General features: G+C 67.9%; 116 protein-coding genes and 1 tRNA gene (2 of these 117 running past the window's edge). 57 read left to right on the top strand and 60 right to left on the bottom strand.

Annotation, left to right across the window (positions count from 1 at the left end):
* The 4 genes from lepB to pyrE form a co-directional block, all read right to left on the bottom strand.
* On the bottom strand, window positions 1–743 hold the 5' portion of the coding sequence (lepB, locus tag BM009_RS13525; protein WP_093296968.1) for a signal peptidase I. Its footprint begins 148 nt before the window's first position; the window shows 743 of its 891 coding nt (coding positions 1–743); it begins with the start codon at window positions 741–743; the stop codon falls past the left edge of the window.
* Complete coding sequence (gene acpS / locus BM009_RS13520) at window positions 743–1,156, bottom strand: holo-ACP synthase (RefSeq protein ID WP_093296966.1); 414 nt, start codon at window positions 1,154–1,156, stop codon at window positions 743–745. The genes lepB and acpS overlap by 1 nt, the downstream gene beginning before the upstream one ends.
* A gap of 157 nt (window positions 1,157–1,313) precedes the next feature.
* A complete protein-coding gene (locus tag BM009_RS13515) occupies window positions 1,314–2,042 on the bottom strand; it encodes a pyridoxine 5'-phosphate synthase (RefSeq protein ID WP_093296964.1) in 729 nt (242 codons plus the stop codon).
* A complete protein-coding gene (gene pyrE / locus BM009_RS13510; protein WP_093296963.1) occupies window positions 2,039–2,623 on the bottom strand; it encodes an orotate phosphoribosyltransferase in 585 nt (194 codons plus the stop codon). Before pyrE ends, BM009_RS13515 begins: the two co-directional genes overlap by 4 nt.
* 170 nt (window positions 2,624–2,793) lie before the next feature.
* On the opposite strand from pyrE, the gene coxB reads away from it, so the two are divergent.
* The 10 genes from coxB to BM009_RS13465 all read left to right on the top strand — a co-directional run bounded on the left by coxB (window position 2,794) and on the right by BM009_RS13465 (window position 10,365).
* Window positions 2,794–3,906 carry a cytochrome c oxidase subunit II gene (gene coxB / locus BM009_RS13505; RefSeq protein ID WP_093296961.1) on the top strand — a complete coding sequence of 371 codons (1,113 nt, stop codon included), beginning with the start codon at window positions 2,794–2,796 and terminating at the stop codon, window positions 3,904–3,906.
* A 3-nt stretch (window positions 3,907–3,909) separates the two neighbouring features.
* Complete coding sequence (gene ctaD / locus BM009_RS13500; RefSeq protein ID WP_093296960.1) at window positions 3,910–5,568, top strand: cytochrome c oxidase subunit I; 1,659 nt, start codon at window positions 3,910–3,912, stop codon at window positions 5,566–5,568.
* Window positions 5,569–5,728: 160 nt separating this feature from the next.
* On the top strand, window positions 5,729–6,013 hold the full coding sequence (locus BM009_RS13495; RefSeq protein ID WP_093296958.1) for a hypothetical protein: 285 nt from the start codon (window positions 5,729–5,731) through the stop codon (window positions 6,011–6,013).
* A 40-nt stretch (window positions 6,014–6,053) separates the two neighbouring features.
* The gene (locus tag BM009_RS13490) at window positions 6,054–6,959 is read left to right on the top strand and encodes a heme o synthase (RefSeq protein WP_093296957.1); all 906 of its coding nucleotides are present in this window, start codon (window positions 6,054–6,056) and stop codon (window positions 6,957–6,959) included.
* A gap of 29 nt (window positions 6,960–6,988) precedes the next feature.
* Window positions 6,989–7,126 (top strand): hypothetical protein, encoded by a 138-nt coding sequence (locus BM009_RS22635; protein WP_175488000.1) that lies wholly within the window; start codon window positions 6,989–6,991, stop codon window positions 7,124–7,126.
* Window positions 7,123–7,662, top strand: coding sequence for a cytochrome c oxidase assembly protein (locus tag BM009_RS13485; RefSeq protein ID WP_093296955.1), 540 nt, complete (start codon window positions 7,123–7,125; stop codon window positions 7,660–7,662). The genes BM009_RS22635 and BM009_RS13485 overlap by 4 nt, the downstream gene beginning before the upstream one ends.
* Before the next feature lie 36 nt (window positions 7,663–7,698).
* Complete coding sequence (locus BM009_RS13480; protein WP_093296953.1) at window positions 7,699–8,583, top strand: cytochrome c oxidase subunit 3; 885 nt, start codon at window positions 7,699–7,701, stop codon at window positions 8,581–8,583.
* Between the two features lies 1 nt (window position 8,584).
* Window positions 8,585–8,986 carry a DUF983 domain-containing protein gene (locus tag BM009_RS13475; protein WP_254772283.1) on the top strand — a complete coding sequence of 134 codons (402 nt, stop codon included), beginning with the start codon at window positions 8,585–8,587 and terminating at the stop codon, window positions 8,984–8,986.
* Between the two features lies 1 nt (window position 8,987).
* Window positions 8,988–9,620, top strand: coding sequence for an SURF1 family protein (locus tag BM009_RS13470; protein ID WP_093296950.1), 633 nt, complete (start codon window positions 8,988–8,990; stop codon window positions 9,618–9,620).
* Window positions 9,621–9,726: 106 nt separating this feature from the next.
* On the top strand, window positions 9,727–10,365 hold the full coding sequence (locus BM009_RS13465; protein WP_093296948.1) for a hypothetical protein: 639 nt from the start codon (window positions 9,727–9,729) through the stop codon (window positions 10,363–10,365).
* Window positions 10,366–10,525: 160 nt separating this feature from the next.
* Here BM009_RS13465 and BM009_RS13460 read toward each other — a convergent pair whose 3' ends face one another.
* From BM009_RS13460 to BM009_RS13445, 4 genes are all read right to left on the bottom strand, one after another.
* Window positions 10,526–11,812: an amidohydrolase gene (locus BM009_RS13460; protein ID WP_254772299.1), complete on the bottom strand. Its 1,287-nt coding sequence runs from the start codon at window positions 11,810–11,812 to the stop codon at window positions 10,526–10,528.
* 82 nt (window positions 11,813–11,894) lie between these two features.
* A complete protein-coding gene (locus BM009_RS13455) occupies window positions 11,895–12,521 on the bottom strand; it encodes a DUF4893 domain-containing protein (protein WP_093296945.1) in 627 nt (208 codons plus the stop codon).
* Window positions 12,518–13,303, bottom strand: coding sequence for a 3-hydroxybutyrate dehydrogenase (locus tag BM009_RS13450; RefSeq protein ID WP_093297342.1), 786 nt, complete (start codon window positions 13,301–13,303; stop codon window positions 12,518–12,520). Before BM009_RS13450 ends, BM009_RS13455 begins: the two co-directional genes overlap by 4 nt.
* A 21-nt stretch (window positions 13,304–13,324) precedes the next feature.
* Window positions 13,325–14,476, bottom strand: coding sequence for a patatin-like phospholipase family protein (locus BM009_RS13445; protein ID WP_093296943.1), 1,152 nt, complete (start codon window positions 14,474–14,476; stop codon window positions 13,325–13,327).
* Window positions 14,477–14,611: 135 nt separating this feature from the next.
* On the opposite strand from BM009_RS13445, the gene BM009_RS13440 reads away from it, so the two are divergent.
* From BM009_RS13440 to BM009_RS13430, 3 genes are read left to right on the top strand one after another with little or no spacing between them, the layout of a single operon-like run.
* Complete coding sequence (locus BM009_RS13440) at window positions 14,612–15,508, top strand: KPN_02809 family neutral zinc metallopeptidase (RefSeq protein ID WP_093296941.1); 897 nt, start codon at window positions 14,612–14,614, stop codon at window positions 15,506–15,508.
* 56 nt (window positions 15,509–15,564) lie between these two features.
* Window positions 15,565–16,665 carry a YjgN family protein gene (locus BM009_RS13435; RefSeq protein WP_093296940.1) on the top strand — a complete coding sequence of 367 codons (1,101 nt, stop codon included), beginning with the start codon at window positions 15,565–15,567 and terminating at the stop codon, window positions 16,663–16,665.
* 13 nt (window positions 16,666–16,678) lie between these two features.
* Entirely contained in the window at window positions 16,679–17,734 is a 1,056-nt protein-coding gene (locus tag BM009_RS13430; RefSeq protein ID WP_093296938.1) for a M48 family metallopeptidase, read from the top strand.
* Window positions 17,735–17,744: 10 nt separating this feature from the next.
* On the opposite strand, the gene BM009_RS23155 is transcribed toward BM009_RS13430, so the two are convergent.
* Window positions 17,745–17,879 carry a hypothetical protein gene (locus BM009_RS23155; protein ID WP_294253107.1) on the bottom strand — a complete coding sequence of 45 codons (135 nt, stop codon included), beginning with the start codon at window positions 17,877–17,879 and terminating at the stop codon, window positions 17,745–17,747.
* Between the two features lie 107 nt (window positions 17,880–17,986).
* Here BM009_RS23155 and BM009_RS13425 point away from each other — a divergent pair, with 107 nt between their 5' ends.
* The 5 genes from BM009_RS13425 (at window position 17,987) to BM009_RS13405 (ending at window position 21,191) form a co-directional block, all read left to right on the top strand.
* Window positions 17,987–18,712 (top strand): alpha/beta hydrolase, encoded by a 726-nt coding sequence (locus tag BM009_RS13425; protein ID WP_093296936.1) that lies wholly within the window; start codon window positions 17,987–17,989, stop codon window positions 18,710–18,712.
* Complete coding sequence (locus BM009_RS13420; RefSeq protein WP_093296935.1) at window positions 18,688–19,521, top strand: tetratricopeptide repeat protein; 834 nt, start codon at window positions 18,688–18,690, stop codon at window positions 19,519–19,521. The genes BM009_RS13425 and BM009_RS13420 overlap by 25 nt, the downstream gene beginning before the upstream one ends.
* Before the next feature lie 61 nt (window positions 19,522–19,582).
* Entirely contained in the window at window positions 19,583–20,017 is a 435-nt protein-coding gene (locus tag BM009_RS13415; RefSeq protein ID WP_093296933.1) for a VOC family protein, read from the top strand.
* A 4-nt stretch (window positions 20,018–20,021) separates the two neighbouring features.
* A complete protein-coding gene (gene gloB / locus BM009_RS13410; RefSeq protein ID WP_093296932.1) occupies window positions 20,022–20,756 on the top strand; it encodes a hydroxyacylglutathione hydrolase in 735 nt (244 codons plus the stop codon).
* 27 nt (window positions 20,757–20,783) lie between these two features.
* Window positions 20,784–21,191 (top strand): hypothetical protein, encoded by a 408-nt coding sequence (locus BM009_RS13405; RefSeq protein WP_093296930.1) that lies wholly within the window; start codon window positions 20,784–20,786, stop codon window positions 21,189–21,191.
* Between the two features lie 121 nt (window positions 21,192–21,312).
* Here BM009_RS13405 and hslU read toward each other — a convergent pair whose 3' ends face one another.
* The 4 genes from hslU to BM009_RS13385 all read right to left on the bottom strand — a co-directional run bounded on the left by hslU (window position 21,313) and on the right by BM009_RS13385 (window position 24,431).
* On the bottom strand, window positions 21,313–22,605 hold the full coding sequence (gene hslU, locus BM009_RS13400) for an ATP-dependent protease ATPase subunit HslU (RefSeq protein ID WP_093296929.1): 1,293 nt from the start codon (window positions 22,603–22,605) through the stop codon (window positions 21,313–21,315).
* A 128-nt stretch (window positions 22,606–22,733) separates the two neighbouring features.
* Window positions 22,734–23,300, bottom strand: a complete 567-nt coding sequence (gene hslV / locus BM009_RS13395; protein WP_093296927.1) for an ATP-dependent protease subunit HslV — start codon at window positions 23,298–23,300, stop codon at window positions 22,734–22,736.
* Between the two features lie 103 nt (window positions 23,301–23,403).
* Window positions 23,404–23,480, bottom strand: a tRNA-Pro gene (locus tag BM009_RS13390).
* 60 nt (window positions 23,481–23,540) lie between these two features.
* A complete protein-coding gene (locus BM009_RS13385; RefSeq protein ID WP_093296926.1) occupies window positions 23,541–24,431 on the bottom strand; it encodes an ROK family protein in 891 nt (296 codons plus the stop codon).
* Between the two features lie 297 nt (window positions 24,432–24,728).
* On the opposite strand from BM009_RS13385, the gene BM009_RS13380 reads away from it, so the two are divergent.
* From BM009_RS13380 to BM009_RS13360, 5 genes are all read left to right on the top strand, one after another.
* Window positions 24,729–26,243, top strand: coding sequence for a PAS domain-containing sensor histidine kinase (locus BM009_RS13380; RefSeq protein WP_175488013.1), 1,515 nt, complete (start codon window positions 24,729–24,731; stop codon window positions 26,241–26,243).
* A complete protein-coding gene (locus BM009_RS13375) occupies window positions 26,240–26,854 on the top strand; it encodes a response regulator transcription factor (protein WP_093296922.1) in 615 nt (204 codons plus the stop codon). The genes BM009_RS13380 and BM009_RS13375 overlap by 4 nt, the downstream gene beginning before the upstream one ends.
* Window positions 26,855–26,938: 84 nt before the next feature.
* Entirely contained in the window at window positions 26,939–27,517 is a 579-nt protein-coding gene (locus BM009_RS13370) for a hypothetical protein (RefSeq protein WP_139216616.1), read from the top strand.
* A 36-nt stretch (window positions 27,518–27,553) separates the two neighbouring features.
* Window positions 27,554–28,063 (top strand): hypothetical protein, encoded by a 510-nt coding sequence (locus BM009_RS13365; RefSeq protein ID WP_093296919.1) that lies wholly within the window; start codon window positions 27,554–27,556, stop codon window positions 28,061–28,063.
* Between the two features lie 117 nt (window positions 28,064–28,180).
* Window positions 28,181–29,434 carry a NupC/NupG family nucleoside CNT transporter gene (locus tag BM009_RS13360; RefSeq protein WP_093297340.1) on the top strand — a complete coding sequence of 418 codons (1,254 nt, stop codon included), beginning with the start codon at window positions 28,181–28,183 and terminating at the stop codon, window positions 29,432–29,434.
* A 117-nt stretch (window positions 29,435–29,551) separates the two neighbouring features.
* Here the strand turns inward: BM009_RS13360 and BM009_RS22630 are convergent, their stop codons facing one another.
* Together BM009_RS22630 and BM009_RS13355 are read right to left on the bottom strand one after the other, a co-directional pair.
* On the bottom strand, window positions 29,552–29,713 hold the full coding sequence (locus BM009_RS22630; RefSeq protein WP_175488012.1) for a hypothetical protein: 162 nt from the start codon (window positions 29,711–29,713) through the stop codon (window positions 29,552–29,554).
* 11 nt (window positions 29,714–29,724) lie between these two features.
* The gene (locus BM009_RS13355; RefSeq protein WP_254772282.1) at window positions 29,725–30,360 is read right to left on the bottom strand and encodes a cupin domain-containing protein; all 636 of its coding nucleotides are present in this window, start codon (window positions 30,358–30,360) and stop codon (window positions 29,725–29,727) included.
* 46 nt (window positions 30,361–30,406) lie between these two features.
* Between BM009_RS13355 and tgt the strand changes: the two genes are divergently transcribed.
* Both tgt and BM009_RS13345 read left to right on the top strand, forming a co-directional pair.
* A complete protein-coding gene (tgt, locus tag BM009_RS13350) occupies window positions 30,407–31,537 on the top strand; it encodes a tRNA guanosine(34) transglycosylase Tgt (protein ID WP_093296918.1) in 1,131 nt (376 codons plus the stop codon).
* 74 nt (window positions 31,538–31,611) lie between these two features.
* Complete coding sequence (locus BM009_RS13345; protein ID WP_093296916.1) at window positions 31,612–33,072, top strand: DUF1593 domain-containing protein; 1,461 nt, start codon at window positions 31,612–31,614, stop codon at window positions 33,070–33,072.
* A 44-nt stretch (window positions 33,073–33,116) separates the two neighbouring features.
* Here the strand turns inward: BM009_RS13345 and BM009_RS13340 are convergent, their stop codons facing one another.
* Complete coding sequence (locus BM009_RS13340; protein WP_217644201.1) at window positions 33,117–33,491, bottom strand: DUF7674 family protein; 375 nt, start codon at window positions 33,489–33,491, stop codon at window positions 33,117–33,119.
* Between the two features lie 222 nt (window positions 33,492–33,713).
* Between BM009_RS13340 and BM009_RS13335 the strand changes: the two genes are divergently transcribed.
* The gene (locus BM009_RS13335) at window positions 33,714–34,127 is read left to right on the top strand and encodes a hypothetical protein (protein ID WP_093296913.1); all 414 of its coding nucleotides are present in this window, start codon (window positions 33,714–33,716) and stop codon (window positions 34,125–34,127) included.
* A 102-nt stretch (window positions 34,128–34,229) separates the two neighbouring features.
* The gene (locus tag BM009_RS13330) at window positions 34,230–35,444 is read left to right on the top strand and encodes a hypothetical protein (RefSeq protein ID WP_093296912.1); all 1,215 of its coding nucleotides are present in this window, start codon (window positions 34,230–34,232) and stop codon (window positions 35,442–35,444) included.
* Here the strand turns inward: BM009_RS13330 and BM009_RS13325 are convergent.
* From BM009_RS13325 to BM009_RS13290, 8 genes are all read right to left on the bottom strand, one after another.
* Entirely contained in the window at window positions 35,429–35,800 is a 372-nt protein-coding gene (locus BM009_RS13325; RefSeq protein WP_093297336.1) for an Mth938-like domain-containing protein, read from the bottom strand. The genes BM009_RS13330 and BM009_RS13325 overlap by 16 nt on opposite strands.
* Window position 35,801: 1 nt before the next feature.
* Window positions 35,802–36,773, bottom strand: coding sequence for a protein translocase subunit SecF (secF, locus tag BM009_RS13320; RefSeq protein WP_093296910.1), 972 nt, complete (start codon window positions 36,771–36,773; stop codon window positions 35,802–35,804).
* Window positions 36,774–36,785: 12 nt separating this feature from the next.
* On the bottom strand, window positions 36,786–38,372 hold the full coding sequence (secD, locus tag BM009_RS13315; protein ID WP_093296909.1) for a protein translocase subunit SecD: 1,587 nt from the start codon (window positions 38,370–38,372) through the stop codon (window positions 36,786–36,788).
* Window positions 38,372–38,710 carry a preprotein translocase subunit YajC gene (gene yajC, locus BM009_RS13310; RefSeq protein WP_093296907.1) on the bottom strand — a complete coding sequence of 113 codons (339 nt, stop codon included), beginning with the start codon at window positions 38,708–38,710 and terminating at the stop codon, window positions 38,372–38,374. Before yajC ends, secD begins: the two co-directional genes overlap by 1 nt.
* A 287-nt stretch (window positions 38,711–38,997) precedes the next feature.
* Window positions 38,998–40,296 carry a hemolysin family protein gene (locus BM009_RS13305; protein WP_093296906.1) on the bottom strand — a complete coding sequence of 433 codons (1,299 nt, stop codon included), beginning with the start codon at window positions 40,294–40,296 and terminating at the stop codon, window positions 38,998–39,000.
* A 69-nt stretch (window positions 40,297–40,365) separates the two neighbouring features.
* Window positions 40,366–40,794, bottom strand: a complete 429-nt coding sequence (locus BM009_RS13300) for a nucleoside deaminase (protein ID WP_093296904.1) — start codon at window positions 40,792–40,794, stop codon at window positions 40,366–40,368.
* Window positions 40,795–40,858: 64 nt separating this feature from the next.
* Window positions 40,859–41,005, bottom strand: coding sequence for a YqaE/Pmp3 family membrane protein (locus BM009_RS13295; RefSeq protein ID WP_254772281.1), 147 nt, complete (start codon window positions 41,003–41,005; stop codon window positions 40,859–40,861).
* Between the two features lie 32 nt (window positions 41,006–41,037).
* Window positions 41,038–41,289 (bottom strand): hypothetical protein, encoded by a 252-nt coding sequence (locus BM009_RS13290; protein WP_093296901.1) that lies wholly within the window; start codon window positions 41,287–41,289, stop codon window positions 41,038–41,040.
* 147 nt (window positions 41,290–41,436) lie between these two features.
* Here BM009_RS13290 and rpmB point away from each other — a divergent pair, with 147 nt between their 5' ends.
* Window positions 41,437–41,736, top strand: a complete 300-nt coding sequence (gene rpmB / locus BM009_RS13285) for a 50S ribosomal protein L28 (RefSeq protein ID WP_093296900.1) — start codon at window positions 41,437–41,439, stop codon at window positions 41,734–41,736.
* An 82-nt stretch (window positions 41,737–41,818) separates the two neighbouring features.
* Here the strand turns inward: rpmB and BM009_RS13280 are convergent, their stop codons facing one another.
* From BM009_RS13280 to BM009_RS13265, 4 genes are all read right to left on the bottom strand, one after another.
* Window positions 41,819–42,814, bottom strand: coding sequence for an esterase-like activity of phytase family protein (locus BM009_RS13280; protein ID WP_093296898.1), 996 nt, complete (start codon window positions 42,812–42,814; stop codon window positions 41,819–41,821).
* 196 nt (window positions 42,815–43,010) lie between these two features.
* The gene (gene phbB, locus BM009_RS13275) at window positions 43,011–43,733 is read right to left on the bottom strand and encodes an acetoacetyl-CoA reductase (protein ID WP_093296897.1); all 723 of its coding nucleotides are present in this window, start codon (window positions 43,731–43,733) and stop codon (window positions 43,011–43,013) included.
* 33 nt (window positions 43,734–43,766) lie between these two features.
* On the bottom strand, window positions 43,767–44,774 hold the full coding sequence (hemH, locus tag BM009_RS13270) for a ferrochelatase (protein ID WP_093296895.1): 1,008 nt from the start codon (window positions 44,772–44,774) through the stop codon (window positions 43,767–43,769).
* Window positions 44,771–47,014: a xanthine dehydrogenase family protein molybdopterin-binding subunit gene (locus BM009_RS13265; RefSeq protein WP_093296894.1), complete on the bottom strand. Its 2,244-nt coding sequence runs from the start codon at window positions 47,012–47,014 to the stop codon at window positions 44,771–44,773. Before BM009_RS13265 ends, hemH begins: the two co-directional genes overlap by 4 nt.
* A 130-nt stretch (window positions 47,015–47,144) precedes the next feature.
* On the opposite strand from BM009_RS13265, the gene lgt reads away from it, so the two are divergent.
* Genes lgt through pgeF form a run of 4 tightly spaced genes read left to right on the top strand, consistent with a single transcriptional unit; the run spans window position 47,145 to window position 50,392 of the window.
* Window positions 47,145–48,023, top strand: coding sequence for a prolipoprotein diacylglyceryl transferase (lgt, locus tag BM009_RS13260; RefSeq protein WP_093296892.1), 879 nt, complete (start codon window positions 47,145–47,147; stop codon window positions 48,021–48,023).
* Window positions 48,024–48,033: 10 nt separating this feature from the next.
* Window positions 48,034–49,128, top strand: a complete 1,095-nt coding sequence (locus BM009_RS13255; RefSeq protein ID WP_175488010.1) for a class I SAM-dependent methyltransferase — start codon at window positions 48,034–48,036, stop codon at window positions 49,126–49,128.
* Complete coding sequence (locus tag BM009_RS13250; RefSeq protein ID WP_093296891.1) at window positions 49,125–49,628, top strand: GNAT family N-acetyltransferase; 504 nt, start codon at window positions 49,125–49,127, stop codon at window positions 49,626–49,628. The genes BM009_RS13255 and BM009_RS13250 overlap by 4 nt, the downstream gene beginning before the upstream one ends.
* Complete coding sequence (gene pgeF / locus BM009_RS13245) at window positions 49,625–50,392, top strand: peptidoglycan editing factor PgeF (RefSeq protein ID WP_093296889.1); 768 nt, start codon at window positions 49,625–49,627, stop codon at window positions 50,390–50,392. Before BM009_RS13250 ends, pgeF begins: the two co-directional genes overlap by 4 nt.
* A gap of 132 nt (window positions 50,393–50,524) precedes the next feature.
* Here pgeF and BM009_RS13240 read toward each other — a convergent pair whose 3' ends face one another.
* The 24 genes from BM009_RS13240 to BM009_RS13125 form a co-directional block, all read right to left on the bottom strand.
* On the bottom strand, window positions 50,525–51,436 hold the full coding sequence (locus tag BM009_RS13240; RefSeq protein ID WP_093296888.1) for a hemolysin family protein: 912 nt from the start codon (window positions 51,434–51,436) through the stop codon (window positions 50,525–50,527).
* An 8-nt stretch (window positions 51,437–51,444) separates the two neighbouring features.
* Entirely contained in the window at window positions 51,445–51,954 is a 510-nt protein-coding gene (gene ybeY, locus BM009_RS13235) for an rRNA maturation RNase YbeY (RefSeq protein WP_093296886.1), read from the bottom strand.
* Entirely contained in the window at window positions 51,954–52,349 is a 396-nt protein-coding gene (locus BM009_RS13230) for a type II toxin-antitoxin system VapC family toxin (RefSeq protein WP_093296885.1), read from the bottom strand. The genes ybeY and BM009_RS13230 overlap by 1 nt, the downstream gene beginning before the upstream one ends.
* On the bottom strand, window positions 52,346–52,597 hold the full coding sequence (locus BM009_RS13225; protein ID WP_093296883.1) for a type II toxin-antitoxin system VapB family antitoxin: 252 nt from the start codon (window positions 52,595–52,597) through the stop codon (window positions 52,346–52,348). The genes BM009_RS13230 and BM009_RS13225 overlap by 4 nt, the downstream gene beginning before the upstream one ends.
* 52 nt (window positions 52,598–52,649) lie before the next feature.
* Window positions 52,650–53,654 carry a PhoH family protein gene (locus BM009_RS13220; protein WP_093296881.1) on the bottom strand — a complete coding sequence of 335 codons (1,005 nt, stop codon included), beginning with the start codon at window positions 53,652–53,654 and terminating at the stop codon, window positions 52,650–52,652.
* Between the two features lie 702 nt (window positions 53,655–54,356).
* Complete coding sequence (locus BM009_RS13215) at window positions 54,357–55,709, bottom strand: alginate export family protein (protein ID WP_093296880.1); 1,353 nt, start codon at window positions 55,707–55,709, stop codon at window positions 54,357–54,359.
* Window positions 55,710–55,761: 52 nt separating this feature from the next.
* Window positions 55,762–57,072 (bottom strand): tRNA (N6-isopentenyl adenosine(37)-C2)-methylthiotransferase MiaB, encoded by a 1,311-nt coding sequence (gene miaB, locus BM009_RS13210; protein ID WP_093296878.1) that lies wholly within the window; start codon window positions 57,070–57,072, stop codon window positions 55,762–55,764.
* Between the two features lie 172 nt (window positions 57,073–57,244).
* A complete protein-coding gene (locus BM009_RS13205; RefSeq protein ID WP_093297332.1) occupies window positions 57,245–58,066 on the bottom strand; it encodes a lysophospholipid acyltransferase family protein in 822 nt (273 codons plus the stop codon).
* Between the two features lie 49 nt (window positions 58,067–58,115).
* On the bottom strand, window positions 58,116–58,538 hold the full coding sequence (locus BM009_RS13200; protein WP_066724328.1) for a Fur family transcriptional regulator: 423 nt from the start codon (window positions 58,536–58,538) through the stop codon (window positions 58,116–58,118).
* Window positions 58,539–58,674: 136 nt separating this feature from the next.
* The gene (locus BM009_RS13195) at window positions 58,675–59,091 is read right to left on the bottom strand and encodes a Ros/MucR family transcriptional regulator (protein WP_064310290.1); all 417 of its coding nucleotides are present in this window, start codon (window positions 59,089–59,091) and stop codon (window positions 58,675–58,677) included.
* A 110-nt stretch (window positions 59,092–59,201) separates the two neighbouring features.
* Window positions 59,202–59,678 (bottom strand): ribosomal protein S18-alanine N-acetyltransferase, encoded by a 477-nt coding sequence (rimI, locus tag BM009_RS13190; RefSeq protein WP_093296877.1) that lies wholly within the window; start codon window positions 59,676–59,678, stop codon window positions 59,202–59,204.
* Window positions 59,675–60,316, bottom strand: a complete 642-nt coding sequence (tsaB, locus tag BM009_RS13185; protein ID WP_093296875.1) for a tRNA (adenosine(37)-N6)-threonylcarbamoyltransferase complex dimerization subunit type 1 TsaB — start codon at window positions 60,314–60,316, stop codon at window positions 59,675–59,677. Before tsaB ends, rimI begins: the two co-directional genes overlap by 4 nt.
* A 32-nt stretch (window positions 60,317–60,348) precedes the next feature.
* On the bottom strand, window positions 60,349–60,942 hold the full coding sequence (locus BM009_RS13180; protein ID WP_093296874.1) for a malonic semialdehyde reductase: 594 nt from the start codon (window positions 60,940–60,942) through the stop codon (window positions 60,349–60,351).
* 50 nt (window positions 60,943–60,992) lie between these two features.
* Window positions 60,993–61,568: a NifU family protein gene (locus BM009_RS13175; RefSeq protein ID WP_093296872.1), complete on the bottom strand. Its 576-nt coding sequence runs from the start codon at window positions 61,566–61,568 to the stop codon at window positions 60,993–60,995.
* Window positions 61,569–61,646: 78 nt separating this feature from the next.
* On the bottom strand, window positions 61,647–62,618 hold the full coding sequence (locus BM009_RS13170) for an oxygen-dependent tRNA uridine(34) hydroxylase TrhO (RefSeq protein WP_093296870.1): 972 nt from the start codon (window positions 62,616–62,618) through the stop codon (window positions 61,647–61,649).
* A 28-nt stretch (window positions 62,619–62,646) separates the two neighbouring features.
* A complete protein-coding gene (locus BM009_RS13165) occupies window positions 62,647–63,006 on the bottom strand; it encodes a HesB/IscA family protein (RefSeq protein ID WP_093296868.1) in 360 nt (119 codons plus the stop codon).
* Window positions 63,007–63,143: 137 nt separating this feature from the next.
* Window positions 63,144–63,611 carry an SUF system Fe-S cluster assembly protein gene (locus BM009_RS13160; RefSeq protein ID WP_093296866.1) on the bottom strand — a complete coding sequence of 156 codons (468 nt, stop codon included), beginning with the start codon at window positions 63,609–63,611 and terminating at the stop codon, window positions 63,144–63,146.
* Window positions 63,608–64,822: a cysteine desulfurase gene (locus tag BM009_RS13155; protein WP_093296864.1), complete on the bottom strand. Its 1,215-nt coding sequence runs from the start codon at window positions 64,820–64,822 to the stop codon at window positions 63,608–63,610. Before BM009_RS13155 ends, BM009_RS13160 begins: the two co-directional genes overlap by 4 nt.
* Window positions 64,823–64,955: 133 nt before the next feature.
* Complete coding sequence (locus BM009_RS13150) at window positions 64,956–66,038, bottom strand: SufD family Fe-S cluster assembly protein (RefSeq protein WP_175488009.1); 1,083 nt, start codon at window positions 66,036–66,038, stop codon at window positions 64,956–64,958.
* Complete coding sequence (sufC, locus tag BM009_RS13145; protein ID WP_093296862.1) at window positions 66,035–66,778, bottom strand: Fe-S cluster assembly ATPase SufC; 744 nt, start codon at window positions 66,776–66,778, stop codon at window positions 66,035–66,037. Before sufC ends, BM009_RS13150 begins: the two co-directional genes overlap by 4 nt.
* Before the next feature lie 5 nt (window positions 66,779–66,783).
* The gene (locus tag BM009_RS13140; protein ID WP_093296860.1) at window positions 66,784–67,203 is read right to left on the bottom strand and encodes a hypothetical protein; all 420 of its coding nucleotides are present in this window, start codon (window positions 67,201–67,203) and stop codon (window positions 66,784–66,786) included.
* Between the two features lie 208 nt (window positions 67,204–67,411).
* Window positions 67,412–68,875 (bottom strand): Fe-S cluster assembly protein SufB, encoded by a 1,464-nt coding sequence (gene sufB / locus BM009_RS13135; protein WP_093296858.1) that lies wholly within the window; start codon window positions 68,873–68,875, stop codon window positions 67,412–67,414.
* Window positions 68,875–69,387, bottom strand: a complete 513-nt coding sequence (locus BM009_RS13130) for an SUF system Fe-S cluster assembly regulator (protein ID WP_093296857.1) — start codon at window positions 69,385–69,387, stop codon at window positions 68,875–68,877. The genes sufB and BM009_RS13130 overlap by 1 nt, the downstream gene beginning before the upstream one ends.
* Before the next feature lie 42 nt (window positions 69,388–69,429).
* The gene (locus BM009_RS13125) at window positions 69,430–70,359 is read right to left on the bottom strand and encodes an AraC family transcriptional regulator (protein WP_093296855.1); all 930 of its coding nucleotides are present in this window, start codon (window positions 70,357–70,359) and stop codon (window positions 69,430–69,432) included.
* 238 nt (window positions 70,360–70,597) lie between these two features.
* Here BM009_RS13125 and BM009_RS13120 point away from each other — a divergent pair, with 238 nt between their 5' ends.
* From BM009_RS13120 to BM009_RS13100, 5 genes are all read left to right on the top strand, one after another.
* A complete protein-coding gene (locus BM009_RS13120; protein ID WP_254772280.1) occupies window positions 70,598–71,575 on the top strand; it encodes a quinone-dependent dihydroorotate dehydrogenase in 978 nt (325 codons plus the stop codon).
* A gap of 39 nt (window positions 71,576–71,614) precedes the next feature.
* A complete protein-coding gene (ggt, locus tag BM009_RS13115; protein WP_175488008.1) occupies window positions 71,615–73,333 on the top strand; it encodes a gamma-glutamyltransferase in 1,719 nt (572 codons plus the stop codon).
* Between the two features lie 47 nt (window positions 73,334–73,380).
* Entirely contained in the window at window positions 73,381–75,165 is a 1,785-nt protein-coding gene (locus tag BM009_RS13110; RefSeq protein ID WP_093296851.1) for an AMP-dependent synthetase/ligase, read from the top strand.
* A gap of 137 nt (window positions 75,166–75,302) precedes the next feature.
* A complete protein-coding gene (locus BM009_RS13105) occupies window positions 75,303–77,672 on the top strand; it encodes a TonB-dependent receptor plug domain-containing protein (protein WP_093296849.1) in 2,370 nt (789 codons plus the stop codon).
* Window positions 77,673–77,680: 8 nt separating this feature from the next.
* Window positions 77,681–78,931, top strand: coding sequence for an aminotransferase class V-fold PLP-dependent enzyme (locus tag BM009_RS13100; RefSeq protein WP_368085927.1), 1,251 nt, complete (start codon window positions 77,681–77,683; stop codon window positions 78,929–78,931).
* Between the two features lie 56 nt (window positions 78,932–78,987).
* On the opposite strand, the gene BM009_RS13095 is transcribed toward BM009_RS13100, so the two are convergent.
* The gene (locus tag BM009_RS13095) at window positions 78,988–81,855 is read right to left on the bottom strand and encodes a M16 family metallopeptidase (RefSeq protein ID WP_093296847.1); all 2,868 of its coding nucleotides are present in this window, start codon (window positions 81,853–81,855) and stop codon (window positions 78,988–78,990) included.
* Window positions 81,856–82,039: 184 nt separating this feature from the next.
* On the opposite strand from BM009_RS13095, the gene BM009_RS13090 reads away from it, so the two are divergent.
* From BM009_RS13090 to BM009_RS13080, 3 genes are all read left to right on the top strand, one after another.
* On the top strand, window positions 82,040–82,837 hold the full coding sequence (locus BM009_RS13090; protein ID WP_217644200.1) for an aspartyl/asparaginyl beta-hydroxylase domain-containing protein: 798 nt from the start codon (window positions 82,040–82,042) through the stop codon (window positions 82,835–82,837).
* A 273-nt stretch (window positions 82,838–83,110) separates the two neighbouring features.
* The gene (locus tag BM009_RS13085) at window positions 83,111–83,527 is read left to right on the top strand and encodes a VOC family protein (RefSeq protein ID WP_093296845.1); all 417 of its coding nucleotides are present in this window, start codon (window positions 83,111–83,113) and stop codon (window positions 83,525–83,527) included.
* A complete protein-coding gene (locus tag BM009_RS13080) occupies window positions 83,524–83,829 on the top strand; it encodes a polyhydroxyalkanoic acid system family protein (protein WP_093296843.1) in 306 nt (101 codons plus the stop codon). Before BM009_RS13085 ends, BM009_RS13080 begins: the two co-directional genes overlap by 4 nt.
* A 14-nt stretch (window positions 83,830–83,843) precedes the next feature.
* On the opposite strand, the gene BM009_RS13075 is transcribed toward BM009_RS13080, so the two are convergent.
* On the bottom strand, window positions 83,844–85,229 hold the full coding sequence (locus BM009_RS13075) for a PQQ-dependent sugar dehydrogenase (RefSeq protein ID WP_093297322.1): 1,386 nt from the start codon (window positions 85,227–85,229) through the stop codon (window positions 83,844–83,846).
* A gap of 118 nt (window positions 85,230–85,347) precedes the next feature.
* Between BM009_RS13075 and BM009_RS13070 the strand changes: the two genes are divergently transcribed.
* The 5 genes from BM009_RS13070 to BM009_RS13050 all read left to right on the top strand — a co-directional run bounded on the left by BM009_RS13070 (window position 85,348) and on the right by BM009_RS13050 (window position 91,104).
* Complete coding sequence (locus BM009_RS13070; protein ID WP_093296841.1) at window positions 85,348–86,322, top strand: C13 family peptidase; 975 nt, start codon at window positions 85,348–85,350, stop codon at window positions 86,320–86,322.
* A 185-nt stretch (window positions 86,323–86,507) separates the two neighbouring features.
* The gene (locus BM009_RS13065) at window positions 86,508–87,083 is read left to right on the top strand and encodes an ATP-dependent Clp protease proteolytic subunit (protein ID WP_093296839.1); all 576 of its coding nucleotides are present in this window, start codon (window positions 86,508–86,510) and stop codon (window positions 87,081–87,083) included.
* A gap of 100 nt (window positions 87,084–87,183) precedes the next feature.
* Window positions 87,184–87,966 carry a succinate dehydrogenase iron-sulfur subunit gene (locus BM009_RS13060; RefSeq protein ID WP_093296837.1) on the top strand — a complete coding sequence of 261 codons (783 nt, stop codon included), beginning with the start codon at window positions 87,184–87,186 and terminating at the stop codon, window positions 87,964–87,966.
* An 84-nt stretch (window positions 87,967–88,050) separates the two neighbouring features.
* Entirely contained in the window at window positions 88,051–89,163 is a 1,113-nt protein-coding gene (gene zapE, locus BM009_RS13055) for a cell division protein ZapE (RefSeq protein WP_093296835.1), read from the top strand.
* A gap of 81 nt (window positions 89,164–89,244) precedes the next feature.
* Window positions 89,245–91,104, top strand: coding sequence for a glycoside hydrolase family 2 protein (locus tag BM009_RS13050; protein WP_254772279.1), 1,860 nt, complete (start codon window positions 89,245–89,247; stop codon window positions 91,102–91,104).
* A gap of 58 nt (window positions 91,105–91,162) precedes the next feature.
* On the opposite strand, the gene BM009_RS13045 is transcribed toward BM009_RS13050, so the two are convergent.
* The 4 genes from BM009_RS13045 to BM009_RS13030 all read right to left on the bottom strand — a co-directional run bounded on the left by BM009_RS13045 (window position 91,163) and on the right by BM009_RS13030 (window position 93,951).
* On the bottom strand, window positions 91,163–92,056 hold the full coding sequence (locus BM009_RS13045) for a tyrosine recombinase XerC (RefSeq protein WP_093296833.1): 894 nt from the start codon (window positions 92,054–92,056) through the stop codon (window positions 91,163–91,165).
* A 275-nt stretch (window positions 92,057–92,331) separates the two neighbouring features.
* Complete coding sequence (gene fsa / locus BM009_RS13040; RefSeq protein WP_093296831.1) at window positions 92,332–92,985, bottom strand: fructose-6-phosphate aldolase; 654 nt, start codon at window positions 92,983–92,985, stop codon at window positions 92,332–92,334.
* Between the two features lie 33 nt (window positions 92,986–93,018).
* A complete protein-coding gene (locus BM009_RS13035) occupies window positions 93,019–93,435 on the bottom strand; it encodes a hypothetical protein (RefSeq protein WP_093296829.1) in 417 nt (138 codons plus the stop codon).
* 63 nt (window positions 93,436–93,498) lie between these two features.
* Complete coding sequence (locus BM009_RS13030) at window positions 93,499–93,951, bottom strand: hypothetical protein (protein ID WP_093297318.1); 453 nt, start codon at window positions 93,949–93,951, stop codon at window positions 93,499–93,501.
* A gap of 77 nt (window positions 93,952–94,028) precedes the next feature.
* On the opposite strand from BM009_RS13030, the gene BM009_RS13025 reads away from it, so the two are divergent.
* From BM009_RS13025 to BM009_RS13015, 3 genes are all read left to right on the top strand, one after another.
* Complete coding sequence (locus BM009_RS13025; protein ID WP_093296827.1) at window positions 94,029–96,194, top strand: primosomal protein N'; 2,166 nt, start codon at window positions 94,029–94,031, stop codon at window positions 96,192–96,194.
* 72 nt (window positions 96,195–96,266) lie between these two features.
* The gene (locus BM009_RS13020; RefSeq protein ID WP_093296825.1) at window positions 96,267–97,787 is read left to right on the top strand and encodes a hypothetical protein; all 1,521 of its coding nucleotides are present in this window, start codon (window positions 96,267–96,269) and stop codon (window positions 97,785–97,787) included.
* A 55-nt stretch (window positions 97,788–97,842) separates the two neighbouring features.
* Window positions 97,843–99,393 carry a S1C family serine protease gene (locus BM009_RS13015; protein ID WP_254772278.1) on the top strand — a complete coding sequence of 517 codons (1,551 nt, stop codon included), beginning with the start codon at window positions 97,843–97,845 and terminating at the stop codon, window positions 99,391–99,393.
* A 188-nt stretch (window positions 99,394–99,581) separates the two neighbouring features.
* Here BM009_RS13015 and ada read toward each other — a convergent pair whose 3' ends face one another.
* On the bottom strand, window positions 99,582–100,625 hold the full coding sequence (ada, locus tag BM009_RS13010; RefSeq protein WP_093296821.1) for a bifunctional DNA-binding transcriptional regulator/O6-methylguanine-DNA methyltransferase Ada: 1,044 nt from the start codon (window positions 100,623–100,625) through the stop codon (window positions 99,582–99,584).
* 138 nt (window positions 100,626–100,763) lie between these two features.
* Here ada and BM009_RS13005 point away from each other — a divergent pair, with 138 nt between their 5' ends.
* The 3 genes from BM009_RS13005 to BM009_RS12995 are packed head-to-tail and all read left to right on the top strand — an operon-like array spanning window position 100,764 to window position 103,966.
* On the top strand, window positions 100,764–102,014 hold the full coding sequence (locus BM009_RS13005; RefSeq protein ID WP_093296819.1) for an MFS transporter: 1,251 nt from the start codon (window positions 100,764–100,766) through the stop codon (window positions 102,012–102,014).
* Complete coding sequence (locus BM009_RS13000) at window positions 102,011–103,645, top strand: glycoside hydrolase family 43 protein (protein WP_093296817.1); 1,635 nt, start codon at window positions 102,011–102,013, stop codon at window positions 103,643–103,645. The genes BM009_RS13005 and BM009_RS13000 overlap by 4 nt, the downstream gene beginning before the upstream one ends.
* A gap of 3 nt (window positions 103,646–103,648) precedes the next feature.
* Window positions 103,649–103,966, top strand: a complete 318-nt coding sequence (locus tag BM009_RS12995) for a hypothetical protein (protein ID WP_093296815.1) — start codon at window positions 103,649–103,651, stop codon at window positions 103,964–103,966.
* Window positions 103,967–104,793: 827 nt separating this feature from the next.
* On the opposite strand, the gene BM009_RS12980 is transcribed toward BM009_RS12995, so the two are convergent.
* Window positions 104,794–105,171 carry a PilZ domain-containing protein gene (locus BM009_RS12980; protein ID WP_139216615.1) on the bottom strand — a complete coding sequence of 126 codons (378 nt, stop codon included), beginning with the start codon at window positions 105,169–105,171 and terminating at the stop codon, window positions 104,794–104,796.
* A gap of 294 nt (window positions 105,172–105,465) precedes the next feature.
* On the opposite strand from BM009_RS12980, the gene BM009_RS12975 reads away from it, so the two are divergent.
* The 6 genes from BM009_RS12975 to atpD form a co-directional block, all read left to right on the top strand.
* A complete protein-coding gene (locus BM009_RS12975) occupies window positions 105,466–106,971 on the top strand; it encodes a DEAD/DEAH box helicase (protein ID WP_093296807.1) in 1,506 nt (501 codons plus the stop codon).
* Between the two features lie 298 nt (window positions 106,972–107,269).
* Window positions 107,270–107,980 (top strand): PEPxxWA-CTERM sorting domain-containing protein, encoded by a 711-nt coding sequence (locus BM009_RS22995; RefSeq protein WP_093296805.1) that lies wholly within the window; start codon window positions 107,270–107,272, stop codon window positions 107,978–107,980.
* Window positions 107,981–108,215: 235 nt separating this feature from the next.
* The gene (locus BM009_RS12965) at window positions 108,216–108,770 is read left to right on the top strand and encodes a F0F1 ATP synthase subunit delta (protein ID WP_093296803.1); all 555 of its coding nucleotides are present in this window, start codon (window positions 108,216–108,218) and stop codon (window positions 108,768–108,770) included.
* Window positions 108,771–108,781: 11 nt separating this feature from the next.
* Window positions 108,782–110,311 (top strand): F0F1 ATP synthase subunit alpha, encoded by a 1,530-nt coding sequence (gene atpA / locus BM009_RS12960; protein ID WP_093296801.1) that lies wholly within the window; start codon window positions 108,782–108,784, stop codon window positions 110,309–110,311.
* Window positions 110,312–110,325: 14 nt separating this feature from the next.
* Entirely contained in the window at window positions 110,326–111,201 is an 876-nt protein-coding gene (locus BM009_RS12955) for a F0F1 ATP synthase subunit gamma (RefSeq protein ID WP_093296799.1), read from the top strand.
* Between the two features lie 27 nt (window positions 111,202–111,228).
* Window positions 111,229–111,307, top strand: the 5' portion of a protein-coding gene (gene atpD, locus BM009_RS12950; RefSeq protein ID WP_093296797.1) for a F0F1 ATP synthase subunit beta. 1,394 nt of this gene lie beyond the right edge of the window; only the first 79 of its 1,473 coding nucleotides appear in the window; it begins with the start codon at window positions 111,229–111,231; its stop codon lies beyond the right edge, outside the window.

The raw sequence follows: 111,307 nt of genomic DNA, 5'->3' as shown, positions 1-111,307 counted from the left end.
GGACCGCCCAGCCCGCCCTGTTCGAGGCTGAACCGGCTGTCGGCGCTGTTGTCGCGATTGTCGCCCATCAGGAACACATGGTCCTTGGGCACGACGGTCGGCGGGAAATTGTCCCCGGCGGAATCGCCCAGGTCGGCGATGTCGTAGCTGGCGCCGTTCGGCAGTGTCTCGCGGAACAGCGTGAGGCTGCAATAGGCCTTGCCCTGGTGGACGACGCGGCGGCCCTCGTAGAAGATCGATCCGCCGCGCTCGGGGTCGGGATCGCAGCGGGTGTTACCGTCGATCGGCACCAGCCGCTCGCCCAGCGGCTCGCGCGCTACCTGCTTGCCGTTCAGCCAGACGATACCATCACGGACCGCAATGGTGTCGCCCGGCAAGCCGATCACCCGCTTGATATAGTCGGTGCTGTGCTGCGGCGGCGTGACGATGACGATGTCACCGCGCGCGGGCAGCCGGCCGAGGATGCGGCCGGGGATCGGCGGCAGCAAATGGAAGGTCGGGGTGACGAAGGAATAGCCATAGGGATATTTGCTGACGATCAGCTGGTCGCCCACCCGCAGCGTGGGCAGCATCGACTCCGAGGGAATGTAGAAGGGCTTGGCGATCAGGCTGTGGAAGGCCAGTACGCCCAGCACCAGCCAGACGAGGCCGCGCAGTTCGGCCCACCAATCGGTACCTTGGCGTGTGGCGCTCTGGCGTCGCTCGCTCCGCTTGCTGCTCAACGCCAGTTCGTCCGCCCCCATTACATGTCCTTTTCCGCCGGCACGGCTTCGATCATCACCATCGCGAACGCCCAGGGCATGTCGTCCGTGAGCGTCAGGTGCACCTTGGCCACGTGTCCCGGTGGCGTCATGGCGTCAAGTCTCGCCTTGGCCCCGCCGGTCAGCGCGAGCGTGGGTGCGCCAGACGGTGCATTAACCACGCCGATATCCTTCATGAACACGCCCCGGCTGAACCCGGTTCCGACTGCCTTGGAAAATGCTTCCTTGGCCGCAAAGCGCTTGGCGAGCGTCGGCGCATAATTGTGCGGGCGCTTGGCCGCCTTGGCGAGCTCAACCTCGGTGAACACCCGCTGCTCGAACCGCGCGCCGTAGCGATCGAGCGAATTGCGGATCCGCTCGATATTGCAGAGATCCGACCCCAGCCCGAGGATCATGCGTCCCTCTCCCGCCTGCGGGAGAGGGAGGGAGCCGCCACAGGCGGCGGAAGGGTGAGGGTGTGTGGTGTAAGCGAGCAGGCCGGCCGATGTGAACCCGACTCACCCTCACCCCGGCCGTCTCCCGCAAGCGGGAGAGGGAGAAGGGGGGCGAGCCTCACCGGGCGGAATCCATCAGCGTGCGCATCCTCTGGACCACTGGACCGAGCCCGTCGAAGATCGCCTCGCCGATCAGGAAATGGCCGATGTTGAGCTCCATCACCTGCGGGATCGCGGCGATCGGCACGACATTGTCGAAGGTGAGGCCATGACCCGCATGCGGCTCGATGCCGTTGCGCGCCGCCAGCGCCGCCGCGTCGGACAGGCGCTTCAGCTCCACCGCGAGTTCCTCGCCGTCCAGCTCGGCATAGCGGCCGGTGTGCAGCTCGACGACGGGCGCGCCGAGCCGGATCGCCGCGTCGATCTGCCGCGCCTCGGGTTCGATGAACAGCGATACGCGGCTGCCATTGTCGCGCAGCTTGGCGACCATCGGCGCGAGCAAGTCGAACATGCCGGCGGCGTCCAGCCCGCCCTCGGTGGTGCGCTCCTCGCGCTTCTCCGGCACGATGCACACGGCGTGCGGGCGATGCTTCAGCGCGATCGCCAGCATCTCCTCGGTCGCCGCCATCTCAAGGTTCAGCGGCACGGTGAGTTCGGTGGCCAGCCGGGCGATGTCGCCATCGGTGATGTGCCGGCGATCCTCGCGCAGATGCGCAGTGATGCCGTCCGCGCCCGCCTCGGCCGCGAGCAGCGCCGCGCGCACGGGATCGGGATAGCCGCTGCCGCGCGCGTTCCGCACGGTGGCGACATGGTCGATATTGACCCCGAGGCGCAGCTTGCCGGTCATGCGGTGATCGCCCGGCTCCCCGGCTTGATCGCCGGGATCGCCGCCAGCTCGGGCGGCAGCTGGTCGGCCGGATAGGCGGGCACGTCCAGCTTGGTGAGCGAAATCAGCGGAACGCCCACGTCCGCCTTGCCGTTCGAGCGATCGACGATGCAGGCCGCGCCCACCAGCGTGCCGGGATGCTTCCGGATTGCCGCGATGCATTCGCGCGAGGAGAGCCCGGTGGTGACGATGTCCTCCACCATCACGACACGTGCGCCTTCGGGAATCTCGAAGCTGCGGCGCAGCTGGAACTCGCCGTCCTCGCGCTCGACGAACACCGCCTTGCAGCCGAGCGCGCGCGCCGTCTCATAGCCGGGGATGATCCCGCCGATCGCGGGCGAGACGACGATGTCGACCTCGCCGAAGGTCTCGCGAATCAACTTCCCCAGCGCGCCGCACACCCGCTCGGTGCGGACCGGGTCCTCGAAGATCCGCATCTTCTGGAGAAATACGGGAGAGCGCAAACCCGAAGACAGGATAAAATGCCCCTCAAGCAACGCGCCTGCGTCGCGAAATTCGTCGAGGATGGCGTCTCCGGTCAATGTCTGGGCTCCTGAAGTCAACGGTGGAACGATCCTTTAAGTGGCGAGGCCTGCTACCGCAACCGCACGCGAAAAAGGTTGAGCATGGCCTTTTCCCAGCTATACCTTTGGTTCAAAGGGCCGCTAGGATGCCCCGGTTGTGCGTTCCTGGAGAGGGGTGACAACACCTTATGCGCAGTTTCTTGGTACCGACGATCCTGCTGGCCGCTGGTCTGGCCTTCGCTTCCCCCGGAGTGGCACAACCCGCCGCCCCGGCTGCACCTGCCGCTACCGCGGCGCAACCCGCCCCTGCGGCACCCGCCGCCAAGGTTGCCGACCCGACGCTTGATGCCGCCGGCAAGCCGCTGCACACGGCCGTGCCCGGCACCGGCGAACCGGTCGACAAGGCCTTCTACCTGCAGCAGCAGGTGACCCCCACCGGCCAGGAAGCGCACTGGTTCCACAACACGATTCTGCTGCCGCTGATCACGATCATCTCGATCTTCGTGCTGCTGCTGCTGGTGTGGGTGATCATCCGCTATCGCCGCGCCGCCAACCCGACGCCGTCGCGCACCAGCCACAACACCGCGATCGAGATCGTGTGGACACTCGCGCCGGTGCTGATCCTGGTCGCGATCGCGATCCCGTCGATCAAGCTGCTCGCGGCGCAGTTCAAGCCCGCCCCCAAGGGCGCGGTGACGCTGAAGGCGATCGGCAACCAGTGGTTCTGGTCGTACGAATATCCGGACAACGGCAACATCCAGCTGACCGCCAACATGCTCAAGGAAGAGGGCCAGGTCGGCAAGGGCCAGCGCTATCGCACCGATGCCGATGGTCCTCGCCTGCTTGCGACCGACCAGCGCGTGGTGTTGCCGGTCGGCGTGCCGATCCGCCTGGTGACGACCGCGACCGACGTGATCCACAGCTGGGCGATGCCCGCCTTCTGGATCAAGCTCGACGCGATCCCCGGCCGCCTGAACGAGACGAGCTTCATCATCCAGAAGGAAGGCGTCTATTTCGGCCAGTGCTCCGAACTGTGCGGCGCGCGCCACGCCTATATGCCGATCGCCGTCGAGGCGGTGAGCCCGGCCAAGTTCGCGCAGTGGGTCGCCTCCAAGGGCGGCACCATGCCGGGCGCCAAGGCGGAACCGGCGAGCACCACCGCCATCGGCAACGACGCGACCGACGCCGCCGCCAACGGCTCGACGGACGCCGAACCCACCGTCAATGCCACCGCCACGCCGGCACCGTCCAACCAGCCTGCGACCGCGAATCCCGCCGGCGCCGGCAACACGGGCAACTGAGCCATGACCGATACCGCGCTCCCCTACACCGCCGCGCACGACCATGCGCATGGCGAGCATGACGCCGATCACAAGCCGAGCTTCTTCGCGCGGTGGTTCATGTCGACCAACCACAAGGACATCGGCACGCTCTACCTGATCTTCGCGATCTTCGCGGGGATCATCGGCGGCGCGATCTCGGGCATCATGCGCGCCGAACTGATGGAACCGGGCATCCAGTACCTGCCCTGGTGGGTCGCCAAGCTGCACGGCGAAGGCACGTTCGACGAGGCAATGCACTTCTGGAACGTGCTGATCACCGCGCACGGCCTGATCATGGTGTTCTTCATGGTGATGCCGGCGATGATCGGCGGCTTCGGCAACTGGTTCGTGCCGATCATGATCGGCGCGCCCGACATGGCCTTCCCGCGGATGAATAACATCTCGTTCTGGCTGACCGTGGCAGGCTTCATCCTGCTGATGCTCTCGCCCTTCGTGGGCGTCGGCGCGGGCACGGGCTGGACGGTCTACGCGCCGCTTTCCACCTATGGCGAGCCTGGGCCCTCGGTCGACTTCGCGATCTTCTCGCTCCACCTGGCGGGCGCCGCGTCGATCCTCGGCGCGATCAACTTCATCACCACGATCTTCAACATGCGCGCGCCGGGCATGACGCTGCACAAGATGCCGCTGTTCGCCTGGTCGGTGCTGGTCACCGCCTTCCTGCTGCTGCTCGCGCTGCCGGTGCTGGCCGCGGCGATCACCATGCTGATCACCGATCGCAACTTCGGCACCGCCTTCTACGATCCGCAGTATGGCGGCGATCCGGTGCTCTACCAGCATCTGTTCTGGTTCTTCGGCCACCCCGAAGTGTACATCATGATCCTACCGGGCTTCGGCATCGTCAGCCACATCATCGCGACGTTCAGCCGCAAGCCGGTGTTCGGCTATCTCGGCATGGCCTATGCGATGGTGGCGATCGGCCTGGTCGGCTTCGTCGTCTGGGCGCACCACATGTTCACCACCGGCCTGCCGGTGCAGGTGAAGATGTACTTCACCGCCGCCACCATGGTGATCGCGGTGCCGACCGGCGTGAAGATCTTCTCCTGGATCGCGACGATGTGGGGCGGCTCGATCAGCTTCAAGACCCCGATGGTCTGGGCGATCGGCTTCATCTTCATGTTCACCGTCGGCGGCGTGACCGGCGTCGTCCTCGCCAATGGCGGCGTCGACGACTATATGCAGGATACCTATTACGTCGTCGCCCACTTCCACTATGTGCTGTCGCTGGGCGCCGTGTTCAGCCTGTTCGCGGGCTTCTACTATTGGTTCCCGAAGATGACGGGCAAGATGTACAGCGAGCTGCTCGGCCAGATCCACTTCTGGGTGTTCTTCGTCGGCGTGAACCTGCTGTTCTTCCCGATGCACTTCCTGGGCCTGCAGGGCATGCCGCGCCGCATCCCCGACTATACGGACCAATATGCCTACTGGAACCACACCGCGACCGTGGGCTACATGATCATGGCGGCGGGCATGGCGGTGTTCTTCGTCAACGTCATCTACTCGCTGCTCGCGGGCAAGAAGGCGGAGGCCAATCCCTGGGGCGAAGGCGCGACCACGCTCGAATGGACGCTGTCGAGCCCGCCGCCCTTCCACCAGTTCGAGACGCTGCCCAAGATCGACTGATCCGGCTCCGGCCGGACGACAAAAGCCCCGGGGGCTCCTCCGGGGCTTTTTCGTTTTCGCCGACCTTTGGATAAAGTCGGTAACCGAACCATGATATACGCTTGGCCCCGCAGGTCCTGCACATGCGTTCAGACGGCAACGTCACCCTTGGAGACTCCCCATGCGCACGCCCTATGCCGACTGGATGAAGATCGGCCTCGACAGCTGGATGCTGGGTATCGAGGCTTCGACCGTGATCGGAATGCGACTGACCAAGCTCGCCGCCGGCGGCCCTGGCGCCACCGCAGAGGCGCAGCGCATGGTCGCGGAGAAGATGCAGGCCGCCTGGGAGCTTCAGGTTGCTGCAGCCACGGGCCGGCTGGGCAGCACGCCCGAGGCGCAGGCGAGCAAGACGCTGCGGCATTATCGCCGCAAGGTGCGGGCTAACGCCAAGCGACTCGGCTGACCTCTTTCGCCCGCCGGGCGCGCGCCGTATATCGGGAACGATGATGTCCGTGACCAACGCCAATCCCGCACTGCCCGCCGATTGGCGTGATTTCCTTGCCCTCACCAAGCCCCGGGTGATGACGCTGGTCGTCTTCACCGGGCTGTGCGGCATGCTGGCTGCCCCAGTGCCGATCCACCCGGTGCTCGGCTTCACCGCGATCCTGTGCATCGCGCTGGGGGCGGGCGCGGCGGGCGCGCTCAACCAATGGTATGAGGCAGACCTCGACGCCAAGATGAAGCGGACGCAAGGCCGCCCGCTGCCTGCCGGCCGGATGGACCGGCAATCGGCGCTGCATTTCGGCGTGGGCCTCGCGGTCTTCAGCCTGGTGCTGATGTATGTCGCGATCAACCTCGTCGCGACGCTGATCCTCGCCGTCTCGATCCTGTTCTACGTGTTCGTCTACACGATCTGGCTCAAGCGCCGGACGCCGCAGAACATCGTCATCGGCGGCGCGGCCGGCGCCTTCCCGCCGCTGATCGGCTGGGCGGCGGCGACCGGCAATGTCGCAACGCTGCCGCTGCTCCTGTTCGCGCTGATCTTCCTGTGGACCCCGCCGCATTTCTGGGCGCTCGCGCTGTTCGTGAAGACCGATTACGCCAATGCCGGCGTACCGATGCTGCCGGTCGTCGCGGGCGAGCGCACGACGCGCATCCAGATCGGCCTCTACACGCTGCCGATGATCGCCGCCGCCGCCGCGCCCTGGCCGCTGGGGCTTGCCGGCATGATCTACGGCCTCACCGCCGCGGTGATGTCGGGCATCTTCCTCGCCATGGCGATCCAGGTCGCGACCCGCCGCACCGAGCCGGAAGACCGTATGATCCCGGAAAAGCGGCTGTTCAAATTCTCGATATTGTATCTGTTCGTGCTATTCGGTGCGCTCGTGATCGACGGGTGGATCGGATGAACGATTCCCGCGGAGAGGATGTGATTCGAATGCCCACATCGGAACTGGAGCTGATCCGCGCGCGCCAGCGATCGCGCGCCCGGGTGATGGCGCTGCTGCTCGGCGGGTTCGTCGTGCTGGTGTTCGCGATCTCGATCGTGAAGATGAAGATCGGTCACGGCGGGTGAGGATCAGCCGCAACCTGCGGGTCGGCCTGTTGGGTGCCGTGCTGGTGTGCGGCATGACCGGGCTCGGCTTCGCGGCGGTGCCGCTCTACCGCATCTTCTGCGAGGCGACCGGCCTCAACGGCACGACCCAGCGCGGGCTGCGCGCGCCGGGCGCGACCGGCCAGAAGATCACCATCGCGTTCGACAGCAATGTCAGCCCCAAGCTGCCCTGGAAGTTCGCGCCCGAGCGCCGTGCCGACACCATCGACATCGGCGGCCGCGACATGGCGTTCTTCACGGCGACCAACACGTCCAATCACCCGATCACCGGCACCGCGACGTTCAACGTCACGCCCGCGCAGGTCGGCAAATATTTCACCAAGATCCAGTGCTTCTGCTTCACCCAGCAGACGCTGCAGCCGGGCCAGACCGTCCGCATGCCGGTGATCTTCTTCGTCGACCCGAAAATCCTGAAGGATCCCGACGCGCGCGATGTCCAGGAGATCACGCTCTCCTATACATTTTATCCAGTGGATTCGCCGAAGACACCAAGCTAGCATCGCGCCAAATAGAGAGAGGATTGGGATACGCCCATGGCTGGAGCAAAGAACCACCAGTATCATATCCTGCCGCCGAGCATCTGGCCGCTGCTGGGCTCGCTCGGCGCCGTGATCCTCGCCTCCGGCGGCGTGATGTGGATGCACAAATATCCCAACGGCACGCTGGTGCTCACCACCGGCTTCCTGCTGGTGCTGCTCACCATGTTCGGTTGGTGGGGCAAGGTGATCCAGGAGGCGCATGCCGGCGATCACACGCCGATCGTCCAGCTCCATCTGCGCTACGGCATGATCCTGTTCATCGCTTCCGAAGTGATGTTCTTCGTCGGCTGGTTCTGGGCCTGGTTCGATTTCTCGCTCTTCCCCTCCACCGTCGAGGCGGTCGGCGGCACCTGGCCGCCCAAGGGCATGGAAGTGCTCGACGCCTGGCAGTTCCCGCTGCTCAACACACTGATCCTGCTCTGCTCGGGCTGTACCGTCACCTGGGCGCACCACGGGCTGATCCACAATGAGCGCGGCGGCGAACTGCGCGGAATCTGGGGCCTGATCGGCGTCGGCGAGAACGATACGGTGAAGAAGGGCCTTTGGCTCACCGTGATCCTCGGCTTCACCTTCAGCTGCTTCCAGGCCTATGAGTATATGGAGGCCCCCTTCCCCTTCAAGGCGGCAAGCGAGCATGGCTCCAGCTATGGCGGCGCCTTCTTCATGGCGACGGGCTTCCACGGCTTCCACGTGATCGTCGGCACGATCTTCCTGATCGTGAACCTGGTGCGCGCCTATCGCGGCGACTTCACCCCCCGCCAACATTTCGGCTTCGAGGCGGCGGCCTGGTACTGGCACTTCGTCGACGTCGTCTGGCTGTTCCTGTTCGCGTCGATCTATGTCTGGGGCGGTTGGGGCGCGCCGGTCCACGCCGGCTGACGTGACCGAGACCACACCCGATCCCGAAGGGGGCGGCAGCGCTGCGTTGCCGCCCCCGATCGCATCCGGCCTCCAGGGCTGCTGTCCGCGCTGCGGTGCCAGGACGCTGTTCCGCAGCTTCACCGCCTTTGCCGAACGCTGCTCGGCCTGCGGGCTCGACTTCACCAGGTTCAACGTCGGCGACGGGCCGGTGGTATTCCTCACCCTCGGCATCGGCGCGCTGGTGACGGTGCTGGCGCTGTGGCTCGAGTTCAGCCTGTCCCCGCCCTTCTGGGTGCATCTGCTGGTCTGGCCACCGGTCACGCTGGCGATGGTAGTGGGGTCGCTGCGGGTGGCGAAGGGGCTGCTGCTCGCGCTCGAATATCGCAACCGGGCCCATGAGGGCCGGATCGCCGGGGACTGAGATGCGCCGCGTGCCGCCGATCCCCACCCTGCTCGTCGGCCTTGCGGTAGCCGCGATGATCGCGCTCGGTTTCTGGCAGCTCGACCGAAAGACGCAGAAAGAGAGCGCGCTGGCGATGTTCGCCGCCAACACGCTGCAACCGACGATCACGATCGAGAGCGGCGCGGCCGACGCCTCGCTGCTGTTCCGCCACGCCCGCTCGGCCTGTCAGGCGGTGACCGGCTGGGTGCGCCAGGGCGGCCGCGGGGTGCAGGGCCTGCAGGGCTGGCGGCAGATCGCCACCTGCCGCACCCATGCCGACGCGACGCTGCTGGTCGACATGGGGGTGACCCGCGACCCGATGTTCCGCCCGCGCTGGCCCGGCGGGATCGTCAGCGGCACCCTCACGCGCGCGCCGGATCATCGTCCGCTGATCGCGAGCGTGTTCGATTCCGCGCCGCAGCCGCTGATGCTGGTGTCGGATCAGGGCGCGCCGGGGCTCCAGCCCAGCGCCCCGCCCGACATCGCCAGCGTGCCCAACAACCATCTCGCCTATGCGGTGCAGTGGTTCCTGTTCGCCGGCGTCGCGATCATCATCTATGTCCTAGCCTTGCGGCTGCGCGCGCGCGGGGCGCCCGAGCCGCGAATCCGCTAGTCCCCGACTGTCCGTTGCAGGCTACGCACCGCCACGGAGACGGGTGGACGCGGCCGCACCGCGCGCTAAGGGTGGGGCAAGGCAAGCGAACCTTGGAGCGGCATGCATGAACGATCAGGTTTCCCAGGGCTATGGCGCAGTCGCCGCGACTGCCGAGACCGGCTGGCTGACTACCTCCTTCATTCTCATCGCGCTGGGTGCGGCGCTGGCGGTGTTCATCCTGATCTGGGGTGCCCGGCTGGCGATCCGCCGACGCAAGGCGCGCGAGGAGCTGGACCAGCGCGGCGAACTCGAAGTCGTCGATCCGGCCAAGCCGATCGAACCGGTGTCGGAAATCCCCGAGGCTCCCCAAGCGCCGGCCCCCACGCCCGAGCCCGGCCCGCTCGCCGACGAGCCGATCGCGGCCGCGGCGCCGGTCGCCGCCCCGTCGGCCGCGCTCGCCGCGGACACCAATGCCGAGCCGGCGCCCGCTGAACCGGCGCCTGTCGAACCCACGCCCGCTGCGGGCGGCGACGATCTCACCCGGCTGAAGGGCATCGGCCCCAAGCTGGCGGCCCGTCTCAACGAACTCGGCATCACCCGCTTCGCGCAGCTCGCCGCGCTCGATGAGGCCAGCGCGCGGGCGCTCGACGCCCAGCTCGGCAGCTTCCAGGGCCGCATGACCCGCGATCGCTGGACCGAGCAGGCCCGCTTCCTCGCCGCGGGCGATACTGCTGGCTATGAAGCGGTGTTCGGCAAGCTTTGAGCACGGATTGATCCTCCCCCGCCAGGGGGAGGTGGGCCGCGCAGCGGCTCGGAGGGGGAGGTTGCCAGAACCTCGCGAGCGGCAGGAATCCTCCCCCTCCGTCGCCTTCGGCGCCACCTCCCCCTAGCGGGGGAGGATTGGATTCACCGCCCGATGGCCCTTATCGCTTCAGAATATCCAGCGCCGCGGCGGTCAGCGCCTCGGTGGCGGTGCTGACCACCGCCTCGGCATCGGGCGCCCATTCGGCGCTGTGGAGCGAGGGCAGCATCGCCTTGCCGCCCTGCGCCGCATCCCATTTGGCCTGGGGCACGCCGCCCACCCAGAAGATCGTGCTCTGGATGCTCTTGTCGGCGAGCCAGTAGCGGCTGAAATCCTCGCCGCCCATCACCGCCTTGGTCTCCACCACCCGGTCCTTGCCGAAGCGTGCGGTGAACAGCCCCTGCAGCCGCCCGGCGAGCGGCTGTGTGTTGAACGTCGCGGGGGTAAATTCGTCCTTTACCGACACCACCGGCATCCGGTCCTCGGGCACGCCCGCTGCGATCGCCTCGCCCTTGGCGATACGGGCGATGCCGTCGAGCAGCTGCTGGCGCGATTCGGGGGTGAAGCTGCGCACGGTGAGCAGCATCGTCACGTCGTTGCCGATGATGTTGTGCTTCGATCCGCCATGGATCGCACCAACGGTGACCACCGCCGGCTGCTGCGGATCCATCTCGCGGCTGACCAGCGTCTGCAGCGTGGTGACGATCCGCGCGGCCAGCACGATCGGGTCGCGGGTGGTGTGCGGATAGGCGCCGTGGCCGCCCACCCCCTTCACCACGATATCGACCGAATCGACATTGGCCAGCGCATAGCCCGGCGTCACGCCGATCTGCCCGGCGGGCAGGCTGGCGCTGTCGTGGAAAGCGATCGCATAGGCGGGCTTGGGGAAGCGGGTGAACAGCCCGTCGTCGAGCATCGCCTTGGCGCCGCGCCCGCGCTCCTCGGCCGGCTGGGCGATCATCACGACGGTGCCGTGCCAGCGATCCTTCATCGCGGCGAGGTTGCGCAGCGTGCCGACCCAGCTCGCCATGTGCGTGTCGTGGCCGCAGGCGTGCATCACGCCACTCTCGATCCCTTCGTCGGTCGTGGCGCGGACCTTGGAGGCGAAGGGCAGTCCGGTATTCTCGACCACCGGCAGCCCGTCCATGTCGGCGCGGATCAGCACCACCGGGCCCGCACCGTTGCGCAGCACCGCGACCACGCCGGTGCCCCCCACCTTCTCGGTCACGTCATAGCCCGCCTCGCGCGCGGCGGCGGCAAGCTTGGCGGCGGTCTGCACCTCGTGCAGGCTGAGTTCGGGATGGGCGTGGAGGTCCCGGTAGAGCGCCATCAGCTGCGGCATCGCCTTGGCCGTGGCATCGCGCACCGGATCGGCGGTGGCCGCGGCGGAAGGCGCGCCGAGGCTCATCGCCCCGGCCAACAGGAAAGACGTGAACATCGGGCCCCCTTTTCGATCATGGGCCCGAGTGTCACGCCTGCCCGCCCGCCTGTCAAACCGCAGGCACGATCTCGATCACGTCGACCTTCGATTCGAACGCCGGATAGGGCAGCACCAGCCGCCAGCGCTGGTCGCCGATCCGCTCGCCATAGCCGATCAGGTCGCGCTTGTTGTCGAGCCCGTAGCGGAGCGGCGCGCTGTCATCCCCCACCTCCAGCGTGCCGAGGAAGGTCACGCGGGCGGTCACGTCGGGGAAGAAATTGCCGTCGGGCCGCTGGACGCCGCCTTCGATGCGGAAGTGGCGCAGGTCGCCGTCCGCGGTGATCGGGCAGGGCCGCCAGTCATAGGTGACGATCGCGGTCACCGCCGTGCCGCCGCCGCCGAGCTTGAAGGTGCGGCAGCGATAGGCGCCGGCCGGCGGCATCGCGGTGTCCAGCGCCCGATCGGGATCGAACAGCGCGGGATCGCCCTCGATCAGCTTCACATCGGCGGCGCGGGCGAGCGGCAGCGCCTCGCTCCACGCCTTGCGCCAGTTGCGCAGCTTGGTGCGATCGACGTCGGTCGCGATCCGGCGCCAGGGGAGACGCGTGTCCATCCCCGGCGAGGTCGCCTCATGATAGGCGTTGCAACCGGCCAGCGCCGCGCCCAGGCCCAAGGCAACCAGAGTGCGCAGCATCATTCGGCGGTCCACCCGCCGTCGATCGAATAGTTCGAGCCGGTGATCTGCGCCGCTTCGTCGCGGCACAGGAACAGGACCAGCGCCGCCACCTGCTCGGGCTGGACGAACTGCTTGGTCGGCTGGGCATCGAGCAACACGTCGTTGATCACCTGGTCGCGCGTCATGTTCCGCGTCTTCATCGTGTCGGGGATCTGGTTCTCGACCAGCGGGGTCCAGACATAGCCCGGCGAGATGCAGTTCACCGTGATGCCGTGCGTCGCCACTTCCAGCGCCGCCGTCTTGGTGAGGCCGGCCAGCCCGTGCTTGGCGGTGACATAGGCCGACTTGTTGGGGCTGGCGACCAGGCTGTGCGCGCTGGCGGTGGAGATGATCCGGCCCCATTTCCGCTGCTTCATGCCCGGGATCGCCGCGCGCATCAGGTGGAAGGTGGAGCTGAGGTTGATCGCGAGGATCGCATCCCATTTGTCGATCGGGAATTCGTCGATTGGCGCGACATGCTGGATGCCGGCATTGGCAATCGCGATGTCGACCGCGCCGAATTCGGCCTCGGCGCGCGCCACCATCGCCGCGATCTGGTCGGGCTTGGTCATGTCGGCGGCGTCGTACAGCGCCTTGCCGCCGCTGGTCTCGGCCAGCGCGGCGCGTTCCTTCTCGATGGCGGCGGCGTCGCCGAAGCCGTTGATCAGCACATTGGCACCCTCGGCGGCGAGCGCCTTGGCATAGGCCAGGCCGATGCCCGAGGTGGAACCGGTGATGATCGCGGACTTGCCCTTGAGGAACATCGGCATACTCCTTTGAGTCTTTTAGCGGGGGGTGAGGTCGAACGCGGCGGTGTCGCCGTCAAGGATGTTCTGTGCGATGAGGCGGGAATTCGCCATCGTGTTGGCCACTGCGATCCGCCCTGCCTCCCAATGCTCGCGCATCGTGCGGGTGGAGAATTCGTAATCGCGCGAATCGCCTTCCCACAACTTGGCGCGGTAGATCAGCTGGACGATGTTGACCGGATATTCGGTCACCAGCTCGCGCACCGCCTTCACCTCGGGTTCGTCGGCGATATGGTCCGGCAGCTTTTCGAGCAGCCGCCGCACCGTCTCGCGCGCGTTGCGCAGCCGCAGCCGCTCGTCGGAGATCGCGCGGGTGCGGCTGGAATAGCGGATTTCCTTCTCGCGGCCGAGCACGTCGGTCATCGTTCGCGGCAGCTCGTTGGCGGCGGGGAAGAGATCGACCTGGAAGACGAGCATCTCGGCCTCCTGCCGATCGAGGACATGGGTGAGCGGGGTGTTGGAGACGAGGCCCCCGTCCCAATACCAGCAGCCGTCGATCTCGACCGGCGGCAGCCCCGGCGGCAACGCACCAGAGGCCATGATGTGCCGCGCGTCGATGCGTTCGTCGCGCGTATCGAAATAGCGGAAATTGCCGCTCTGGATGTTGACCGCCCCCACCGACAGGCGGACCGGCCCGTTGTTGAGCAGATCCCAGTCGACCAGCCGGTCCAGCGTCTCGCGTAGCGGCGTGGTGTCGTAATAGCTCAGCGCGCCGGGTGTACCGGGCGCGGCGAAGATCGGCGGGATCGGGCGCGGGCGGAAAAAGCCCGGCACACCGCCCAGCATCACCGCGCCGGCCGACCAGGCATGGGCGATCTCGCGCGCCTGATCGTTGAGTGAGGGCAGGAATTCGGGCAGCGCCGAGGTTACCTGGTCCCAGAAGGCGTGGATCGCCTCCAGTCGCCGCTGGGGCGGGTTGCCGGCGAACAAGGCGGCGTTGACCGCGCCGATCGAGATGCCCGCCACCCAATCGATCTCGATCTCGGCCGCGGCGAGCTCCTCGATCACGCCTGCCTGGAAGCTGCCGAGCGCGCCGCCTCCCTGCAGCACGAGGGCGACGGTGTCGGGCAGCGGCATCCCGGGTGCGGCATGGCGGCGACGGCGGGGCGGGCGGGACTCAGCATCAGCCATGCACCGGGTCTGACCCAAAGCATGCTGCGGAGCAATACGAGTGCCGTTAGTGGCGCGGCTAACCGCGTGAGAAGCACGTGCAACGCACACGCGACTGAAGCATTGTGACGGCAATCGAACAAAAGGGGAGGCCCGATGCGGCTCGACGATCTGGATCCGACCGACAACGCGCAGGACCTCGGCTCCGGCGGCGGTGGCGGCGGTGGCTTTCCGCTGCTGGGGCTGCTGCCGATGTTCCTCAGCCGCGGCATGGGCTGCGGCGGCATCGTGCTGGTGGGCATCATCGCGTTGGTGATGTTCGGCCTCGGCGGCGGCGGCGGCATGCTGGGCCAGAGCGGTGGCGGCAGCGCCGGGCGCTCGCCCACCGCAGGCCAGTCCGGCCAGCAGGTGTGCCGGGTGAACGAGCGTCGGCTGGAAGCCTGCCGGGTAATGCGCAGCACCGACGACACCTGGGGCAAGATCTTCCAGGAGATGGGCCGCAACGACTATCGCCCCGCGACGATCAAGTTCTTCCAGGGCGGCGCGAACACCGGCTGCGGCGCGGCGACCTCGGCGGTGGGCCCCTTCTATTGCCCGAGCGACAAGGGCGTGTATATCGACACGAGCTTCTTCGACGAGCTGCAGAACCGCTTCGGCGCCAAGGGGGACTTCGCCCGCGACTATGTGATCGCGCACGAGATGGGCCACCACATCCAGGACCTGCTCGGCACCTCGACCGAAGTCTCGCAGGCGCAGGCGCGCGGCTCCAAAACCGAGGGCAACCGCCTTTCGGTCAAGCTGGAGCTGCAGGCGGACTGCTTTGCCGGTGTCTGGGCCGCGCGCAACCGCGACCGGCTGGAGCCGGGCGATATCGAGGAAGGCATGACCGCGGCCAACGCGATCGGCGACGACACGCTGCAGAAGGAGGCACAGGGCAGCGTGGTGCCGGACAGCTTCACCCACGGCACCTCGGCGCAGCGCATGGCGTGGCTCAAGCGCGGCATGGAGACCGGCGACCCGCGCCAGTGCGACACCTTCAACACCGCGCTCTGATCGTTACTTGACGTCAACCCTTGGCCGCTATTGGATGGCGGCCAAGGGGGACCATCATGCAGGAACAGGGCGAGCGCGGCGCGTTCGAATTTTACGGCTCGTGGCGCGAATACGCCCCGATCGCCTTCACCAATCTGCTGCTGACCATCGTAACGCTCGGCGTCTACAACTTCTGGGGTCGCGCGCGGACCCGGCGCTATCTGTGGAGCCAGACGCGCTTTATCGACGATCGGCTCGAATGGACCGGGACCGGGCGCGAATTGATGCTCGGCTATGTCGTGGTGATGGCGCTGGTGTTTGCGCCAGTCGCGGGTCTCAACCTGCTGATCGGTGCGCTGGCGATGCGGGGAACGTCTTCGGGTGCCGCTGCTGCCGGCCTCCTCTTCCTCCTGCTCTACCTGTTCCTGTTCATGCTGGGCGGCGTCGCGATCTTCCGCGCGCTGCGCTACCGGCTCAGCCGCACCTTTTGGCACGGCATCCGCGGCGGCAGCGACGACCAGGGATTTCGCTACGGCCTGTCCTATATGTGGCGGACGATGCTCGGCAGCTTCGCCTTCGGCCTGCTGGTGCCCTGGGCGCTGGTGTCGCTGTGGAACAAGCGCTGGAACGCGATGAGCTTCGGCCCCTATCCGTTTCGTGCCGGTGCCAACACCGACGGGCTGATGGGGCGCTATCTGCTATTCTACCTTGTCCCGATCGTGCTGCTGATCGCGGCCATCGCCTTCGCGGTCGTCGCGACGCTGGGTGCGCACCGCCAGCCGGGCGAAGCGGCGATCGGGATGCCGACGAGTTTTGGCTTCCTCCTCGCCTTTGCCGCCTTCTACCTGGTGTTCTTCGTGGTGATGGGCCTGATCGCCCTCTATTTCTATTCCGCCTATTTCCGGCAGGTGATCGCCGGGCTGACGCTCGGGAATCTGGAGTTCGGGTTCACCGCACGCACCCGCGACTGGCTGACCTTCATGCTCGGCAACATCGCCTTGGTGGTGTGCACGCTGGGCATCGGCTCGATCTTCCTGAGCTATCGCAGCTGGGCGTTCTTCGTCCGCCACATCGAAGCCTATGGCTCGCTCGATCTCGATCAGTTCACGCAGTCGACCACGCGCGCGCCCGGCCAGGGCGAGGGACTGTTCGACAGCCTCGACATGGGCGCGTTCTGAGGGAGAACCGACGGTGGAAACCCGGGTCTGGCATTATGATGGCCGCAGCGGCGAACGGCGCATGCCCGCGCTCGTCCCGAGCGCCGACGAGCGGCGGTTCACCCTGCAGGGCGACGGCGCCGATCCGGGCCCCTATGCCTTCGCCGATCTGGAGCCGCACGGCACTTCGCACCACGAGCGCGCCTTCGGGCTGAAGGGCCGGCCGGGCTGGCGGATCACCTTCCTCGAATTTCCACCCTCCGAAATCGCGGTGCAGTTGCCCAAGCCGGCGCGCTACGGCGCCTGGATCGATCGCTTCGGGCTGTGGCGCTCCGCTGGCGTGCTCGCCATCCTTGCGGTGCTGGTCGTCGCCTTCACGCTCAAGCTGCCGCCGCTGCTCGCGCGGCTGGTCCCGCAATCGGTCGAGCAGCGCATGGGGCGGCTGATCGTCGGCAATCTCGGCACCTATGCCTGCTCGAGCCCGCAGGGCGACGCGGCGCTGAAGGCGCTCGGCGCGCGGCTGCGCCAGGACGGCGACGTGACGATCCGCGTCGTTCACGCGCCGATGATCAACGCCGTCGCCTTTCCAGGCGGGCAGGTGGTGCTGTTCGACGGGCTGATCCAGAATGCCAGGTCGCCGGACGAGGTGGCGGGGGTGCTGGCGCACGAGCTCGGCCACGTCGCCCACCGCGACGGGATGGAGGCGCTGATCCGCCAATATGGCCTGCGGCTGCTGCTCGGCGGGTTCGACGGCAATATCAGTGGTTATGGCAACGCCCTGCTCAATGCCCGCTATTCGCGCAAGGCCGAGGCGGGGGCGGACGGCTATGCGATCGGGCGGCTGCAGGCCGCCAACATCTCGCCGCTGCCCACCGCCGGATTGTTCGCGCGGCTGGCGAGGCAGGACGGGGAGCCTGGCAATGCCGCGGTGCTGATGACCTATCTTTCCTCGCACCCGCTATCCAGGTCGCGCGAGCAGGCGTTCCAGGCGAGTGCGAAGCCAGGTGCCGCCTATGCGCCCGCGCTCAGCCCCGGCCAGTGGCAGGCGCTGCGGGCGATGTGCGGCGACCGCCCGGCAAACGCGTTTTAGGCGCCCAGTCTCAGGCGAGCGCGCCGATCAGCTTGCCGGCAAGGACCGACAGGCCCGACACGGCGATCGCCGCGCCGAAGACGAGCTGGCTGCTGGGAACGAACCGGCGGACCGGGAGGGCGATGGCTTTCTCGACTTTGCTCATGACGCCTATGTGCTCCTTGCCTGGGCCGATGTCCTACGATCAATCCCGATGGGAGTAATCGGTTCCGTCGCTGGCGGCGAAAGACGGGAGGCGCTACACCGCCTGCCATGACCCTGCTCGCCCATCACCACACGCCCGGCGCCTCCCCCACCATCATCTTCCTGCCCGGCTATCGCTCCGACATGCAGGGATCGAAGGTACTCGCGATGGAGGCCTGGGCCCGCGACCGCGGCCAGGCGTTCCTGCGCTTCGACTATGCCGGCTGCGGCGAAAGCCCGGGCGATTTCGAGGACCAGACGCTGGCGAGCTGGCGCGACGACGCGTTGGGCATGATCCACACCGTGGTGGAAGGTCCGGTGGTGCTGGTCGGCTCGTCGATGGGCGGCTGGCTGATGCTGCTGGTGGCCAGGGCCCGGCCCGAGCGCGTGGTCGGCATGGTCGGCATCGCCGCCGCGCCCGATTTCACTCGCTGGGGCTTTACCGATGCCGAGAAGGCGACCCTCGTCAAGGAGGGCCGGCTCGAACAGCCGAGCGACTATGGGCCCGAGCCGATGGTGACCACCCTGAACTTCTGGACCTCGGGCGAGGCGAACCTGGTACTGGAGGCGCCGATCGGCTTTGACGGCCCGGTGCGCCTGCTCCAGGGCCAGCGCGACGCCGAGGTGCCGTGGGAACTGGCGCTGCGGCTCGCCGACACGCTTCGTTCAGACGATGTGCAGGTAACGCTGGTCAAGGGCGGTGACCACCGCCTGTCGCGCGACGCCGACATCCGCCTGCTGCTCCGCGCTACCGAGGACGTATTGATCGCATGCTCTTCCCCCTCCTCCTGCTGATCGCCCAGCAGCAGCCCCCCGCCGCCATTGCGCCCAAGTCCGGTCCGGTGCTGCGCGACGCCGAGCGCGCCCGCGCCGCCGCCGCCAAGGCCGCCGCGCCGGTGCCCGCGGGCGAGCCGCCGCGCTTCACCAAGTGCATGGACCTCGCCACGGGCGATCCCGGCGCGGCGATCGACGAGGCGGTGAAATGGGGCACCGACAAGGGCGGCATGTTCGCCCGCCAGTGCCTCGCCGTCGCCTATACCAACCAGGGCCGCTGGGACTCGGCCGCAGCCGCCTTCGAGGAAGCCGCGGGCGAGGCAGAAACGGCGAAGGACGGTCCCCGCGCCGCAGTCTACTGGACCCAGGCGGGCAATGCCTGGCTCGCCGCCAAGAAGCCGCCCAAGGCACGCGCCGCGATCAATGCCGCGCTTGCCAGCGGCCAGCTGAAGGGGCTGGCGCTGGGCGAGGCCTATCTCGACCGCGCCCGCGCCGCCGTCGCCTCGGGGGAAAATGACGGCGCCCGCGCCGATATCGACGTGGCCATCGCAAAAGCCGGCGACGATCCGCTCGCCTGGCTGCTCTCGGCGACGCTCGCCCGGCGGATGAACGACCTGCCGCGCGCGCAGAAGGACATTGCCGAAGCGGTGCAGCGCGCCGGCGACGACGCTGCGGTCCAGCTCGAGGCCGGCAACATCGCCGCCGCGAGCGGGGACGAGGCGGGTGCCAAGGCCGCCTGGAACAAGGTGGTCGCCGCCGCACCGAGCAGCCCGCAGGCGACCGCCGCCCGCGCCGCGCTTGCCCAGTTCGACGCGGCGCCGGCCAAGTAGCGGTGGAACCCGGCGCGGGGCGCCCCTATCTGGCAGGCAGAGACAAGCCAGGGAGTGCCCCGTGAAGTTCCTCCACACCATGATCCGCGTCACCGACCCGGACGCGACGATGAAATTCTTCGAGCTGCTGGGCCTCAAGGAAACCCATCGCATCACCAGCGAGAAGGGCCGCTTCACGCTAATCTACCTCGCCAGCGATGCCGATATCGATCCGGAAACCGGCCGCGGCCGCGCCGAGGTGGAACTGACCCACAACTGGGATCCGGAGGAATATTCGGGCGGTCGCAACTTCGGCCACCTCGCCTTCCAGGTCGACGATATCTACGAGACCTGCCAGCGGCTGCAGGATGCCGGGGTGACGATCAACCGCCCGCCGCGCGACGGCCACATGGCGTTCGTCCGCACGCCCGACAAGATCTCGATCGAGCTGCTCCAGAACGGCAGCCTGCCCCCGCAGGAGCCCTGGGCGTCGATGCCGAACACCGGCGAGTGGTGAGGCCATGACCGCGCTCCGGATCGTTCGCGTCCCCGCCTTTACCGACAATTACATCTGGCTCGTCCACGATCCCGCGTCGGCCGAGACGATCGTGGTCGATCCGGGCGACGCCGCGCCGGTGCTGGCGGCGCTGACCGAACAGGGCTGGCAGCTCTCGGCGATCTGGAACACCCATTGGCACCCGGATCACACCGGCGGCAACGCCGCGCTCAAGGCGGCGACCGGCTGCACCGTGATCGCACCGGCGGCCGAAGCGGCGAAGATCCCCACCGCCGACCGGCTGGTCGGCGAGGGCGACACGGTGGCGATCGGCGGCCATCTCGCGACGGTGCTGGAAGTCCCGGCCCATACCGCCGGGCACATCGCCTATCATTTTGCCGAGGACGCGCTGGCCTTTGTTGGCGACACGCTGTTCGCGATGGGCTGCGGGCGACTGTTCGAGGGTACCGCCGAGCAGATGTTCGCCGCGATGCAGCGTTTCGCGGCGATGCCGGACGACACCATCGTCTATTGCGCGCACGAATACACGCTTTCGAACGCCCGCTATGCGCTGGTGGCGGAGCCGGACAATGCCGCGATCGGCGATCGCTTGGGCGAAATCGAGCGGCTGCGCGCCGCGGGCGAGGCGACCGTGCCGACCACGATCGCCGCCGAACGCGCGACCAACCCCTTTCTCCGCGCCACCGATGCGCGCATGCTCGCCGAACGCCGCGCCGCGAAGGATAGTTTTGCCGGTTGAGTCGTAGGTACGGCGAGGAGAGAGACGATGCGCTTCGCCATCATCACCATCGGCGCGGCTGTGCTCGCCGGTTGCACCCAGAATGCCGACTATCAGGCCCAGCGCGATGCCCAGGCGCGTCGGGAACTCGCCAGCGCGCTCGGCGACCGGGTGCCCGGCAAGCCGCAGGACTGCATCGACCCCGGCTTCACCGACGGACCGCAGATCATCGATACGCGGACGCTGGTCTACCGTCAGGGCGCGCGGCTCTACCGCAACGATCTCGTCTCCGAATGCCCCTCGCTGGCGCCGCTGAGCACGGTGATCGTCGAGATCCGCGGCAGCCAGCTCTGCCGCAACGACCAGTTCCGCGTGGTGACGCCGGGGATGAGCATCCCGGGTGCCTATTGCCGGCTGGGGAAGTTCACGCCGTACACGCGAGCGAAGGGCGGGTAAGCCCCTCCCCTTTAGGGGAGGGGTTTGGGGTGGGGCAGTGTCTCACCGAGACCAACCTGCGTTCTGGAATCCCTCCACCCCCAACCCCTCCTCCAAGGAGGAGGGGCTTAGTATTGATGCCTCACAGCACGTACCGGCTCAGATCCGTATTCCGCGCCACGCTGGCCAGCTGCTGGTCGACATAGGCCGCATCGATCACCACGGCGCTGCCGCTGCGGTCCTCGGCCTCGAAGCTGACTTCCTCGAGCAGCTTCTCCATCACCGTCTGCAGGCGGCGGGCGCCGATATTCTCGACCTCGGCATTCACCTCGGCGGCGATCTTGGCCACCGCGCGGATGCCGTCCTCGGTGAAGTCGATCGACACGCCTTCGGTGCCGAGCAATGCAGCGTACTGCCGCACCAGGCTCGCCTTGGTGTCGGAGAGGATCGCGACGAAATCCTCCTCGGTCAGCGCCTTGAGCTCGACGCGGATCGGCAGGCGGCCCTGCAGCTCGGGCAGCAGGTCGCTCGGCTTGGCGACATGGAAGGCGCCGCTCGCGATGAATAGGATATGGTCCGTCTTCATCGGCCCGTATTTGGTCGCGACCGTGGTGCCTTCGATCAGCGGCAGCAGGTCGCGCTGCACGCCCTCGCGGCTCACCGAACCGCCGCGCACGTCGGACACGGCGATCTTGTCGATCTCGTCGAGGAAGACGATCCCGTTGGCCTCCGCATCGGCCAGCGCCACCCGGCTCACCTCGTCCTGGTCGAGCCGCTTGTCGGCCTCTTCCTCGACGAGCTTTTCCCAGGCGGAGCGGACGTTGAGCTTGCGCCGCTTGAGCGGGGCGCCGGTCAGGCCCTTCATCATTTCCGACAGGTTGATCATCTGCGGCGCACCGCCGGGAATGTCGAACGGCATCTGCGGCGCCTGCTCCACCTCGATCTCGACTTCGGTATTGTCGAGCAGGCCTTCGTTGAAGCGCTGCTTGAACGCCTCGCGGGTCGCGGTGCTCGAATCCTTGCCGGTCAGCGCGTCGAGCAGCCGGCCCATCGCCGCTTCCTCGGCTTTGTCCTTCACCGCGGAGCGGCGGCGCTCCTTCTCGAGCCGGATCGCTTCCTCGACCAGATCGCGGGCGATCTGCTCGACGTCGCGGCCGACATAGCCGACCTCGGTGAACTTGGTCGCTTCCACCTTCACGAAGGGCGCATCGGCCAGCTTGGCGAGGCGGCGGCTGATCTCGGTCTTGCCGCAGCCGGTGGGCCCGATCATCAGGATGTTCTTCGGCGTTACCTCGTCGCGGAGGTCGGCCGAGAGCTGCTGCCGGCGCCAGCGGTTGCGCAGCGCCACGGCGACGGCCTTCTTGGCGTCCTTCTGGCCGATGATGTGCGCGTCGAGCGCGGCGACGATCGTCTTGGGGGTGAGATTCTGGTTCATTTGCTACTCATTCCCCTCCCGCTTGCGGGAGGGGCTAGGGGTGGGCGCCCGCCATCCGCGAGCGGTGTCTTTGGAGGAGAGCGAGCGCCCACCCCCGGCCCCTCCCGCACGCGGGAGGGGAGAAAATGTCAGGCGGCGCTTTCCAGCGTCTCCACGGTCAGCCGGTCGTTGGTGTAGACGCACAGCTCGCCGGCGATCGCCATCGCCTTGCGGGCGACCACTTCGGCATCGGGTTCGTACTCGATCAGCGCGCGCGCCGCGGACAGCGCGAAATTGCCGCCCGAGCCGATCGACGCGACGATGCCATGCTCGTGCGCCTCGGGCTCGAGCACGTCGCCATTGCCGGTGATCACCAGCGTCACGTCCTTGTCGGCGACGAGCAGCATGGCTTCCAGGTTGCGGAGATATTTGTCGGTCCGCCAGTCCTTGGCGAGTTCCACCGCCGCGCGCAGCAACTGGCCGTGGTGGCGCTCAAGCTTGGCCTCGAGCCGCTCGAACAGGGTGAAGGCATCGGCGGTGGCGCCGGCAAAGCCCGCGATCACCTTGCCGTCGCCCAAGGGGCGCACCTTGCGGGCGTTGGGCTTCATCACGGTGTTGCCGGCCGAAACCTGGCCGTCGCCCGCGATCACCACTTTTCCGGATTTGCGCACGGAGAGGATCGTCGTGCCGTGCCACGCGGTGTTCTTGTCGTTCATGGACGCGCATATGGGTGGCGGGTGCGGGCGTGCAAAGGGGGCGTTCCCCTAAGGCCGCGTCGCCGCAACGATCCAGCGATTTCAGGATTTCTTGGGTGTGGCTTGGTCGGGGCGACAGGATTCGAACCTGCGACCCCCACACCCCCAGTGTGATGCGCTACCAGGCTGCGCTACGCCCCGACCGAGGGTGCGCCCTGTATGCCGCTTGTGGGCAGGACGCAACCCCCAAAGCGCGGAAGCTCACCGATCCAGCGCTTCGAGGCCCATCGCGATCGCACCGAGCGGGCCCGCCATGTCGCCCAGCCCCGGCGGGCCGACGCGCGTGTCAAGCTCGGCGCAATAGCCCGCCAGCGCGCCATAGCCGTTGATGCTCGCCGCCACCTTCGCCCGCACCGCGCCGAACAGCTGCGGCCGCCGGGTCATGACGCCCCCGCCGATGGCGATCCGCTCGGGCGCCAGGCTGACGATCAGGTTGTGCAGCAGCGCGGCGAGGTCGTGGGCGAAATAGTCCCATTCGGGCGCGTCATCCGCCACGTCCTGCCCCGGCCGGCCGAATCGCGCCGCCAGCGCCGGGCCGGAGAGCAGCCCCTCGGCGCAGTCGCCATGATAGGGGCACCAGCCCGCGAAGCCGTCGCCGGGCGCACGGGCGGAGCGCATGTGCCCCGCCTCGCCATGCGCATAGCCCATGATGGGCCGGCCGTTAGCGACCAGCCCCACGCCCACGCCGGTGCCGATGGTGATATAGGCATGCGTCGACAGCCCCGCCGAAGCACCCCAGCGCGCCTCGGCCAGCGCCGCGCCGTTGACGTCGGTCTGGATCGCCAGCGGCTTGCCGTAGCGCGCGGAGAGGCGACGAGTGAGATCGGTGTCGTTCCAGCCCGGCTTGGTCGTCGCGATGATCGAGCCGAAATTGGGCCGCGCCGGGTTGAGCTCGATCGGGCCGAAGCTGGCGATGCCGATCGCATCGCAAGACCAGCCGTCGAGCACAGCCTCGATCGCGGCGAGTGTGGTCGCCGGATCGGTGGTCGGCACGACATGCTGTTCGCGCACGTCACCGGGGCCGCTGCCCAGGGTCGCGACGCATTTGGTGCCGCCCAGTTCGAGGCCGGCGATCGACAGGTTCGCAGTCATGCAACCGCGCTAGCGCCCCGCGCCGCGCGGGGGAAGCCCGTGCGGCTCACTGATCGCGCGGATGCATGTACTCGCTGAGGCTGACGAACGCGAGCGCCAGGGTGAAGATGCCCATCGATCCCAGGACCACATACAGGTAATTGCTGCCGATGACGTCGAGCATTTCCGCCTCCATCAAAGAAGTGCAGAGATATCCCGTAGTTACCCGCCCTTTACTTTGACGATGATCAAATCCTAGCGTGCGTGCGGGAGGCGGCGTACAGAGATGCGAACGACTGCGCACAAGCATCGGAGTTTATGACCGATAGACCCGCCCATGACCCCGCGGCGATGGCGCTGCTGTTCGAGGCGGCGAGCGATCGCGGCGTGCTCCTGCTCGATGCGGGCGGCCGGATCGCCAGTTGGAGTCGCGGCGTCGAGCTGCTCGATGGCTGGACCCCGGCGGATCTGACCGGCGCCGAACTCGCGCTCCATTATCCTCCCGCCGAAGCCAGAGCCGCCAAGCCCGCGCACGACTTGGCGCGGGCCCGCGCCGCCGGCCGGCTGATCGAAGAAGGCTGGCGCGTCCGCCGCGACGGCAGCGAATATCTGGCGGAAGTACAGCTCTCCGCGCTGGTCGATGCGGGCGGGATCTTGCGCGGCTATGCCGAGGTGTTCCGCGACATCACCGATCACAAGGCCTCGCAGACCGCCCTCGCCGGCAGCGCGCTGCACCTGCGCTCGATCCTCGCCACGGTGCCCTCGGCGATGGTGGTGATCGACGACCAGGGCATCATCCTCTCGTTCAGCGCCGCCGCCGAGCGGTTGTTCGGCTGGACCGAGGCCGAGGTGATCGGCCGCAACGTCAGCATGCTGATGCCCGCGCCCGACGCGCAGCTGCACGACAGCTACCTCTCCCGCTACCTGACCACCGGCGAGCGCCGGGTAATCGGCATTGGCCGCATCGTCGTCGGCCAGCGCCGCGACGGCACCGATTTCCCGATGGAGCTGCAGGTCGGCGAGGCGAGCAGCGAGGGGCAGCGGATCTTCACCGGCTTCATCCGCGACCTGACCGACGAGCAGCGCTCGCAGCTGCGCCTAAAGGAGCTGCAGTCGGAGCTGATCCACGTCTCGCGGCTCTCGGCGATGGGCACCATGGCCTCGACGCTCGCGCACGAGCTCAACCAGCCGCTCACCGCGATCGCCAATTATCTCGAGGCCGGGCGCAACCTGATGGCGCGCGACAGCGACGATCCCGAGGATCAGGCGATGATCCGCGAGGCGATGGCGGAATCGGTCAAGGAAGCGCTGCGGGCGGGCAACATCGTGCGGCGGCTGCGCGAGTTCGTCGCGCGCGGCGAGGCGGACATGGGGCTGGTCGACCTGCCCCGGCTGATCGACGAAGCCAGCCGGCTCGCGCTCACCGGATCGCGCGAGCTGGGGGTGCGCGCCTTCTACGCGCTCGATCCGCACGCCACCGCGGTGCTGTGCGACCGGGTGCAGATCCAACAGGTGCTGGTCAATCTGATCCGCAACGCCATCGAGGCGATGGCGGAGAGCCCGGTGCGCGAGATCACGATCGGCTCCGAAGTCGCGCCGCGCAATCTGGTGCGCGTCTGGGTAGCGGATACCGGCCCCGGCATCGCCGCCGAGCAGGCGCCGCGGCTGTTCCAGGCCTTCGCCACCACCAAGGAACGCGGCATGGGCCTCGGTCTGTCGATCTGCCGCACCATCGTCGAGGCGCATGGCGGCCGCATCTGGGCCGAGCCCCGCGCCGAGGGCGGCACCATCTTCAATTTCACCCTGATGTCCGCACACGAGGAACCCGCATGAGCGAGCGCAAGCGCATTCACCTGGTCGACGACGAGGAATCGGTCCGCCGTTCGACGAGCTTCATGCTGCGCACCTCGGGCTATGACGTCGACACCTATGGCTCGGGCGTGGATTTCCTGGGCAAGGTCGCCGACGCCAAGCCCGGCTGCATCCTGCTCGACGTGCGCATGCCCGAGATGGACGGGATCGAGGTTCAAGCCGAGCTGGCCAAGCGTGGCGTCAAGCTGCCGGTGATCGTGCTCACCGGCCACGGCGATGTCGGCACCGCGGTGGCGGCGATGAAGGGCGGCGCGATCGACTTCCTCGAAAAGCCGTTCGAGAAGGACGCGCTGGTCGAGGCGCTCGAACGCGGCTTCGAGCGTCTGGAGGAAGGCGATGCCGCGCTGGCCAGCCGCGCGGAGGCGGAACGGCGCATCGCCCTGCTCTCCCCGCGCGAGCAGGACGTGCTGCGCGGGCTCGCGCGCGGCTATCCGAACAAGACCATCGCCTATGATCTCGGCATCTCGCCGCGCACGGTGGAGGTCCACCGCGCCAACGCCATGGCCAAGCTGGAGGCGCGCAGCCTGTCCGAAGCGCTGCGGCTCGCCTTTGCCGTGGGGCTGGACGACTAGGGTCCGGTCCACGGCACCATCATCCTGTCACGATTGCGCCCGATAGCACGGCGCTTGGGTGGGGAGAGGTGCAAGATGCGCGGCGTGGCGGTCCTTGGCGCGATTCTCGGCCTGGCACTCTCCGGGGGTGCCCGCGCACAGACCACACCGCCACAAGACAGCGCCCCGATCGTCGTCACCGCCCCCGCCGAGCCTGCACCAGGCGAGAAGCCGAGCGTCTGGAAGCGCGCCGAGGCGGACGATGTCGTCGTCTATTCCGACGGCGATGCCGCGCAGCTGCTCCGCGTCACCCGCAATCTCGAACGGCTGCACGCGCTGCTCGAGCGGCTGTACCGCACCCGCACCCGCGCCGCCGAGCCTGCGCGGGTGGAGATCGTGCTGGTTAACACCGCCAAAGACCTGCGCGCACTGGGCCTGCGCGACATCGGCGCGGATGAGGGCCCCTTCGCCAAGCCGTTCGCCGGCCAGCGTTATTATGATCCCCGCCCGGGCGGCGCGGTGATCGCCCTCCCCCGCGTCGACCAGGTGATCGACACCGATACGAGCAAGGCGCGCAATGCCGATTGCGAGGATACGGCGAGCACAAGCGGCGACGGCGAATCCGATGCGCCGTCCGATTGCATCGGCAAGGTCAGCTTCCATCCGCCGGTCACGCGCAGCTGAGAATCGATCCTCTACGGCGCCTATGCCCAGCATCTGGTGATCCACTATGCCGCCGTCGCCTATCCGCGCTGGTATTTCGACGGGATCGGCGCGATCTTCTCCACCGTGGTGTTCAAGCATGACGGCTCGGTCGAATATGGCCAGCAGCCGATCGGCCTCGCCGCGGTGCTGCGCGCCTATGGCCGGCTCGACACCGCCGCGGTGATGACCGGCAGCTATCTCCACACGCCGTCGAAGCGTATGGACTGGACGCCCTACCACGCCTGGCTGCTCACCCATTTCTTCGTGATGTCGCGGCTGAACGCAGCCGACCAGAAGCAGTTCGGCCAGTATATGGCGGCGGTGGGCCGCGGCGAGACGATGGCGCAGGCGGCGCAGGCGTTCGGCACCCTGGTGCAGCTGCGGCGCGAGGTACGGGCCTATGCCGGGCTGCCGCACGAATATGCCAAGACGGTGAAGTCGACCACCGACTATGCGCCGACGGTCACGCCGCTCACCCAGCCCGCTGCCGAGGCGATGCTCAAGCGTGTCGCCGGGCGCGGCTAGCCTCCGCCTGTCCCAGCCCCGGCCAACGCAAGCGGCTGGCAAGATGCGCCGCCGCGTGTATGGTCGATGGGTTTGCTGGCCGCGATTCCGCCGGCGATGGGGACCTACGACTTCAGAATGACTCATTTCCCGATCGGCATTTTCGGGGTGCTGGCGATTTTGGCGATCGCCTTCCTGCTTTCCAGCAATCGCCGGGCAATCCGCCTGCGCGTCGTCGTCCCTGCCTTCCTGCTCCAGGCCGGCATGGCGATCATCGTCCTGCGCACCGGCTGGGGCCAAGTGGCGCTGCACGGCATGGCGAACGGCGTCGCGGCACTGCTCGGCTATGCCAGCGCGGGCACCCAGCTGCTGTTCGGCAATCTCGCCAAGCCCGAACTGGGCGGGCAGAGCCTCGCGATCGCGGCGCTGCCGGTGATCATCTTCTTCGCGGCGCTCGTCTCGATTCTCTACCATGTCGGCATCATGCAGCTGGTCGTCCGCTGGATCGGCGGCGCGATCGAGAAGGTGACCGGGGTGAGCAAGGTCGAATCGCTCTGCGCGGCGGCGAACATCTTCGTCGGCCAGAGCGAGGCGCCGCTGGTGATCCGCCCCTATCTCGCCCGCCTAACCCCCTCGCAGGTGTTCGCGGTGATGAGCGTCGGCATGTCGGGCGTCGCGGGCACGATCCTCGCCGCTTATGCCAGCCTGCTCGGGCCGGCCTCGCTCCCCTATCTGCTCGCCGCGTCGTTCATGGCGGCGCCGGGCGGGCTGATGATGGCCAAGATCATCATGCCGGACGAGCCCGCGGTCGTCGACGCGCCGATGTCGGGCGAGGACGAGGTGATCCGCGTCGCCGAGGAGGATTTCCAGGAAGAGCGCGCCGCCAACATCATCATGGCGGCGGCCAATGGCGCGTCGACCGGCGTGCGGATCGCGGTGGCGGTGGGCGCGATGGTGCTCGCCTTCGTCGCGCTGGTGGCGCTGGCGAACGGGCTGCTCGGCATGGTCGGCGGCTGGTTCGGCCATCCCGGCCTCAGCTTCCAGGCGATCATCGGGGCGATCTTCGCGCCGGTGATGTACCTGCTGGGCATCTCCTGGCACGAGTCGCTCACGGCTGGCGGGCTGTTCGGCACCAAGGTGGTGCTGAACGAGTTCGTCGGCTTCATCGAGCTCGGCAAGGCGACCGACCTCGCGCCGCGCTCCAAGGCGATCATCACCTTTGCGCTGTGCGGCTTCGCCAATTTCAGCTCGATCGCGATCCAGATGGCGACGACGGGCAGCCTCGCGCCCAACCAGCGCCCGGTAATCGCGCGGCTAGGGATCAAGGCGCTGATCGCCGGCAGCCTTGCGAACCTGATGTCGGCGGCGCTGGCGGGGCTGTTGCTGCCGTAATCCCTAGTGCTCCTGCGAAAGCAGGAGCCCAGGGTAGGAAAGGGAATCGCCCGCGACCCTGGGCCCCTGCTTTCGCAGGGGCACGGGACGCGAGAGGCGCTGTCTCCCTTCCGGCGTTTAGCCCCCGCCGATCCCCTCCACCACCTTGCCCGTCCCGCCGCAGTTCGGGCATTCTCCGCCATCGATCCGGCCAGAGCCGCCGCAGCGGCGGCAGACGTCTTCGCCGGTGCCGGGCGTGCCGGGCGCTGCGTCGTCGCCGGGGTTGAGGGGTTCAGCCATGGGTCCTGCTCCTATCCGTCCAGATGTACGGCCAGCCAAACGCTCGGCCGGTCGCGCGCGGTCCATGTCACCCAATGTTTCTGCCCCGCCGCGATCACCAGATGGTCGCCCGGCCCCAGCCGCACCTCGGCCGAATCCTCGATCCGAACCCCCGCCGCACCTTCGAGCAGGATCACCCATTCGTCCCAGCCCTGCACCATCGGCGCATCCTCGGGCGTCGCCTGCCCGCGCGAGACGATCCGCTCGATCCGCACCCCCGGGCGCTTGAGCAGATCGTCGAACGCCTCGTCCTCCTTCGCCTCGGGCAGGTCGCGCAGCAGATTGGCGACCTCGGGCTTGAAGCGCGGCTTGGGCGGCGGCGCGGGCTTCGGCTTGGGGGCGGGCTTGGGTTTGGGCGCGCGCTTCGGCCCCGGCGTGGTCTCGACAGACGTGCTCCAGTCGCTCCGCATCCCGCCGCGCAGGTAATCTCGGATCGCGTCCGCATCCGCCGTCAGCCCGTCCGCCCCGAAGCCGAACACCTCCGCCCCGCCCGCGTCCTTAAGCCCGTACAGCCCGAAATCCCCGCCCGCTTTGCGCCGCCGCGACTTCACCAGCTTCAGCCCACGATGCGTCGCCATTGCCCGCAGCTCGTCGTCCTGTTCCGCCACACGGCCCTCCCTTGGATTCCGGGCCCAAACGCGCCAATAGCCACGCATGCCCCGTTTCCAGTTCACCATCCACGCCACCGACGGCAAGGCGCGTCGCGGCACCATCGCCATGCAGCGCGGCGAGATCCGCACCCCCGCCTTCATGCCGGTCGGCACCGCCGCCACCGTCAAGGCCGTGAAGCCGCAGGACGTGCGCGCAAGCGGCGCCGACATCCTGCTCGGCAACACCTATCACCTGATGCTGCGTCCCACCGCCGAGCGCGTCCACAAACTGGGCGGGCTGCACAAGTTCATGGGCTGGGACCGCCCGATCCTCACCGATTCGGGCGGCTATCAGGTGATGAGCCTGTCCGAGCTGACCAAGCGCAGCGAGGAAGGTGTCGCCTTCGCCTCGCATCTCGACGGCTCGCGCCACATGATGAGCCCCGAGCGCTCGATGGAAATCCAGCGGCTGCTCGGCTCCGACATCGTCATGGCGTTCGACGAGTTGGTGCCGACCACCTCCACCCGCGAGGTGCAGGCCAAGGCGATGGAGCGCTCAATGCGCTGGGCGAAGCGCAGCCGCGCCGGCTTCGATTCGGGCGAGGAGCATGCCGCCCGCGCCGCCTTGTTCGGCATCCAGCAGGGCGCGCTCGACGAAGGGCTGCGCAAGGCCAGCGCCGATGCGCTGAAGGACATCGGCTTCGACGGCTATGCGGTCGGCGGGCTTGCGGTCGGCGAGGGCCAGGAGGCGATGTTCGGCGTGCTCGACTATGCCCCCGGCCAGCTCGACGAGACCAAGCCGCGCTACCTGATGGGCGTCGGCAAGCCCGACGACATCGTCGGCGCGGTCGAGCGCGGCATCGATATGTTCGATTGCGTGCTGCCCACCCGCTCGGGCCGCACCGGCCAGGCGTTCACAAGGCATGGGCCGATCAACATCCGCAACGCCAGGTTCGCCGAGGACCAGGGCCCGCTCGACCCCGCCTGCGCCTGCCCGGTCTGCGGCACCTGGAGCCGCGCCTATATCCACCACCTGGTCCGCGCCGGCGAGATCCTGGGCGCGATGCTGATGACCGAGCATAATCTGTGGTTCTACCAGGCCCTGATGGCCGACCTGCGCGCGGCAATCGAGGAGCAGCGGCTCACCGCCTTCGCCAATGATTTCCGCGCGAAGTACCAGGCGACAAAGGGCTGAAGTTCGCAGCTTTTCCGTGACAGGCGCCGCCCCGCCCCTCTAGGCTCCCACCAAACGCGAGGGGGGGGTGGCGCATGCGAGGGTTCGGCATCGGTTTGGCGGCGGTGCTCGCCGTAGCGGCACCGGCGCAGGCGGCAAGCGATCCGGTGGTCGAGAAGCAGCGGCTGATCGTCCTCTCGGACATCGAGGCGGAGGCGGACGACAGCCAGTCGCTGATCCGCCTGCTGCTCTACGCAAACGAGATCGATATCGAGGGGCTGATCGCCACCACCTCGATCTGGCTCAAGACCGATCCGCAGCCGGAGACGATGCGGCGGATCGTCGCGGGCTATGGCAAGGTTCAGCTCAACCTGCTGCGCAACGCCCCCGGCTATCCGTCGCCCGCGCAACTGCTGGCGCTGATCCAGCGCGGCCAGCCCGGCTATGGCATGGCCAGCGTCGGCACGGGCAAGGACAGCGCCGGGTCCGCGCTGCTCCTCCGCGCGCTGGAGCGCCCCGATCCGCGGCCGCTCTGGGTGGCGGTGTGGGGCGGCGCGAACACGCTGGCGCAGGCGCTGTACACCCTCCGCGCCACCCGCAGCCCGGCCGAGGCGGCGCGGCTGATCGCCAAGCTGCGCGTCTACACCATCTCCGACCAGGACGATTCGGGCGCCTGGCTCCGCCGCGAATTCCCGAACCTATTCTACATCGTCAGCACCGGGCCCTACAGCAACGGCAGCTGGACCGGCATGAGCACGCCGATCGAGGGGATCGACAACGGCACGGTCTCCAACGACTGGATCGCCCGCAACATCCAGCAGGGGCATGGGGCCTTGGGCGCGCTCTATCCCGACGTCGCCTGGACGATGGAGGGCGACACGCCGTCGTTCCTCAACCTGATCCCGACCGGCCTCAGCGACCCCGAGCATCCCGAATGGGGCGGCTGGGGCGGTCGCTACGAGCGCTATGTCCCCCGCCCCTTCGCCGCCGGGGAGACGGTGACCGGCGGCATCCCGCTCGCGCCCGAGACGCGGCCGATCTGGACCAACGCCGACGACGCCTACACGCCGATGGTGCCGACGCCCTATTCGCGGCCGGTCGCCTCGGAAAAGACCTTTCGCGGGCCAATGGTGACGGTGTGGCGCTGGCGCGACGCCTATCAGAACGACATGGCCGCGCGCATCGCCTGGACCACGCGGGCCTATGCCGAGGCCAACCACCCGCCCGTCCCGCGCCTCGCCCATGCCGACCGGCTGACCGTCCATTCGGGCGAGAAAATCGTGCTGGATGCCTCGCCGAGCACCGATCCGGACGGCGACAGCCTCTCCTTCGCCTGGTTTCCCTATCCGGAGGCGAGCAGCTGGAAGCAGCCGGTGCCGATCAACCGCCCCGAAAACATCTACCGCGCCAACGCGACGGCGCCGGTCGTGGAGAAGCCGGAGACGGTGCATTTCGTCGTCGCGGTGACGGACAAGGGCACGCCAGCGCTGACGCGGTACCGGCGGGTCATCGTGACGATCCTGCCCTCAGCCGACGGGGGCCGCCGCGGAAGCTAGCGTGCGGCTGGGCGAATTGATGAGAAGCGGAATTAGCAGTCGAATCAGGGAGCCGATGCATTCCCTTCCCAAAACCGGTCCAGCATTCGCCAGCTGCGCTCGCTTTCGCGGCCGAGCCACGGCTCGACAGTCGTTGGGCGGATGCCGCTTCCGCCCGACTTGTCCTGCAAGGCCTCAAGAAGGCCTATGCTCGCCGCTTCTCTGACGTAGGCGTCACCTTCCGTATGCCAGCGTTCAACAACATTGAAGATGCGGCCAAAACCTTCTGTGTCCTTGTCTCCCAAGCGCTTCAGCAGGTGCTCGGCGAGGGAGCTAAGGGCCAGATAAAAGGGGAGCTCAGGTTCATCACCCCAGTCGGCCAGAAACGCATTCCAGCGGGGTTGGAAAGAAGGGTCCGCAGCCAACAGCGGTTCAAACATGACGTGTCTTTGAATCATGAGAGCATGTTTCTCTGATCAAATTAACATCCGTACCCGGGGCGTAACCAGTCGCCCAGCTACGGCCCGCCAGACCGAAGCGAAGGAGCGTATCTTCACAACCCCTTCGGAACGATACGGAATTGAGGACTGCCCCGCGCCTCCATAGGTTCCCCTTCGCCAAGCCCGTCCCCACGGGTTCGCGACGCTGCCGGATCGGAACCCATGGAAGCTGCCTTCTCCATCGACGTCGACGCGTCCAAAAGCCTCGTCCGAATCGAGATGTCCGGCTTCTTCGCCATCGAGGACATCGTCCGCTTCGTAGCGGCGCGCGACCGGGCGCATCACCAGCTGAAATGCGCGCCCAACGCCCATGTCACGCTGGTCGACATCCGCGGCATGAAGATCCAGTCGCAGGACAGCGTCGAGTCGTTCAAGCATGTGCTGAACAATCCCAAATTCGCCTCGCGGCGGCTCGCCATCGTCGTTGCCCAGTCGCTCGCGCGGATGCAGATCAAGCGGGCGGCGAGCGACCGCGACGCCTATTATTTCGACAGCATCGAAGGCGCCGAGGCCTGGCTGCTGGCGCCCGATGCCGCGGCTGCCGAAGCAGCGCTCGAAGCGATAGGCCACGCCTGAGTCTCACGCGCTGGGCGGCCGCGGCAAATTGCGTCGACCGCATGTCCTCCGGCGCCTTGCGGACCTATAAGCAAGGCAGGTCCCTTCGCCGACGGAGTTCCCTTGCCGCCCCTCCCGCACCCCGAGCAGCGCCAGCGGATACTTTTCTACCTGCCGATGGTGACCAACTGGTGGTTCGTCCACATCGTCGAGCCGATGCTCCGCCGCCTTGGCGAGGCGCATGACATTCATGTCCTAGCCCCCGCCCCCTGGCGCGGCACCGGCATCGGGCCGGAGGAGCTGGCCCGCTGTGCCGATCTGCCGGACCTGCGCTGGTACATCATGGACGGCGCCGACCACCCCAGCACCCGCACCGCGCCCGAGGATGCCGAGGGGCTGATCGGCTTCGTCCGCGATCTAGCCCCCGACGTGGTGCTGTGCCGCACCGCCGATCACGAAACCGTGCGTCATTTTCCCGGCACCGTCCGCCTGCTGATGGAAGGGCGGTACGAGCCCTTCGCCCCGCCGCCGCGCTGGATCCTGCTCACGGAGCGGCCGCACGACCATGGCCTGCTGAACGAGATGACCTCCGACCAAGCCGATCGCCTGCGCGCGATGCTCGCCCCCGCCTGGCAGCGGCTCCAGCGCAGCCTTGCGCCAGCGCCGGACGAGCGCGGGGCGCTGTTCGCGCGGCTGGGCATCCCCGAAGACCGACCGCTGCTGCTGCTGCCGTTAGAATGCGAGACCGAGGATAACTTCTTCGCGATGCACCGGCCGGGCACCAAGCCCAATGCAGCGCTGGTCCGCGAACTCTCCGCCCAGTTCGGTGAGCGCTGCACGCTGGTGGTGAGCAACCATCCGCTCAACGACGCGCATGTCGATGCCGCATCGCTGATCGAGGCGGTCGGGGACTGCGACAATGTCGTGCTGCTGCCCCCGCGAATCGGCATGCACCCCGCGACGCTGGCGATGGCCCGCCTCGCCGACGGCATGCTGGTGGGTGATTCCAAGACCTTCGCGCTGGCCGCCTTCTTCGGGGTGCCGATGTACCGCCATTCGCGCTTCGACAGCGGCGCCTGGATGAACGCCTATGCGACGCTGGAGCCTTTCGTCGCCGACATCACCGCCGGCACGGCGCGTCGTCCCGATCGCGAGGCAGCGCAGCTATGGTTCGCGCAATATCTGCTGAACGATGGCTTCGATCCGCTGGCGCCGGAGGACGATCTGCTCGCGCGCCTTGCCCGGCCGTTCGATCCCGATCGCTGGGAGGCGGCGCTGGCGCGGCTGGAGCGCACGCTGCCGGCGCTGTTCGCCGCGGAAGCTCAGGCGAGCGGGTAGAGCGCGCCCGCGACCCAGCGGAGCTCGGCACGAAGCACGCCCCAGGCGCGCGCCGCCGCGCGGCTGTCCATCGCCTCGATGCCGATGCCGCGCTTCTCCAGCGCCTTCACCAGGCTAAGCGGCGGCCGCACCAGCGTAGCGCCGGTGCCGAGCAGCAGGAATTCCGGCTGCGGATCCAGCACGAAGGCGGGTTCGAGATCCGCCTCGGTCAGTTCGGCGACGGCCGGGGGTGACCATCCGTCCGCGCGCTGCGGCGTGATGATCAGCCCGTGATAGACATTCTCGTCGACCCGGAAGCCGCCGCCCGAAAAGCCGGAGATCAGCGGCCCTTCGGCGCTGCGCCGCTCGATCTTCACGTCAGGGACGCTCGCGCGGCGCGACGCGCTCGGCATTGTCGGCGATCGACTCCCCCTTTTCGGGCTTCACGCCGGGCTTGAGGCCGAGCGTGATCAGCAGCGAGGACGAGACGTAGATCGACGAATAGGTGCCGACCACGATGCCCAGCATCATCGCTGCGGTGAAACCGCGCAGCACGTGCCCGCCGAACACCAGCAGCGAAGCCAGCGCGAGCAGGATGGTGAGCGAGGTCATCACGGTACGCGGCAGCGTCTCGTTGACCGAAAGGTCGATCAGCTCGCTCATCCCCATCTTGCGGTATTTGCGCATGTTTTCGCGGATACGGTCGTCGATCACCATCTTGTCGTTGATCGAATAGCCGATGATCGTCAGCACGGCGGCGACGATGTTCAGGTCGAACACCATGCCGGTTATCGCGAAGAAGCCCAGCGTCATCAGCACGTCGTGCAGGATCGCGACCGCGGTCGAGACGCCGAACTGCCATTCGTAGCGCAGCCAGGAGAAGATCGCGATGCCGATGATCGCCAGCGCCACGGCGAGCACGCCGTTGCGGATCAGCTCGTTGGAAACCTTGCCCGAGACCGTCGAGTAGGTCGAGAAGGTCGCGCCGGGGAACTTGGCCGCCACCGCGCCCTTCACCCGCTCGACCATCGCGTTGGTCGCGCCGGCATCGTTCGACTTCGGCACCGGCAGACGGATGGTGACGACGTTCTTGCCGCCCATGTCCTGAAGGATCGCCTCGCCATAGCCGAGCTGATTCACCGTCTCGCGCAGCTGGTCGGTCGGCGGCGCCGAGGGAAATTTTTCCTCGATCGACACGCCGCCGACAAAGTCGACGCCATAGTTCAGGCCGTGCACCGCGACGAGACCGATTGCGGCAATCGTCAGCAGCGCGGTGATCGCGAACGCGATGAACCGGATGCGGACGAAGCCGATATTGGTGTTGTCGGGTACGATCTTGAGGAGCCGCATGTCGGCGCTTCCTTAAATATGGATCTCGCTCGGGCGCTTGCGGCGCAGCCAGAGCGTGACGAGCATGCGCGTGAACACCACGGCGGTGAAGACGGAGCTGGCGATACCGATCAGCAGCACCACCGCGAAGCCGCGGATCGGGCCCGAGCCGAGCACCAGCATGATCGCGCCGGCGATCGCGTGGGTGACGTTGGCCTCGAAGATGGTGCGGCTGGCTTCCTTGTAGCCGAGCTCCACCGCCTGCATCACGCTGCGGCCGCGTCGCCGCTCCTCGCGAATACGCTCGTTGATCAGCACGTTGGCGTCCACCGCGGTACCGATGGTCAGCACGAAGCCGGCGATGCCGGGGAGCGTCAGCGTCGCGCTGAGCATGCCCATCACCGCCAGGATGATCAGCACGTTGAGGGTCACGGCGATGTTCGCATAGACGCCGAAGCGGCCATAGGTCAGCACCATGAACACGATCACCGCCACGATCGCGATCACCGAGGCGGTGACGCCGGCGCGGATCGAGTCGTTGCCGAGCTCGGGGCTGACGGTCGATTCCTGTACGACCTTCAGGTTGATCGGCAGCTTGCCCGAACGCAGCGCGATGGCGAGCTGGTTGGCGCTGTCGACGGTGAACCCGCCCGAGATCGACGCACTGCCGCCGAGGATCGGCTCGTTGATGTGCGGCGCCGAGATCACCTTGTTGTCGACGATGATCGCGAACGGCTTCTGCGTATTTTCCGTGGTCACCCGGGCGAAGCGCTTGGCGCCGGCGCCGTCCAGCTGGAGCGTCACGTCGGGGCGGCCCTGCTGGTCATAGCTCTGCTTGGCGTCGACCAGCATGTCGCCGGTGATCATCGCGGTGCGGTTGACCACGATCGGCGCGCCATTCTCATACTGCAGCAGCTGCGACGTGACGGGGATGTCGCCGCTGGCGATCTGCTGCGGCGTCACGCTGGTATCGACCAGCTTGAACTCGAGCTTGGCGGTCTTGCCGAGCAGCGCCTTGAGCTGGCTGGGATCCTGCAGGCCGGGGACCTGCACGACGATGCGGTTGCTGCCTTCGCGGATCACGGTCGGCTCGCGGGTGCCGAGCGCGTTGATGCGCTTGTCGACCACTTCGCGCGCGTCGTTCATCGCGGTTTCGATCTGCTGCGCCAGGCCCGCCTGGGTGGGGGTCAGCACGAAGCGGGTCGAATCGACGACCTGGATTTCCCAGTCACGCTGGCCGGTGGTGCCGACGCCGTTGGTCATCGGCAGCAGCTTCTCGCGCGCCGCGTCCACCTTGCCGGGATCGCGGACCATGAAGCTCAGCTTGCCGCCGGCGATCGAGATGTCGCCGATTTCCACGCGCGGGTCGCGGCGCATCGCCAGCCGCACCTGCTCGCGCATCTGCTCGAGCTTGGTCTGCTGCACGTCGCTCGTATCGCCCTCGAGGAGCAGGTACGAACCGCCGGCGAGATCGAGGCCGAGATTGACCGCGGGCTTGGGCACCCAGTGCGGCCAGGTGTTGCGGATGCTCTCCGGCACCAGGCTCGGCAGGGCGAGCAGGACCATCAGGGCAAGGCCGAGGGTGATCGACCAGACCTTCCAGCGCGGGAAATCCAGCATCAGTCGTTCGCGGGCTTGGCGCCGTGCGGGCGCACTTCGGCGAGCGTCGACTTGATCGCGCGGACCTTCACGTTCGGGCCGAGCTCGATCTCGACCTCGGTCTCGTCGACCCGGGTGACCTTGCCGATCAGGCCGCCGGCGGTGACGACGGTATCGTTCTTCTTCACCGAGTTCACTGCGTTCTGCAGCGACTTCATCCGCTTTTGCTGCGGACGGATCATCAGGAAGTAGAAGACGACGAAGATCAGGACGAGCGGCGCTACCGACGCGATCCCGGCCAGAGTGCTACCCTGACCAGCCGCGCCTGCGGCCTGTGCATATGCTGGAGTGGCGAACATGGGTTCCCGAAAAGCCTGAAGTTAGGGACGCGGAATGGCCCCATTCAAGCCGCGGGCGCTACCATGCGCCGGGGTGAGGCGCAACTATAAGGGGCGGAGGGTGGAATTCCGGAATTGGACGATATTGTCCATGCGGCTGCCGTAAAGCCTATCCTCCCCCGCCAGGGGAGGTGGCGCCGAAGGCGACGGAGGGGGAGGATGCCAGAACCTCTCGGGCCGTCGTGCTTCCTCCCCCTCCGTCAGGCTACGCCTGCCACCTCCCTGGCGGGGGAGGATAGGGAGCCTGCTTACCCTTCCCGGCTCACCAGCAGCTTGTCGATCTTGCGGCCGTCCAGGTCGACGATCTCGAAGCGCCAGCCCTGCTGCTCGAACACCTCGCCCTCCACCGGCAGGTGCTTGAACACCGCCAGCGCCAGGCCGGCGACCGTCGCGTAATCGCGATCCTCGGGCAGATCGATGCCGAGCCGCTCGGCCAGCTGGTCCGCCGGGGTCGCGCCCGCGACGAGCAGCGAACCGTCCTCGCGCTCGACGATGTTGGGGTTGTCGCCCGGCTCGGCGTCCGAAGCGAACTCGCCGGCGATCGCCGCGAGCAGGTTGGCGGGCGTGACGATGCCTTCGAAATGGCCATATTCGTCGTGCACCAGCCCCATCGGCACCTCGGCATGGCGCAGCGCGGTGAGCGCGTCCATCGCATCGACCTGGTCGGGCAGCACGGGGGCCTTGCGCATCAGCTTGCGCAGGTCGAGCGGCTCGCCGCGGAACAGCGCCGCGGCGATGTCGCGCGCCTGGACCACGCCGATCACCGCGTCGATTGAGCCTTCCGCCACCGGCAAGCGAGTGTGCGGGGTAGCGAGCAGTTCCTCGCGGATGCCGGCGCCATCCAGGTCGACGTCGAGCCAGTCGACCTGCGTCCGCGGCGTCATCACTTCGCGCACCGGCCGATCGGCCAAGCGGACCACGCCCGAGATGATCGAGCGCTCATGCTCCTCGATCACGCCGGACTTGCTCGCCTCCGCGACGATCAGGTGCAGTTCCTCGGCGGTAACCCGATTTTCCGATTCGCGCTTGAGCCCGAGCAGGCGAAACACCAGCCCGCTCGACGAATCGAGCAGCCACACGATCGGCGCCGTGCCCCAGGAGAGCCAACGCATCGGCAGCGCCATGGCGGCCGCGATCGGTTCGGGCGAGCGCAGCGCGAACTGCTTGGGCACCAGTTCGCCGATCACCAGCGAGCCGTAGGTCGTCAGGCCGATGACCAAGGTGATCCCCAATGTGTGGGCCAGCCCCGCGGAGACGCCGAACGCCTCGATTCGCTGCGCTACCGGCTCGCCCAGGCTGGCGCCCGAATAGGCGCCCGAGACGATGCCGATCAGCGTGATGCCGATCTGGACGGTGGAGAGGAACTTGCCGGGATCCTCGGCAAGCTCGATCGCGGTCTTGGCGCCGCGGTTGCCGAGCCGGGCCAGCGCCTCCAGCCGCGCCGGGCGGGCGGATACGATTGCCAGCTCCGACATCGAGAAAATGCCGTTGATCGCGATCAGCACGAAGATGATCGCTACGTCGATCCAGGGAAAAGGTGCGCTCATGGTGCACCGCCCTCATATCCGCAGCGATGCCCTGTTCACAACCTATTGCGGTGCGGAAGCGAAATTGGTTCAGCGGCGATGGCGAAAAAAGTCCCGCAGGAGCGCCGCAGCCTCGGCCTCGCCGATGCCGGGATAGACCTCCGGGCGATGATGGCAGGTAGACTGGCCGAACAGGCGCGGGCCATGTTCGACCGCACCGCCCTTGGGGTCGCTGGCACCATAATAGAGCCGGGCGATTCGGGCATGGGCGATGGCACCCGCGCACATCGCGCACGGCTCCAGCGTCACCCACAGGTCGCAATCCTCCAGCCGATCGCGGCCGAGCCGTTGCGCCGCGGCGCGAATCGCCAGCATCTCGGCATGCGCAGTGGGGTCGTGGAGCGCGCGTGGCGCATTCGCGGCGGTTGCGATCACCTCGCCGTTCAGCACGACCGCAGCACCGACCGGCACCTCGCCCCGATCGGCCGCAGCCTGGGCGGCGGCCAACGCGGCACGCATGGGAGGGGGTAGAGGAAACATCGCGCCAGGCTTAGCCGCCGCGAGCGACGCGGTCACGCCCTGCTCAGGCGGCGGCAGGCTCCGGCCGGCGGAACAGTCGCCAAAGCGCATAGCCCGCCCCCGGCAGGAAGCCGAGCACCGTCAGCCCGCAGGCGAGCTGGAAGGGGCGTCCGGCGCCCTCCTCCAGATAGACGCCCAACGGCGGCAGCAATGCCGCCGCCGCGATTCGGCCGGGAGCCGGTGTCACTTTGCCGGCGAAGGCGTCGCTTCCGGCGCCTTCTGCACGTCGATGGTCGGCAGCTTCACCTGCTTGTCCTTCATCTCGACGGTAGGCACGCGCACCGTGCTGTTCGATTCGCCGACAGAGACCTTGCCCGTTTCGGCAGCCACCGTCGGCAGCTTGCCGCCGCTGATGTCGACATTGAGAAAGCCCAGCGCGATCAGCACCACGGCGATCAGCACCAGAATTCCCAGCAACCCCAGGATTGCGCGCATCCCAATCTCCTCCTATCGTTTCACCTGCCCAACGCCCCGGTGGCGAGCAGGTTGCGCGCAATTGGCCGTGAATCGGTTGACTGCGACGCGCATCGACGCTAACAGCGCGGCCTTTCCGGCTTACCGCCCAACTCAGGATTTGAAGCGATGTCGCGCATTTGCGAGCTGACCGGCAAGGGCCGGCAGGTGGGACACAATGTTTCCCACGCCAATAACAAGACCAAGCGCACCTTTCTGCCCAACCTGCAGAATGTGACGCTGATCTCGGATTCGCTCGGCAAGAGCATCCGTCTCCGCGTCTCGACGCACGGCCTGCGTTCGGTCGAGCATGTCGGCGGCTTGGACAACTGGCTGCTGAAGAGCAGCGACGACGATCTGTCGCTGCGCGCCCGTCGCCTGAAGCGCGAAGTGCGCAAGGCGACCGCTGGCACCGCCGAAGCGGCCTGATCTCTCTTCAGATTAACGGTTTGGCCCGCTACTGCACGGCAGTGGCGGGTTTTTCCGTGTCTGGCTTTCGCGCGCGTGGCGCCTAGAGATCCAGGCGGAACTTGAGCAGCAGCGTCTGCTGCCACCATTGCTCATTGTCGTCCGAGACCATCCACACCACCAGCGAATCGCCTTCGCGCTGCACCGCCAGCCCTTCGAAATTGTCGTGCTGGAAGGGCGGGGAGAAGTCGGCGAGTTCGGTGCCGTGCAGCACCTGCCCGGCCTTGGCGCCGCGGATATCGACCAGCTCGATCTTCACGGTGAACAGCGTGCGCACCGCGAATCGCCGCACCAGCACCAGTAGCCGCCCGTCGGGCAACAGCGCCGCATCGCTCGGGTCATAGCCGTCGGGCGGAACATAGGCGAAGTGGATCGGCTCCGGTTGCCCGATCGTCGGATCGCTGGGAAACAGCAAGATCTCGCGTTGATCAACGTTGCCGCCGCGCGGGCGCGCGGTCTCGCCGATTACCAGGAAGCGGCCGTCGGCGAGTCGCACCATCGATTCGGGACCGCCATTTTGCGGCCAGTGCTTCATCGCCCGCGGATAGGCCCTGCCCTGCGTGGCGCGAAAATCGCGATCGAACCGGAAGATCGCATTGTGCGATTCGAAGCCGACCCAGAATGTCCCGGTCACCGGGTCGCGCGCGAGCGACTCCGAGTCGCGGTCGCCCTTGAAGGCGCTGGTCCCGGGTCCGCCGGGAAGGTCGGCGAATCGGGTTTCGAAGGGCTGCCAGTCCGCCCCCATGCGGAAGCGGACCAGATTGCCGCGATCGCTGAGCAGGGTAAAGCGATCGCCCACCACGTTCAGCGCGGAATAGCCCGAGAAGCCCAGGTCCGGGCTGGTGAGCCGCACCCCGCCCAGATATCGCAGCCGTCCGATAACCTGCCGCGCGGGATCGCCGGGCACCAGCGACACGCGCGTCGCATGCATCACCGGCTCCTTGCCCAGCGGCGTCCGCAGTTCCTTGCCCGAGGCGGTGAGAAAAAGGATCGACAGCGCCAGCGGCGGATAAGCGAGGAAGCGGAGCCGGAAGCGCATCCGCCCCTCTTAGCGGCTACCGCGCCGCCCGCCAGTGCTGCAGGTGCGAAGATGAACGGGAAATAACCAAGTCGTTCAGGGTTCGCTCAAGGGAACCGCTCTATTCAGAACGGGTTGTACGCGTACAGTTGCTCTCGCGTAGCGTATCGAGAGACGTTGGGGGTCGGCACCGCAAGGCGCCGGCCCCCTTGTTCGTTCAATACATGTGCTGCCCGCCATTCATCGACAGCGTCGATCCGGTGACGAAGGCGGCGTCGTCCGAGCAGAGGAACGCCACGCCGCGCGCGATCTCGTGCGCCTGGCCTAGCCGGCCGACGGGGATCTTTGCCACGATCTTCTCCAGCACGTCCGCCGGCACGGCCGCGACCATGTCGGTGTCGATATAGCCCGGCGCGATCGCATTGACCGTCACCCCGAACCGCGCGCCCTCCTGCGCCAGCGCCTTGGTGAAGCCATGGATGCCCGACTTGGCGGCGGCATAGTTCACCTGGCCATACTGGCCGGCCTGGCCGTTGATCGAACCGATGTTGACGATGCGGCCCCATTTGCGGCTGCGCATGCCCGGGAACACCGCGTGCGCCATGTTGAAGCAGCCGCCCAGGTTGATGCGGATCACGTCTTCCCACATGTCGCGGGTCATCTTCAGGATGGTGCCGTCGCGGGTGATGCCGGCATTGTTGACGACGATGTCGACCGGGCCGAGCTCGGCTTCCACCTGCTGCACGCCGGCTGCGCAGGCGTCGAAATCGCCCACGTCCCACTTATAGGCCTTGATGCCGGTGCGTTCGGTGAAGGCGGCGGCCTTCTCGTCGTTACCGGCATAGTTGGCGGCGACGGTGATGCCGGCCTCCTTGAGGGCCAGGCTGATCGCCTCGCCGATACCGCGGGTGCCGCCAGTGACGACCGCTACACGTGCCATGTGCATTCCTCTCCAATCAAACCCAAGAATTGGCTAGGCGGGGTCCACCCAGCCGGCAAGTTCGCGCCCGATGATCTGTCGCAGCAACTCCATGCCCGCCGCGCCATCATTGAGACAAGGCAAATATGCGAAATCGGTGCCTCCGGATTGGAGGAAGGATTCGCGGCCGCGGATGGCCAGTTCCTCCAGCGTTTCCAGGCAGTCCGCCGAGAAACCTGGAGCAACGATCGCGACGCGGCGAATGCCCTTGGCGGGCAATGCTTCCAGCGTCGTGTCGGTCGCCGGCTCCAGCCACTTGGCGCGACCGAAGCGCGACTGGAAGGTGACGATCAGCTCGCGCCCCAGCGCCTCGCCGAGCAGCCGCCCGGTCTTGCGGCAATGGCAGTGATAGGGATCGCCCAGTTCCAGTGTTCGCTGCGGCATGCCGTGGAAGCTGGCGATCACCGCGTCCGGCTCGAAGTCGAGCCCCGCCAGCCCTTCCTCGACGCTGGTCTTCAGCGCCGCGATATAGGCGGGATCGTCATAATAAGGCGGCAGCGTGCGGAGCGCCGGCTGCCAGCGCATCGCCATCAGCGCAGCGAAGGCGACGTCGTTGGCGGTTGCGGTCGTCGCCGCGCAATATTGCGGGTAAAGTGGTGCCACCAGGATGCGCTCGCAGCCCTGCGCCTTGAGCGCGGCAACCTGCTCGCCGACCGAAGGCTTGCCGTAGCGCATCGCGTGCGCAACCGTGACGCCCGGCCCGAATGCACCTTCCAGCCCGCGCGCCTGCGCCTTGGTGATCGCGGCGAGCGGCGAACCGTCCTCGCGCCACACCTGGCTATAGGCGTGCGCCGATTTCTTCGGCCGGGTGCGCAGGATGATGCCGCGCAGGATCGGCTGCCAGAGCAAAGGCGGAATCTCGACCACGCGCCGGTCCGACAGGAACTCGCCCAGATAGCGCTTCACCGCGCCGGCGTCCGGCGCATCGGGGGTCCCGAGATTGACCAGCAGCACGCCGATACGCGCGGGGGGGATCTTCGGATGGTCGGCGGGCAGGGTCATTCGGCATCCGATAGCAGGGGCAGGCGACGGAATCGCGTGCCGGTGGCGGTTTGTAACGCGTTAGCGATGGCGGGCGCGGTCGGCGGCACGGCGATCTCGCTCACCCCGCCCGGGTCCGATCCGCTCGGCAGAATCTCGACGGTGATGTCGGGCGTGTTGGCCAGCGTCGGCAGGTTGAGGTCGGCGAACGTCTGGACGTCGGCGATGTTCTCGCTGAACGTCGTCGCCGCCCCCAGCGCTGCGGCGAGGCCGAACAACAGTCCGCCCTCGATCTGCTGGCGGACGAGGTCTGGATTGATCACCCGCCCGCAATCGACCGCCGCGACCAGCCGTTCGACGACGATCTCGCGCTGCGGCGTCAGATGCGCCTCGGCCATCACCGCGATGTAGGAGCCTCGAAACGCATGCGCGGCGATGCCCTGCCCGCTACCGGGTTCGCCGCCCTGCCAGCCGCCGAGCTGCGCCGCGGTCTGCAGGCAGCGGGCGAGCCGCGGCTGGTTGCCGAGCATCGCCATGCGGAACGACAGCGGATCGCGATTGGCGACATGCGCCAGCTCGTCGACGAAGCTCTCGGTGAAGAAGCAGGTGTAGCTGTGTGCGCCGGAGCGCCAATAGCCGGTCGGCACGCCGATCTCGGCCGGGTGATGGTCCACCGCAAGGTTCGGGATGGCGTAGGCGGGCAACGCGCCCTCCACGGCGGAGGGATCCTGCGTGCCCGGCAGCGCCAGCCCCGCCGCCGCGACCGTGTCGCCGGCGAGCAGCCGCGCCGCCAGCTCGCGGCCGGTCGCGGGCGCGGCGATCTTGGCCAGCCAAGCGGAAACGGTACCCCCCTGTCCCAGCTTGGCGGTAAGCCGTGCCGCGGCAGCAGGGCGGAAGCGGTCGCGCCGCAGATCCTCGTCGCGCGGCCACGTCAGCTGCACCGGACGCTGCACCGATTGCGAAATCAACGCCGCCTGCACCGCCGCATCCACCTCCAGCTTCTCGCCGAACGACCCTCCACCGAGCATCGCATGCAGCGTCACCCGCGCGGGATCGATACCCAGCGCCTTGGCGGCCGCCGCCCGCGCGAGCCCCGGCGCCTGGGTCGGCAACCACAGCGCCAATCGGCCATGCGCATAGTCGGCCGTGCAGGTCATCGGCTCGAGCGGCGCGTGCGGCGCTAGGCCGACGCGATAGTCCGCCGTCACCACCCGCGCGCCGCGGAACTCGGCGCCAAGATCGCCCCTGGCTTCGATCCGCGCGCCTTCCCCCTCCAGCGCAGCATCGAGCGCGGCGTCGATGCTGTCGTCGTTGACCACCGCCGTCGGATTGCGAAAGCGCGGCCGCAATACCTGCAGCGCGCGTTCGGCCGCCCACCAGTTGCTCGCCACCGTCGCCACCCATTGCTTGGTGGTGACGATCGAGAGCATGCCGCGCACGCGGTTGGCGGCCGCGCGATCGACATGGACCAGCTCGGTCTCGCCCACCGGCCCCTGCCGGATTGCGGCGAACGCCATGTTGGGCAATCGCACATCGGCGGCAAAGTTCGCGCTGCCGTCGAGCTTGGCCGGTGCATCGAGCCGCGGCAGCGGCTGGCCGAGCAGCCGCCCGGCCTCGCCGCCCCGCAAGGGAAGCTGCGTCGGTGCCTTTTCGCGCGCCGCGGCTTCGGCCAGTTCGCCGAAGCCCAGCCGCTGGTTGCCGTGGATCACCGTGCCGCCCGCGGTGCCGCAGGCCTGCCAGTCGACGCCCCAGCGCCGCGCCGCCGCCTTGCACAGCAGCACCCGTGCGGCCGCGCCTGCCTGACGCAGATCGTCCTCGAAGGCGCGCACCGAGGTGGAGGCGGCGGTGAGCATCAGGTCGGCGCGCGCGGCGTGGCTGCGCTGCACCTTCTCGGGCAGGCCGCCCAGCGCCGCCGCGAACAGCGTCTGCGCGGCCAGCGGATTGGCGTAGAGCGGGTTGAGCGGCGCGGGCTCGACGCCGACCAGCTTCCAGTCTGCACCCAGTTCATCGGCAAGGATCTGGGGGAGCGCGGTGTAGACGCCCTGGCCCATCTCCGCCTGCGGCACCGCGACGCGAATTTGCCCGTCCTTGCCGATCTTCAGCCACGCGCCGAACAGGCTTTCGCCCGGCCCCGCGGCAAGGTTCGGCGCATAGCTGCGCGGCCACAGGCCCCAGGCGACTACCAGCCCCAATCCCGCGCCGCCACCGATCAACAATCTGCGCCGATCGAGCCTGATGCGGGATGGAGTATTGCCAGCCATCCCCCGGCTCTATCGCGCGCCGCGCGCCCACGCCAGCATGGGCTTTCGATCAGCCTGATCGCTCCCCCTTGGGTTTGCGGCGTTTTGGCTCTATCGCCGGGTAAAGTCGTTTCTCACGCCGGGGATTACCGTGCTGCCCACCCTGCTTGCCGCTGCCGGCGGACATCTGCATTTCACCGATCTCCACCTCGATCCGGTGGCGATCAATCTGGGGTTCTTCCAGATCAAATGGTATTCGCTGGCCTATATCACCGGCATCCTGCTCGGCTGGGTGTATCTGATGAAGCTGCTGGCCCAGCCCGGCGCGCCGATGGCCCGCCGCCATGCCGACGATCTGGTGTTCTACGCGACGCTCGGCATCATCCTGGGCGGGCGCATCGGCTATGTGCTGTTCTACGCGCCCGAGATGCTGGGCAACCCGCTCCAGATCCTGATGCTGTGGGAAGGCGGGATGAGCTTCCATGGCGGGGTGATCGGCACCTCGCTGGCGATTATCTACCTTTCCTGGCAGAACAAGCTCAACTGGCTGCGCGTGCATGACTATGTCGTGTGCTGCGCGCCCTTCGGGCTGTTCTTCGGCCGCCTCGCCAACTTCGTGAACGGCGAGCTGTGGGGCAAGCCGGGCGACGTGCCCTGGGCGATCGTGTTCCGCGGCACGGTGCCCGCCGGCATTCCCGAGCCGGCGCGTCACCCCAGCCAGCTCTACGAGGCCGGGCTGGAAGGCCTGCTGCTGTTCGCGGTGCTGTGGTTCTTCTTCTGGCGCACCGATGCGCGCTACCAGCCGGGCAAGCTCGCCGGCATCTTCCTGCTCGGCTATGGCATGTGCCGCTTCTTCGTGGAGTTCTTCCGCGAGCCCGATCGCCAGCTGGTCTGGCTGGTCGACCTGACCGGACTGCACATGGGCCAGTGGCTGTGCCTGCCGATGATCGCGGGCGGCCTGTTCCTGATCGCCACCGCGCCCGGCCGCCGCAGGCGGATCGAGGCGATCACCGGGCCGAGCGTCGCCTGAGCTGGCCGCGATGACCAACCCGCTCGACGCCCAGCCCGACGACCGCCGCGACAACGCCGCCGAGCCCGCCCTGCCCGAGCGGCTGGCGCGCGCGATCACGCTCGCCGGGCCGATCCCGCTCTCGCAGTTCATGGGGGCGGCCAACGCACATTATTACGCGACCCGCGATCCGCTGGGCGCGCGCGGCGACTTCACCACGGCGCCCGAGATCAGCCAGATGTTCGGCGAGCTGATCGGGCTGTGGCTGGCGGATCTGTGGGACCGCGCGGGTCGCCCCGAGGCTGCCCGCTATGTCGAGTTCGGCCCGGGCCGTGGCACGCTGGCGAGTGATGCATTGCGCGCGATGGGCAAGGCCGGGTTTGCGCCGCCGGTCGATTTTCTCGAGACGAGCCCCGTCCTGCGCGCCGCGCAAAAGGAGCGCGTGCCGCACGCCGAGTGGCATCTAGACCTCGTCGGACTGCCCGAGGATGCGCCGCTGCTGGTCGTCGCCAACGAGTTCTTCGACGCGCTGCCGATCCGCCAGCTCGTCCATACCGCGCAGGGCTGGCGCGAGCGGCTGGTCGCCTGCCAGGATACGCTGTTCCTGCCGGTGACCGGCGATCGCGGCTTCGATCCGGTGATCCCGCCCGCGCTGCGCGACGCGGCGCCCGGCGCCATCCTCGAGACGTCGCCGGCCAGCGTCTCGCTGCTGCGCGCCCTCGCCCAGCGACTGCTGGCGCAGGGCGGCGCGGCGCTGATCCTCGATTATGGCTATGAGGGCCCGGCGATCGGCGACACGCTGCAGGCAGTGCGCGGCCACGCCTTCGCCAATCCGTTCAACGCGCCCGGCGAAGCGGACCTCACCGCCCATGTCGATTTCGGCACGCTCAAAGAAGCTGCCGAAGCCGAGGGGCTGACCGTCTACGGTCCGGTGACGCAGGGCGATTTCCTCAAGGCACTCGGCATCGACGAGCGTGCACGCGCCCTCGCCCGCACTGCGCCCGAACGCGGCGACGCGATCGCGGCCGATCGCAATCGGCTGGTGGGGGACGACCAGATGGGCTCGCTGTTCAAGGTGATCGCACTCACCGCGCCGGGCTGGCCGGTGCCGGCGGGGTTCGCATGAGCTTCCGCGACGCCACCCCCGCCGACGCGACCGCCATCGACGCAGTGTTCCGGGAAAGCTTCCATGCGACCTTCGGGCATCTCTACGCGCCGGAGGATCTCGCCACCTTCCTTGCGAAGTTCACGGTCGAGGGCTGGGCCGAGGAAATGGCCGATCCCGCCTTCGCCTTTCGGGTGATCGAGGATGCGGAGGGCATCGCGGGGTATTGCAAGCTCGGGCCGATCAGCCTGCCCGCCACTCCCGATGGCCCGGCGATCGAGCTGCGCCAGCTCTACCTGCTCGATCGCGCCAAGGGCAGCGGTGCCGCACAGGCGCTGACGGACTGGGCACTCGCCACCGCCCGTGCGCGAGGGGCCACCGAGCTCTGGCTCTCCGTCTATATCGACAACCACCGCGCCAAGCGCTTCTACCAGCGCTACGGCTTCGAGGATCGCGGACCCTATGCCTTCATGGTGGGCAACCATGCCGACGAGGATCGGCTGATGCGGCTGGCGCTGTGAGCGACGTCGAAGTCACCCGCGCCCGCGCGCTGGACGGCGTTCCGCACGGCTTTCTCGGCCGCGTCGGCGGCGTCTCGGCGGGCGTGGTCGCGGGGCTCAACGTCGGCACCGGCTCGCACGACGATCCCGGTGCGATCGCCGAAAATCGCTGCCGCGCGGTGAAGGCGGTGCTGCCCGGCGCGCGGCTGGTCACCGTCTACCAAGTCCATTCGGCCGATGCGGTGACGGTGATCTCCCCGTTCGACGAGGCGCTGCGCCCCAAGGCCGACGCGCTGGTCACCAACCAGCCGGGGCTGCTGCTCGGCATCCTCACCGCCGACTGCGCGCCGGTGCTGTTCGCCGATCGCGAGGCGGGCGTGGTCGCGGCCGCGCACGCGGGCTGGAAGGGCGCGATCGGCGGCGTCACCGATTCGACGATCGCCGCGATGGAAGCGCTGGGCGCCCGCCGCGAACGGATCGCGGCGGCAGTGGGCCCCTGCATCGCCCGCGCCAGCTACGAGGTCGATGCCGGCTTCTTCCAGCGCTTCTGCGAGCAGGACCCGGCCAACGAACGCTTCTTCGCCGATGGCCGGCCCGAACATTTCCAGTTCGACCTGGAAGCCTATGTCGTCCACCGGCTGGCATTGGCGGGGCTGCGCACCATCGAGGCGCTGGGCGTGGACACCTATGCGAACGAGGCCCGCTTCTTCAGCTTCCGCCGCGCCACGCATCGCGGCGAGCCGGATTACGGCCGGCAGATCAGCCTGATCGGGCTGCCGGGTTAAGCCACTCGGATAAGAGACACGCCGTCATCCCGGCGAAAGCCGGGATCCAGTCGCCTGTCGGTCACAGCAGGAGCCGCAGCGTAGGCCTCAATGGATTCCGGCTTTCGCCGGAATGACAATGGGGGGCAATGGCTACGCCGCGTCTTCCACCCGCACTTCGGGGGGATGCAGCCGCAGGCGGTTCACCTTGCGCTCGTCGGCGTCGATGACTTCGAGCTTCCAGCCGCTTTCATGCTCGAGGCACTCGCCGACCGCCGGCACATGCCCCGCCAGCACAAAGGCCAGGCCACCGATCGTGTCGACATCCTCCTCCACCTCGGCGAGGCGCGGATCGACCGTCTCGGCGACGTCCTCCAGCTCGGCGCGCGCATCGGCTTCCCAACCTCCGCCGTCGATCGGCACGATCAGCGCGGAGGGTGCCTCGTCATGCTCGTCCTCGATCTCGCCGACGATCTCCTCGATCAGGTCCTCGATCGTGATCAGCCCTTCGGTGCCCGAATATTCGTCGAGCACGATGGCGAGGTGGGTGCGCTTCACCCGCATCTGCGCGAGCAGATCGAGCGCGCCCATCGATTGCGGCACGTAGAGCGGCTGGCGGATCAGCCCGGCGATGCTCGGCGGGTGCGCCTCGCCCTTGGCGAGGATCTCGAACACGTCCTTGATGTGGACCATGCCGATGATCGTATCGAGCTCCTCGCGATAGACCGGCAGGCGGCTGTGCCCCGCCTCGGCGAAGAGCTGGACGAGATCGGCGAAGCTGGTCTGCTCCTCCACCGCGATGATGTCCGCGCGGGGCACGCCCACGTCGCCGGCATCGCGCTCGCCGAAATGCAGCAGGTTCTTGAGCATCTGGCGCTCGATCGGGGCAAGGTCGCCCGCGGGCGGCGTGCCGCCGTCGCTCTCATGCTCGTCGATGGCTTCTTCCAGCCGCTCGCGCAGCGTTTCTTCCTGTTCCTCGCCGAACAGGAGTGCCCGCAAACTGCGCCAGATGCCGCCGTTTTCGTGTCGATGGTCGGGCGAGCCGGTACTAGGGCCCTCGTTCATGTTGGTGGTCAGTCCTCGCGTACGGGATAGGGATCGTGCAGGTTCAGCGCCGCCATGGCGGCCTGTTCCATCGCCTCCATGGCTTCCGCCTCGCCATCCTCGATATGGTCATAGCCTAGCAGATGCAGCATGCCATGGACAATCAGATGCGTGGCATGGTCTTCCACGGCAATGCCACGCTCCTCGGCTTCCACCGAACAGACGCCGTGCGCAAGCACGATATCGCCCAGCAATACTTCGCCATCATCGCTGTTCTGGGTGACGGTATCGAGCAGGTCGGGCTGGATCATCGGGAAGGACAGCACGTTGGTCGGCTTGTCCTTGTGCCGATACTGGCGGTTGAGCGTATGGACTTCGTCGTCGCTGGTGAAGCGCACCGCGACTTCGATCGCGCTCGGCGAGCCCTTCCAATCGGCATAGGGCGTCTGCGCGATCGCAGCCTCGGCCGCGCGCAGGGCAAGGGCTTCCCAGTCGCCTTCCGGCCAGGGCGATTCGAGGAGGGCGGCAACGTCGAGCATCAGGCGAGGTCCGTCTTGGAGAAGTCGTCGCCCTTGTAGAGGAGACGCGCGTCATGGGATTTGGCGCAGGCATAGGCGAAGCAGTCGCCCATGTTGAGTCCGGCCGGGTGCCTCCCCTTACCGAACTGCTGATAGGCATCCAGCGCCAAGCTCAGTTCACGCGCGCCGATCGGCACCAGCGTCAACCCCAGCTCGTCGGCGAAGACCCCGACTTCATGCCGAGCATCTGCAACCTCCATCTGGCGCGAACGCGACAAGGCAGCGACAGTTTCCCAACACGCCATCGGCGACCAAAGCGCGGGCGCGTCTTCGACGGCTGCCTCTACGAAGCGATCGCGTTCAGGCTCCTCGGCGATGATTGCGACCAGCGCCGATGCGTCGATGAACAGCGTCAAGCGTCGCCCCACAGCTCGTCGAAAAAGGCCTTGTCGGCGGGCTGCCCGGTAGGCGGCGGCAACGGATGGGCGCGGCGATGCGCGTCGAGCTTGCGCAGCACGTCCTGCGCCCGCCCTTTGGCCTCTAGCTCCGCCTTGCGCCGCAACAGGCTGTCGCGCACCGCCTCGGTCTTGGTGGTGCCAAGCGCGGCCGCCACCTCGGCGGCGAGCGCCGCAGTGTCCGGATCCTTGATGTACAGCGATGCCACGCCAGCGCCTCCGAATGGGATATCCCGGATGTAGGACGGGATATCCCGCCCTTCAACCATCGCCCTCATAGGCCGCGACGATGCGGCCCACGATCGGGTGGCGCACCACGTCGCCGATGCCGAAGCGCACCATCGAGATGCCCTCCACGCCTTCCAGCCGGTTGACCGCGTCGTTCAGCCCGGAGGCGTTCGGCCCGCCGGGCAAGTCGGTCTGGTTGGGGTCGCCGCAGATCACCATCCGGCTGTTCTGGCCGAATCGCGTCAGGAACATCTTCATCTGCATCGGCGTGGTGTTCTGCGCCTCGTCGAGGATCACGAACGCGTCGGCCAGCGTGCGGCCGCGCATGAAGGCGATCGGCGCGATCTCGATCTCGCCGCTGGCGATCCGCCGCTCGACCTGCTCGGCGGGCAGGCAGTCGTAGAGCGCGTCGTAGATCGGGCGGAGATAGGGATCGACCTTCTCCTTCATGTCGCCGGGCAGGAAGCCCAGCCGCTCGCCGGCTTCCACCGCCGGGCGCGACAGGATCAGCCGCTGGACGCTGCCGGTGATCAGCTGCGCGACGGCCTGTGCCACCGCCAGATAGGTCTTGCCGGTACCCGCCGGCCCGAGCGCGAAGATCAGGTCGTTGGAGGCGAGCTCGCGCATGTAATGCGTCTGCGTCACCGAACGCGGCACGATCGTCTTCTTGCGCGTGCGGATCATGATCGAGGGCTTGGGGCCGGCATTCGCCGGCTCGGCGCGGACGATGCCGGTGAACATCGGCTCGGTCGACATCGCGATCACCGCGTCGATCAGCCCGCCATCCACTTCCTCGCCGCGAATCACCCGGCTGTGCAGCTCCTGGAGCACTTCGCGGGCATGGGCCACGGCTTCGGCGCCGCCCTCGATCACCACCCGCTGGCCGCGCGCGTGGATGTACACGCCCAGCCGCTCCTCGAGCATCAGCAGGTTGGAATCGAACTCTCCGAATAGCTGCGGCAGGAGCTGGGGCTTGTCGAAGGTCACCTCTACCCGGGAGCGTTCGCCGGACTGGGCGGGGACAGGCTTGCGGCTCATGCGGTCCTTTCGGTGTTGGCGCGGGGCGCGGGGATCACGCGGCCCCGGAGGGGCAAACCTTAGCATCGTGCGGAGGTTCCTTGGCGCATGTCGATGAACAAGATGGCAGACGGAAACCCGGCTGCACAGGGGGAGCGTGTGTTGACCTTGCAATGCCGCGCGCATGTGACGCGGTTGCGACACCATGCCGGGTCCCCCGTCGGCGCTCGCGCTGCCCCGCGCGTGCCGAAACGGGAACGACGCAGCCCAGCCTGGGGTTGGAAATGTGGGATGCAATCGCTATCTGCGCCGCCACACATCAGTAACAACCAAGGTCTTCCATGAAGTATCTGCTTCGAGGCGCGTTCGCATGCGCGCTTCTGCTGTACGCCGGCTCATCCCTCGCATAGAGCCCGCGCAAATAATCAATGTGCGTCGGTGCTGAGACGCGCATCCACCTTGGCGCAACCCATTCCTCTACCGCAGCGGTCGAGAGGCATGCGCTCGGATTGCATACGCATCTCAGCCAATATTCACGACGTGAAAAGTCCAATGAAGTTGGCGGTTGCAGCCGCGATCGTGCGGCCAACGGCGCCGCGCAGGCCTCTTCGCACTGAACAAATCGGTGACGGCAAATGGTGCGTAGGCTGGATCGGTATCGAACGCGCCCCGCGGCCCTGGGCTGAAAACCGACGGGCCGGGACGGCAGTGTCCCCCGGCCGGCTACCGGCTCACCATCAGGTTGAGCGAACCATATTTGGTCCACCGCCCCGGCGGGGCATTGGGCGCGTCCCGCAGGAAGCCGCCCTTGGCGAGCAGCACCGCATCCGCCTCCAGCCGCACCGCCTTGCTCAGCCGGTAGCGCACCCGTCCGTCGAGCTGGTGCCCGGCAAAGTTGCCGGAGCGCCCCCGCGCGTCGCGCACGCCGGTGCTGGAGAAGCTATCGGTGCGCGCGGCAAGCCACATCGGCCGATAGCTCAGCATCAGCTCGGTGCGGGCATCGGGTGCCGCCTCCGCCTGCAGCGACGGCGCGACGACATTGCTGCGCGCAATCGCATTGTAGAGCCCGGCCGGCGCAAGATCGGCGCGGCGCATCCCGAACAGCGTGTCGAACCGGCCATAGCGGCCGCCGGGCGCATCGCCGCTCGCATAGTCGAACTCGGCCATCAGCCGCGGCTTCCAGGCCCCCGGCCAGCTATGGCCCAGACGCCCATGGACGAACCAGGCGCGTACCGACTGCCGCGCCGCACCGGGCGCGAGACTGATCGATTGCGAACCCGTCTGGCCGATCGCCTCGATCTCATAGTCGAGCTTGGCCGGCGCAGGATCGCGCGCGATGCGGATGCTGGCCGTATCGAGCGCGCGATCGCGCGTCGGGCGCCCGGGGGTGTCGTGCTCGCCGAGATGGAAATAGCTGGTCTCGATCATCGCCGGGCCGATGGTGCGCGCCCGGCTTATCAGCCCGCCCCAGAGCACCAGCGCCGCACCTTCGCGATCGATCGCCGGCTCGTTCGAGAGCAGCGAGTCGAGATCATCGGGCCGTCGGCGCTGGGGCATGGTGTAGATCCCGGTCGCCGCCCAGTTCCCCGCGCTCCAGTCCGCGCGAATGCCGGTATAGCCGTTGGTGGTATTGCGATAATCGTCGGCCGCGACCAGGCGCCGCGAACCCAGGTTGAGCAGGAACCGCCCGGCTTGCAGCTTCAGCGTCGAGCCGCGGCCCAGCACCGTGCCGAGATCGAGCTGCACATAGGCCTGCACCGGCTCCAGCGTGTTGACCTCACCCGTCGTCACCGGCGAGCCATGGTTGCCCTTATAGACCCGGCTGTCCCACAATTCGCCGACGACGCTCACCGGCCCGTGCTGGTAGCGCGCAAGCAGCGTCGTCCGGAAATTGACGAGCTGGTCGCTGGTGTTGAAGCCGGCGCGTGCCTGCCCGTCGATCGCCTCGTACCGCACGCGCTCGCTGGCGGCGAAGGTCAGCCCCTCGGCCGGTGGCGGCAGCACGCCCTGTGCATGGGCGGCACCCACCACCCCGCATGCCAGCACCGCGACTAACGGCCCTACGCGCTCGAACATTCTGGTCCCCCCGATCCAACGCCGCGCCCCTACGCCAGATCCGCGCGGCGGGTCACCCCGAAACAGCGACCAGTTCGCGCCCAGCGAGCGAATTCGGCCCGGCGCTGACCAGATCGACCTCGATCAGGTCGCCGATCTTGGCCGAGGTCTCCAGATGGACCGATTGCAGCCAGGGCGACTTGCCGATCATCTGGCCGGGGCGGCGCCCCACCCGTTCGATCAGCACCGAGCAGCGCCGGCCGACGCTCGCTTCGTTGAACGCCTGCGAATGGCGGCCGAGCGCCGCCTGCAGCCGCTGCAGCCGCTCGTCGGCCACCGCTTCGGGCAGATACTGATCGACCAGATCGGCCGCCGGGGTGCCCGGACGCGGCGAATATTTGAAGCTGAAGCACTGGGCATAGCCGACCGCGTCGACCAGCTGCAGCGTCTCCTCGAACTCGGCCTCGGTCTCGCCGGGAAAGGCGACGATGAAATCGCCCGAGATTGCGATGTCCGGCCGCGCGGCGCGAACGCGCTCGATGATGCGCAGGTAGGAATCGCGCGTATGGCTGCGGTTCATGGCTTTCAGGATGCGATCGCTGCCTGCTTGCACCGGCAGATGCAGGAACGGCATCAGCTTGGCCACATGGGCGTGCGCCTCGATCAGCCCTTCGGCCATGTCGTTGGGATGGCTGGTGGTATAGCGGATCCGCGCCAGCCCCTCGATCCGATCGAGTGCGACGATCAGGTCGTGCAGGCCGCGGCCGTCATCATCGCCCCAGGCGTTGACGTTCTGGCCGAGCAGCGTGATCTCGCGCGCGCCGGCATCGACCAGCGCCCTGGCCTCGTCGACGATCGCCGCATAGGGCCGACTGACCTCGGCGCCGCGGGTATAGGGCACCACGCAATAGGTGCAGAACTTGTCGCAGCCTTCCTGCACGGTGAGGAACGCGCTCGCGCCAACCTTGCGGCGCGCGGGCAGCTTGCCGAACTTGCTGGCGATCGGCATGTCGGTGTCGACGCCCAGCTCGCCCCTGGCGGCCTTGTCCACCAGCTCCGGCAGATTGTGATAGGCCTGCGGTCCCACCACCACGTCCACCTTGGCGCGGCGGGCGATTTCCTCGCCCTCGGCCTGGGCGACGCAGCCGGCCACCGCGATCATCGGCTTGCCCGCCTCGCGCAGCTTGAGCCGGCCGATCTCCGAATAGACCTTCTCGGTCGCCTTCTCGCGGATGTGACACGTGTTGAGGACGACGAGGTCGGCCTTGTCCGCCTCGGCGGCGATGAGGCCCTGGGCGGCCATCAGCTCGCCCATGCGCTCGCCGTCATAGACGTTCATCTGGCAGCCGTACGACTTGACGTGATAGGTCTTGGGGGTGGTCATGATCGGCGCGCCTATACGCGGAAATGACGGCAGAAAACAGGCCTTGAGGAGGGTTGCGCGAGCATTCCCGTCCCGCCGTCATCCCGGCGAAAGCCGGGATCCATTGAGGTCTCCGTTCGGCCTTGCTGACAGCGCAAGGCGAATGGATCCCGGCTTTCGCCGGGATGACGAATTAGGTGGAAGGGTCGGATGCACCCGGCACCGGCGCCTTGTACCCGATCGCATCCTCCGCAAAGCGGAACGGCCGCAGCGGCTGGCCGAGCGTGCGCACCAGCGCCTCCTCGATCCGCCGCCGGCTTTCCGCCGCGATCGCCTTGCGCCCGGGGAAGTCGCGCGGGTCGAAGGGCTCGAGGAAATGCACGCGCAGCCGGAAGCGCTGCTTGCGCGCCAGCACCCGCTTGGCGTTGTTGAGCCCGCGCTCCTGCCCGATCCAGGCGATGTCCTCACCCGCGGCGCCATAGTCGAGCACCACCGGCTGCACCATCACCCCCGGCGGCGGCGGCTCGAGCACGCGCAGCATCGGCGTCTTGAACGGCAGCAGCGACTTGCCGTCGGTGGTCGTCCCCTCGGGGAAGATGGTGACGGCCCAGGTATCGGCCAGCGCCTCGCGCAGCTGGTTGATCTGCTCGGCGACACCCATCCGGTTCTCGCGCTTGACGTAGACGGTGCGATTCAGGCTCGCGAGCCAGCCGACCAGCGGCGAGGCACCGATCTCGGCCTTGGCGACGAACGCCGTGCCGCTCGCCCCGCCCAGCGCCAGGATGTCGATCCAGCTCAGATGGTTGGACACGTAGAAAACGTCGCGCTTGAGCGGCGTGCCGACGCACTTGACCTTGGCGCCGGCGATCCGCGCCGCGCTGCCCAGGAACAGCCGCGGCCAGGGCGAGGGCAGCCGCACCAGCCGGAACAGATAATGGAGCGGCACATGCACCAGCAGCGCCAGCGCCAGCCGGGCGATGCGCAGCCAGACGCGGGCCAGCTCCGCCCCGGTCAGCCGGGTCGGCAGTCCCTGCGTCGCTTCCTCGCGGCGGCGGCGGGCGCGCTCAGTTCTTGCGCTCGAGCGCAACCCCGTAGAGTTCCATGCGGTGGTCGACGAGGCGGAAGCCCAGGCGCTCGGCGATCTGCTTCTGCAGCAGCTCCAGCTCGGGATCGACGAACTCGATCACCTTGCCGCTCTCGACGTCGATCAGGTGATCGTGATGCGCCTCGGGCGCCGGCTCGTAGCGCGCGCGCCCATCGCCGAAATCGTGGCGATCAAGGATGCCCGCCTCTTCGAAGAGCCGCACCGTGCGATAGACGGTGGCGATGGAGATGCCGGGATCGATCGCGGCGGCGCGCTCATAGACCTTTTCCACATCGGGATGGTCATCGGCATCGGAAAGCACGCGCGCGATCACCTTGCGCTGTTCGGTGATGCGCAGCCCCTTTTCGTGGCAGAGCGCTTCGAGATCAATCTTGCGAACCATGACACCGCTGTAGCGCCATTGGCGTCAGGGGAAAAGGGCAAGCCGTTCGCTCATGCTGATCGAGCAAATGCGAAAACGCCGGCCGCGGACGGGGGTCCGGGCCGGCGCTTCACGCCATGTCCCTGGGGACGTTGGCTCAGCGGGTCTTGCGACGCTTGGTGCCGAGGCCGATCTTCTTCGCCAGGCTGCGGCGCTGCTCGGCATAGTTGGGGGCGACCATCGGATAGTCGGCCGGCAGGTTCCACTTGGCGCGATACTGTTCCGGGGTCATCTGATAATGGGTCATCAGGTGACGCTTGAGCATCTTCAGCTTCTTACCGTCCTCGAGGCAGACGATATAGTCGGGCTTCACCGAAGCGCGCACCGAAACGGCCGGCTCCTGCTTCACTTCCGGCTCCGGCTGCACGGTGCCGAGACCGGTGAGCGCGCCGTGCACGTTCTGGATGAGCTGCGGCAGGTCCGACACGGCGACGCTGTTGTTGCTGACGTGCGCAGCGACAATATCGGCGGTCAGCGCGATCAGGGTTTCCTGAATTTCAGATGAAGCTTCCATGATATTCCTTTCGACCCGTTCACGGCGACTATTCTGGATGTCGCCTGCAGCGTCCTATCGTGCGAAGCTTCGTGGTTGGCAAGAGATCAACGTCGCAATGGTTGTAATTTTTACGCAAGCGGACGTGCCAAAGTGAGAGCATCGAGCGCCAGCCCACTAGTACCGCGATAATAGCCTCGACGTTCGCCGATCTTCTCGAAACCCTCGCGGTGATAGAGGTGGATCGCTTCATTGCCTGCGCGGACTTCGAGATGCAGCTTGGTCGCGCCGCGATTGCGCGACTCCGCGATTACCGCGCGCAACAACGCTCCGCCCACACCCCGTCCCCGCGCACCGGGACTGGTCGCCAGCAACAACAGTTCGGCTTCGTCGAGCATCGCACGAGCCATGGCGAAGCCGACGTCGCGACCGCCGATACTCGCGACAACGAGCCACACGCCCGACAGTGCCATCATCCCCACGCATTGGGACTGGGTCCAGGCTTCGCCATATTCCGGATCGAAGGCCGACTGCATGATCCGGTTGACCGAGATGAGGTCGTGCACCCCGCCTTCGCGCAGCTCGATCGGCTGGGGCGCGGCGCTCATGCGAGGCCCCGCTCGGCGAGCGTCTTGGCATCGGGGCCGCGGCCATAGAGCGGGCGCGGCGGCAGCGTGGCGAAACCGGGCGGGAGCAGCACCGCATCGGCGGCCCGGGGCAGCACCTCGCGCAGGTCCAGCCCCTCGGCGAGCGCGGCGAGGCGACGGACGCCGCTGCCGAATGCGGCGCGTCCATCGAGCGTGGCCAGCGCCGCCTCGGGTTGGAGCGAGGCAAGCGGGGCGGTGTCGATGAGAGGCGCGGCGAAATGCTGGACGAAGACTTCGCCATGCCCGCCTTCGAGCACTACCGACAGCCGGTCGAGCGCGGGATCGCGCGCAAACCCGGCAGCGGCGAGCAGCGCGAGCGAGGAATAGCCCTGCACCGGCACGCCCCAGCCGATCGACAGTCCCCGCGCGGCGGCAAGCCCGACGCGCACGCCGGTGAAGCTGCCGGGGCCGACATCGACCAGGATCGCATCGGCACGGCCGCCTCCGGGCAGCTCGCCGATCATCGGGATCAGCCGCTCGGCATGGCCGCGGCCGACCAGTTCGTGCCGTTCGGCAAGAACGACACCATCCGCCAGCAAGGCCACCGAACAGGCGGCAGTGGCGGTTTCGATCACGAGCAGTCGCGGGGCTTCAGCCATCGCCCCGCGCTAGCCAAAGAAACGGGGGCAGGTCAAATCACCCGGTTGAACTTGTCGAATGCCGGGCGCGGCAGGCGGGCATGGACGCTCGACGGATCGCCGACGCCCAGGGTCGAAATGAAGTTCGACTTCACGCCCGGCTGGTCGGCGAAGAAGGCCTCGTCTACCTTGGCATTGTCGAAGCCCGACATCGGGCCGGTATCGAAGCCCAGCGCGCGCGCGGCGATGATGAAATAGGCGCCCTGCAGCGAGGAATTGCGGAACGCCTGCTCGCGGCGACCTTCCTCGGTCGGGAACCAGTTCTTCGCCTCGGGCGCGTGCGGGAAGAATTCCGGCAGATGCTCGTGGAAGTTGACGTCATAGCCGATGATCACGCTGGCGGGCGCCTTGCGGATCTTCTCGGCGTTGCTGCCGCTCGACAGGCTGGCAAGCTTGTCCTTGCCGTCCTGGCTCAGGATCCAGACGAACCGCGCCGACTGCTGGTTGACTGAGGTCGGACCCATCTTCAGCAGATCGTAGATCGCCTCGATATCGGCCTGGGTGACCGGCTGGTCGGTATAGCCGTTGAAGCTCCGCGCGGTGCGGAAGATCGTATCAAGGGCGACGTCGTTCAGCGGCTGGCCCATGGCCTGCGATCCTTTCTATTCGTTGTGGGAGGAAGGCGCCGGTCGCGCGATCAGATCGCGCGCACCTCGGTCACTTCGGGGACATAATATTTGAGCAACTGCTCGATGCCGTTCTTCAGCGTCGCGGTGGACGAGGGGCAGCCCGAGCAGGCGCCCTGCATCTGGAGGAACACCTTGCCCTGATCGAAGCCGCGATAGACGATGTCGCCGCCGTCATTGGCGACCGCCGGGCGGATGCGGGTTTCGATCAGCTCGCGGATCTGCGCGACGATGTCCGCATCCTCGGGATTGTCGCCGAAGTCGGCGCTCTCCGGCGGCACGCTGAAGCCGGCGGCCGAGCCTGCCATGAACAGCGGCATGTTGGCCGAGAAATGATCGAGCAGGATGCCGAGCACATCGGGCTTGAGCCCGATCCACTCCACGCCGGGCGCCGCGGTCACCGAGATGAAGTCGCGGCCGAAGAACACGCCGGTCACATCGCCCAGCGCGAACAGCGCGGTGGCGAGCGGGGAGGCCTCGGCCTCTTCAGGGCTGGCGAAGTCGCGGGTGCCCGCCTCCATCACGATCCTGCCTGGCAGGAACTTGAGCGTGGCGGGGTTGGGCGTGGCTTCGGTCTCGATCAACATGCCGCCCACATGGGCGCGTCCTTGCGCAGGATCAAGCGGCGGGCGGGAAACCCTGTGTTGCCGACGCTGAAGTTCCGCTCATGCGTCGGGATCGGCGGGATAGACCTTGCCGACATGCGGCTCGCCGCGGCTGGCCGCCAAACGCTCCTGCCGGTGACGTTCGCGGTAGCGCTCGCGATCCGCATCGCTGCGCTCGTCATAGCAGGCGGAGCAGCTGACCCCCGCCTCGTAGCGTGGCGAGCGGCGGTCCTCGGCGCTGACCGGGCGGCGGCAGGCGTGGCAGAGTTCGTAGCTGCCGGGCGCGAGGCCATGACCCACCGTCACGCGCTGGTCGAACACGAAACATTCGCCGTCCCACAGGCTCTGCGCCTCGGGCACCTTTTCGAGATAGTTGAGGATGCCGCCCTTGAGATGGAACACCTGCTCGATACCCTCGGACTTGAGGAAGGCGGTCGACTTCTCGCAGCGGATGCCGCCAGTGCAGAACATCGCGACCTTCGGGGGCGTCTCGCCCTTGCCGAGCAATTCCTCGCGGTGGGCGCGGAACCAGTCGGGGAAGTCGCGGAAGCTCCTGGTGTGCGGGTCGATGGCACCGCGGAAGGTGCCGGCGGCGACCTCGTAATCATTGCGCGTGTCGATCACAACCGTGTTCGGATCGGCGATCAGGTCGTTCCAGTCCTCGGGCGCGACATAGGTGCCGACGCTGGCGAGCGGATCGATGTCCGGCTGGCCCATCGTCACGATCTCACGCTTGAGGCGGACCTTCATGCGGTAGAAGGGCTGCTCGGCGGCGCGGGAGTATTTCACGTCCGCCCCGGCGCAGCCCGGCAGCGCGCGGACATGCGCGACCACCGCTGCGATGCCCTCGTCGCTGCCCGCGATCGTGCCATTGATTCCCTCGCGCGCGAGCAGCAGCGTGCCCTTCACGCCCTCGGCGCAGCACAGTTTCGCCAGCGGGCCCTGCAGCGCCGCCGGGTCGTCCAACCGGGCAAATTGGTAGAGCGCCGCCACCCGGATCGGCAGCGCGGCATCGTCCGCAGTCTGAGTCATTGCGGCGGCCTTAGCCGAGCCGACCCGCTTAGACCATGAAGCTTTCGCCGCAACCGCAGGTGCCCTTGGCATTGGGATTGGTGAAGACGAAGCCGGCGGTGAAATCGTCCTCCACCCAGTCCATCGTCGATCCGATCAGGTAGAGCACCGATCCGCCATCGACGAAGAAGGTGCCGCCGGGCGTCTCGATCCTCTCGTCGAACGGCTTGGCCTCGGCGACATAGTCGACCGAATAGGCCAGGCCCGAACAGCCCTTGCGCGGGGTGGAAAGCTTGACGCCGACCGTGCCTTCCGGCGCCTTCGCCATCAGCGCGGCGATGCGCGCCTCGGCGGCGGGGGTGAGGAGCAGCGCAGCGGGGCGCTGGCGGGAGGTGGTCGCGGTGGTCATCGTTCTTCCTGCCTACTTCCCCTCCCGCGTGCGGGAGGGGATCGAGGGGTGGGCGCCCGCTCTCCGCGAGCGCTCCGGATATTGGGTGCCGGGGGCCCACCCCCAACCCCCTCCCGCACGCGGGAGGGGGCTAGAAATTACAACATCCCCAGTTCCAGCTTCGCCTCGTCGCTCATCTTCTGCGGGTCCCAGGGCGGATCCCAGACGAGGTTGACGTCGGCGGTGGCGATGCCCGGCACCGCGCTCACCCGCAGCTCGACTTCGCCCGGCATCGATTCCGCGACCGGGCAATGCGGCGTGGTCAGCGTCATGGTGATCGCGGCATGGCCGTTCGCGGTGATGTCGACGCCGTAGATCAGCCCGAGGTCGTAGAGATTGACCGGAATTTCCGGGTCGTAAATCTCCTTGAGTGCCTCGATCACCGCTTCGTAGAGCGGACCGCCCGGCTCGCCGGCGCCCGGCTCCACCGGCTTCTGCGAGAGGAAGCCCGAGAGATAGTCGCGCTGCCGCTCGGCGGGCGCTTCGACAACCTCGTCGACGCGCGCCTTGGGCGGTGCCTCGACCGCGTCCACCTCTTCCACCACGATCCTGCGTTCTTCGTTCATCCGAAGATCCTCGTCACTCGTTCGATACCCTTGACGAGCGCAGCGACGTCCGCCGGCCCGTTATACACGCCGAAGCTCGCCCGCGCGGTGGCGGGGACCTCCAGCAATTCCATCAGCGGCTGGGCGCAGTGATGCCCGGCGCGGATCGCGACATTGCCCTCGTCGAGGATCGTCGCGACGTCGTGCGGGTGCACGCCTTCCACCGCGAAGCTGACGATGCCGGCACTGTCCGCCGGCCCGAACAGCCGCACGCTGTTGATGCCGCCGAGCGCCGCGCGCGTCTCGGTGACCAGCGCGGTTTCGTGCGCATGGATGCGGTCCAGCCCGATGCCGTCGACATAGTCGATCGCCGCATGCAGCCCGACCACGCCGACGATGTGCGGGGTGCCTGCCTCGAAGCGGCCCGGCGGCGGCGCATAGGTCGTCTTGGCGAAGCTGACGCGGTCGATCATCGATCCGCCGCCCTGATAGGGCGGCATCGCGTCGAGCAGCTCGTAGCGTCCCCACAGCACGCCGATCCCGGTCGGGCCGTAGAGCTTGTGGCCTGAGAAGACGTAGAAGTCGCAGCCGAGCTCGGCGACGTTCACCGGCAGGCGTGCGACCGCCTGACAGCCGTCGATCAGGATCTTGGCACCGACGCCGTGGGAGAGGTCGACAGCACGGCGAACGTCGAGCACCGAGCCGAGCACGTTCGACACATGGGCGAGCGCGACCAGCTTGTGCCGATCGGTCAGCATCGCCGCCATCGCATCGAGATCGATACGGTGGTCTTCGGTGAGCGGCACCACGTCGATATGCGCGCCGATCTTCTCGGCAGCCATCTGCCACGGCACGATGTTCGAGTGATGCTCGAGCGCGGAGAGCAGGATGCGGTCGCCGGCCTTGAGCTGGGTGGCGGCATAGCATTGCGCGACGAGGTTGATCCCCTCGGTCGCGCCGCGGACGAACACCACTTCCTCCCGCTTGCCGCCGATGAAGTTGGCGACCCGGGCGCGCGCCGCCTCGAAGGCGAGCGTCATGTCCGCCGAGCGCTGGTACACGCCGCGATGCACGGTGGCATAGGTCTCGCCATAGCCGCGCGCGATCGCGTCGAGCACCGGACGAGGCTTTTGCGAGGTGGCGGCGGTGTCGAGATAGGCCCAGCCCGCGGGAATGGCGGGGAAGTCCGCGAGCACGTCGAGCGGGGCTGCGGTGGTGATCACGCCGTTCATAAGCCCCTCCCCTTTAGGGGAGGGGTTGGGGGTGGGGCCTGACCGATCCACAAGTGCGTCGCTGGTGGAGAGTCCCCCACCCCAACCCCTCCCCTGAAGGGGAGGGGCTTTTTGGCGGTATAGCTCCCGACACTCACAGCGCCGCCTCCAGCCAAGCCGCCGCATCCGCCGCGAATGCCTCGCGCACCGGCTCCTCGCCGATCCGCGCCAGCACGTCCGCCACGAAGGCGTGGGTCAGCAGCGCCTTGGCCTGCGCGTCCGGGATGCCGCGGCTCTGCAGGTAGAAGAGCGCGTTGCGATCGAGCTCGCCGACCGTGGCGCCATGCGCGCACTTCACGTCGTCGGCGAAGATTTCGAGTTCGGGCTTCAGGTTCACCGTCGCGGTGCGCTGGAGCAGCAGCCCGCGCAGCGACTGTTCGCCATCGGTCTGCTGCGCGCCGCGCGCGACTTCCACCCGTGCCGCGAGGCTCGCCGCCGACTGGTCGGCCGCCACCGCGCGCCAGATCTGGCGCGACGACCCCTCGATCTGCTCGTGCCGGACCGAAACGGCGGCTTCCTGCCGCTGCGTGCCGCTGGTGAGCAGCGCGCCGCCCATCTCGGCAAAGGCACCCTTGCCGGTGAGCGTCAGCGCGCCGTCGATCCGGCTGCCCATGCCGCCCGCGCCGAGGAAGATCGACACCAGGCTCGCAGCTTCCCCGATCTCGGCCTCGTCGCGGATCGAGACGAAGCCGCCGGTCTGCACCAGCCGCACCGAGCGCATCAGCCGCGCACCCTTGCCGAGCGCGATGGCGGTCAGCCGGTTCGCCCAGCCGGTGCCGGCAAAGGTCTCCACCACCGACGCAACGGCATCATCGGCCAGCAGGATGCGCGCGGGCACATGGTTCTCGCCGCCGGTGCCGATATGGACGATCTGGATGCAGGTCGCCGCATGCTCGGAGCCGAGGTGCAGCGCCCAGCCTTCGCCCACGGCGAGGCTGCCGAGCGGGTGATCGGTCGCGGCGATCTGGCGGGTAACTTCGACCGGGCCCGGACGGCTGTGCGCGGGCTCAAACACGCCGTCGACGAAGCACAGGCGCGGGCCTTCAATGTCGAGGAACAGGCCCGTCGGATCAACGCCGGCAGCCGCCTGCGGGCTCTCGGCCGCAGCGCGCAGCGTGTCCATGTCGGACCAGCGCCACGCCTCCTGCCGGGTCGAGGGAAGGTCGAGCACGCTCACGCCGCCAGCGCTCCATAGCCTTCTCGCTCGAGCTCCAGCGCCAGTTCCGGCCCGCCCGAACGGACGATGCGGCCGCCTGCCAGCACATGGACGAAGTCCGGCTGCACATAGTCGAGCAGGCGCTGATAGTGGGTGATCAGCAGCACGGCCTTGTCGGGCGCGCGCATGATGCGGTTGATGCCTTCGCCGACGGCCTTCAGCGCGTCGATGTCGAGGCCGGAGTCGGTCTCGTCGAGGATGGCGAGCTTGGGGTTGAGGATCCCCATCTGCACCATCTCGTTGCGCTTCTTCTCGCCGCCCGAAAAGCCGACATTCACCGGCCGCTTGAGCATTCCGGCATCCATGCCGAGCGCCGCCGCTTGGGCACGGGCGAGCTTGAGGAACTCGGCGCCCGACAGCGGGGCCTCGCCGCGGTTGCGGCGCTGGGCATTGGCTGCCTCGCGCAGGAACTGGACGTTCGACACGCCGGGGATCTCGACCGGATACTGGAAGCCGAGGAACAGCCCGGCGGCGGCGCGCTCGTGCGGTTCGAGTTCCAGCAGATCCTGCCCGTCGAACTCGACGCTGCCGCTGGTCGCCTCATAGCCATTGCGGCCACCGAGGACATAGCCCAGCGTCGACTTGCCGGCGCCGTTCGGGCCCATGATCGCGTGCACTTCGCCCGCGTTCAGCGACAGGGTCAGGCCCTTGAGGATTTCCTTGCCGTCGACTTCGGCGTGCAGGTTCTGGATGTTCAGCATGGGTGTCAGATCGCCACGGTCACGAGAGAAAGGGTCTTGGGCTTGGCGCCCGCTTCATAGGCGTCGACCATGGAGCCGTCGGGCAGCTTCCACATGATCTTGTACTGCTTGGGCGCAGTGACGCTGGCCTTGATGTCGGCTTCGATCGCGTCGAGCACCGGCGTCAGCTTGTGCCAGGCGCTCGGCTGGTACGGCCGATCGTTGAGCAGCAGGCGGCCGGCCTGGAAATCGGAATCGAGGAAGTCGCGGCACTGCTTGATCGCGCCGGCGACCTTGGCCGAACGCGCGCTGGCATCCGCCGGCGCCGTGCCGATCGCGCGGACGATGCAGCGCGCATGGTTGGTCGCCGCGCCGAACTGGGCGGCGCTGTCGATCGCGACGCCGCTCTGGAGGGCGAAGGCTGCGGCGAGAACGGCGTTCAACATCCAATATACTCCTGCAGGCCCGGAACGCGGCCCTGCCTCGTCAATAGATCAGCCGACATGAGCGTAGGCTGAGCGAGGCTCCTTCTGTCATTCCCGCGGAGGCGGGAATCCATTCGCCAGGACGTTCGCGGAAAGAACCGCGCTGGCGACCCCAATGGATCCCCGCCTTCGCGGGGATGACGCTGGAGGCGCGGGGCGTTCCGGGCCATCATCCCACCGATCCTTCGAGCGAGATGCCGAGCAGCTTCTGCGCCTCGACCGCAAACTCCATCGGCAGCTGCTGCAGCACTTCGCGCGCGAAGCCGTTGACGATCAGCGCCACCGCGGCTTCCTGGTCCAGCCCGCGCTGGAGCGCGTAGAATAGCTGGTCGTCGCTGATCTTGCTGGTGGTGGCCTCATGCTCGATCTGGGCGCTCGGGTTCTTCACCTCGATGTACGGCACGGTGTGCGCGCCGCACTGGTCGCCGAGCAGCAGCGAATCACACTGGGTGAAGTTGCGGACATTCTCCGCGCTCGCCGCTACCCGGACCAGCCCGCGATAGGTGTTGTCGCTGCGCCCGGCCGAGATGCCCTTCGACACGATGGTCGAGCGGCTGCCCTTGCCGAGATGGATCATCTTGGTGCCGGTATCGGCCTGCTGGCGATTGTTGGTCACCGCCACCGAATAGAATTCGCCGACCGAGTTCTCGCCCGCCAGCACGCAGCTCGGATATTTCCAGGTGATCGCCGACCCCGTCTCGACCTGGGTCCAGCTCACCTTGGAGTTGCGGCCTTGGCACAGCGCCCGCTTGGTGACGAAGTTGTAGATGCCGCCCTTGCCGTTCTCGTCGCCCGGATACCAGTTCTGGACCGTCGAATATTTGATCTCGGCATCGTCGAGCGCGACCAGTTCCACGACGGCGGCATGCAGCTGGTTCTCGTCGCGCATCGGGGCGGTGCAGCCTTCGAGATAGGAGACATAGGCCCCCTTGTCGGCGACGATCAGCGTGCGCTCGAACTGGCCGGTATTCTCCGCATTGATGCGGAAATAGGTGGAGAGCTCCATCGGGCAGCGCACGCCCTCCGGCACATAGACGAAGGTGCCGTCGGAAAAGACCGCGCTGTTGAGCGTCGCGAAATAATTGTCGCGCTGCGGCACCACCTTGCCGAGCCACTTCTGGACCAGCTCGGGATACTCCCGGATCGCCTCGCTGATCGACAGGAAGATGACGCCCGCTGCCTTCAGCTCGGCGCGGAAGGTGGTCGCGACCGAGACCGAGTCGAACACCGCGTCGACCGCGATCTTGCGCGCGCCCTCGACGCCGGCGAGCACCTTCTGCTCCTCGATCGGGATGCCGAGCTTCTCGTACGTCCGGCGGATTTCCGGATCGAGCTCGTCGAGGCTGGTAATCGTCTTTTTCTGCTTCGGCTCGGCGTAATAATACGCGTCCTGATAGTCGATCGGCGGCACGTTGAGCTTTGCCCAGTCCGGCGCCTCCAGCGTCTGCCAGAGGCGGAACGCCTTGAGCCGCCAGTCGAGCATCCACTGCGGCTCGTTCTTCTTCGCCGAGATATAGCGGACGGTATCCTCGCTCAGCCCCTTGGGCGCGAACTCCTGTTCGACGTCCGAGGCGAAGCCCCATTCATACTTTTTGTTCGCGGCGGCGTGCGCCTCGGCATTCTTGGTGGCCATCAGAAAGATACCTGGCTTTCCCCGGCGAGGACCGGAGAAGGAGAAGAAAGATCGGTGGTGGAAGGGGCGAGCCCATGCACCGGCGAGGACGGTGCCGCAAGCGCCGGGGGATTGCTGAGGCTGGCAAGGCTGACCTGGGCGAGCGCCGAGCGGACCGCGTCGCTGACCACGCCCCAGTGCGGCTTCACCCGGCAATTGCCCTCGACCGCGCAGTCATGCCGCGCCGAATCGACACAGACGGTGAGCGCGATCGGCCCCTCGATCGCCTCGACGATGTCGGCAAGGCTGATCGCCGCCGGCGGGCGGGCAAGGCGGAAGCCGCCCCCGGTGCCCCGCGCGCTTTCGATCAGGCCCGCGGCGGAGAGCTTACTCACCAGCTTCTGGACGGTCGGCAGCGGCAGGCCGGTCTCGCCCGCGAGCAGCGTCGCATTGAGCCGGCACGACGCGCCGCACTGGCGCGCGGCGGCGGCCAGCATCACTACGGCATAGTCGGCAAGGCTCGAAAGACGCATCGACTCCCAATCGGACAAAGTTGATCCGATTGGCATGTGGGCCTAGCGGCGGCCTAGGTCAACTGTCTCGGGGATCACATCGGGGAGAAAGTGGAACTTCTCGTTCTCCAGCGTGATGGCCAGCACCGGATCGATGCTGTCGCGGAGCAGGCCGGGCGTCTGGCCGGTGAAATGCTTGATCTCGTTGATCATGTGCGACTGGTCGGCAAAGGGTGCCATCACCTCGGCAAGCGGCGCGCCCTGGTGGATGCGCATCGCCGCACCGATCGCGCGGAACTTGCGGCGCAGATGGTTGGGCGGGCCGGCGAAATATTCCTTGCACAGCCGCTGCACCTGGCGCTGCCCCATGCCGGTTTCGACTTCCATCGCGTCATAGAGCGCATCGATCGTCGGATCGCCAGACGCCGCCCATTCGCGGACGATGCGGAGAAAGGCGATATGCGCCTTGGGCACGCGCCGCGCGGCGTCGATCCGGCGCAGCAGGAAGGGCTCGACCGCGGCAACCATCGCTTCCAACGTGTCGAGTTCGCGGAGCTGCGCGTGCAGCGCATGCACCTCCGGCCCGAAAATCTCGCCGCCATCCACCAGCCGGTCCGCCACCTGGTCCGCCGGGCGGCCGACCAGGGTGCGCCAGCCGATGCCGCGCAGGGAAATGCCGAAGCAGCGGAAGGGCCCCTCGATACGGTAGGTCCAGTGCGCCGTGCCGGGGCCGTTGACCACCACCGGCAGCGTTGTCTCGCTATGGCCGTCCGGAAATTTCACTGCCCCGCCGCCCTGCAGGCAGAAGCGCCACTGGCCGAGATCGACGCGCTCGACGCCCTCGATGCACGGCGCGTCGATATGGGCGAGATAAAAGCTCTCGACATGCGGTATCAGCCGCCCGGCGGACGGTTGAAAGCGAATGTCGAAAGGTCGGGCCCGGGCGCCATTGCGCGCCGCGATTGCGACCTGCCCCTCTTCGGCGCCACGCATGCGAAGCTGTTCCCCTGTGCTTCGGTTCGTCGCACAGCTGGAGCATGGCCGCGCGCAAAGCGCAACGGAAAAGAGGCCCGGCCGGTTGCCCGGCCGGGCCCAAAGGAAAGGGTTCCCCCCGTTAAGCGGAACCCCTCGGGTCGCAGGGATGCTCTACCCGATTCGGGAGGCCCGGTATTGTACGGAATCGACATTCTCGCCTTTGACGACGTTTGCCTTGCAATGCATGAGCGGTTTCATGGGCAAGATTCTTCGCAAAGCGGTATTCGCGCTCGATCCTGAGCAGGCACATCGGGCAGCGATTCGCACCCTGGCGCTGTGGGGCGGCGCGGGCGCCCCCTTCGGCGGCGGCCCCGAGTCGGCCACGCCGGTAACCGTCGCAGGCGTCACCTTCCCCAACCGCGTCGGGCTGGCGGCGGGGCTCGACAAGGATGCCGAGGCGATCGCCGGACTGTTCGGGCTAGGCTTCGGCGCGGTCGAGGTCGGCACGCTCACCCCGCGCCCGCAGCCCGGCAATCCAAAGCCCCGCCTGTTCCGGCTGGTCGAGGACGAGGCGGTGATCAACCGCATGGGCTTCAACAATGGCGGAATCGACGCGGCGCTGGCGCGCATCGCCCGGCTCAAGCGGCGGCCGGGCGTGCTCGGCATCAATGTCGGCGCGAACAAGGATTCGACCGATCGCGTCGCCGATTATGCCCTGGGCGTCACCAAGGCGGCCCCGCATGCCGATTATATCACGATCAACGTCAGTTCGCCCAACACGCCGGGCCTGCGCGATCTCCAGTCGCGCCCCGCGCTCGACGAGCTGCTCGCCGCCGCACATGCCGCGCGTGGCACCACGCCGCTGTTCCTGAAGATCGCACCCGATCTCGATCGCGCCGGGCTGGAAGGCGCCGTACGCGCGGCGATCGACCACCATGTCGATGCGCTGATCGTCTCCAACACGACCATTTCCCGCCCACCGCTGGCCTCCGCAGATGCCGGTGAGGCCGGCGGCCTTTCGGGCAAGCCGCTCAAGGAACTCGCCTACGCCAAGCTGGTCGAGGCGCGCGAGGCCTCGGGCGGGCAGCTGCCGCTGATCTCGGCGGGCGGCATCGACGGGCCTGACGAGGCCAAGCGGCGGATCGAGGCGGGCGCGGTGCTGGTCCAGGTCTATTCGGCTTTGCTCTATCGCGGGACCGGTCTGGCCCGCAGCATCGCCAGGGCACTCGCCTGACCGCTTGCCTCCGGGGCAAAGCGCGCTACGCCTAGGCCCATGAAGAAAATGGTCGCGCTGCTCCTCCTGCTGTTCACGCCGCTGCTCGCCCATGCCCAAGGCATGGTCAGCGCCGCCGATCACCGTGCGGCGGCGGCGGGTGTCGAGATCCTGCGCGAGGGCGGCAGCGCCACCGACGCCGCGATCGCGACGATGCTGGCGCTCGGCGTGGTCGAGCCGCAGAGCTCGGGCCTGGGCGGGGGCAGCTTCCTGGTGCTCTACGACGCCAAGACCAAGGCGATGACGACGGTCGACGGCCGCGAGACCGCGCCGATGGCCGCCGACGACCATTGGTTCTACGGCCCCGACGGCACGCCGCTGAGCCATTTCGCTGCGGTGCCGGGCGGGCGCAGCGTCGGCGTGCCGGGTGCCGTCCGCGCGATGGCGCTGGCGCATCGCCGCTCGGGCAAGCTGCCCTGGGCCAAGCTGTTCGCCCCCGCCATCCGCCTCGCCCGCGACGGCTTCGTGCTGAGCCCGCGGATGAACAATTCACTGACCCAGTTCTCGGGCCATGTCGATCCCGCCTATCGCGCGCTGTTCTTCGGCGCCGACGGCAAGCCGCTGCCGGCGGGCACCACCGTGCGCAACCAGGATCAGGCCGCGCTGCTCGAACGCATCGCGACCCAGGGGCCCGACAGCTTCTATGTCGGCCCGCAGGCGACCAAGCTGGTCGCCACGGTCAATGGCGCGGCCCGCAATCCTTCGAAGATGACTGCGGGCGACCTCGCCGCCTATGACGCCAAGGCGCGGCCGGTGCTGTGCGGGCGCTATCGCGGCTACAAGGTCTGTTCGATGGGCCCGCCCTCCTCGGGCGGCATCACCGTGCTGATGATCCTGGCGCAGCTCGAACGCTTCGACATGGGGCATCTCGGTAGGGATTCGGCCACCGCTTGGCATCTGTTCGCCGAAAGCTCGCGGCTCGCTTATGCGGATCGCGACCTGTATCTCGGCGATCCGGACTTCGTGCAGGTGCCGCTGAAGGGGCTGCTCGACCGCACCTACATCGCCAGCCGCTCCAAGCTGATCGATCCCGCCAGGACGATGGCCAGCATCGCGGCCGGGACGCCGCCGGGTGCGCCCAAGCGCGTGCCCGCCACCGTGCAGGAAGTCGCCGGCACCACCGATCTCGCAGTCACCGACGGCGCGGGCAATGTCGTGGAAGTGACCACCACCGTCGAAGGGCCGTTCGGATCGGGCCTGACGGTCGACGGCATGATCCTCAACAACCAGCTCACTGATTTCGACATCGTGCCGGTGAAGGATGGGTATCTGGTCGCCAACCGGGCGGAGGGCGGCAAGCGGCCGCGCAGCTCGATGGCACCGACGATCGTGTTCGGACCCGACGGCAAGGTGCGGCTTGCGGTCGGTGCCGCGGGCGGCTCCACGATCATCGCGCAGGTGGCGAAGGCGATCGTCGGTGTGGTCGACTGGAAGCTCTCCGCGCAGGACGCGATCGGCCTGGGCCTGCTCTACGCGCCGGGCAAGACCGCCACCGCCGAGCAGGGCACCCAGCTAGACGCGATGCTGCCGGCGCTGCGCGCGCTGGGCGAGGACGTCCGCGCCGCGCCGATGGGCCTCAAGGCCAATGCGATCGAGCGCGTGGGCGGCCGCTGGGTCGGTGCCGCCGATCCGCGCAGCGAAGGCGTGGCCATGGATCAGAACGGCGCGGTAACGGTTATACAACGCGTGGGTGCCAAGCCCAACCGCCCGTCGGAATGATGCGGGACGCGCGCAGAAAATAACGCGACGCTCGCTGGGGAGAGAGAATGCGCAAGCTCGAACATTTCGATAATCTGGTGGCGATGTTCTTCCGGCGCGCGGCCGAGAAGGGCGACGCACCCTTTCTGTGGCACAAGGCCGGAGGGGCGTGGCACTCGACCAGCTGGGCCGAAACGGCGCGACAGGTGGCGAGCCTAGCCACCGCGCTCAAGGCGCTGGGACTGAAGCCCGGCGACCGGGTGATGCTCGTCTCGGAGAACCGCCCCGAATTCTGCATCAGCGACCTCGCGATCATGGCCGCGGGCTGCGTGACGGTGCCGACCTACACCACCAATACCGAGCGCGACCACCAGCATATCCTGGAGAATTCGGGCGCCTGCGCGGTGATCGTGTCGAACACCAAGCTCGCCAAGACGCTGCTGCCGGCGATGCTGCGCTCCTCGGCCGGGCGCATCGTCATCGGCATCGACGACGTCCGGCTTGCCCAGCAGGGCAGCCTGGAGTTCCACGACTTCCGCGAGCTGATCGCCGCGCATCCCACCGATGCGGCCACCGCCGCCGCCCAGGCGACCTTCCGGCGCGAGGACCTTGCCTGCATCATCTACACCAGCGGCACCGGCGGATCGCCGCGCGGGGTGATGCAGCATCACGGCGCGATCCTGCACAACTGCCAGGGCTGCACCGCGATCATCTCGGAGGATTTCGGCTGGGCCGACGAGGTGTTCCTGTCCTTCCTGCCCCTCTCCCACGCCTATGAGCATACCGGCGGCCAGTTCTTCCCGATCGCGCTCGGCGGGCAGATCTATTATTCGGAGGGGCTGGAGAAGCTCGCCTCGAATATCGAGGAAGTCCGCCCCACCATCATGGTCGTGGTGCCGCGCCTGTTCGAGGTGCTGCGCACCCGCATCACCAAGCAGGTGGAGAAGCAGGGCAGCGTCGCCAGCTATCTGCTCGAAAAGGCGGTGGCGATCGGCAGCCGCAAGGCGGCGGGCACGTCGGGCATCGCCGATGCGCCGATGAACTTGTTGCTTAACGCCACGCTGCGCCCCAAGCTCGCCAAGCGGTTCGGCGGGCGGATCAAGGCGCTGGTCTCGGGCGGTGCGCCGCTCAACCCCGAGGTGGGCATCTTCTTCGAATCGCTCGGCCTCACCTTTCTCCAAGGCTATGGCCAGACCGAATCCGCGCCGGTCATCTCGTGCAACCGGCCCAAGGTCGGGCTCAAGATGGACACGGTCGGGCCGCCGATGGACGGCGTCGAGGTCCGCATCGCCGAGGACGGCGAGATACTGGTGCGGGGCGAGCTGGTGATGCACGGCTATTGGCGCAACGAGGCCGAGACCGAGCGCGTGCTCAAGGACGGCTGGCTGCACACCGGCGACATCGGCGAGATCGACGCCAAGGGCCGCATCAAGATTACCGATCGCAAGAAGGACATCATCGTCAACGACAAGGGCGACAATGTCTCGCCCCAGAAGATCGAGGGCATGCTGACGCTCCAGCCCGAAATCCTGCAGGCGATGATCTATGGTGACAAGCGGCCCTACATGACCGCGGTGATCGTCCCCGATCCCGAATGGGTGCAGGAATTCTGCGCCAGGACCGCGACCCCGTGCAAGTTCCGCAACCTCTCGCGCGATGCCGACTTCAAGGCGACGATCGGCGCGGCGGTGGAGCGGGTGAACCGCGACCTCTCGGTGATCGAGCGGGTGCGCAAGTTCATCCTGGCCGACCAGGCGTTCACGATCGAGAACGAGCAGCTGACCCCGAGCATGAAGATTCGGCGGCATGTGCTCAAGGCGGCGTATGGGGAGCAGCTGGACGGGTTGTACTGACCGCTCGCCCCAAATTGGGCATAGATTGGTATTTCATTGAAACGTCTTGGTACTGTCGCTTCCGCGTCATCGCGGACGCCTAGCGGCCGGGGCTGAGAAGCGTCCGGCAGGACGCCCCGGCCACCAAGGGGAAACCGATGAAGTTCCGCACCGGCAGCGCGCTGATCGCGCTGCAGCTCGCCTGCATGCCCGCCGCCTTCGCCCAGGCGCAGACCGAGGCCGCCCCGGATAGCGGCGAGCAGATCGTCGTCACCGGCACCCGCGAGCGCGCCCGCACCCAGTTCGACACGCTCGCCCCCGTCGACGTGCTGTCGAACGCGTTGCTCGAATCGAGCGTCTCGGGCGACCTCAACGATACGCTGGCGCAGCTGCTGCCCTCGTTCAACGTCCAGCGCCTCCCCGCTGCCGACGGCCAGGCTTTCGTCCGCCCGGCGACGCTGCGCGGCCTGTCCGCCGACCAGACGCTGGTGCTGGTGAACGGCAAGCGCTTCCACCGTTCGGCGCTGCTTGGCACGCGCGGCGCGCAGGCGCCCGACCTCGCCGCGACCCCGGCCCATGCGATCGGCCGGGTGGAGGTGCTGCGCGACGGTGCCTCGGCGCAGTACGGCTCGGATGCGATCGCCGGCGTGATCAACATGCTGCTCGACGACAAGCCCGGCATGTCCGCCTATGGTCAGGCCTCCAGCTATTATGCCGGCGACGGCAACGAATATCAGGGCGGCCTGCGCGGCGGCATCGCGCTGGGCGACCGCGGCAGCATCGTCTTCACCGGCCAGTACGACCATGCCGAGGCGACCTCGCGCACCCGCCAGCGCCCCGACGCGATCGCCTTCCAGGCCACCAACCCGACGCTCGCCGTGCCCAACCCCGTGCAGCGCTGGGGCCAGCCGGACCAGGAACGGATCGCCGGGTCGGTCAACGCGCATGTCGATCTCGTAGAGGGCGCGACGCTCTACGCCTTCGGCACCGCGCAGAGCGGTGAGGGCGTGACCGACTTCAACTGGCGCAATCCCGCAGCCACCGCCTCGGTCTACGGCGCGAGCAGCGCCTTCCCCGGCTTCTCCTTCACCAAGCTCTACCCCGCGGGCTTCACGCCCCGCTTCGGCACCCGCTTCGCCGATCATCAGGCGGTGGGCGGCGTCCGCGGGGACGCCAGCGACCGCTTCCATTACGACCTGAGCGCCTCGCAGGGCGAGAGCCGGATCGACTATACGCTGGGCGAGAGCCTCAACGCCTCGCTGGGCCCGAACAGCCCGACCAGCTTCTATCTCGGCCGGCTGACCCAGCGCGAGTTCAACCTCAATGCCGACTTCGTCTACCGCCTGCCGGTGGGCCTGGGCGACCCGGTGAACGTCGCGTTCGGCGGCGAGCGGCGCGTCGAGACCTACCGCGTCGGCACCGGCGACCCCGCCTCCTATGCGGTCGGCCCGGGTGCTGCGACCGGCCTTGCGCCCAACTCCAACGGCTTCCCCGGCTTCAGCCCGGCCCAGGCCGGCCAGTGGAGCCAGCGCAGCTATGCCGGCTATGTCGATCTCGAATGGGCGCCAATCGAAAAGGTGACGCTCGGCGCCGCCGGGCGCTATGAGGATTTTTCCGCGTTCGGCGACACCTTCACCTACAAGCTTGCCGGCCGTTTCGAGCCGGTGCACGGCCTCGCCGCGCGGCTGACCTATTCGACCGGCTTCCGCGCGCCCACCCCGGCGCAGCTCAACACCCGCCAGGTGACGCAGGGCCTCGACACCAAGACGCTGCAGGTGTTCAACCAGGGCCGCCTGTCGCCGAGCGATCCGATCGCGGTGGCCCTGGGTGCCAAGCCGCTCAAGCCGGAAAAGTCGCGCACGCTGACCGCCGGCCTGGTCGGCCAGACTGATTTCGGCCTGGGCGCGACGGTCGACCTCTACCAGATCGACGTCGACGATCGCTTCGGCCAGTCGGCCACCTTCGCGGTGCCGGCGACCTTCGCCAATCCCGATCGCTTCACTTCGGTCAGCTATTTTACCAACGACTTCAACACCCGCACCCGCGGCGTCGACGTGGTGGTGAGCTATGCGCGCCAGGTCGGCCCGGGCAAGGCGAACCTCAGCCTCGCCTACAACTACAACCAGACCAAGGTGCGCGGCGGCAACAGCGCGTCGATCGCGAACGACACCCAGCGCCGCATCTTCCAGGAGCGCCTGCCGCAGCACAACGCAACCGGCACGCTCAGCTATGATCTCGGCAAGGTCGGCGTGATGCTGCGGGGCCGCTATTACGGGTCCTGGACCGACGTGACCGGCAATTCGACCGGCGAGCTGTTCCAGCGCTTCGGCGGCATCGCGCTGTTCGATGCCTCGGTGAGCGTCCACGTCACCAAGATGCTGACGCTGCGCGCGGGTGCGGAAAACCTGTTCGACACCTATCCGGCCGAGGCGACCAACCAGGCCAATCGCGGCCTGATCTACTCGCGCAACGCCCCCTATGATACCGATGGCGGTCAGTACTATGGCCGGGTGGAGCTGCGCTTCTGATGCCAATCATGGATCGTCGTTCGCTGCTCGCGGGGAGCCTCGCGCTACCCGTCCTCGGCCTTTCCAGCGGAGCATGGGCGATGGACGACGATTCCTATTGGCGCGGCATCGCGGCGCAGTTCACGCCGCCGGCGGACGTGATCCAGCTGGAGAACGGCAATTGGGGGATGATGCCCCGGCCGGTGTTCGCGGCCTATCAGGAACAGCTCGCGCGGGTGAACCGCGACACCAGCTTCTATGCGCGGCGGGGGCTGAGCAAGGACCTGCTGGCGGTGCGCGACCAGGCCGCCGCAGCAATGGGCGTGGCGCCGGACGAACTGGTCCTAACCCGCAACGCCACCGAGGCGCTGGAGACGCTGATCCTCGGCTATAACCGGCTGCAGCCCGGCGACGCGGTGCTGATCGCCGATCTCGACTATGACAGCGCCCAGGCCTGCATGGCGAGCCTGATCCGCTCGCGCGGCGTGCAGCTGGTCAAGATCGCGCTGCCCGAGCCGGCCAGCCGTCAGGCGCTGATCGACGCCTATGCCGCCGCGCTCGCTGCGAATCCGCGGCTCAAGCTGATCCTGCTGACCCATCTCAGCCACCGCACCGGACTGGTGCTGCCGGTGCGCGAGATCGCCGCGCTGGCGCGGGCGAAGGGCGCGGACGTGATCGTCGATGCCGCGCACAGCTGGTGCCAGCTCGATTTCGCGGTGCCCGATCTCGACTGCGACTTCGTCGCGATCAACGGGCATAAATGGCTCGGCGCGCCGCTGGGCGTCGGCTTTCTCCACGTCCGCAAGGCGGCGCTCGGCAAGATCGACCGCCACCCCGCCAACGCCGCGGGCGGGCCGGAGACGCTGTTCTCCAAGGTGCATCTCGGCACCTATGATTTCGCCGCGAGCCTCACCGTGCCAGCGGCGCTCGCCTTCCAGCAGGCGATCGGCAGCACCCGCCGGGCCGAGCGGCTGCGCGCGTTGCGGGATCGCTGGGTGGCGCGCGCACGGCGGGTCGACGGGATCGAGGTGCTGACGCCCGACGATCCTGCATCGCACGGCGCGATCACCTCGCTCCGGGTGCGCGGCGTGACCAGCAGCGACGCCAATGCCAGGCTCGCGGCACGCCTGCTCGACCAGCACAAGATCTTCACCGTCCACCGCGACGGCATCGCGGCCGGCGCCTGCGTGCGGGTGACGCCCGCGCTGTTCAACAGCATGGCCGACATGGACCGCCTCGCCGACGCCCTGCCCGATCTCGTCCGCTTCGCACGGAGCTGACGCGAAAAGGCCGGACGCGATCTCCTCGCGCCCGGCCCTCCTGTTCGTCGGCGCTGTTACTTCGCAGCCTTCTCCGGCAGCACCACCATGGTCCAGTCCTTGTCCGGCCGCAGATACTTGGCCGCCAGCGCCTGCAACTCGGCCGGCGTCGTCGCGGCATAGTCCTTGGCCAGGCTGCGCATTCCCGCGATCCGCGCGGGATCCTGGGTGCCGCCCTCGACCAGGTTCATCCAGAACATGTTGCCGCTCGACATGCGCAGCAGCTGCTGCTTGAGCGGGGTCAGCGCGCGGTTGAGCTCGTCGGCGTCGATCGGCTTCGCCACCAGGTCCGCCGCGATGTCGCGGGCGAGCTTGAAGAAGAAGTCGGTCTTGTCCGGCGGCACCATGCCCAACGCGGCAAGCTTGCCGCCGCTCGGCAGACCCAGCGGCCAGTCGCTCATCACATTGGGCGAATAGCTCACCCCCGCCTGGATGCGCAGCTGCTCGATCAACCGGTCGCGGAACACCGCGGTCAGGATCTCGAGCTTGCGGCTTTCGGCGAGCCCCGCGCTGCCGCCGCCCGTCGGCCAGGCGATCACCGCCGCGGCCTGGTCCACCGCACCGGTATGCGTGCGCACCACGGGCGTCGTGACATGCGCCGGGAAGCGCACCGGGGCACCGCTTTCCGCACCCGGAGCGCGCGGCTTCAGCGCGCCGAAGCTCGCCGCCACCGCCTGCACCGTCGCATCGGCATTCATGTCGCCGAAGATCTCCACCTCGATCGGGCCGGTCTGGAGCAGCGGCTCCCAGAAGGCGCGGAACGCCTGCGGGGTGAGCGCGGTCACTTCCTCGCGGCTCGGCACGCCCCAGCGCGGATCGCCGTCATGGAGCAGCACGTCGAGGTCACGGCCGAGCACCGCGTCGGGCGAGGCCGAGAGGCCGGCATAGGAGGCGAGCGTCGCCGCCTTGGCGCGGGTAATCGGGTTGGGATCCCAGCCCGGCGCGGCCAGCTTGGTCGCGAACAGACGGAGCTGGTCGGCGAGATCCTCCTTGTTGGTCTGCGCCTGGAAGACGAAGGCGTCTTCCTCGATGTCGAAACCGAGGCCGATCTGGCGGTTGCCGGTCAGCGCGTCGAGCTCTTCCTGGCCGAACTTGCCGATGCCGCTGGCCATCAGCGCGGTCTTGCCCGCCCAGCCCGGCACGCGCTTGTCGCCCGGCATCGCGCGCAGGCCGCGCCCGAAGCGAATATTGACCCAGACCTTGCCAGTCTCGGACGTGTCCTCGCGCATCAGCAGCTTCACGCCGTTGGCATAGGTGACTTCATCGATCGCGAGATCGGGGTCGATGCGCTTGCGCTCGACCACCTTGCCCGGCGCGCCGATGCGCGGCAGCTGGTCGAACTTCACGTTGAGCGCCCGGCGCTTCATTGCGGCAGCCTTCACGTCGGCCTGCAGCGCGGTCGTCACCTTGCGGACCACGTCCGGATCGGGCGCATGGGTGTTGACCAGCGCGCGCGTCGCGGTGCCCTCGAACACCTTCTTGGCCGAGGCCTGGACGGCCGCCGGCGTGAACATGCGTGCCGCGATCGCGCCCTTGAAGATCGCGTAGGAAGCCTCGGGCGTCGTCACCGTCTCGTTGATGTCGACCGCCTGGACGAGATCGTCCGCCAGCGACACCGCCGATTCCACGGGCGCGGTGGAGATGCGGTTGCGCATCACCGCGTCGATCTCCCCCAGTTCGCGATCGATCTCCGCCTGGCTCGGCGGCGCCGCCATCAGCTCGGCGGCGGTGCCGCGGACGTCGCGGAGCGCGCTTTCCCAATCGTCGCCGGTGGGCAGCACGGTCAGCGTCGTGACGTTGGCGGAGCGGGCGATGTCGTCGAGATCGGCACCGGCGCCGATGAACGAGGCACCCGAGCGCGCCCGCGATTCGAGGCGGCGGTTGAGGATGCGGATCGCCACCATGTCGATCATGCGCTTCTGGTTGAAGATCACCGTGTCGGCATAGACCGTCCAAGGCCGCACGATCGCCATCAGCGCCACCGGCTGCAGCGCCGGCTCGACGATGCTGGCGGCGATCGGGTGATCGGCCTCGGGCTTGCCGAAATCGGGGGTTTTGGGCGCCTCGCCCTTGCCCTGCCAGCTCGAGAAGTACTTGTTGATCATTGCCTCGAGCACCGCCGGATCGACGTCGCCGATCGCGATCACCGTGGCGCGCTCGGGGCGGTACCAGCGATCGTGGAACGCCTGCACGCTGGCCGGCGTGGCGGCGTTGAGCGCCTCCACGGTGCCAATCGGCTCGCGATCGGCCAGCAGCTGGCCGGCAAAGATCAGCTGGTAGAGCGCATCCTGCATCCGCTTCTGCGGCGCGGGCTGCTCGCGGCCTTCCGCCAGCACCACCGGCCGCTCGGCCGTCAGCGACTGTTGCGTGATCGCAGGGTTCGCCATCATGCCGGAGAGGATCTTGAAGCTCTCGTCCAGGCCTTCCGGCGTCGCGTTGGGCAGGTCGAGCTTGTAGGTGGTGCTGATGAACGTCGTCGCGGCATTGCTGTCCGAGCCGAAGGTCACGCCCAGGCGCTGCCAGATCCGCTTCGAATCGCCGTCGGGCACATAGGTCGAGCCGCGGAAGCTGAGATGCTCGAGCAGATGGGCGAAGCCGCGTTCCGAATCGCGCTCCATCAGCGAGCCGGCGTCGATGCGGACCCGGATCGAGATCTGCCCCGGCGGTACGCCGTTCTTGCGCACCGCATAGCGCACGCCGTTGGAAAGCCGCCCGAACTTCCACTTGTCGTCATGGACGAGGTCGCTGCCCTTGTAGAGCCAGGGATCCTCGGCGGTCTGAACGCCCTCGGGGCGGCCTTGCGCCAGCACCGGGGTGGGCAGCGAGGGAGCAGCGAGTGCGAGGAGAAGCAGGGCGAAGCGCGGCATGCGCGGACGTGAGAACATGAAGCCCTTTCTAGAGGCGAGTGGGTCGCCATGCCACCCGCAACCTTTCTGCCGGATGTACGCCACAAGACTCCACGGCAGCGCCATGTTTTGGACCCAAGTGACGGCCTAGACCGGTGGCGAAGATTGTTGCGTTGCAGCACCGAAGTCCGGGCGTAACGTGGAAGCTGCGGGGAAGTTGCGCGTGGACATTGCCACCAGCGAGGCGCCGATCGGGCGAGTGGGCGAAATCGCCCGCCTTCCCGAGGCTCGCCCCAGCCCCCGCCCGTTGCTGCTGCGCTGGGGCAAGCATCTACGCGGCACCTTCGACCGGCTGATCGCGGCCTCCTCGCTCGTCCCCAACACGCCCGTACTCGACATGCGCGCCTTCCCCTGGACCGCCGCGCTCCGGGCCGACTGGGAAGCGATTCGCGACGAGGCGCTGGCGGCGATCGGCACCCAGCCCGGCGCGCCCTCGCTCGCGGCCATTTCCCCCGATCACCGCGCGATCGCACCGCTCGGCAAATGGCGCAGCCTGTTCCTCTGGGGCTATGGCTACCGGGTCGACGAGAATCTCGCGCGCTGCCCCCACACCTCGCGGCTGATCGAGCAGGTGCCCGGCCTCAACAGCGCGATGTTCTCGATCCTCGCGCCCGGCACCCACATCCCGGCGCATCGCGGCGTCACCAAGGGGCTGCTCACCTGCCATATGGGCCTGGTCGTGCCGCGCGACGGCGACGTCCGCATGCGGATCGGCAGTCGCACCGTCCGCTGGGCCGAGGGCGAAACGCTGGTGTTCGACGACACCTATGATCACGAGGTGTGGAACGACAGCGCCCATACCCGCATCGTGCTGCTGATCCAGTTCCGCCGCCCCTTGCGCAACCCCGGCCGCTGGATCGCCGATACGCTGCTCGGCGTGCTGCGCCGCTCGGCCTTCGTGCAGGAGGCGCGGGCGAACCTGTGCCGCTGGCATCGCGGCGAGCAGCTCGCCGACGGGTGAGTGCTGGATTCTTTGTGTTTCACGCGAAGGCGCGGGGGCGCGAAGGAAAGAGTGTTTCACGCGGAGGCACAGAGAGCGCAGAGCGCGATCGCCTCGCCGCAGGCGCTGAATCTCAACCCGCATTGGAGTTCCTGCCCGTCGCGAGAACTGCACCCTCTGCGCTCTCTGCGCCTCTGCGCGAACTACCTTCTCTTCTCCGCGCCTTCGCGCCTTCGCGTGAAATCAAAAGGCCGCACCGTTGTCCGCACCCCGCCCCGGCGCTAAGCCAAGCCTATGCCACGCCCCTTCCATCTCGCCTTCCCGGTCCACGACCTCGCCGCCGCCCGCGCCTTTTATGGTGAGTTGCTAGGCTGCCCCGAAGGACGCTCGTCGAAGCAGTGGGTCGACTTCGACCTGTTCGGCCACCAGATCGTCGCGCACCTCGATGCCGCCGCGAAACCGGTTGCGACCACCAACCCGGTCGATGGCCATGACGTGCCCGTGCCGCATTTCGGCGTGGTGCTGACGATGGAGGACTGGCACGCGCTCGCCGCCAGGCTGGAGGCCGCCGGCGTCGCCTTCGGAATCGCGCCGCATATCCGCTTCCAGGGCCAGGTCGGCGAGCAAGCGACGATGTTCTTCCGCGATCCCAGCTGGAACGCCCTGGAATTCAAGGCGTTCGCCGATGACGCCATGGTATTCGCAAAATGACCCCACAGACGATCAGCGTCGACATTCCCCACCAGCTCGGCCGCGAAGGCGCCCGCGCTCGGATCGATTCGAAGATCGGTCGGCTGGCCGACAAGATCCCCGGCGGTGCCACCGTCGAGCATCGCTGGGAAGGCGACAGCCTCCACTTCACCGTCGCCGCGATGGGCCAGACGGTGACGAGCCGGCTCGACGTGGCTGACACGCAGGTGCATGCCGAGATCGCGCTCCCCGGCATGCTCGCGCTGTTCGCCGGCAAGGTGCGCGAGATGCTGGCGAAGGAAGGCCCCCGGCTGCTCGCCTGAGACCCCGGGGCGGGTCAGCGCGCCGCGCTCACCCGCCAGATCGTATTGCCGACATCGTCCGCCACCAGCAGTGCACCGCCCGCGCCGGTGATCACCGCCACCGGCCGGCCCTGCGCCTCGCCCTTGGCGTTGAGGAAGCCGGTCAGCACATCCTGCAGCTTGGCGCCCTTGGCGGGGAAGCCGTTGTCTCCGAACGGCACGAACACGACCTTGTAGCCCGAGGGCGGCTGGCGGTTCCACGACCCATGCAGCCCCACAAACGCGCCGTTGGTGTAGGCGCCGCCCGGCCGCGCGCCGTCGGCGAAGGTCAGCCCCAGCGGGGCGGTGTGGGCGCCCAGCGCGAAGTCCGGGCGGCGGACATATTCGCGCAGGTCCGGGCGGCCGGGCTCGACACGCTTGTCCTCATAGCCGCCCCAATATTGCCAGGGCCAGCCGAAGAAGGCGCCGAGATCGACGCGGCTCATATAGTCCGGCGGCATGTCCGAGCCGAGCATGTCGCGCTCGTTCACCACGGCCCATAGCGCCTGGGTCTTGGGCTCGAACGCCATGCCATTGGCGTTGCGGATGCCCCAGGCGAAGATCCGGCTGGTCTTGGTGGCGGGATCGACCTCGAGGATCACGGCGCGATTGGTCGGCTGTGCGGCGGCTGCGGCCATCTGGCCGGGGCTGCCGGCGGTGTAGATCGGGCCCTCGGCTTCCAGCCCGTCCTCAGCGATGTTCGACGACGAGCCGATGCTCACATAGAGATGCTTGCCGTCGAGCGAGGCCACCACGTTGCGTGCCCAGTGATTGCCGCCGCCGGGCAGCGACAGGATCTTCTCGGGCTTGGCGGTGATCTTGGTCTGCCCCTCCAGATAGGGGTATCGCACCAGCGAATCGGTATTGGCGATGTAGAGCGACCCGTCCGCCAGCGTCATCCCGCTCGGCGAGTTGAGCCCGGTAAGGAATACGGTGCGCATATCCGCCACGCCGTCGCCGTCGCTGTCGCGCAGCAGGGTGATGCGATTGGCCGAGGCGCCGCCGGCACCCGCCTTGTTCATCAGCATGCCCATCACCCAGCCGGTGATGCCGCCCTTGTCGCGCGCCGGCGAGTTGCTCTCGGCGACCAGGATGTCGCCATTGGGCAGCTGGTACAGCCAGCGCGGGTGATCGAGCTTGCCGGCAAAGGCCTGCACCTTGAGGCCCGCCGCGGCCTTGGGCATCGCGCCCGCCGGCCAGCCGACCGCCTTTGCGACGCCTACCGTGGGAATGTTCTGGTAGCGCGGCTCGCTGATCTCGGGCTCGCGGCCGGTGACGGCGATCTCGGGCAGCGTGGCGAGGTCCGGGCGGCTGAGCCAGTACCAGGCGGCACCGCCGGCAACGATCAGAAGGGCGAGGGCGATCAGGAGGCGCTTGAGCATGCCGCCAGCGATAGGGGGCGGCGCGATCGATTCCAATGCGATTCTGCGGGGCACCGCTTGACTTCGCTTTGCGCCGGGCAAGAGTGTCGGTTCACCTGTTCCGGGGGGATCGACCCGAATGCGGTTCTGGTTGCGTGCGTCTGCCGTGATGCTGGCCTTTTGCGGCGTCGCTCCCGCCTTGGCGCAGCAACAGCCGCCCGAGCATCGCACCGAATGGCCGGGGCTCGTGTCTGGCGACGACGGTATCGACGGACTGGAAAGCGGCCCCGAACTCCAGCGCGGGCGCGATCCCCGGGTGATGCTGGCGGACCAGCGGCGACTGAACACGGCCCTCGCCGCGCTCCAGCCCGAGCGCAAGGGCGTGGTCGACGCCTATGTGCTCAGCGTCGCGCTCGACAGCGATCCGGTGTTCGCCCGCGAGGCGCGTGAGAGCGGCCGCGTGCTGACCCGCCGCTACGATGCGGAGGGCCGCACGCTGGTGCTGGCGGGGCCGGATGGACGCGGCGGCGCAGCCCTCCCCGCCGGCAGCCTTACCGCGCTGAGCTTGGCGCTCGCCCGCGTGGCAGAGCTGATGGACCGCAACCAGGACGTGCTGGTCCTCTACGTCACCGCGCACGGCGCGCCAGACGCGGGCATCGCCTATCATGACGGCGATCAGGGGTTCGGCGTGCTGCCGCCGGCGCGGCTGGCCGCGCTGCTCGACGGGCTCGGCATCCGCAACCGGCTGCTGCTGATTTCCGCCTGCTATTCGGGTGCGTTCGTCAAGCGGCTGATGAGCGACACCACCGCCATCCTTACCGCGGCCTCGGCGACGCGCTCGTCCTTCGGCTGCCGGGCGGAGAATGACTGGACCTTCTTCGGCGATGCGCTGGTCAACCATGCGCTGCGCAAGCCGCAACCGCTGGCCGACGCTGCCGCGGAAGCCCGCAAGACGATCATCGGCTGGGAGCGTGCGGGGCGGCTCGACCCGTCGATGCCGCAGGTGACGATCGGCGAGGTTGTCGGCACGTGGCTGGGGCCGCTGGAGGCGCGGATGCCGCAGGCGGCCACGGCACCGGTGGGCGCGCCGGCGACGGATGCGCTGAAGCCTTAAACCCTCATCCTCCCCTGCAAGGGGAGGTGGCAGGCCGAAGGCCTGACGGAGGGGTGTCCACGCCGGGGCGGCGGGCTTCACAATCGGCGGGGACACCCCTCCGTCGCGCTGCGCGCGCCACCTCCCCTTGCAGGGGAGGATTTGGAAAGGTCGGAACTCCGCCCGCCCTCGCCGGTTGGCCGCGCATGTCCGATTCCCAGAGCCCGCTCCAGCGCTATCCGCTGCTCGCCACCCCGCATGTGCGGCTGCAGGGCACCGTCGACGACGCGATGTACCGGAATTTCCGCGACCAGCTGCTGGCCGCGCCGAGCGAGGGTCCGCTGGTGGTCACGCTGTCCACGCTCGGTGGCGACCCCGAAGTCGCCCGGCTGATGGCCGACGAACTGCGGCTGCTGCGCGAAGCCACGGGGCGCGAGCTGCTGTTCCTCGGCAAGGTTGCGGTCTATTCGGCCGGTGCCACCTTCATGTCGGGCTTCCCGGTCGACAAGCGCTTCCTCACCCGCGGCACCCGACTGATGCTGCACGAGCGGCAGATGCATTCCAGCATCGACCTGTCCGGCCCGCTGCGCATGCTGCCGGCGATCCTCAAGGCCAAGCTCGCCGAGATCGAGCATTCGATCGCGATCGAGGAAGAAGGCTTCCGGGCGCTGGTCGCCGGCTCGCGCGTCGATTTCGAGGAACTGCGCCGCCGCGCCCCCTATAACTGGTATATCGAGGCCGAGGAGGCCCGCGATCTGGGGCTCGTGCTCGACGTGATCTGAGGGCCGCGGCCCAAAGGGCACTTGCGCTGCGCCCGCGAAAGGCATAGCCCGCGCCGCAAAACCGACGCGTCGCGCCGAAGCGAAAGAGGAAGTTTCAGGAATGGCCGAATTCCGCCTGCCCAAGAACAGCCGTATCACCAAGGGCCAGGAGCACAAGGCGAGCCCCGAAGCCACCCGGGTGAAGAAGTTCAAGATCTACCGCTACGATCCGGATTCGGGCGAGAACCCCCGCTACGACACGTTCGAGGTGGATCTCGACGATTGCGGCCCGATGGTTCTCGACGCGCTGATCAAGATCAAGGGCGAACAGGATTCGTCGCTGACCTTCCGCCGCTCGTGCCGCGAAGGCATCTGCGGCTCCTGCTCTATGAACATCGGCGGCAAGAACGGCCTCGCCTGCACCACCGCGATCGAGGACATCAAGGGCGAGGTGCAGATCACCCCGCTGCCGCATATGGACGTGATCAAGGACCTGGTCCCCGATTTCACGCACTTCTACGCGCAATATGCCTCGATCAAGCCGTGGCTGCAGACCGTCACCACCACGCCTTCGGGCAAGGAGCGTCTGCAGAGCCCGCAGGATCGCGAGAAGCTCGACGGCCTGTACGAGTGCATCCTGTGCGCCTGCTGCTCGACCTCGTGCCCGAGCTACTGGTGGAACAGCGACAAGTTCCTGGGCCCGGCGATCCTGCTCCAGGCCTATCGCTGGCTGGCCGACTCGCGCGACGAGATGACCGGCGAGCGGCTCGACCAGCTCGAGGATCCGTTCCGCCTGTATCGCTGCCACACGATCATGAACTGCGCGAACGCCTGCCCCAAGGGCCTGAACCCGGCCAAGGCGATCGCCGAAGTGAAGAAGATGGCCGCCGAGCGCGTGCTCTGAACGCCGTTTCTTCACGATTTTGAGAGACACCGAGCTGCCTGGCCCTCCGGCCCGGCAGCTCGTTTTCGTTGGTAGACCTGCCCCATGACCCGCGTCCTCGATCGTTACCGCGCCCTCGTCTCCGCCGGCGAGCTTCGCCCCGATCGCGAGCAGGAAGGGGCCGCCGCCCGGCTCGATGCGCTGGCCGAGGAGCTCCAGGCGGCGCCGCGCAAGGGGAGCGTCTTGTGGAAGCTCACCGGCCGCAAGCCGGCGGTGCCGCGCGGGCTGTACCTGTGGGGCGATGTCGGCCGCGGCAAGTCGATGCTGATGGACCTGTTCTTCGACAGCCTCGACATTCGCCGGAAGCGCCGCGTCCATTTCCACGAATTCATGCTCGAGGTGCACGAGCGGCTGAACGTCGAGCGGCAGAAGGATACCGCCGACCCGGTGGTCGCGGTCGCCGACGCGCTGGCCAGCGACACGCGGCTGCTCGCCTTTGACGAGCTGGTGGTGAACAATCCGCCCGATGCGATGATCCTCTCGCGGCTGTTCACCGCGATGATGGCGCATGGGCTGACGGTGGTCGCCACCTCGAACCGGCCGCCAAGGGACCTCTACAAGGACGGGCTCAACCGCCAGCTGTTCCTGCCCTTCATCGAGCTGATCGGCGAGCGGATGGACGTGCTCGCGCTCAACGGCCCGGTGGATTATCGCCGCGACCGGCTCGGCAGCGTCGATACCTGGCTGGTACCGAACGGGCCGGAGGCCACCGCCACGCTCTCCGCCGCCTTCTTCCGCCTGACCGATTATCCGGTCGAGGATCGCGCCCGCGTGCCCACCTGCCAGGTGCCGATTCCCGGCGGCCGCGAGATCCTGGTGCCCAAATGCGTGAAGGGTGTAGCGGTCTTCTCGTTCAAGCGGCTGTGCGGCGAGGCACGGGGGGCACCCGACTATCTCGCCATCGCCCGGCGCTTCCACACCGTCATTCTGGTCGGCATCCCCAAGCTGGGGCCGGAGAACCGCAACGAGGCCGCCCGCTTCGTCACGCTGGTCGACGCGCTGTACGAGCACAAGGTCAAGCTGCTCGCCGCCGCCGATGCGATGCCGGAGCATCTGTACGAAAGCGGCGACGGCCGGTTCGAATTCGAACGCACCGTCTCGCGGCTGCTCGAGATGCAATCGGACGACTATCTCGCCAAAGGCCATGGGGCGGATTGATCAGACCACGTTGTAAGTCCACTACAGCGCTTCTAAAATGCCTTGGGCTCCGGGATTTACCGGAGGAACAGGGAGACAATGATGCGGCCTTTGCGCCTGCTCGCGGCCATGGGGCTCGCGGTTCTCGGCATATCCTCGGCCTGGGCGCAGCCCGTGCTCGTCGCGGCGGATCTGCGCCAGCAGCAGAGTCTGGACGGCCCGTGGCACTGGTCGATCGATCCGTATCGCGACGGCCTTGCGGGCTTCCACGGCGAACCCCCGAACGCGCGCACCAACCGCGCCGCCGACGTGATCGCCGCCGACGTGATGCAGGCCAAGCCGCGCACCTTCTTCGAACAGGACATGCAGCAATCGCCGGTGGTCAGCCTGCCCGGCTCGTGGATCGGCCATTCGCCCGAGATGCGGCTGTACCAGGGCCTTGTCTGGTATCAGCGCGAATTTCCCGCAACGGCGCCCAAGCCCGGCAACCGCGTGTTCCTGCGCATCGGCGCGGCCGAATATCGCTCCTATGTCTATCTCAACGGCAAGCCGCTGGGCGAGCATCGCGGTGGCTACACCCCCTTCGCCTTCGAGGTGACCAAGCTGCTGCGGCCGGGCCGCAACCAGATCACCATCGGCGTCGATTCGGTGCGCACCGCCAACGACGTGCCGCCCCCGGTGACCGACTGGGAGACCTATGGCGGCATCACCCGCAGCATCACGCTGGTGACGGTGCCCGATACCTATGTCGACGACGCCTTTGTCCGCCTGACGCCGGACGGCAGCCACATCGCCGTATCGGTGAAGCTCGAAGGGCCCAAGGCGGCGAACACCGCGGTCAAGTTCCGCATCCCCACGCTCGGCGCGACGGTCGACGGCAAGACCGATGGCGAGGGCAAGTGGGAAGCGACGCTGCCGGTGCCGCGTACGCTGGTCCGCTGGTCGCCGGAGAACCCCAAGCTCTACGACATCAGCATCGATGCCGGCGCCGATCACTTCGCCGATCGCATGGGCTTCCGCACCATCGCGGTGAAGGGCACCGACATCCTGCTCAACGGCAAGCCGATCTTCCTGCGCGGCATTTCGATGCATGAGGAAGAACTGGGCGAGAACCCGGTACGCGCGATGACGCCCGCCGCCGCCCGCGCGCTGCTGAGCGAGATCAAATACGGCCTGCACGGCAATTTCGTGCGGCTGGCGCACTATCCGCACAGCGAGCTGACCACCCGCCTCGCCGACGAGATGGGCCTGCTCGTGTGGAGCGAGATCCCGCTCTATTGGCTGGTCAACTGGAACAACCCGGACACGCTGGCCGATGCCCGCCGCATCCTGTCCGAGAACATCCACCGCGACCGCAACCGCGCCGCGATCGTGCTGTGGAGCGTCGCCAACGAAACGCCAACCAACGATGCGCGCAACGCCTTCCTGCGCACGATGATCGCCGATGTCCGCAGCCTCGATTCGAGCCGCCTGGTCACCGCCGCGCTGCTGAGCGGGCGTGAGGGCAACAAGATCATGAAGATCGACGATCCGCTCGCCGCGGACCTCGATGTCATGGCGATCAACACCTATAACGGCTGGTACACCGACGATGCGCTGGAGGACCTTGCCAGCCAGGAATGGCGCGGGCCCGCGAACAAGCCGCTGATCTTCTCCGAATTCGGGGCGGATGCGCGTGCCGGCTATCACGATCCTGTCGCCAGCCCGCACAAGTATAGCGAGGAATATCAGGCGGACTATTACCGCGCGACGCTCGCCATGGCCGCCAAGGTGCCGTTCCTGCGGGGCATGAGCCCGTGGATCCTCAAGGACTTCCGCTCGCCGCGGCGCCAGCACCCGATCTATCAGCAGGGCTGGAACCGCAAGGGGCTGATCTCCGAGACCGGCCAGCACAAGCTCGCCTTCGACGTGCTCGCCGGCGACTATGCCAAGCGCGAGGCGGCCGACTCGGCCAAGCGCTGACGGGTTCGGGCTGGGGCGGGCAGGACCTGCCCCAGCCTGACCTTCAACCTTCCCGCGATCAGGCGCGCGGGTGTGCCGCGCGATAGACGTCGAGCAGATGCGCCGCATCGACGCCGGTATAGACCTGGGTCGAACTGAGGCTCGCATGGCCGAGCAGTTCCTGCAGCGCGCGCAAATCCGCCCCCCGCCCGAGCAGATGCGTCGCGAAACTGTGGCGCAGCGCATGCGGTGTGGTGCGATCGGACAGCCCCAGGCTGGTCCGCGCCGAGCGCACCGCCTTGCGGATCGCCCCCGGCGGCAGCGGCCCGCCCTTGGCGCCGCGGAACAGCGGCAGGTCGCGCGCGGTGCCCCACGGACACGCCTCGACATAGGCTTCGATCGCGGCGCGGACCTCGGGCAGCAGCGGCACGTCCCGGGTCTTGTCGCGCTTGCCGGTGACGCGGAGCGTCGCGCCCAGCGGCAAGGCCGCGCCGGTCAGCGCCACCGCCTCGCCAATGCGGAGCCCCGCGCCGTAGAGCAGCAGCAGCACGGCCCAGTCGCGCGCGGCGATCCAGGGTTCGCTGGCTTCGTCCGAAGCCCATTCGGCGAGCGCCACCGCCTCGTGCGGCGCGATCGGGCGTGGCAGGCCCTTCTTCACCTTGGGACCGCGCAAGCGGGGCAGCTGGGCATCGTCGCCCCCGGCAAACTTCAGGAAGGCGCGGACGGCGGAAAGCTCGCGCGCGGCGGAGGCGTTGGACAGGCCTTCATTGCGGCGATGGGCGAGATAGGCGCGGAGATCGGCAGCGCTGACCTTGGCGAACGCGTCCTGCGCGACGGGGCCGCCCCAATGCCTCTGGAGGAAGCCGAGCAGCCGGATCGCGGTCGCCTCATAGGCCCGGATCGTATGCACCGAGCGCCGCCGGTCGCGGCCGAGATGCTCGGCGAAGCGGCGCGGAAAGGGCAGGTCGGTCATGGTTTCGGCGCCTCCGCGTTGGACTGGAGCGCCCCAAAGAAGCGATCGTCGTTCCCGCGAAGGCGGGAATCCATTGCCCTGTGCGCTGAAGGCAAGAACCTCGGCATCAGCGCGAATGGATCCCCGCCTTCGCGGGGATGACGAGGTCCCTGACCGCAAGCGGGCGTCACACGATCGGGCGACGGGAATGGCGCAACGGAGTTCGAACCTTCCACGTCAGCCCCTCCCCTAACCCCTCCCGCAAGCGGGAGGGGAATGTACGCTTCGACCCGGACTCAGCCGATCGTCTGGCCGGTCTTGGCCCAGTCGGCCATGAACGACTCGATGCCCTTGTCGGTCAGCGGGTGCTTGACCAGCTGCTTGATCACCGCCGGCGGGGCGGTCATCACGTCGGCGCCGATCTTGGCGGCCTGCAGCACATGGATCGGGTGGCGGACGCTGGCGACCAGAATTTCGGTCGCATAGTCATAATTGTCGTAGATCAGGCGAATGTCTTCGATCAGGTCCATGCCGTCGAAGCCGATATCGTCGTGGCGGCCGACGAAGGGCGAGACGAAGGTCGCGCCCGCCTTGGCGGCGAGCAGCGCCTGGTTGGCCGAGAAGCAGAGCGTCACGTTGACCATCGTGCCGTCGTCGGTCAGCGCCTTGCACGCCTTGAGGCCGTCGATCGTCAGCGGCAGCTTCACCGCGACATTATCCGCGATCTTCCGGACGATCTCCGCCTCGCGCATCATGCCCTCGAAATCGAGCGCGACGACCTCGGCCGAGACCGGACCTTCGACGATTCCGCAGATCTCCGCCACCACTTCGAGGAAGTTGCGGCCCGACTTGGCGATCAGCGACGGGTTGGTGGTGACGCCGTCGAGCAGACCCGCATCGGCCAGGTCGCGGATGTCGTCGATGATGGCGGTGTCGGCGAAGAACTTCATGGCAGAACCTTCCAGTGGATCGTTTCCGCCCGCCTAGCCGACCCGGCCCCGCCGGGCAAACCCCTGCGAAGGGTTGCCATAGACCAGCATCAGCTTGACCTGCGGCTTCTGCAGCTTGCCGATGGTGACGCGGTAGGTGCCGGGTTCGAGGCGGTAATAGACGATCTTTTCGATCTTCGCGCAGGTGACACCCAGCGCGCGGGAGGCCGTGCGCAGCGGGCGGCCGCTGCCCTTGGCCACGTCGATCCAGCCGGGCTGGTTCGCGGCGATGCCGAAGGTGCCCGCCTTGCGGATCGTCACCTGGGTTTCCGCCGCGCCGTTCTTCGCGGCGATCGTCGTCGCATGATGGGTATCGAGCCCGTCGGCGCTGCGTTCCCAGCCCGACAAGGATCGCGGAAGCTCGGTGCACTGCGGCACCGTCATGGCCAGTCCAGCTATCAGTATCAGCATCGCCGACTCCCCTGTTCAGCGAGTCGGTGTTCTACCTTCGTTCCAGCTCCGGAACAAGTAGGTTCAGCTCGGCACCAGCATCAGCTTGGCCTTGGTCTGCTGCAGGCCGCTGGCGAACGCGCGATAGGTCCCCGGCGCCAGGTCGAACCGGACGATCTTTCGGATCGTCGAGCAGTCGGGCCCATGGCCATGCGCCACCGACTTGAGCGCCTCGCCGCCCGCGGCGCCCGGCACCACGTCGATCCAGCCAGGCTGGTCGAGCGCCACGCCATAGGTGCCGGCCTTGGCGATGCGGAACTCGATCATGGCCGCGCGCCCCGGCTTGGCGCCCTTGGGCAGGCCCTTGAGCGTCGACGCATCGACCGTCGCCAGCGACACCGCCTTGTCCGCCACCAGCTCGTCGCCGGGGGTGCTCCAGCCGGCGAGCGCGACCGGCAGGCTGGCGTCCGGCGCCTTGCACGCGGTGGTCGCCTGGGCGGGCGCAGACTGGGCGAGCAGCAGGGCGAGCAACAGCATCGGCGGGTCTCCTTGGACGACGAACCGGCGATACGGGATTCCCGTTCCGCCGAAAATGCCCATATGAGGGGCCGATCATGTCCCGCGCGCGCATTCTCGTCCTCCATCCGGCTCTGGGGCCGCTCGACTATCGCGTGCCGCACGGCATGACGGTCGAGCCCGGCAGCATCGTCATCGTGCCGATCGGCCCGCGCCAGTTCGCAGGCGTCGTGTGGGAGCCCGAACGCCTGCCCACCGAGGAAATCGGCGACAACCGCCTCCGCGCCATCCTCGCCGTCGCCGACGCGCCCCCGATCCCCGCGCCCGTACGGCGGCTGATCGAGTGGACCGCGGACTATTATCTCGCCCCGCCCTCCTCGGTGCTGGCGATGACCCTGCGCACCTCGGCGGCGTTCGAGGCGGCACCGACGATCACCGAATATCGCGCTACTGGCGTAACCCCGGAGCGCTTGACCCCGCAGCGCGCCCAGGCGCTGGAGCGAATCGGCGAGCGCCAGGGGCTGGTGCGCGAGCTCGCCGCGATCGCCGAGGTGTCCGACGCGGTGATCCGCGGGCTGGTGAAGACCGGCGCGATCGAGGCGGTGACGGTCGACACCCAAGCCCCTTACCCGCTCCCCGATCCGGCCTTCGCCCCGCCCGAGCTCAACCCCGCCCAGGCGGCGGTGGCGGGCGGCTTGCGCACCGCGGTGGAGACCGCCGCCTTCCAGCCCTTCCTGCTCGACGGCGTCACCGGATCGGGCAAGACGGAAGTCTATTTCGAGGCGGTCGCCGAGGCGATTGCGGCCGGCAAGCAGACGCTGGTGCTGCTCCCCGAAATCGCGCTGACCGAACCCTTCCTCACCCGCTTCGCCGGCCGCTTCGGCTGCGAGCCGGTGGCGTGGCACTCAGGCCTGCGCAGTTCCGAGCGCCGCCGCGCCTGGCGTGCGATCGCCGGCGGCGAGGCGCTGGTGACGGTGGGCGCGCGTTCGGCCCTGTTCCTGCCCTATCCCAAGCTGGGCCTGATCGTCGTCGACGAGGCGCACGAGACCAGCTTCAAGCAGGAAGACGGCGTGCACTACCACGCCCGCGACGTGGCGGTGATGCGCGGCATGTTCGAGCGCTGCCCGGTCGTCCTCGCCTCCGCCACCCCGGCGATCGAGACGCGGCATCAGGTTGAGGTCGGCCGCTATGCCGAGCTCAAGCTGCCGGGCCGCTACGGCGCGGCGCAGATGCCCAGGATCGAGGCGATCGACCTGATCCGCGAACCGCCCGAGCGCGGCCGCTGGCTGGCCCCCCGGCTGGTCGCGGCGATCGACGAGACGCTGAAGCGCGGCGAGCAGTCGCTGCTGTTCCTGAACCGGCGCGGCTATGCGCCGCTGACCCTGTGCCGCCATTGCGGCCACCGCTTCCAGTGCCCGAACTGCACGGCATGGATGGTCGAGCACCGGCTGCTCCACCGCCTCTCCTGCCACCATTGCGGCCACACCATGCCGACGCCGAGCATGTGCCCCGAGTGCAAGTCCGACGACACGCTGGTGGCCTGCGGTCCCGGCGTCGAGCGGATCGCCGACGAGGTGGCTGCGCTGTGGCCCGAGGCGCGTACCGCCATCGTCACGTCCGACACGCTCTGGTCCCCGGCCAAGGCGGCCGAGTTCGTGGCGCGGATGGAGCATGGCGCGATCGACATCGTCGTCGGCACCCAGCTCGTCACCAAGGGCTATCACTTCCCCAACCTGACATTGGTCGGGGTGGTCGACGCCGATCTGGGGCTCGATGGCGGCGACCTGCGCGCGTCGGAGCGCACCTTCCAGCAGATCATGCAGGTCTCGGGGCGCGCTGGCCGCGGCGAGAAGCCGGGCACGGTGTTCATCCAGACCCATGCCCCCGAGGCACAGGTGATGCAGGCGCTGATCTCGGGCGATGCCGAGGCCTTCTACGCCGCGGAAACCGAGGCGCGGCGCGAGGCCGATGCGCCGCCCTTCGGCCGCTATGCCGCGATCATCGTCTCGTCGGAGGACAAGGCCGCGGCCGAGGAAACCGCGCGGATGATCGGCCGCTCGGCGCCCGCGCTCGCCGAGATGCACGTCTACGGCCCCGCGCCCGCGCCACTGGCGATGCTGCGCGGGCGGCACCGCTTCCGCCTGCTCGTCCACGCCAAACGCAGCTTCGACGTGCAGGACGTGATCCGCGACTGGCTGGGCGGGCTTAGCTGGAGCCCGCGGGTGCGGGTGGCGGTGGACGTGGATCCCTATAGCTTCGTCTGACCTCGCCGATACGGTTTGCCATCGCCCCGCCGTACGATATCGTGGTGACCGGGGGGCGACGGGGGACCGTGTATGCGGTGCTTGGCCTTGCTGGCGTGCTTCCTGGCGGTGCTTGCCGCGCGCGCGGCCCATGCCGACTGGCGCGTTGCCGAGACGGCGCATTTCGTCGTCTATGCCAATGCCTCCGAAGCGGCACTGCGCCGCAATGCCGAGCGGCTGGAGAAGTTCGACAAGGCACTGCGCGTTTCGCGCGGGATCCTGGAACCGTCGCTCGGCAAGGCCGGGCGGCTGACGGTCTATTTCGTCGGCAACAAGGATCGGGTCGCAGCCCTTGCCGGTACCGCGAATGTCGCCGGCTTCTACATCCCGCGTGCGGGCGCGTCGGTGGCGTTCGTGCCGGGCGACCTGTTCGGCGAGGGGCCGCTCGCGCTCGGCTCGCAGCAGGTGCTGCAGCACGAGTACGCCCATCACTTCATGGCCACCACCTGGCCGGATGCCGCCTTTCCTTCCTGGGTGTCGGAAGGCTGGGCCGAATTCCACGCCACCGCCAGCTTCGATCGCGACGGGAGTCTGCAGTTCGGCAGCGCACCGCTCTATCGCGCCCATGGCCTGCTGGCCGGCAACCCGCTACCGATCCAGCAGATCCTGGCAGGCGCCGCGGGCAAGCTGCGCGCGGACCAGCGCGACGCGCTATACGGGCGCGGCTGGGCGCTGGTTCACTACCTGACCTTCGAGCCCAGCCGGAAGGGCCAATTGAGCGCCTATCTCGACGCGATCACCAGGCAGCGGAAATCACCCGAGGCGGCCGCCGCCGCGTTCGGCGATCTCCGCGCGCTGGACAAGGAGCTTGAGCACTTTCTCCAGCAGCCCAAGATCAGCGGCTTTCGCGTCCGGGCGGAAAGCCTCGCTATCCCGCCGGTGACCATCCGGCTGCTGCGACCGGGCGAGGCCGCGATCCTGCCGGTGCGGATCCGATCGGAGGCCGGCGTGGACGAGAAGACAGCCCCCGGGGTCTATGCCGATGCCAGGAAGATCGCGGCGCGCTTCCCCGACGATGCCGAGGTGCAGCGCGCCCTGTCCGAGGCGGCCTATGACGCGGGCGACCCTGCGGCCGCGCTCGCCGCTGCCGACCGGGCGATCGCCGCCGATCCGAAGCTGGTCGAGGCGCATTGCTACCGCGCGATGGCGCAGATGGCGATCGCCGAGGCCGCCAAGGACGAGAAGCCCGAGACCTGGACGGAAATCCGCACCACCATCGGCCGCGCCAATCGGCTCGACACCGAGGATCCGCGGCCGCTGATCCTGTTCTTCCGCAGCTATGCCGATCGCCGCCTATGGCCCCCCGAGATCGCCCGCGACGGCCTGATGCACGCCTATACGCTCGCGCCACAGGATCGCGGGCTGCGGATGCGCGCCGTGGGCATGCTGATCGGCGAGAAGAAGTTGGCCGAGGCGCGGGCGATGCTGCTCGTGCTCACCTATGACCCGCATGCCTCGGGCATCGGGGCAGCCGCGTCGAGGATGATCGACACGATCGACGCGCGGATGAAGACTGGTGCGACCGAGGCACCGCCGCCCGCGCGCGCGAATTAGCACCGTTGGCGCCGCCCCGCTTGAACCGGCGCCGCTTTTCGCCGAAAGCGCGGCCATGGCTAGAACCGGGGTGTTTCCGCGCATGCGGCAGGTGATCATGCTGGTGGCGATGCTGCTCGCCTGGAGTGTGCCGGCGCGTGCCGACGACATCTCGGCGGCGGGGCGCGGGGTGGTGCGGATCGTCACCATCGCGGTTGCCGACGACGAAGTGGTCGGCTTCGGCCATGGCAGCGGCTTCGCGGTGGCACCCAACCGGGTCGTCACCAACGCGCATGTCGTCGAGCTCGCCTCGCGCTATCCCGGCAACGTGGTGATCGGGGTGGTGCCGTCCGAGGGCAGCAAGTCGTTCCAAGGCAAGCTGATCGCGATCGATACCAAGCGCGACCTGGCGCTGATCGAGTTCAGCGGCGCCAAGCTGCCGACGCTGGCGCTGTCCAGCGGCGCGGTGACCGACGGCGAGACGCTGATCGCGCTCGGCTATCCCGGCAATGTCGACGTGGCCACGGCGCGCTCGGCGGCGGACTTCATCACCCCGCAATCGCCGGTGCGCTCGCAGGGCGGCTTTGCCGGCACGCGGACGCTGGAGGGCATTTCGGTGCTGCTCCACACCGCAAACATCGCGCGCGGCAATTCGGGCGGACCGCTGCTCGACGCGTGTGGGCGGGTGCTCGGGGTCAACTCGGCGATCACCAACAGCGAGGAAGGCGATTCGACCTTCGCCTTCGCAATTTCCTATCCCGAACTGACCGCCTTCCTCACCCAGGCCAAACAGCCCTTCGTCTCGATTGCGGCGCCGTGCATCAGCGTCGAGCAGCGCAACGCGCTCGACAAGGCGGCCGAGGAGAAGGATCGGGCGGACGTCGCCAACCGCAACGCGCAGGCCGAATCCGCCGCGGCGCGCGCTCGCGAGGCGGCGATCGACAAGGCGCGCGCGGCCAACGAATCCGCGCGCGAAACCTATATGGCGGGCGCCGCGGTGCTGCTGGTGTTCGGCGCGCTGGCGCTGGGCGCGGCAGGGCTGCTGCTCTCGCGCGACCGGCAGCGGCCGGGCGTGTGGACCGCGGTGGGCGGCGGGGCGATGCTGCTCGGTGCGGTCGCGCTGTTCGTGCTGCGGCCGAGCTTCGACGAGGCGAGCATCGCCGCGCCGGGCGAAGGCAACCAGGCCGCCCAGGCCAAGCTGCCGGCGGACGCGGCGGAAGGCCCGCTGGTCTGCACGCTCCAGCCCGATCGCAGCCGCATCACCGTGTCGCCGGGCGAAGCGGTGAAGCTCAATGTCGGGCCGGACGGCTGTATCGACGGCGGCACCCAATATGCCGAATCCGGCCGTCGCTGGCAGCGCGTGCTGGTCCCCGCCGACGAGCAGACGGTGACGGTGCGCGAGTTCGACCCCGACAGCGGCACGCTCGTCGACACGCGCTATTTCCTGTCGGCGGCCGACATGCAGAAGGTGCGCGACGTCAAGCCGGTGGTGCCGGTGAACCAGTGCACCGCCGACCAGGCCAAGCGCGCCAGCCTCGCCAGCCTCCAGCAGCTGATGCGCGCGACGCTGCCGCCGGCGTATAACGAGAAGCTGGTCTATCACTGCGCACCCGGCGGGGGGCAATGAGGTAATTCCTCCCCGGGCGTAGCTCGGGGAGGGGGACCGCGCCGCGCAGCGGCGGGGTGGAGGGGCCGCCGCGGCACGCGGCGGTATCATGCGCTAGAAGCGAGCCCCGCGCCTGGCGGCGCGGCCCCTCCACCACCGCCTGCGGCGGCGGTCCCCCTCCCCTGCTGCGCAGGGGAGGATCTCCAAAGCTATTTCCGCTCCTTCACCCTTTCGCGGCTGCGCAGCACGCGCTTGCGCTCCAGCCCATAGGCATAGCCGCCCATGCTGCCGTCGCCGCGCTGGGCGCGGTGGCAGGGAATGGCGAGGGCGACCGGGTTCGCCCCGCACGCCGTGCCCGCCGCACGCACCGCACCGGCATTGCCCGCCATCGCCGCGAGTTCGGCGTAGCTCCGCGTCTCGCCGGGCGGGATGGTCCGCAGCGCCTGCCACACCGCCTCCTGGAAGGCGGTGCCCTGCACGTCGAGCGGCAGGTCGCGCTGGCGGTTGGGGTCCTCGACCAGCGCCACCACGTGCGCCGCCAGCGCGGCGAAGTCCGCGTCGCCGGGCACCACCGCGGCGGCGGGAAAGCGGCGGGCGAGCATGTCCGCATCCTCGTCGAAGGCGATCCGGCACAGGCCCTTGTCCGTCGCGGCGATGAGCAGCGGGCCGAGGCTGGTGTCGGCGAGCGTCCAGCGAATCGTCACCCCCGCCCCGCCCGCACGCCACGCGCTCGGCACCATGCCGAGCCGCGCGCCCGCCTCGGCATAGAAGCGGCTCGGGGCCGAATAGCCGGCGGCATAGATCGCCTGGGTCACGCTTTCCTCCTCGTCGAGTGCGGTCGCCGCCCGCCGGGCGCGCAAACCCCGGGCATAGGCGGCGGGGGTCACGCCGGTCGCGCGCTTGAACAGCCGGTTGAAATGGTGCGGCGCATAGCCGACCGCCGCCGCCAGCGCCTCGAGCCCGATCGTCTCCTCGGCCGCGTCGAGCAGCGCCGTGGCGCGCGCAACAGCGGTCGCGTCGCGCGCGGCTTCATCGGGCTTGCAGCGTAGGCACGCGCGGAAGCCCGCCGCCGCCGCATCCGGGCCGGCATCGAAGAAGCGGACATGCTCCGGCCTCGGCCGCCGCGCGGGGCAGCTCGGCTTGCAATAGATGCCGGTGGTGGTCACCGCGACGACAAAGCGGCCGTCCTGCGCCCGATCGCGCGCGGCGAAGGCGGTCCAGCGGGAGTCGTGCAGGGCGGCGGCATCGGTCATGCAAGCGCTATACGCCCATTGGCGTAGTTGCGGCATCCCGCCGCTTGCGCGCAAAGCCGCCCCGGCTCTTGCAGTCGGCGCGCTTTACTGGCAACGTTAACGTTAACACGCGTGTCGGCGCGGAAGTTTGGAGAGTGCATGTCCTTCTGGCACCGCACGGGCGCGCTGCGCTGGTGGATCATCGGCATCGTCATGCTGGGCACGATGCTCAATTACCTGACGCGGAGCACGCTGGCCGTCGCGGCGCCGAGCTTCATGGTCGACCTCCACATCGACGAGCAGCAATATTCCTACATCACCGCGGCCTTCCAGGGCGGCATCATGCTGCAGCCGGTGGTGGGCTATATCCTCGACGTGGTCGGCCTGCGCTCGGGCATGGCGCTGTTCGCCGCGGGCTGGGGCCTGCTGAGCATGGCGCATGGCCTGGCGTTCAGCTGGCAATGGCTGTTCGCGCTGCGCGGAATGCTGGGCTTTGCCGAGGGGACCTCGCATACCGGCGGGCTCAAGGTCGTTTCCGAGTGGTTCCCGGCGCGCGAGCGGGGTTTTGCCGGCGGCATCTACAATCTCGGCGCCTCGGCGGGCGCGGCACTGGCGGCGCCGCTGGTCGCGGGATCGATCGCCTTGTGGAACTGGCGCGCGGCCTTCGTCGTCACCGGCGTGCTGGCATTGCTCTGGGCGCTGCTCTGGCTCGCCAACTATCGCACCCCGCAGACGCATCCGAGCATCTCGGAGCAAGAGCGCGACCTGATCCTCAGCGGCCAGGAAACGCATATCCAGGAACGCGCCGAGCGGCCCTCGCCGCTGCGCCTGCTCGCCCAGCGCAACTTCTGGGGCATCGCGCTGCCGCGCTTCCTCGCCGACCCGACCTGGGGCACGCTCACCTTCTGGATGCCGCTCTATCTGGTGAAGGTGCGCGGCTTCAACCTGGGCGAGATCGCGGTTTCCGCCTTCCTGCCCTTCATCGCCGCTGACCTGGGCTGCATGTTCGGCCCGGCGCTGGCGCTGTTCCTCCAGCGGCGTGGCATCAGCCTGATCAACGCGCGGCGCTGGACCTTCACCTTCGGTGCGCTGCTGATGACCGGGATGGTGTTCGTCGCCAGCGTCGAGAGCGCGTGGCTGGCGGTCGCCCTCCTTTGCCTGGGCGGCTTCGCGCACCAGACCCTTTCGGTCACCGTCATCACCATGGCCAGCGACCTGTTCCCGCGCAACGAGCTCGGCACCGTCGCGGGCCTTGCCGGCACCTTCGCCAACAGCAGCATCCTGATCTTCTCGCTGCTGATCGGCGGGCTGGTCGCCTCGCTCGGCTATGGCCCCTTCTTCATCGCCCTCGGGCTGCTCGACCTCGTCGCCGCCCTTCTTCTCTGGACCCTCGTCAAGGCGCCCCGATGATCCGCAATCCGATCCTTCCCGGCTTCAACCCCGATCCGTCGATCTGCCGCGTCGGCGACGATTACTATATCGCGACCTCGACCTTCGAGTGGTTCCCCGGCGTGCAGATCCACCACAGCCGCGATCTCGCCAACTGGACGCTCATTGCCCGGCCCTTGGTGCGCGCGTTGCAGCTCGACATGCGCGGCGATCCGGACAGCTGCGGGGTGTGGGCGCCGTGCCTGACGCATGACGGCGCGCGCTTCCACCTGCTCTACACCGATGTGAAGCGCTATGGCCGCACGACGATGGGCGGCGCCTCGGGCGCGTCGCTGCGCGACTTCCACAACTACCTCGTCACCTGCGAGACGATCGACGGGGAGTGGTCCGACCCGATCCACCTCAATTCGAGCGGCTTCGACCCCTCGCTGTTCCATGACGAGGACGGCCGAAAATGGGTGGTCAATCAGCTCTGGGACCATCGCCCCGGCCGCAATCGCTTCGCCGGGATCGTGCTGCAGGAATATGATCCCGTGGCGGAGAAGCTGGTGGGGACACGCACCAACATCTTCCCCGGCACCGCGCTGGGGCTGACCGAGGCGCCGCACCTCTATCGCCGCGGCGACTTCTACTATCTGCTCACCGCCGAGGGCGGCACCGGCTGGAACCATGCCGTCACCATGGCGCGGTCGCGGGAGATCACCGGGCCGTACGAGCTGCACCCGGACACCTACATCCTCTCCAGCCGCGCCCGCCCCGATGCGGTGCTGGCCCGCGCCGGCCATGCGGATCTGGTTCACACGGCGGACGGCGAACCCTGGCTCGCCTATCTGTGCGGCCGCCCGCTGCCGAACCGCGGGCGCTGCGTGCTGGGCCGCGAGACCGCGATCCAGCCGATGCGCTGGGCCGAGGATGGCTGGCTCTACACCCGCGACGGCCGCGGCCTGCCCGAGCTGGAAGTGCCGGCGCTCAGCAACACACCCTCGCCCGCGCGGCCGACCGAGGAGCGGCACGACTTCGACTCGGCCACGCTGCCGATCGACCTGCAATGGCTGCGCACCCCAGAGCCCGACCGCATCTTCAGCCTCACCGCGCGGCCCGGCCATCTCCGCCTGTTCGGGCGCGAGACGATCGGCAGCGTCTTCACCCAGGCGCTGGTCGCGCGGCGGCTCCAGGCCTTCTGCACCTCGACCAGCTGCGTGCTCGACTTCGAACCGCAGGACTTCCAGCAGGCGGCGGGGCTGGTCGCCTATTATAACGGCACCAAGTTCCACTACCTCCATGTCAGCCATGACGAGGACGTGGGCCGCCATCTCTGCGTGATGACAGCGCTGCCCGATTCGCCGCAGGGCGACGCCTTCACCACGCCGATCCCGCTGCCGGCGGGACCGATCGAGCTACGCTGCGAAGTGGATTACGAGCGGCTGCGCTTCGGCTGGCGGATGGCGGGGGCGGAGGCCTGGCACTGGCTCCCCGAACTGTTCGACGCCTCGATCCTTTCCGACGAGGCGAGCGCGCCGGGCCTGCCCAACTTCACCGGCGCGTTCATCGGCATGGCCTGCCAGGACATGGGCGGCACGGGGATGGCGGCGGATTTCGATTGGTTTGCGTATCGGGAGCGGGCGTTTGTGGTAGATCCTACTATAAGCTAGATCGTGCGTATCGATATCGACTCCGCCCGCGCTCTTGCCGAGGCGCAGGCTCGCGAGTGCCTACGGAGTCTCGCGGGGAATCGTGACGCGTATCTTCGCGAGGAGCATGCAGAAGCGCCGAATTGCTGGTTCTTCTTTCGAGCCAAGGACATTTCGGTACCACCCGAGCAGTCGCTACCGGCCGACTGCGCGTACGCCGTCAGCAAGTGGGGAGATGTGCGAATGATCGTGGATCTCTCCGACGATGCCGGCGCGCTGTCACAGCACCTTACCGTCATGTCCCATTTCTTCGAAAGGTCTCCGAGCAACGCAGATGTTTAGAACATGGCTCAGACGCACCTCCGGCGCGGCATAGCGCCAGATCCTATAATTTCGATAACCTCCCGCCAGCACCCTCCAATGGAGGCGCGTTCATCGGCATGGCCTGCCAGGACATGGGCGGCACGGCGATGGCGGCGGACTTCGACTGGTTCGCGTATCGCGAGCGGGCGTTCGTGGCGGATCCGACGGCGGGTAAGCTACGAATGAAATGCGTGCGGACGAGTAAGGCGCTACGAAGAACGGCCTTTGACGTGATAGGGGTACTCCCCCTCTATACACGCGTCCCACCCTCTCGCCGTCACTTCCTCGCGTGTGGCATCGCGTCCACCTGCGATGGGAACATGAAGCGGCTCAACAAAATATGGCATCGCATTCGACACCTGGGCACGGCTACACTTGTCCCTATCCACAGGCGACAAATACACGACTTCGCACTCATCGCAGAGAAGCACGATAGTTTTCTGGTCGCCACAAAGGTAGAAACCAAGCCACCCTTGCCTACAAATATCGCAAGCGCCCGAATGAAGCATCATTCCGTCCATTGGCATGTGGTAACCATGTCGAGCGATTACTAACAATAGCTCATTTTATTCCAGCATAAGTCAGCAGCCCACCGCCGACATATATGCAACCTCACATCGGCCCCTTGATGGCCCCGCCTTCAAGATCGAACGGTAGAGTCGCCAATCGGCGGTGAACGCGAACGTCTCGATCAGCCGGGATGGCCAGCAGCGACCGAAGCCTGTCCTCTGCGTCCGATGCCTCCTCGACGGCCACGACATGGAGGAGCGCGCCCTCTGGATGCTCAACCTCCACGACCCAGCCCACTACCCCCCCTCGCGCAACATGCTCGCCCGCCGCAGCCGCGCCTCCAGATCCTCCACCATGCTTTCCCGGCTGCGGAACGCATGCTGCAAATCGCGCTGGCTGAGCGGCATCAGGAATTCGCAGCCGTGGCGCGTCTCCTCGCGCCACACCACCCGTGCCTCGCGCGCGCCGGCGCCGGACATGCCGATCCAGATCAGCGTCCCCTCGGGCAGCGCGACATCGGCCTTGAACAGGAAGCCGGTGCGCGAGAAATTCTCCACCACCGCGTCGAACGGGCGGCCGTCCATGCCGCGCACGGTGGTTTCCCGATTCACCAGGAAGCGCACCGCGCCGCGCGCGTCCATGCTTCCCCACACTTCGAGTCTCGCGACGAGCACCAGCACCTGTTCCCTTGCCCCAGGACACCGGCTCTACGACAAACGGGGTTAACGCCTGACCAACGCGCCACCGCTTCTTGACGCGGCGCAACATCGCTGCCATATGCGACATCACGACGAGGCATTTACATGCAGCGTGATCGGCGGCGCGCCCCTGTTGGGGACCTGCTCCGCTAGGCTCTGCTTCGTCGCTTATCGGCTTCCCAAATCACGCGGGGCGTCACTTGTTGACCCCGCCTTCGCGTGCGCCCTTTGAAGATGCGTGCGCGCCGGCCGCATCTATAAGGTACTGTCATGCAATTCAAAGAACTCGGCCTTTCCGAGACCGTCCTGGCTGCGCTCGCCGCCAAGGGCTATACCGACGCGACGCCGATCCAGGCGCAGTCGATCCCCGCGCTGCTCGAAGGCCGCGACCTGCTCGGCATCGCGCAGACCGGCACCGGCAAGACCGCGGCGTTCATGCTCCCCTCGATCGATCGCCTGATCGCCAGCGGCAAGCGTCCGCAGCCGCGCGGCTGCCGCATGCTCGTTCTCGCGCCGACGCGTGAGCTCGCCGCCCAGATCGCCGACAATGCCAAGCATTATGCCAGCGGCACCGGCCTGCGCATCGCCACCGTGTTCGGCGGCACCTCGGTCCACAAGAACAAGACGGACCTGGCGCGCGGCGTCGACATCCTCGTCGCCACGCCGGGCCGCCTTGTCGACCTGCTCGACCAGCATTTCCTGATCCTGCTGGGCATCGAGATCCTGGTGCTCGACGAAGCCGACCAGATGCTCGACCTGGGCTTCATTCATGCGCTGCGCCGCATCGTGAAGGAGCTGCCGACCAAGCGCCAGTCGCTGTTCTTCTCGGCGACCATGCCGAAGACGATCCGCGAGCTGGCCAGCCAGTTCATCCACAATCCGGTCGAAGTGAAGGTAACCCCGGTCGCCACCACCGCCGAGCGCGTCGAGCAGTTCGTCACCTATGTGACGCAGGCCGAGAAGCAGGCGCTGCTGACGATCCAGCTGCGCAACCCGGAGATCGACCGCGCGCTGATCTTCACCCGCACCAAGCATGGTGCCGACCGCGTCGTGCGACTGCTCGCCGGCAACGGCATCGCCGCCAACGCGATCCACGGCAACAAGAGCCAGCCGCAGCGCGAGCGTGCGCTGGGCGAGTTCCGCTCGGGCAAGGTCAAGCTGATGGTGGCGACCGACATCGCCGCGCGCGGCATCGACGTGTCGGGGGTGAGCCATGTGTTCAACTTCGAGCTGCCGAACGTGCCGGAGCAATATGTCCACCGCATCGGCCGCACCGCGCGCGCCGGCGCCGACGGCATCGCGATCAGCTACTGCGCCGATGACGAGCGTCCGTACCTGAAGGACATCGAGCGCCTGACCCGCCAGAAGCTCACCGTGCAGCCGCTGCCGGAGAACTTCACCGCCGAGTCGGACAAGATCAAGTCGACCCGCTCGCCGATGCCGGCGAGCCGCGACGAGCAGAACGGCCGCAACGGCCGCGCGATGCAGCATGCCTCGGGGCGTCGTGGCGACGGACAGCCGGGCGGCCGCGGTCGCGGCGGTCCGCGCAGCGATGCACCGCGTAGCGGCGAACCGCGCCGGGCCGAAGGCGGTCCGCGCAGCGACCAGCCGCGTCGTGCCGAAGGTGCCGGCCATGCCGGTGCTGGCGCCGGTGCGGGTCGCGGCCCGGGTGCGCCGAAGCGCAAGTTCAACGCGCGCCCGGCCGGCAGCGGCCAGGGTCGTCCCGGCGGCGGCAATCGCGGCCAGGGCGGCGGCGGTCAGGGCCGCGCGCGCTGAGCTGAGAACAACGGGCGCCGTGGCTTGCTGCTGCAGGTGACGGCGCCCACCTTTACGATCGTCATCCCCGCGAAGGCGGGGATCCATTGATGGGACCGGCGCGGCGCTAGCTGAATCGTCCTGGCAAATGGATCCCCGCCTCCGCGGGGATGACGGCTTTTGGGGCACAGGATATTGCGTTCGTCCCAACCCGGCACGGCTGTGCCAAAGCCGGTCATTCACCAAATTCAATAAGCTAGCCCCCGCCCCCGCGCGCCCGCTAGCGCTCGTCCCCACAACAGGTGGGAACATAAAGACGATGCGCAATGCCCTGATCGCCGCAGCACTGCTGCTCGGCACCGCGATGCCGGTGGCCGCCCATGCCACGGTGACGATCACCGGCTATGACGACGATCCCGGCTATCTCGCCGCGGATCAGATGGTCTACACCCCCACCGGCTTCGTCGGCAATTGGCCGGGCATGAGCCGCTTCCGCTTCACCGGCACCGAGAACGGCAAGGCGGTCGAGTTCCTCACCTATTGCGCCGACGCCTTCACCGCGATCGGCACCGGCAGCTTCGAGCGCACCGGCATCTCCGCCGTGCTCGGCGACGTCACCCGCCAGCAGCAGCTGCTGACGCTGCTCACCCATTCGGAAGTCCTGCTCGGCGGCGAGACCGACCTGCTCGCCCGCAAGACCATCTCCGCCGCCACCCAGCTCGCAGTGTGGGAGATCCTGGAAGAGAATAGCGGCAGCTACGACACCACCGGCGGCCAGTTCTACACGGTCGGCGGCAACAGCAGCGACGCCCGCGCGCTGGCCAACAGCTATCTCACCCAGATCACCACCGGCGGCTGGACCGCGATCGCCGGGCACAAGCTGCAGCTGCTCTTCTCCAAGGACCAGCAGAGCCAGGTGTTCCTGAGCGCCGTGCCCGAGCCCGCCAGCTGGGCGACGATGATCGGCGGCTTCGCGCTGGTCGGCGGCATGTTCCGGCGCAAGCGCGCGGCAGCCCTGCGAGTCGCCTGACGCCTGCTAATCCCATGATTTCAGGGCAGGCGAGCGCATCGCCTGCCCTTTTTCTTGCACGCTTCCAGACACGCCCGAACCCAAACATGAAACGAGCGTGTGACGTTTCGGCGACTCGGGTTGCATCCCTTCCACCGCGATGCTAGCAGCCCGGCAACCCATCGGGGGCGCAGTTTGCGTCGCCCCCCTTTTGTGCATGGGGTCACTTCCGACCCTCCGAGAGGAAACGAATCGCGTGGAGAATTCCGGCGGTATTCAGGCCAGCCTAAGCGGACGCTACGCAACCGCGCTGTTCGAGCTGGCACGTGACGCCAAGGCCATCGAGGCCGTCGAAGCCAGCCTTGCGACCGTGCGGGCGGCGCTCGACGAATCGCCCGAGTTCAAGGCGCTGACCACCAGCCCGCTGATCGGCCGCAAGGACGCCGGCAAGGCCGTCGCTGCGGCGGCCGGCGTGATGGCGCTGGATGCGACGACGACCAGGTTCCTCGGCGTGCTCGCCGAGAACCGTCGCCTCGCGCAGCTGCCGGCGATCATCCGCACCTTCCGCATGCTGGCCACCAGCCATCGCGGCGAGACGACGGCGGAAGTGACCTCGGCACACCCGCTTAATGCCGAACAGGTCGACGCGCTCAAGCAGCAGCTCCGCACCCGTATCGGCCGCGAGGTCTCGGTCGACCTGTCGGTAGACCCCTCGCTGCTCGGCGGCCTGGTCGTGAAGATCGGCAGCCAGATGATCGATTCGTCGATCAAGACCCGACTGAACTCCCTCGCGCACGCGATGAAAGGCTGAAGGCTAAGAAGATGGATATCCGCGCCGCAGAAATCTCGAAGGTCATCAAGGACCAGATCGCCAATTTCGGCACCGAAGCGCAGGTTTCGGAAATCGGCCAGGTGCTGTCCGTCGGCGACGGCATCGCGCGCATCCACGGGCTGGACAATGTCCAGGCCGGCGAGATGGTCGAATTCGCCAATGGCGTGCAGGGCATGGCGCTCAACCTCGAGGCCGACAATGTCGGCGTCGTGATCTTCGGCTCGGACGCCGAGATCAAGGAAGGCGACACCGTCAAGCGCACCGGCACGATCGTGGACGTCCCCGTCGGCCGTGGCCTGCTCGGCCGCGTCGTCGACGGCCTGGGCAACCCGATCGATGGCAAGGGCCCGATCGAATATACCGAGCGTCGCCGCGTCGAAGTGAAGGCGCCGGGCATCATCCCGCGCAAGTCGGTGCACGAGCCCGTGCAGACCGGCCTGAAGGCGATCGACGCGCTGGTGCCGATCGGCCGTGGCCAGCGCGAGCTGATCATCGGCGACCGCCAGACCGGCAAGACCGCCGTCGCGATCGACACCTTCATCAACCAGAAGGGCCCGAACGCCTCGGACGACGAGACGAAGAAGCTGTTCTGCATCTACGTTGCCGTCGGCCAGAAGCGCTCGACCGTCGCGCAGATCGTCCGCCAGCTCGAAGAGAATGGCGCGATGGAATATTCGATCGTCGTCGCCGCGACCGCGTCGGAGCCGGCGCCGCTGCAGTTCCTCGCGCCGTACACCGGCTGCGCGATGGGCGAGTTCTTCCGCGACAACGGCATGCACGCCGTGATCGTGTATGACGATCTTTCCAAGCAGGCCGTCGCCTATCGCCAGATGTCGCTGCTGCTCCGCCGTCCGCCGGGCCGCGAAGCCTATCCGGGCGACGTGTTCTATCTCCACAGCCGCCTGCTCGAGCGCGCCGCGAAGATGAACGACGCCAATGGCAACGGCTCGCTGACCGCGCTGCCGATCATCGAAACCCAGGCGGGCGACGTGTCGGCCTATATTCCGACCAACGTGATCTCGATCACCGACGGCCAGATCTTCCTCGAGACGAACCTGTTCTACCAGGGCATCCGTCCGGCCATCAACGTCGGCCTGTCGGTGTCGCGCGTGGGTTCGTCGGCGCAGACCAAGGCGATGAAGAAGGTGTCGGGCTCGATCAAGCTCGAGCTCGCCCAGTATCGCGAAATGGCCGCGTTCGCGCAGTTCGGTTCGGACCTCGATGCCTCGACCCAGAAGCTGCTCAACCGCGGCGCGCGCCTGACCGAGCTGCTCAAGCAGCCGCAGTTCAGCCCGCTGCCGTTCGAAGAACAGACCATCTCGATCTTCGCCGGCACCAGCGGCTATCTCGACCAGGTCGCGGTAAACGATGTGGTGCGCTTCGAAGCCGCGATGCTCGCGCACTTCCGTTCGCAGCATGCCGACGTGCTGGCGGAAATCCGCGACACCAAGGCGTTCGAGAACGGCACGCGAGACAAGGTGAAGGCCGTGCTCGACGCCTTCACCAAGACCTTCGCCTAAGGGACCGCCGCCGGATGGCCAGCCTCAAGGAACTCAAGGGCCGGATCGCCTCGGTCAAGTCGACCCAGAAGATCACCAAGGCCAAGCAGATGGTCGCGGCGGCGAAGCTGCGGAAGGCGCAAGCCGCCGCAGAAGCCGCGCGTCCCTATGCGCAGCGCCTGGAAGGCGTGGTCGCCAGCCTGGCGAGCAAGGTCGGGGCCAGCGACAACGCCCCCCGCCTCCTCGCCAGCACCGGCAAGGCGGACACGCAGCTCCTCATCGTCGCCAATGGCGACAAGGGCCTGTCGGGTGCGTTCAACGCCAACATCGTCAAGGCGGCGATCCTCAAGGGCCGCACGCTGATCGCCGAGGGCAAGACGGTGAAGTTCTACCTCGTGGGTCGCAAGGGCCGCGCGGTGATCGCCCGCACCTTCCCCGGCATGATCGTCGGCCAGTACGACACCACTGCGGTGCGTACCCCCGGCTATGACGAGGCCCGCGCCATCGCCAAGGACGTGACCGACCGCTTCTTCGCGGGCGAGTTCGACGTCGCGACCCTGTTCTACTCGCACTTCCGCTCGGCGCTGGCGCAGGAGCCGACCGAGCAGCAGCTGATCCCGGTCTCGGTTCCCGAGACCGCGGTCGCCAGCTCGGGTGCGGCGGTGGAATATGAGCCGGACGAAGAGACGATCCTTGCCGATCTGCTGCCGCGCAACCTGACGGTGCAGATCTTCAAGGCGCTGCTGGAGAACCAGGCCAGCGAGCAGGGCGCGTCGATGACCGCGATGGACAATGCCACGCGCAACGCCGGCGACCTGATCAGCAAGCTGACGATCCAGTATAACCGTTCCCGCCAGGCCGCGATCACGACCGAGCTGGTGGAAATCATTTCGGGCGCCGAAGCCCTCTAAAAGCTGCACGAAGCAAGGAAAGCAACGATGGCAACCGCCGCTGTAGACACCCGCCCGGCCACGGGCACCAACAATGTCGGCCGCATCAGCCAGGTGATCGGCGCGG

Source organism: Sphingomonas sp. NFR04, assembly GCF_900114095.1.
Classification (GTDB): Bacteria; Pseudomonadota; Alphaproteobacteria; order Sphingomonadales; family Sphingomonadaceae; genus Sphingomonas.
The sequence above is the reverse complement of the archived record's forward strand: the minus strand, read 5'-3'. Positions and strand labels throughout refer to the sequence as shown.

Excerpts from the sequence above, each read along its gene's own strand:
- BM009_RS13290 (WP_093296901.1), bottom strand. The coding sequence starts at position 41,289 with ATGCGCGCAATCCTGGGGTTGCTGGGAATTCTGGTGCTGATCGCCGTG.
- fsa (WP_093296831.1), bottom strand. The coding sequence starts at position 92,985 with ATGAAGTTCTTCGCCGACACCGCCATCATCGACGACATCCGCGACCTG.
- hslU (WP_093296929.1), bottom strand. The coding sequence starts at position 22,605 with ATGAACCAGAATCTCACCCCCAAGACGATCGTCGCCGCGCTCGACGCG.
- BM009_RS13100 (WP_368085927.1), top strand. The coding sequence starts at position 77,681 with ATGGATCGTCGTTCGCTGCTCGCGGGGAGCCTCGCGCTACCCGTCCTC.
- coxB (WP_093296961.1), top strand. The coding sequence starts at position 2,794 with ATGCGCAGTTTCTTGGTACCGACGATCCTGCTGGCCGCTGGTCTGGCC.
- BM009_RS13070 (WP_093296841.1), top strand. The coding sequence starts at position 85,348 with ATGCGGTTCTGGTTGCGTGCGTCTGCCGTGATGCTGGCCTTTTGCGGC.
- BM009_RS13265 (WP_093296894.1), bottom strand. The coding sequence starts at position 47,014 with ATGGCTGGCAATACTCCATCCCGCATCAGGCTCGATCGGCGCAGATTG.
- miaB (WP_093296878.1), bottom strand. The coding sequence starts at position 57,072 with ATGACCACCCCCAAGACCTATCACGTCAAGTCGTACGGCTGCCAGATG.
- BM009_RS13065 (WP_093296839.1), top strand. The coding sequence starts at position 86,508 with ATGTCCGATTCCCAGAGCCCGCTCCAGCGCTATCCGCTGCTCGCCACC.
- hslV (WP_093296927.1), bottom strand. The coding sequence starts at position 23,300 with ATGAACGACAAGAACACCGCGTGGCACGGCACGACGATCCTCTCCGTG.
- BM009_RS13385 (WP_093296926.1), bottom strand. The coding sequence starts at position 24,431 with ATGACTGCGAACCTGTCGATCGCCGGCCTCGAACTGGGCGGCACCAAA.
- BM009_RS13155 (WP_093296864.1), bottom strand. The coding sequence starts at position 64,822 with ATGAACGGCGTGATCACCACCGCAGCCCCGCTCGACGTGCTCGCGGAC.
- rimI (WP_093296877.1), bottom strand. The coding sequence starts at position 59,678 with ATGAGCGCCGCGCCCCAGCCGATCGAGCTGCGCGAAGGCGGGGTGCAC.
- BM009_RS13110 (WP_093296851.1), top strand. The coding sequence starts at position 73,381 with ATGCGCAAGCTCGAACATTTCGATAATCTGGTGGCGATGTTCTTCCGG.
- BM009_RS13165 (WP_093296868.1), bottom strand. The coding sequence starts at position 63,006 with ATGACCACCGCGACCACCTCCCGCCAGCGCCCCGCTGCGCTGCTCCTC.
- ggt (WP_175488008.1), top strand. The coding sequence starts at position 71,615 with ATGAAGAAAATGGTCGCGCTGCTCCTCCTGCTGTTCACGCCGCTGCTC.
- atpA (WP_093296801.1), top strand. The coding sequence starts at position 108,782 with ATGGATATCCGCGCCGCAGAAATCTCGAAGGTCATCAAGGACCAGATC.
- BM009_RS13195 (WP_064310290.1), bottom strand. The coding sequence starts at position 59,091 with ATGGAAGCTTCATCTGAAATTCAGGAAACCCTGATCGCGCTGACCGCC.
- BM009_RS13280 (WP_093296898.1), bottom strand. The coding sequence starts at position 42,814 with ATGCGCTTCCGGCTCCGCTTCCTCGCTTATCCGCCGCTGGCGCTGTCG.
- BM009_RS22630 (WP_175488012.1), bottom strand. The coding sequence starts at position 29,713 with ATGGCTGAACCCCTCAACCCCGGCGACGACGCAGCGCCCGGCACGCCC.
- BM009_RS13345 (WP_093296916.1), top strand. The coding sequence starts at position 31,612 with ATGCGAGGGTTCGGCATCGGTTTGGCGGCGGTGCTCGCCGTAGCGGCA.
- sufC (WP_093296862.1), bottom strand. The coding sequence starts at position 66,778 with ATGCTGAACATCCAGAACCTGCACGCCGAAGTCGACGGCAAGGAAATC.
- acpS (WP_093296966.1), bottom strand. The coding sequence starts at position 1,156 with ATGATCCTCGGGCTGGGGTCGGATCTCTGCAATATCGAGCGGATCCGC.
- BM009_RS13250 (WP_093296891.1), top strand. The coding sequence starts at position 49,125 with ATGAGCTTCCGCGACGCCACCCCCGCCGACGCGACCGCCATCGACGCA.
- BM009_RS23155 (WP_294253107.1), bottom strand. The coding sequence starts at position 17,879 with ATGAGCAAAGTCGAGAAAGCCATCGCCCTCCCGGTCCGCCGGTTCGTT.
- BM009_RS13120 (WP_254772280.1), top strand. The coding sequence starts at position 70,598 with ATGGGCAAGATTCTTCGCAAAGCGGTATTCGCGCTCGATCCTGAGCAG.
- BM009_RS13015 (WP_254772278.1), top strand. The coding sequence starts at position 97,843 with ATGGCTAGAACCGGGGTGTTTCCGCGCATGCGGCAGGTGATCATGCTG.
- BM009_RS13515 (WP_093296964.1), bottom strand. The coding sequence starts at position 2,042 with ATGACCGGCAAGCTGCGCCTCGGGGTCAATATCGACCATGTCGCCACC.
- BM009_RS22635 (WP_175488000.1), top strand. The coding sequence starts at position 6,989 with ATGCCCACATCGGAACTGGAGCTGATCCGCGCGCGCCAGCGATCGCGC.
- BM009_RS13340 (WP_217644201.1), bottom strand. The coding sequence starts at position 33,491 with ATGTTTGAACCGCTGTTGGCTGCGGACCCTTCTTTCCAACCCCGCTGG.
- BM009_RS13080 (WP_093296843.1), top strand. The coding sequence starts at position 83,524 with ATGACCCCACAGACGATCAGCGTCGACATTCCCCACCAGCTCGGCCGC.
- BM009_RS13125 (WP_093296855.1), bottom strand. The coding sequence starts at position 70,359 with ATGCGTGGCGCCGAAGAGGGGCAGGTCGCAATCGCGGCGCGCAATGGC.
- BM009_RS13220 (WP_093296881.1), bottom strand. The coding sequence starts at position 53,654 with ATGAGCCGCAAGCCTGTCCCCGCCCAGTCCGGCGAACGCTCCCGGGTA.
- BM009_RS22995 (WP_093296805.1), top strand. The coding sequence starts at position 107,270 with ATGCGCAATGCCCTGATCGCCGCAGCACTGCTGCTCGGCACCGCGATG.
- secF (WP_093296910.1), bottom strand. The coding sequence starts at position 36,773 with ATGCGGCTCCTCAAGATCGTACCCGACAACACCAATATCGGCTTCGTC.
- BM009_RS13255 (WP_175488010.1), top strand. The coding sequence starts at position 48,034 with ATGACCAACCCGCTCGACGCCCAGCCCGACGACCGCCGCGACAACGCC.
- BM009_RS13200 (WP_066724328.1), bottom strand. The coding sequence starts at position 58,538 with ATGGTTCGCAAGATTGATCTCGAAGCGCTCTGCCACGAAAAGGGGCTG.
- BM009_RS13095 (WP_093296847.1), bottom strand. The coding sequence starts at position 81,855 with ATGTTCTCACGTCCGCGCATGCCGCGCTTCGCCCTGCTTCTCCTCGCA.
- BM009_RS13465 (WP_093296948.1), top strand. The coding sequence starts at position 9,727 with ATGAACGATCAGGTTTCCCAGGGCTATGGCGCAGTCGCCGCGACTGCC.
- tgt (WP_093296918.1), top strand. The coding sequence starts at position 30,407 with ATGCCCCGTTTCCAGTTCACCATCCACGCCACCGACGGCAAGGCGCGT.
- hemH (WP_093296895.1), bottom strand. The coding sequence starts at position 44,774 with ATGACCCTGCCCGCCGACCATCCGAAGATCCCCCCCGCGCGTATCGGC.
- BM009_RS13050 (WP_254772279.1), top strand. The coding sequence starts at position 89,245 with ATGCGGCCTTTGCGCCTGCTCGCGGCCATGGGGCTCGCGGTTCTCGGC.
- BM009_RS13450 (WP_093297342.1), bottom strand. The coding sequence starts at position 13,303 with ATGTTCCTCAAGGGCAAGTCCGCGATCATCACCGGTTCCACCTCGGGC.
- BM009_RS12975 (WP_093296807.1), top strand. The coding sequence starts at position 105,466 with ATGCAATTCAAAGAACTCGGCCTTTCCGAGACCGTCCTGGCTGCGCTC.
- BM009_RS13160 (WP_093296866.1), bottom strand. The coding sequence starts at position 63,611 with ATGAACGAAGAACGCAGGATCGTGGTGGAAGAGGTGGACGCGGTCGAG.
- BM009_RS12955 (WP_093296799.1), top strand. The coding sequence starts at position 110,326 with ATGGCCAGCCTCAAGGAACTCAAGGGCCGGATCGCCTCGGTCAAGTCG.
- BM009_RS13335 (WP_093296913.1), top strand. The coding sequence starts at position 33,714 with ATGGAAGCTGCCTTCTCCATCGACGTCGACGCGTCCAAAAGCCTCGTC.
- yajC (WP_093296907.1), bottom strand. The coding sequence starts at position 38,710 with ATGTTCGCCACTCCAGCATATGCACAGGCCGCAGGCGCGGCTGGTCAG.
- BM009_RS13140 (WP_093296860.1), bottom strand. The coding sequence starts at position 67,203 with ATGTTGAACGCCGTTCTCGCCGCAGCCTTCGCCCTCCAGAGCGGCGTC.
- BM009_RS13175 (WP_093296872.1), bottom strand. The coding sequence starts at position 61,568 with ATGTTGATCGAGACCGAAGCCACGCCCAACCCCGCCACGCTCAAGTTC.
- phbB (WP_093296897.1), bottom strand. The coding sequence starts at position 43,733 with ATGGCACGTGTAGCGGTCGTCACTGGCGGCACCCGCGGTATCGGCGAG.
- BM009_RS13025 (WP_093296827.1), top strand. The coding sequence starts at position 94,029 with ATGTCCCGCGCGCGCATTCTCGTCCTCCATCCGGCTCTGGGGCCGCTC.
- BM009_RS13440 (WP_093296941.1), top strand. The coding sequence starts at position 14,612 with ATGCGGCTCGACGATCTGGATCCGACCGACAACGCGCAGGACCTCGGC.
- secD (WP_093296909.1), bottom strand. The coding sequence starts at position 38,372 with ATGCTGGATTTCCCGCGCTGGAAGGTCTGGTCGATCACCCTCGGCCTT.
- gloB (WP_093296932.1), top strand. The coding sequence starts at position 20,022 with ATGACCGCGCTCCGGATCGTTCGCGTCCCCGCCTTTACCGACAATTAC.
- BM009_RS13460 (WP_254772299.1), bottom strand. The coding sequence starts at position 11,812 with ATGAGCCTCGGCGCGCCTTCCGCCGCGGCCACCGCCGATCCGGTGCGC.
- BM009_RS13420 (WP_093296935.1), top strand. The coding sequence starts at position 18,688 with ATGCTCTTCCCCCTCCTCCTGCTGATCGCCCAGCAGCAGCCCCCCGCC.
- BM009_RS13435 (WP_093296940.1), top strand. The coding sequence starts at position 15,565 with ATGCAGGAACAGGGCGAGCGCGGCGCGTTCGAATTTTACGGCTCGTGG.
- ybeY (WP_093296886.1), bottom strand. The coding sequence starts at position 51,954 with ATGCTCGACGTTGCCGCCCTCCTCGAATCGCCCTGGCCGGAAGGCGAC.
- BM009_RS13425 (WP_093296936.1), top strand. The coding sequence starts at position 17,987 with ATGACCCTGCTCGCCCATCACCACACGCCCGGCGCCTCCCCCACCATC.
- BM009_RS13030 (WP_093297318.1), bottom strand. The coding sequence starts at position 93,951 with ATGCTGTTGCTCGCCCTGCTGCTCGCCCAGTCTGCGCCCGCCCAGGCG.
- BM009_RS13405 (WP_093296930.1), top strand. The coding sequence starts at position 20,784 with ATGCGCTTCGCCATCATCACCATCGGCGCGGCTGTGCTCGCCGGTTGC.
- BM009_RS13375 (WP_093296922.1), top strand. The coding sequence starts at position 26,240 with ATGAGCGAGCGCAAGCGCATTCACCTGGTCGACGACGAGGAATCGGTC.
- ada (WP_093296821.1), bottom strand. The coding sequence starts at position 100,625 with ATGACCGATGCCGCCGCCCTGCACGACTCCCGCTGGACCGCCTTCGCC.
- BM009_RS13495 (WP_093296958.1), top strand. The coding sequence starts at position 5,729 with ATGCGCACGCCCTATGCCGACTGGATGAAGATCGGCCTCGACAGCTGG.
- BM009_RS13170 (WP_093296870.1), bottom strand. The coding sequence starts at position 62,618 with ATGACTCAGACTGCGGACGATGCCGCGCTGCCGATCCGGGTGGCGGCG.
- zapE (WP_093296835.1), top strand. The coding sequence starts at position 88,051 with ATGACCCGCGTCCTCGATCGTTACCGCGCCCTCGTCTCCGCCGGCGAG.
- BM009_RS13240 (WP_093296888.1), bottom strand. The coding sequence starts at position 51,436 with ATGAACGAGGGCCCTAGTACCGGCTCGCCCGACCATCGACACGAAAAC.
- BM009_RS13075 (WP_093297322.1), bottom strand. The coding sequence starts at position 85,229 with ATGCTCAAGCGCCTCCTGATCGCCCTCGCCCTTCTGATCGTTGCCGGC.
- BM009_RS13105 (WP_093296849.1), top strand. The coding sequence starts at position 75,303 with ATGAAGTTCCGCACCGGCAGCGCGCTGATCGCGCTGCAGCTCGCCTGC.
- BM009_RS13180 (WP_093296874.1), bottom strand. The coding sequence starts at position 60,942 with ATGGGCCAGCCGCTGAACGACGTCGCCCTTGATACGATCTTCCGCACC.
- ctaD (WP_093296960.1), top strand. The coding sequence starts at position 3,910 with ATGACCGATACCGCGCTCCCCTACACCGCCGCGCACGACCATGCGCAT.
- BM009_RS13305 (WP_093296906.1), bottom strand. The coding sequence starts at position 40,296 with ATGAGCGCACCTTTTCCCTGGATCGACGTAGCGATCATCTTCGTGCTG.
- BM009_RS13380 (WP_175488013.1), top strand. The coding sequence starts at position 24,729 with ATGACCGATAGACCCGCCCATGACCCCGCGGCGATGGCGCTGCTGTTC.
- BM009_RS13300 (WP_093296904.1), bottom strand. The coding sequence starts at position 40,794 with ATGCGTGCCGCGTTGGCCGCCGCCCAGGCTGCGGCCGATCGGGGCGAG.
- sufB (WP_093296858.1), bottom strand. The coding sequence starts at position 68,875 with ATGGCCACCAAGAATGCCGAGGCGCACGCCGCCGCGAACAAAAAGTAT.
- BM009_RS13000 (WP_093296817.1), top strand. The coding sequence starts at position 102,011 with ATGATCCGCAATCCGATCCTTCCCGGCTTCAACCCCGATCCGTCGATC.
- BM009_RS13035 (WP_093296829.1), bottom strand. The coding sequence starts at position 93,435 with ATGCTGATACTGATAGCTGGACTGGCCATGACGGTGCCGCAGTGCACC.
- rpmB (WP_093296900.1), top strand. The coding sequence starts at position 41,437 with ATGTCGCGCATTTGCGAGCTGACCGGCAAGGGCCGGCAGGTGGGACAC.
- BM009_RS13130 (WP_093296857.1), bottom strand. The coding sequence starts at position 69,387 with ATGCGTCTTTCGAGCCTTGCCGACTATGCCGTAGTGATGCTGGCCGCC.
- tsaB (WP_093296875.1), bottom strand. The coding sequence starts at position 60,316 with ATGGCTGAAGCCCCGCGACTGCTCGTGATCGAAACCGCCACTGCCGCC.
- BM009_RS13020 (WP_093296825.1), top strand. The coding sequence starts at position 96,267 with ATGCGGTGCTTGGCCTTGCTGGCGTGCTTCCTGGCGGTGCTTGCCGCG.
- BM009_RS13045 (WP_093296833.1), bottom strand. The coding sequence starts at position 92,056 with ATGACCGACCTGCCCTTTCCGCGCCGCTTCGCCGAGCATCTCGGCCGC.
- BM009_RS13360 (WP_093297340.1), top strand. The coding sequence starts at position 28,181 with ATGACTCATTTCCCGATCGGCATTTTCGGGGTGCTGGCGATTTTGGCG.
- BM009_RS13005 (WP_093296819.1), top strand. The coding sequence starts at position 100,764 with ATGTCCTTCTGGCACCGCACGGGCGCGCTGCGCTGGTGGATCATCGGC.
- BM009_RS13490 (WP_093296957.1), top strand. The coding sequence starts at position 6,054 with ATGATGTCCGTGACCAACGCCAATCCCGCACTGCCCGCCGATTGGCGT.
- BM009_RS13215 (WP_093296880.1), bottom strand. The coding sequence starts at position 55,709 with ATGTTCGAGCGCGTAGGGCCGTTAGTCGCGGTGCTGGCATGCGGGGTG.
- BM009_RS13470 (WP_093296950.1), top strand. The coding sequence starts at position 8,988 with ATGCGCCGCGTGCCGCCGATCCCCACCCTGCTCGTCGGCCTTGCGGTA.
- BM009_RS13060 (WP_093296837.1), top strand. The coding sequence starts at position 87,184 with ATGGCCGAATTCCGCCTGCCCAAGAACAGCCGTATCACCAAGGGCCAG.
- BM009_RS13455 (WP_093296945.1), bottom strand. The coding sequence starts at position 12,521 with ATGATGCTGCGCACTCTGGTTGCCTTGGGCCTGGGCGCGGCGCTGGCC.
- BM009_RS13085 (WP_093296845.1), top strand. The coding sequence starts at position 83,111 with ATGCCACGCCCCTTCCATCTCGCCTTCCCGGTCCACGACCTCGCCGCC.
- BM009_RS13480 (WP_093296953.1), top strand. The coding sequence starts at position 7,699 with ATGGCTGGAGCAAAGAACCACCAGTATCATATCCTGCCGCCGAGCATC.
- BM009_RS13445 (WP_093296943.1), bottom strand. The coding sequence starts at position 14,476 with ATGGCTGATGCTGAGTCCCGCCCGCCCCGCCGTCGCCGCCATGCCGCA.